The organism is Schumannella luteola, from assembly GCF_013408685.1.
Classification (GTDB): domain Bacteria; phylum Actinomycetota; class Actinomycetes; order Actinomycetales; family Microbacteriaceae; genus Schumannella; species Schumannella luteola.
The window spans coordinates 2,273,309-2,386,125 of the sequence record NZ_JACBZY010000001.1 but is presented as its reverse complement, the minus strand read 5'-3'; the positions used below and the strand labels follow the sequence as shown (position 1 = coordinate 2,386,125).

Here is a 112,817-nt window from a genome sequence, read left to right as displayed (position 1 = left end):
GCCCCAGACGGGTGCCGCCGCCGGCGAGCTCCTCGGCGCGCAGCGCGGCGCGCAGACGGCGGAGGCCGATCGGGTCGAGGCCGCCGAACGGTCCGGTGAGGACACGCTCGGCCGTGAGCCCGTCGAGCTCGGTCCGTCCCGTTCCGACCGCGACGATGTCGAGCAGCGCCGCGGCGGCGGGGTCATCGCGCAGGGCGCGGCTGGCCGCCGTCGTGCGCGTCGGCACCTGGGCGAGCGCGAGGGCGCGCGAGATCGCGGGGATCGCGGCGCCCGAGCGCACGACGACGGCGAGCTGCGACCAGGCGACGCCGTCGAGCAGGTGCCGCTCGCGCAGCACGCGGGCGATCGTGCGGTGCTCGGCGGCCGGGCTGGGGGCCGCGATCGCGGAGATCGCCGCCGGGTCGTCGTCGCCGTCGGCCTCGGCCGAACGCTGAGTGCCCGCGCCGGCCGCTCCGATGCGTCCCGTCACCTCCGCGGTCAGCGCGCGCAGCAAGGGGCTCTGCCGGTGCACGTGGTCGAGACGAAGGGTGCGGGTCGGCACGCCCACCCGTGCGGGGAAGGCGGCCAGCGCGTCCGCCTCGCCGCCGCGGAACGCGTCGGTCGCCACATCCGGGTCGCCGAAGGCCACGATCGTGACGCCGCGCGCCGCGATCGCGCGCAGCAGGCGGATGGCGCCCTCGGTCGCCTGCTGCAGGTCGTCGACGACAACCAGACGCGTGCGGGCGAGCCGTTCGCCGGTGTGACCGTCGAGCACGGCGCTCTCGGCGTAGGCCATGAGCTCGGCGGGGTCGAGCGCGCTGCCGCCCACGGCCGAGACGACGCCGCGGTAGTCGTCGGCGAAGTCGGCGACCGCCGCCCACTCGGGCCGTGCGGTCGTGTGGGCGACCGAACGGAGGCGGGCGGTGTCGACCCCGTATTCCGTCAGGCGCATGAGCATCTCGCGCAGCTCGGTGCGGAAGACCGGGAGACGCCGCACCGCCGCCGAGAGATGATCGGGCCAGGAGCCTGACGCGCCGTCCTCGATCTCGCCGTGCAGCAGCTCGGCGATCAGCAGATCCTGCTCCGGCCCGGAGAGCAGCCGGGGTCGCGGAGCCCCCTCCGCAGCGGCGCGCGCGACCACCGCGTCGAAGGCCAGAGAGGGCAGGGTGCGCGCGAGCGGGCCTGCGGCGACGGCCCGGAGCCGACCGGCCAGCCGGTCGCGCAGCCGATTCGCGCCGGCGCGGTTCGCCGCGAGCGCGAGCACCTCGTCGGCGGAGAAGCCGTCGTGCTCGACCCGCCGGGCGACGAGCTCGACGAGCGTCGAGGTCTTGCCGGAACCGGGTGCTCCGATCACCACCGCGTTCGCGTCGGCGGGCAGGTCGAGCACGGCCAGCTGCGAGGTGTCGGGTTGCACGTCGGCCACGCTAGCGACGGGCTCCGACATGACATCTCACCCGCGCCGCGCGCCCGTTCTGCCCTGGGCGGAATCGAGAGCGCGCCGCGCCCGGCCCTCGCTAGCCTGACCCCGTGGACATTCGCATCGGCATCGCCAACTCCGCCCGTGAGATCTCGTTCGAGACCAGCCAGAACCCCGACGAGATCGAGAAGGCCGTCAGCACGGCCCTCGAGTCGGAGAAGTACCTCAAGCTGAGCGACGACCGCGGCCGCCTCTACATCGTGCCCGTCGCGAGCTTCTCCTACCTCGAGATCGGCGCCGAGGAGACCCGTCGCGTCGGCTTCGTCGCCTGAGCTCCGGTCGGCTAGGGTTCCGGCCATGGAGATGATCTACGCCACGGTGGTCGGACTCGGCATCGCGACGGTGCTGCGCTACCTGATCCCGGGGCGCCACTCCTACGGCATCCTGCTGCTGCCCGCGATCGGCGCCGCGTGGACGGCCGTCGCGTGGACCGCCCTGACCTGGGTCGGCTGGAAGCCCGACGAGCCGTGGATCTGGGTGATCTCGCTCGGCGGATCGGGCGTCATCGCCATCGTGCTCGCCCTGGTGCTGAACCGCGCGCGTCGCGGCATCGACGCCCAGCGCCTGCACCACCTCTCGGGCGGACGCACCTCGCGCGCCTGATCCGTCCAGAACGTCACGAAGCCCGCCGAGTCCGCTCGGCGGGCTTCGTCGTCTCCGGGTGACAGTGCGGAGGCCGGCTGACGATGCGGATGCCGGACGAGGTCCTGCGCGATCGCTCAGGCGGTCAGAGGCACAGGCGGTCAGGGGCACAGCCGGTCAGGGGCGGAGCCGCTCAGGCCGTCAGGCCGAGCGCATCCATCCGCCGCGTGTGCGCGGCCACGAGCTCGGTGAAGACCGGCTCGATGCGCTCCTCGCCCGGGCCCTCCGCGCCGACGCCGAGCGCCGAGCGTGCGACGAGCATGGTGTCGCCGACGAGGCGTCGACCCCGCATCGCCAGGCGCGAGCCGAGGCGCGGGTTCGCGTCGATGCCGGCGCGCAGCTCGTCGATCAGAACGTCCTCGCCGGCCTCGACGTCGAGCAGCGACTCGACCCGCCCGCGCAGCTCGGCGGGCAGGCCCGCGGCGAGGCTGAGGAAGAAGTCGGTGAGGAATCCGGCGGTGACGTAGCAGGTGGCGAGCGTCTCGAACCAGTCCTGCCCGAGAGTGCGCCGCTGGAAGTCGTCGATGTCGAGACGGTAGGGCTCCATCGCCTCGGCCGGGTCGACACCGCGCGCGACCAGCTCGGCGACGAGGCCGCGGTGCGCATCGAGGTGCGGCGCGGCGACGCGGGCGAGCGAGGTCTTCGCGACGGTCGAGGGCGCGGCCGAGATGGCGCGCGAGACGTCTTCGAAGAGCGCGAGCTGCAGATAGGCGGCGCGACCGAGATAGGCGTCGATCCCCGGGGTCAGATCCGCCAGCTCCACCCGGGCCGTCACGGTCGATCGAGGGCGGCCGACGAGCACCGCGGGGGTCGCGGGACGCCGCCGCCGGAACCAGTTCGCCACGCCCTCATCGTAGGGCAGGGCCGCACATCATCCGCTCTCGGCCTCGGCGCAGCCCCGCGCGGCTCGGCCGGAGAGGAAGCCCGACGCGGGTAGACTCAGCGGATCGACTTCCACGACAGGTGATCAGTGACCTTCTCCGATCTTGACATCGACCAGGACATCGTCGACGCACTCGCCGCCAAAGGCATCGTCGACCCGTTCCCGATCCAGACTCAGACCATCCCCCTCGGGCTCGCCGGCCAGGACATCATCGGCCAGGCGAAGACCGGAACCGGCAAGACCTTCGGCTTCGGCCTGCCGGTGATCCAGGCGCTCGGACTCGACCCCGAGCCCGGTGTGCAGGCTCTCGTCGTCGTGCCGACGCGCGAGCTGTGCGTCCAGGTCGCCGAAGACCTCGAGCTCGCCACCTCGAACCGCTCCACGAAGGTCGTCGCCATCTACGGCGGCAAGGCCTACGAGGGCCAGATCGAGCAGATCAAGGCGGGTGCGCAGATCGTCGTCGGCACGCCCGGTCGTCTGCTCGACCTCGCCGGCCAGCGCCTGCTGAGCCTCGCGAACGTCAAGGTGATGGTGCTCGACGAGGCCGACAAGATGCTCGACCTGGGCTTCCTGCCCGACGTCGAGAAGCTCTTCGCGCAGACGCCGCCGGCCCGCCACACGATGCTGTTCTCGGCCACCATGCCGGGGCCCGTCGTCACGCTGGCGCGCCGCTTCATGAACCGGCCGATCCACATCCGCGCGAGCGACCCCGACGAGGGCCAGCTGCAGGCGAACATCAAGCACCTCGTCTACCGGGCGCACAGCCTCGATAAGGACGAGGTCGTCGCCCGCATCCTGCAGGCCGAGGGCCGCGGCAAGACCGTCGTCTTCACCCGCACCAAGCGCGCGGCCTCGAAGCTCGTCGAAGAGCTCAACGATCGCGGCTTCAACGCCGCGGCCGTGCACGGCGACATGACGCAGGAGGCGCGCGAGCGCTCGATGGCGTCGTTCAAGGCCGGCAAGAAGGATGTGCTGATCGCCACCGACGTGGCGGCGCGCGGCATCGACGTCGACGACGTCACGCACGTGATCAACCACACGATCCCCGACGACGAGAAGACCTACCTGCACCGCGCCGGCCGCACCGGCCGCGCCGGCAAGACCGGCATCGCGGTGACCTTCGTCGACTGGGACGACCTGCACAAGTGGGCGCTCATCAACCGCGCCCTCGAGTTCGGGCAGCCGGAGCCGACCGAGACCTACTCGTCGTCGCCGCACCTCTTCACCGACCTGGACATCCCCGCCGGCTCGAAGGGCCGCCTCAAGCCGTCGCCGGCCGCTCCGCACGCGGAGAAGCCGCGCGCCGACCGCGACGCCGGTGAGCGCTCTGGTTCGTCGCGCTCGCGCAGCCGCGGAGGCCGCGGACGCGGTCGCGGCGAGGGATCCGGCAGCGGCTCGGCCGCGCCGGCCTCGACCGAGGGCGGCGCCGGCACGACCACGACCGAGGAGGCCCGCTCCGAGGGCGGCGGCACGCACGACGGCGCCGCCCCCGAGCGCCGTCGCCGCACGCGTCGTCGCCGTGGCGGGAGCGGGAGCGGCACGCCCACTCCCCCGCCCGCGAGCTGACTCGCAGCGCAGCGGACCTATCGAAGCCGCGTCCGACCTCCGGGTCGGGCGCGGCTTCGTCGCTCGCGGCGGCGAGGCGCGAGCCCCGAGCCCGAGCTCCAGCCCGTCGCGTCAGCCGACGAACGGCTCCGACCCGGTGCCGAGCTCGATGATGCGCGCGTACTGCTCCGGCGCGGTGCTGTTCTCGCCCAGCACGTTGGGCTTGCCGGCGCCGTGGTAGTCACTCGAGCCCGTGATGACGAGGTCGTACTCGGCCGCGCGCCGCGTCCACAGCTCACGCGCCTCGGGCGGGTTGTCGCGGTGATTCACCTCGACCCCCATCAGCCCGGCGTCGACAAGCGCGCGCACGCGGTCGCCGGCGAAGAGTTGCTCGGGCCCGCGGGCTCCGGGGTGCGCGATCACGGGAACGCCGCCGGCCTCAGCGATGAGGCGGATGCCCACGGTCGGCTCGGGCGCACGGTGCGGCCGGTAGTAGCCGCCGCGCCAGTGCAGGATGCTGCCGAAGGCGGCGCTGCGGTCGGGCACGAAGCCTTTCGCGACGAGCGCGTCGGCGATGTGCGGGCGACCGACGGTCGCCCCGGGCGCGGTCTGGGCGAGCACGTCATCCCAGTTCAGGTCGTAGTCCTTCGCGATGCGGGCGACCATCGACTCGGCGCGGTGCAGGCGCTCCTCGCGCGTGTGCTCGGCCTCGGCCAGCAGGGCCGGGTTCTCGGGGTCGATGAGGTAGCCGAGCACGTGCACGCTCGCGTAGTCGAGCTGGGTGCTGAGCTCCATGCCGGGGAGCACGGTCAGGCCGGTGCCGCGCGCGGTGTCGAAGGCCTCGGCCCAGCCCGCGGTCGAGTCGTGGTCGGTGATCGCCATGACGGCGAGCCCGGCTTCGACGCCGGCACGCACGAGCTCGCGCGGCGACTGCGTGCCGTCGGAGACGGTGCTGTGCGTGTGGAGGTCGATGAGCCCCTCGGCGGGGCGCTCGGCGGGGCCGGCGGGCATCCTCTCATCGTAGGTGTCTAGGCTCGCCGGCGTGTTCCGCCGTGTGCTCGCCGCCCTGCTGATCGTCGCGCTGGCGGCGGCGCTGCTGGTGGCGGGATGGCCCCAGCTCTTCGGTCTGCAGTGGCAGCTCGGAGTCGCACAGGTCGTGTCGCTGCGGGCGCTGGCGGGCGGGGTCGCCGCTGTCGTCGCGGTCGTGCTGCTGCTGATCGCGCTGGCGTCGCGCCGCGCGCGACGTCTCACCGCATCCCTCGCCGTGGCGCTCCTGCTCTTCACCGGCCTGTCGGCGGCGGTGCTGGCGACGCGCGGCTGGGGCTCCGAGCACTTCTCCGCCAAGGGCGAGCAGGGCGTGACCGTGCTCAGCTGGAACACCCTAGGCGACGCGCCCGGGGCCGAGAGGATCGCGCGCCTCGCCCTCGACGACGGCGCCGACATCGTGGTGCTGCCGGAGACGAGCGTCGAGCTCGCGCAGCAGATCGCCGATCGGATGGGCGCCGAGGGCCGCGCGATGGCGGTGCACAACATCACCTTCGACAAGATCGCGAAGGCACGCACGACCTCGCTGCTGATCAGCTCCGCGCTCGGGCGCTACCAGCCTGACACGAGCGCCGGGTCGACGCGCGTCATCCCGAGCGGGGTGTGGCGCCCGGTCGACGGCAGCGGTCCGGCCATCGTGGCCGCGCATCCCGTCGCCCCGGTGCCGGGCGAGATGCCGGCCTGGCGTGAGGGGATGGAGTGGCTCGCGGCGCGCTGCGCGGAGCCCGATCTGATCATGGCGGGCGATCTGAACAGCACGATCGACCACTGGACGGCGCTCGCGAAGTCGGGTGAGCTCGGCGACTGCCACGACGGCGCGAAGGCTATGGGCGACGCCGCGATCGGCAGCTGGCCGACCCGCATCCCGGCCGAGCTGGGCGCCCCGATCGACCATGTGCTCGCCGGCTCGGACTGGCGCTTCACCGGGTTCCGGGTGATCCGCGACCAGGACCACGCGGGCAGCGATCACCGCCCCGTGCTCGCCCAGCTGGAGCGCGCGCGCTGAGCCGGTGGGAGAATGGCCGCATGGCCGACAACACCCCCACCACCACCGGCACGACCTCGGCGACCGCGAAGCCGGCGACCCCGCCTCGCGCCACCCAGAACCGGTCGACGACGCCGGTCTCCGACGCCTTCGCCGCCTACATCTCCTCGAAGTGGGCCGACCGCGCCGAGACCCCGGTCACCCCCCGTGACGCGGCGAGCCACGCGGCCGTGCAGCGTCGTCGCGTGTCGGCACTGCACGTCGGCGAGCGTCTGATCATCCCGGCGGGCCCGGCCAAGGTGCGCTCGAACGACACCGACTACCCTTACCGCGCGCACTCCGCGTTCTCGCACCTGACCGGCTGGGGCAGCGACACCGTGCCCGGCAGCGTGCTGGTGCTCGAGCCGCGCGGCGAGGGCGACGAGGCCGGCCACGACGCGGTGCTCTACTTCCGCTCCCCCGCGGGCCGCGGAACCGACGAGTTCTACGCCAACCCCGACATCGGCGAGTTCTGGATCGGCGCGCGACCCTCGCTGGCCGCCGTCGCCGTCGAGCTCGGCGTCGCCACGCGCGACCTCGCCGAGCTGCCCGCGGTGATCGACGCGGTGGATGCGACGACTCGCCTCGTCCGCGGCGCCGACCGCGACCTGACCGACCAGATCGACGGCCGCCGTCTGCTGGCCGCCGAGGGCGCGGACGTCGCCGACTGGGCCGACGCGGTCGACGACGACGCGGATGCGGCGCTCGCCCGCGACCTGAGCGAGATCCGCCTGGTCAAGGACGCCTGGGAGATCGAGCAGCTCGGCGCCGCCGTCGACGCCACCAAGCAGGGCTTCGACGACGTCATCGCCGACCTGCCGCAGATCATCGCGCACCCGCGCGGCGAGCGCCTGGTCGAGGGCACCTTCAACCGCCGGGCCCGCGCCGACGGCAACGCGGTCGGCTACGACACGATCGCCGCGAGCGGGCCGCACGCCTGCATCCTGCACTGGACCCGCAACGACGGACCCGTCGTGCCCGGCGACCTCATCCTGCTCGATGCCGGAATCGAGCTCGACAGCCTCTACACGGCCGACATCACCCGCACCCTGCCGATCAGCGGCACCTTCTCCGACGTGCAGCGCCGCGTCTACGAGGCCGTGCTCGAGGCGGCGGATGCGGCGTTCGCGATCGTCAAGCCGGGCATCCGCTTCCGCGAGGTGCACGCCGCCGCGATGCAGGTCATCGCCGCGAAGACGGCCGAGTGGGGCCTGCTGCCCGGCAGCGCCGAGGACTCGCTTGCGCCCGAGAAGCAGTACCACCGTCGCTACATGGTGCACGGCACCTCGCACCACCTCGGACTCGACGTGCACGACTGCGCGCAGGCCCGCCGCGAGATGTACCTCGACGGCGTCGTCGAGCCGGGGATGGTCTTCACGATCGAGCCGGGGCTCTACTTCCAGCCCGACGACCTGACCGTGCCCGAGGAGCTGCGCGGCATCGGCGTGCGCATCGAAGACGACATCCTCGTGACCGAGGACGGCGCCGTGAACCTCTCGGCCGGCATCCCCCGCACCGCGGACGACGTGGAGGCCTGGCTGGCCGGACGCTGAGACGGAACCCGCCGCGCGGCCGTTCGACCGGCTTCGATCAGGCGCGCGGCGGGACCGGGTCGGCGGGCGGCGCGGGCTCGACGGGAGGCTCTCCCGCTCCCGGCGCATCGCTCGGCGGCGCGACCGGCGGCGTCGCGGGCTGCGGCGTCCACGTCGTGACTCCGACCGGGGCCTCGGCACCGAGGTCGTTGCGGGCCCGGTTGATGAGCTCGGGGTCGACGATGACCTGGTAGTTCGAAGCCAGCACGTTCGTCATCGAGGTGAAGTCCTTGCGACGTCGGCTGATCGCGTAGGTCGCGAGTCCGAAGAACATGCCGCCGGCGGCGCCGATCAGGATCGCGGCGAACAGCGGGGTCAGCGACGGTGAGCCGAAGAAGGTGAACAGCAGACCGACGAGCAGACCGAACCACAGTCCGCTGAGGGCGCCGCCCAGGGCGGCGCGGCCCCAGCTCATGCGCCCGGTCACGCGCTCGACGGTCTTGAGGTCGTTGCCGACGATCGACACCTTGTCGACGGGGAAGTCGCTCTTCGCCAGCCGGTCGACGACGTGCGCGGCCTCGAGGTAGGTCTCGTAGGTGCCGAGCACCTCGCCGCGGGGCAGGGTGGGGGCGGGGTTGCCGCGTCGGCCGAAGGCGCCGGGGGTGCTCATGGCGCCCATTGTCGCAAAGCTCGCCAGAACCCGCCTGAACGCCACCCGGATGAACTCCGAACGCCCGCCGATCACGCCGCGATCCGAGCCCGAGGCGGAGGGAGCGCGTCCCCCGGCGAGTAGGCTCGACGCGTGAGCGCCACGAGAGTCTTCGTCGCCCGACTGGCCGGGTGCTCCGTCTTCGACCCCGCCGGCGACAAGGTCGGCCGGGTGCGCGACGTGATCGTCGTCTACCGCGCGAGCGGCGCCCCGACGGTCGTCGGCCTCATCGTCGAGATCCCCGGCAAGCGCCGCGTCTTCCTCTCGATCGGCCGCGTCACCAGCATCGGCTCCGGGCAGATCATCACGACCGGGCTCATCAACCTGCGCCGTTTCGAGCAGCGCGGCGGCGAGGTGCGCGTGATCGCCGAGCTGCTGGGCCGCAAGGTCGTCTTCCGCGACGGCAGCGGCGAGGCGAGCATCGAGGATGTCGCGATCTCCGAGACCGGACCGGGCGAGTGGGAGGTCGAAGACCTCTTCCTGCGCCGCCCGCGCACGGGAGCCTCGCCGTTCGGCCGCGGCAAGACGACCTTCGCCCGCTGGGAGCGCGTCACCGAGAAGACCACCGCCGGCGAGCCGCAGTCGGCCGAGCAGCTCATCGCGACGTACACCGACCTTCTGCCCGCCGACCTCGCATCCACCCTGCTCGACCTTCCCGAGGAGCGCCGCCTCGAGGTCGCCGAGGAGCTGCCCGACGAGCGCCTCGCCGACGCGCTCGAGGAGATGCCCGAGACCGAGCAGGTCGAGCTCATCACCCACCTCGACGACGCCCGCGCCGCCGACGTGCTCGACCAGATGCAGCCCGACGACGCCGCCGACCTCATCGCGCAGCTGCCCGAGGCGAAGGGCGAGGCGCTGCTGCAGCTCATGCAGCCGGAGGAAGCGGAGGACGTGCGCTTCCTGCTCAACTACGCTCCCGAGACGGCGGGCGGCCTCATGACGACCGAGCCGATCATCGTCTCCTCCGACGCGACCGTCGCCGAGGGTCTCGCGCTCATCCGCCGCCACGAGCTCGCGCCGGCGCTCGGCGCCATGGTCTGCGTGACCCTGCCGCCCTACGAGCCGCCCACCGGCCGCTTCCTCGGCGTCGTGCACTTCCAGCGCATGCTGCGCTACCCGCCGCACGAACGGCTCGGCACCCTGCTCGATCCCAACCTCGAGCCGGTCTCCCCGGAGACGAGCGCGGCCGAGGTCTCGCGCATCCTGGCCAGCTACAACCTCGTGTCGCTGCCGGTCGTGGATGAAGCCCACCGACTCGTCGGGGTGGTGACCATCGATGACGTCCTCGACTATCTGCTGCCCGACGACTGGCGAAGTACCTCCGGCGACGCGGAACCCGAACCGGTTCCGCTGACCACCGGAACGATCCCCACGCGCGGAAGGAGGAACGGCGATGGCCCGCGACGAGCGCGATGACAGCAGACTGACCGAGCCCAAGGGCTCTCGGGCCGGGTTCCGCCCGCGCCGCGGCGAGAGCCGTGACCGCTTCGGGCGCTTCACCGAATGGGTCGCCCGCGCCATGGGCACGCCGTGGTTCCTCGTCGGCCTCTCGATGTTCTGCATCGTCTGGCTGATCTACAACGTGACGGCTCCCGAGTCGTGGCGCTTCGACTCCTCGGCGAACGGCTTCACGGCGCTCACGCTGATCCTCTCGTTGCAGGCCTCCTACGCGGCGCCGCTGATCCTGCTCGCGCAGAACCGTCAGGACGACCGCGACCGCGTGCAGATCGAGCAGGACCGTCAGCGCGCCGAGCGCAACCTCGCCGACACCGAGTACCTCGCCCGCGAGGTCGTCGCGCTGCGCCTCGCGATCAAGGACGTCGCGACGAAGGACTTCATCCGCGCGGAGCTGCGGTCGATCCTCGAGGAGCTGGATCGCGATCGCGAGGCCGAGCGCGCCCGCGAGCGCGAGGACGCCGCTGCGGCGGCCGCCGAGACCGACCGCTGATCATGGCCGACTCCCCCGCGGGCGATCCGCGACTGCTCAGCGCGCTCGCGCGCGTCGACGACCCCGAGATCCGCCGGCCGATCACCGAGCTCGACATGATCCGCGGCGCCGAGATCGACGGCGCCGTCGCCCGCATCCGCCTCGCCCTGACGATCGTCGGCTGTCCCGCCGCCGACACGATCGAGCGGGATGTGCGGGCTGCCGCCGCCGGGGTGGAGGGCGTCGAGGAGGTCGACCTCGAGGTCGGGGTCATGACGGTCGCCGAGCGCGAGTCGCTGGTCGAGCGGCTGCGCGGAACGCGGCGTCGGCAGTTCACGGCCGACTCGCTGACCAAGGTGTACGCGATCACGAGCGGCAAGGGCGGGGTCGGCAAGTCGACCGTCACCGCGAACCTCGCCGTCGCGCTCGCCGCACGAGGCCTGCGCGTCGGACTCGTCGACGCCGACGTGTTCGGGTACTCGATCCCGGCGATCCTCGGACTCGGCGATGCGAAGCCGACGCGGGTCGGCGACATGATCCTGCCTCCCGTCGGACACGGCGTGAAGGTCATCTCGATCGGGATGTTCGTCGACGGCTCGGCGGCCGTGTCGTGGCGCGGTCCGCTGCTGCACCGCACGATGGAGCAGTTCCTCACTGACGTCTTCTTCGGCGACCTGGATGTGCTGCTGCTCGATCTCCCGCCCGGAACCGGCGACGTGGCGATCTCGCTCGGCCAGCTGCTGCCGCACGCCGAAGTGCTCGTGGTGACGACGCCGCAGGAGGCCGCCGCCGACGTCGCCGAACGCAGCGGGCTGGTCGCCCGGCAGACCGGCCAGACGGTGATCGGCGTCGTGGAGAACATGGCCGGGCTCGCACAGCCGGACGGGTCGGTGCTCGAGCTCTTCGGCTCGGGCGGCGGCGACGAGGTCGCGCGGCGGCTCGAAGTGCCGGTGCTCGCCCGACTGCCGCTCAGCGTTCCCCTGCGCGAAGGCGGGGATGCCGGCACACCGGTCGTGCTCGCCGATCCGGCCGATCCGGCGGCCGCCGCGGTGATCGACCTCGCCGCACAGCTCGCCGTCCGCGGGCGCGGGCTGGTCGGGCGCTCGCTGCCGTTCAGCACGAGCTGACGCCGGAGGGCCGGACGCACCGATTCGGCGTCGCCGGGCGAACCGCGGTCCATGCACGCGAAAAGGCCCTCCCGGAGGAGGGCCTTTCGTGGTGGGCGTCGCGGTGACTCTAGAAGGTCGGGACGGATCCGATTCCCTGCACGGCTCGGATCAGCCCCGCCCTTCGAGAGACGCCGCGGCGCTCGGTGACGACCTCAGCGCGCCAGGAAGCGGCGGGTCGGGATGGAGCGGTAGCCGTCGCGGGCGATCGTGGCGATCGTGCCGCCGATGGCCAGTGCTCCGAGGGCGGAGAACAGGATGGTCGCGGTGAGCATGGAATAAGTACACCGCGCAAGCGGATGAAGCACAATCTCACGTTTCTGCATAGTGGATGTAGTTTGACTACATGGATGTGCGCCGCCTCGACCTGCTTCGCGAACTCGCCGATCGGGGGTCGGTGACGGCCGTGGCACGAGCCACCCATCGCACTCCGTCGGCTGTCTCGCAGCAGCTCAAGGCGCTCGAGCGCGAGGTCGGCGTGCCCCTGACGGAACGCTCCGGCCGCGGTCTCGTGCTCACCGGGCCGGGCCGCGTGCTCGCCGACACCGCGAAGGATCTCGCCGCCGCGATCCAACGCGCCGAATCCGTCTGGGCCGAGTTCCTCGAGCAGCCTCGGGGCGAGGTCACGCTCGTCACCTTCCCGACCGCCGGCGAGATGCTGCTGCCCGGCGTGCTGCATCGCATCGACGCCGTGCCCGGCCTCACGCTCGCCTGTCGCGACCTCGACCCGCTGCTGCCCGACTTCGCCGACCTCACGCCCGACTTCGACATCGTGATCGCGGATGCGCCCGGCATCGCCCCGAGCTGGCGCGAACGCGGCCTCACGGTCGTCGAGCTGCTGCGCGAGCCGCTCGACATCGTGCTGCCGGAGGGGCACCCGCTCGCGGCGAAGCGCTCCCTCTCCCCCGCCGACGTCGTCGACGAGACCTGGATCGGCGTGCCGGAGGACTTCCCCTACGACCGCATCCTCGACCGCATCCAGGCCATCACCGGGCACGAGGCCCGGATCGCCCAGCGCTTCATCGACAACAGCATCGTCGAGGCGGTCATCGCGGCCGGGCACGGCATCGGCATCCTGCCCCGCTACACGACCCGCGATCGCGAGAACGGACTCGTCACGCGGCCCCTCTCGGGCGTGCGGTCGGAGCGCGTGATCTGGGCGATCCTGCGCTCCGACCGCGCCGAGCGGCCCTCGGTGCGGCTCGTGCTCGACGCGCTGCAGGCCGAGGCGGCCGACTTCGCCGCCAAGCACCGGCCGGCGTGAGGCCGAGTCCGAAGCCGGGCCGCGATCTACTTCATCGTGCCCTGCGACACCGAGCCCTGCAGCTGGCGCTGGAAGATCACGTAGACGATCAGCACCGGCAGCACCGTGATGACGACGCCGGCGAACAGGGCGCCGAAGTCGACGTCGTAGCCCGCCGCCGAGTTGAACAGGTCCATGGCCTGCGAGAGCACCGGCGTGCCCGAGGAGTTGATCGCCGTCGGGATCAGGTACTGGTTCCAGAGCCCCAGGAAGTTGAAGATCGCGACCGAGGCGAGGCCGGGTCGCGCCATCGGCAGCATCACCTGGAAGAAGGTGCGCCACTCGCTCGCGCCGTCCATCGCCGCCGCCTCCGCGATCTCCGTCGGCAGGGTGCGGAAGAAGGAGTAGAGGAAGAAGACCGTGAACGGCAGCGCGAATGCGACGTAGGTCAGGATCAGACCCGGCGTCGTGCCCAGCAGCCCGAAGCCCTTCAGAGTGAAGAACAGCGGCACGATCGCGAGGAAGATCGGGAAAGTGAGACCAGCCATCATCAGGTAGTAGATGATCCGGTTCCCCGGGAAGTCGAAGCGCGCCAGGATGTACGCGCACATCGCCCCGAGCACCATGACCAGCACGAGCGCCGAGCCGACCACGATCACGGTCTGCACCATGGCCGAGCCGATGCCCGCGGTGTTCCACGCCTTGACGTAGTTGCTGAAGTCGAGGCCGCCGGGCAGGGCGAACGGGGAGGCGAAGATCTCCTTCGTCGTCTTGAACGACGTCATCAGCGTCCACAGCAGCGGCAGCACGACGATCGCGGCCCAGATGATGAGGATGATGTGCCAGATGACGGCGGGCACGCGATCCGTGGGCGGGGTCGACTTCGCCGATCGCGCCGCCTTGGTGCGTCCGGAGACGACCGGCCTCGACAGGCTCTCGGCGCTCATGCTCGCCCCTCGTCTCGACCGCGGGCCGCGCGCGCGATCGAGAAGACCACGAGCGCGAACAGCAGTGTCACCAGCGCGCTCGCGACGCCGATGGCGCTGGCGTAGCCGGCCTGGCCGTTGTGGAAGAGGTTCAGCAGGATCTTCTGCGGCACGACCTGCGTCGTCGCCGGTCCGCTCGTGGTGAGCCCCTGCGCGTAGACGTACGCGTCGAGCGCGGTGATCCCGAGGTACACGTAGGCGGTCTGGATGCTGTCGCGGATCTGCGGGATCGTGATCGAGAAGGTCATGCGCCAGCGGCTCGCGCCGTCGAGTCGGGCCGCTTCGTAGATCTCGGCCGGCACGCTCTTGATCGAGGCGACGAACAGCACCATGTAGAAGCCGACGAACGCCCAGACCATGACGAAGATCAGCGAGGCGCGGGCCGTCGCCGGATCGCCGAGCCAGGCGAAGTCGTCGAAGGGCAGGCCGAGGCTCGTGAGCACGGCGTTGAGGATGCCGTGCGACGGGTCGAGCACGCCCGACCAGACGATGCCGATGATGATCGCCGGGATCACGTACGGGAAGAAGGAGACGACCCGGTAGAAGCTCGAGCCGCGGATGCCGCGGATCGGCCCGATGCTCGGGCCCGCGACCGTAACCGCGCTGGCGAAGGCGAGCGCGATGGCGATCGTCACGATCGGCACGACGAGCGCCAGGATCACGTTGTTGAGGAAGGCGTTCAGCACGTTGTGATCGCCGAGCAGCTTGATGAAGTTCGCGGGGCCCGTGAACTGGTAGGTCGGCGAGAAGCCGCCGAAGTTCGTCAGCGCGTACCAGGCCGCCTGGATGAACGGCGAGATGACGAAGATCAGGAAGATCGCGAGCGGGAGCCCGAGGAAGACGATGAACAGGGTCACCCGGTCGACGTTCCAGCGCTTGACCCGGCGACCGGAGCCGCGCCGGGCCCGGCGGGGAGGGGTGACCTTCCCGCCGGGCGCGGACGCGAGGGCGCCGCGGACGTCGCTGCTGCCCGCCAGACTCACTTGACCGTGATCTTCTTGATCGAGTCGTCCTTCGCGATCTTGTCGGAGATCTGCTGCAGCCCGTCGGTCAGCTCGTTCACGCTCGACTTGCCGTCGAGGAACGCGTTCCAGAGCACCAGCTGATCGGTGTTCGTGCCGTAGTTGTCGACGAAGGTGAACGTGAAGGTGTCGGTCTTGGCCGCGTTCAGCATGGAGATCTGGGAGGCGAGCGCGGTCGAGCCGAAGGCGTCGTCCGGCACGGTGTCCTTGACGATCGACGGTGCGAGACGCGTCTTGGCGAAGTTCGTCGCCGACTCCTTGCTGAGCATGATGCGCAGCACCTCCTTGCCGCCCGCGACGCTCTTCGCCGCCGAGGGCACCGCGAAGGGCTCGCCGGCGGTGGAGCGCAGCGCCGTCTGCGGCAGCTTCGACCCGGTCGTGACGGTGAACTCCGGTGTTCCCGTCATCTGGAAGTCGGCCGCCGTCTGGCTCTTCATCTCGTTCTCGATCCACGAGCCCGAGGGGTAGAGCAGACCGGACTGGTCGTTCGACCACTGGGCCTGGGCCGCCGTGAACTGCGTGCCCGATCCACCCGGCTTCACGTAGCCCGCGTCGATGATCTTCTTCAGCGACGTGAGCACCTTCTGCACGGAGTCCTGCGACCAGGCGCCGTCCTTGAGGTTGTCGAAGTTCAGGCGCACCTCGTCGCCGCCCTCCTTGATCGCGGAGTCGATCACGAGGGTCTGGTAGTACGTCGCGGCCTCCTTGCCCCAGACGAAGAGGTACTTGCCGGCGGCCTTGGCCTTGCCGCCGAGCTCGAAGGCCTCATCCCAGGTGGTCGGCGGGGTCCAGCCGTTCTTCTCGAAGAGGGACGCCGAGTACCAGACGGCGTAGAGCGTCAGCACGTAGTTGAGCGCCTTGAGCTTGCCGTCGAACTCGCCCGGCGTGAGCACTCCCGGGTAGAGCGTGTCGCTGATCTTGGTGCCCTCGAGGTTGTTCGCGTCGAGCACGTCCTGCAGCTCCTCGAGCTGGTCGAGGATCGAGTTGAAGCCGATCGCATCGGCGCCCGAGTTGTCGATCAGGTCGGGCGGATTGCCGCCGACGAAGCGCGGCTGCAGGGTGGTGGCGATCTTCGTCTCGGGCTTGACCTTGACGCTGGAGCCGGAGTGCTCCTTCGCGAGGATCTTGCCCGCGAAGTCGACGTAGTCGGTCTTGTAGCCGCCGTTGAAGATGACGGCATCCACCGTCGTGTTGTCGGCCATGCCGAAGGGGTTCTTGGCGCTCTTCTGGCCGGTCGCGCCTCCGCCGCCTCCGGTGGAGCAGGAGGCGAGGGTGACGCCCAGGGGGATCGCGACAGCTCCGGCCAGGGCTGCGCGGAGGAAGTTGCGTCGGTCCAGCGACGCTGACTGCAGTGACATTCGGTGGTGCCTACCTTCCAGGTGTGGTGGGGGTGTGGAACGGTCAGGCCGAGCGGCGGATGCGGCCGCGATAGCGGTCTTCCAGGGCTCGGTTGTGCTCATCACCTCCCGGGATGTTGGCGGAGATGTACACAGGCGGGGTCGCCCCGGTCGCAGCGATGCGCTCGGTGACGCCGATGGTCAGCAGCTGCGCGATGAGCGCAGCGGTGATCGACGACACGGCGCCGACGACGACGCCGCCGTCGACGGGCAGGGTGGTGTCGCCGAAGGGCGCGAGGTTGTCGATCACGACGTCGGCCACCTCGCTGAGGCGCTGGCCGCTCGGGTGCTTGGGCTCGACGGCGTTGGTGTGCTCGAGGCTCGTGACGGCGATGACGGCATGACCGCGGCGCTTCGCCTCGAGCGCGACGCCGACGATCGAGCCGTTCACACCCGAGTTGGACGCGATGACGAACACATCGTCGGGCCCGATGGTGGAGACGGCGAAGAGGTCGTCGACGACGCTCGGGTCGCGCTCGAGCTCGCCGCCGGTGAGCTGCGAGCGGTCGCGGTCGCCGACCGTGAGCACGTCGCGCAGGTAGATGCCGCTGGTGGGGATGAGTCCGCCGGCGCGGCCGGAGAGCTCCATGACGAAGGCCTGCGAGTGCCCGGTGCCGAACGACTGGATCACTCCGCCCTTCTCGAGCGCGGCGACGAGCAGGTCGACGGCCGGCTCGAGTCCGCCCGCCGCGGCGAGGTCGGTCAGCTTCTGCAGCCGCGGCACGACCTGGTCGAGGTAGGCGTGGGCGCTGTCGGTCATGCGGAGGTCCTTCCGGTGGTGGCACGGGGGATGCGGGGGCCGCGCGGTGAGCTCGTCACGCGGCGGTGCCCGGAGACGGCGAGGCGCGATCTCGTCAGCCGGGTGGCGGTCGCGGTGAAGTCCTGCTGCGCGACGAGCAGGTAGATGAGGTCGAGCACGAGCAGCTGCGAGGGCCGCGCGGCCAGGTCGGTGGGCTGCAGGTAGACGTCGGGGCTCGCGGTGGTGATGCATGCCTCGGCGGCGCGGGCGAGAGCGGAGTCGCGGTCGCTCGTGATCGCGACAGTGCGGGCGCCGCTCGCGGCGGCGCGGGCGAGCATGTCCACCGTCTCGGCGGTGCGCCCGCTGGTCGAGATGCCGATCGCGACGCAGTGCTCGTCCTGGAACTCGGCGCTGACGAGGCCGCTGTGCGGCTCACCCCAGGCGTGGCAGTCGATGCCGATGCGGTAGAGCCGGCTGTGCAGTTCGTTCGCGACGGCCCAGCTGCCGCCGACGCCGTAGATGTCGAGGTGGCGCGCCGACCAGATGCTCTGTGCGATCGAGGTGACCAGCTCGAGGTCGATGAGGGATGCGGTGGCCTCCAGGGCCCGCGACTGCACCGAGAGCAGGGTGCGCAGCACATCCGACGGAGAGTCGTCGGGCGCGAACTGGCGCCCGATGTCGACGCGCCAGGTCTCCTGGGCCTCGTCGCCCGCTCCCCCGTCGACGAGCCCGAGGCGGAACTGCGCGAATCCCGGATAGCCGAGCAGTCGGCAGAAGCGGGTGACGGTCGCGGCAGAGGTACCGGCGCGGTCGGCCAGCTCGGTGATCGACAGCTCGAGCGCGGCGGTCGGGTCGGCGAGCACGAGCTCGCCGATCTTCGCCATCGCGGCGGACATCTGTGGGAGATTGGCCCGGATGCGGGCGGCCGCGCGGAAGCCGTTCTCGAGGGTGTCCGCACGCGCCATCAAAAATCCCTTGCATCAACGTCGGGTCAGGGTTGAAAGACATTTTCATCATCCCTGCGGAGGGAGTCCAGACGCCGTTATGAAAACGAGACATTCAGAGATCGTCGTCGGAGTCGACGGCGGCGGGTCTTCGACACGGGCCGTCGTGGTCGGGTCTGACGGCACCGCTCTCGGCTACGCCGTGGCGGGCAGCGGCAACCGCACCGCGGTCGGCGAGGAGCACGCCGCGCTCGCGATCACCGAGGCCGTCGTGCGCGCCCTGGACTCCGCCGGAGTGCCGCGCGAGGCACCCCGGCTGCTGGCCGTCGCCCTCGCCGGCGCGAGCGGCGCCGGTCCCGGCTGGCTGACCGGCCCGCTCACGGAGAACGGCGTTGGCGGACGCGTCGCGATCGAAGCCGACCTGGTCGCCGGGTACCTCTCCGGCACCCTGGCGGAGGTGGGCTACGCCGTCGTCTCCGGAACGGGCGCGATCGCCGCGCGCGTGCGCCACCGGCAGATCGAGGCCGTCGCCGACGGGCTCGGCTGGCTGCTCGGCGACGACGGCAGCGGCTTCCAGATCGGCCTCGCCGGCGTGCGCGCCGCCGCCGCCGAGCTCGATGGACGCGGGCCCGCGACCGCGGTGACCGCGGGCGTGCTCGCCGAGCTCGACATCCCCGCCTCCGCGGCCGCCGAGGAGCCCGATGATCGCCGCCGCCCTCGGCTGCTGGCCGCGCTGCTGCAGCGCGTCTACGCCGAGCGTCCGGTGACGCTCGCGCGCTGCGCGCGCGTCGTCTCCGAGGCCACGACGGCCGGAGATCCGGTCGCCCGCGGGATCGTGGAGGCCGCCGCGGCCGGCCTGGCGCGCACGCTGCTCGCGGTGCTCGATCTCGAGGATCCGGGCCCGATCGTGCTCGGCGGCAGCGTGCTCGCGCACCAGCCGCTCGTCGCCGACGCGCTGCGGACGGCGCTGCCCGAGGGCGCCGAGCTCACGACCGTGCCCGACGGCGCGGTCGGCAGCGCGGTGCTCGCGCTCGCGCACGCCGGGTTCCCGGTCGACGCGGAGCGGTGGGGGCGCATCCACTCGACGCTCGGCGCGCTGCGCTGACAGCGCGCGGAGCCGGGACGTCCGGGCTCAGCTCGGATCGCGTCAGCTCGGGTCAGGTGGCTTCGGCGTCGAACGGCGCCGGTCGCCCCTTGCCCTGCTTGCGCTGGCGCTGCTCGTACGCCGACTCGATGTAGCGCGGGCGGTCGCCGGCGGTCGCGGTGGCTGCGGCGGTTGCCGCCGCTGCTCCGGCGCCGGCGGCCGCGGCAGTCGGGGCGTCCTCGGTCAGCGCGTCGCGGATGATGCGGCGCGGGTCGTACTGGCGCGGATCGAGCTTCGACCACTCGATGTCATCGAAGTCGGGACCCATCTCCTCGCGCATGCGGTCCTTGGCGCCGTTGGCCATGTCGCGCACTCCGCGGGCGAGTCGGCCCAGCTGGGCGGCGTAGCGGGGCAGGCGCTCGGGACCGATGAGGAAGACCGCGATCACGAGGATGATCAGCAGCTTGTCGAAGGTCAACCCGAGGGACACCCCGACAGGATACGTCCCGCTCACCGGAACGCCCCATAGGGTTGCGGCGGAAAGGGGCGCACCATGGCCGATCGAGATCTCTCCTGGAAGTTCGCGGAGGAGTTCGTCGACGAGCCCGAAGCCGCTCAGATGGCGCGCCGCAGCTCGCTCGAGCACGGCGTCGAGGCCGTCTCCCCCGCCGTCGGAGCCCAGCTCTCGGTGCTGGCCGCCGCGGTGGGCGCGCAGTCGATCGTCGAGATCGGCACCGGCTTCGGAGTCAGCGGACTGTGGATGCTGCGCGGGGCCCCCGCGGCATCCCTCACCTCGATCGACACCGAGGCCGAGTACCACGAGTCGGCCCGCGCGGCATTCGCCGAGGCGGGCCACCCGGCGACGCAGGTGCGCCTGATCGGCGGCCGTGCTCTGGACGTGCTGCCGCGCATGAACGACCGCGCCTACGACCTCGTGCTGGTCGACGCCGACCCGGCCAACGTGCTGGCCTACGTTGAGCACGGTCTGCGACTCGTCCGCCCGGGCGGGGTCGTCGCCGTGCCGCACGCACTGTGGCGTGGACGCGTCGCCGACCCCGCTCAGCGTGACGGAGCCGTCGCCGACTACCGTGCGCTTCTCTCGACGGTCGCGGAGTCCCCCGCGGTCACCGCGGCACTGAGCACCGCGGGTGACGGGCTGCTCCAGCTGGTCCCGACCGGCGCCTGAGACGCCGGCCCGATCCGGTCGGAGCGACCTGCTCGGTTTCGGGGCACCGAGCGAAGCCCGGCGGACGCGCCGCCGGGCCGTGAGCTGGAGCTACGCCGACACGACTGCCGCGAGGGCGTCGTGCAGCTCCTTGGCCTCCTCGTCATTGACGGAGACGACAAGTCGTCCGCCGCCCTCGAGAGGAACGCGCACGATGATCAGGCGACCCTCCTTAACAGCCTCCATCGGCCCGTCTCCGGTCCTCGGCTTCATGGCTGCCATGAGTAGTCCCCTTTCGTGGATGCTCCCCCATTATCCCGCACGCGGGGGACGCGCGAAAACCAGCGGCGCTCAGTTCCCCCGGATCTCACCCGTCAGCCAGGCTCGCAGACCCGCTTCGCAGCGCTCGATCTGCTCGATCGGCACCCGCTCATCGTCGGCGTGGGCGAGCATCGGGTCGCCGGGCCCGTAGTTGACGGCGGGGATGCCGAGAGCCGAGAAGCGCGCGACGTCGGTCCAGCCGTACTTGGGTCGCGCCTCGCCGCCGACGGCGCGCAGGAAGTCCTGGGCGAGCGGCGCGTCGAGACCGGGGCGCGCGCCCTCGGAGAGATCGGTCACGACGAGCTCGACCCCCGGGAAGAGGTCGCGCAGGCGCTGCTCGGCCTCAGCACCGGAGCGGCTCGGCGCGAAGCGGTAGTTGACCGTCACGACGGCCGCGTCGGGGATGACGTTGCCGGCGACGCCGCCGGAGATCGCGACCGCGCTGAGACTCTCGCGGTAGACGAGGCCGTCGACCTCGACGTCCTCGGCCTCGTGCTCGGCGAGAGTCGTCAGCGCCGCGGCGGTCGCGTGGATCGCGTTGACACCCTTCCAGGCGCGGGCGGAATGAGCCCGGCGCCCCGAGAAGCGGAGTTCGACGCGGATCGTGCCGTTGCAGCCGCCCTCGACCTCGCCGTTCGACGGCTCGCCCAGCACGGCGAAGTCGGCCTCGAGCAGCTCCGGTCGGCTGCGAGCCAGGCGCCCGAGGCCGTTGCGGGTGGCCTCGACCTCCTCGTTGTCGTACCAGACCCAGGTCACGTCGACATCGGGCTCGGTCAGCTCGACGGCGAGCTTCAGCTGCACGGCGCAGCCGCCCTTCATGTCGACCGTGCCGCGGCCCCAGAGCACGCCGTCGTCGTCGAGACGGGTCGGCAGGTTGTCGTTGATCGGCACGGTGTCGATGTGCCCGGCGATCACGGCCCGTCGCTCGCGGCCGAGGTTCGTGCGCGCGACGATCGCGTCGCCGTCGCGGGTGACCTCGAGATGAGGTGCGGCGCGCAGAACCTGCTCGATCGCATCCGCCAGCACGCGCTCATCACCCGAGACCGAGTGGATGTCACAGATCGCGCGGGTGAGTTCCACGCTGCCGAGAGAGGGGTCGAGACGGGGCGTCGCAGTCACCTGGCGAGTCTAGGGCGGCGCGTCACGGAGCCCGCGCTTCGGTAGCGTTGGAGTCATGACTGCTGCCTGGGGCCACGCCCTCGTCACCCTCACCGCCTCGGGCTCCGTGCTCGACGCCTGGTTCCCCTCCCCCGCTCTCGGCCCGGTGCCCGACGATGTCGACCGCGTGCTGCCGCCGGCCGACCTGGCGGCCTGGATCGGCGAGGATGCGGTGCGCGAGACGCGCCGCGACTGGCAGCTCGTCGAGATCGAGACCGAGGTGGCGCCCGCATCCACCCCCGACGCCTACCTGCGTCTGCACCTGCTCAGCCACACCCTCGTCGCGCCGAACAGCGTGAACCTCGACGGGGTCTTCGCTCAGCTGCCGAACAACGCCTGGACCAGCGCGGGCCCGGTCGAGGCCGACGCCCTCAACCGCCTGCGCCCCGCCCTGCAGAAGGCCGGGTACACGGTGCTCGGCGTCGACAAGTTCCCCAAGCTGCTCGACTACGTGACGCCCGACCGCGTGCGCATCGCCGACGCCTCGCGCGTGCGCCTCGGTGCGCACCTCGCGCCCGGCACCGTCGTCATGCACGAGGGCTTCGTCAACTTCAACGCCGGAACGCTCGGCGCCTCGATGGTCGAGGGCCGCATCTCGCAGGGTGTCGTCGTCGGCGACGGCTCGGATGTCGGCGGCGGCGCCTCGATCATGGGCACCCTGTCGGGCGGCGGCACGCAGCGGGTGCGCATCGGCGAGCGGGCGCTGCTCGGCGCGAACGCCGGCGTGGGCATCTCGATCGGCGACGACACGGTCGTCGAGGCGGGTCTCTACGTGACCGCCGGCACCAAGGTGCACCTGATCGACCCGGAGGCGGGCGCCCACGGCGCGAACACGACGGTGCCGAACACGGTCAAGGCGGTCGAGCTCTCGGGCGTGCCGAACCTGCTGTTCCGTCGCAACTCGCTGACCGGCGCGGTCGAGGTTCTCGCCCGCAGCGGCGCCGGCATCCAGCTCAACGCGGCACTGCACGCCTGAGTCGCGCCGCGGCGCGCGGCGCCAGTACGAGAGAACCCCCTCGAGCACCAGGCTCGAGGGGGTTCTCTGTGTCAGCGGCGGCGACTCAGCGGTCGACGGGCCAGCTGCGTGCGTCGGGGCCGACGTAGAGCTGCTGCGGGCGGCCGATCTTGGTCTTCGGGTCGACGTTCGACTCGCGCCACTGGGCGATCCAGCCGGGCAGTCGGCCGATCGCGAAGAGCACGGTGAACATGCGCGTCGGGAAGCCCATGGCCTTGTAGATCACGCCGGTGTAGAAGTCGACGTTGGGGTAGAGCTTGCGCTCCACGAAGTAGTCGTCGCCGAGCGCGACCTCTTCGAGCTGCTTCGCGATGTCGAGCAGCGGGTCGTTGACGCCGAGGTCGGCGAGCACCGCATCGGCGCTCTCCTTCACCAGGCGGGCCCGCGGGTCGAAGTTCTTGTAGACGCGGTGACCGAAGCCCATCAGACGGATGCCGTCTTCCTTGGCCTTCACCCGCTCGACGAACTTCTCCACGCTCTCGCCCGAGTCGCGGATCTTGCCGAGCATCGTCAGCACGGCCTCGTTCGCACCGCCGTGGAGCGGGCCCGAGAGCGCCTGGATGCCGGCCGAGATCGACGCGAACAGGTTCGCCTCGGTCGATCCGACGAGTCGCACGGTCGACGTCGACGCGTTCTGCTCGTGGTCTTCGTGCAGGATCAGCAGGCGGTCGAGCGCCTTCGACAGCACCGGGTTGACCTCGTAGGGCTCGGCGAGGTTGCCGAAGTTCAGCTTGAGGAAGTTGTCGACGAAGCTCAGCGAGTTGTCCGGATAGAGGAACGCCTGGCCGAGCGCCTTCTTGTGCGCGTAGGCGGCGATGACCGGCAGCTTCGCGAGCAGGCGGATGGTCGACAGCTCGACCTTCTCCGGGTCGTGCGGGTCGAGCGAGTCCTCGTAGTAGGTCGAGAGCGCCGAGACCGCGGCCGAGAGCACCGACATGGGGTGCGCGGTATGCGGCAGCGCCGAGAAGAAGCGCTTGAGGTCTTCGTGCAGCAGGGTGTGGTGCCGCACCTTGTCGTCGAACTCGGCGAGCTGATCGGCCGTCGGCAGCTCGCCGTAGATCAGCAGCCAGGCCACCTCGAGGTAGGTCGCATTGGCCGCGACGTCGTCGATCGAGTAGCCGCGGTAGCGCAGGATGCCCTGGTCGCCGTCGATGTAGGTGATCTCGCTCTTGGTCGAGGCCGTGTTCACGAAGCCCTGGTCGAGGGTCGTCAGCCCGGTCTGCTTCGTCAGCGTCGAGATGTCGATGCTGCTCTTGCCGTCGACGGCATGCAGGATGGGGAACTCGGCGGTACCGCCCGGGTAGGACAGTGTGACCTTCTGAGAGGCGTCGGTGGTTCCAGAATCGCTCACGGATACAGCCTAGGCGGTCGCCGGGAACACTGACGAACCCGCCAAGCGTCCGCGTCAGCCGTTGGCGATGCCCGACAACCTGGCCGCGGCGGCGGCGATCCGCTCGTCCGTCGCCGTCAGAGCGAGCCGCACGTGCCGCGCCCCGGCGTCGCCGTAGAAGGCCCCGGGCGCCGCCAGGATGCCGAGCTCGGCGAGCTCGGCGATCGTCGTCCAGCAGTCCTCGTCGCGCGTCGCCCAGAGGTAGAGGCCCGCGTCGCTGCGGTCGATGTGGAAGCCCGCGGCCTCGAGGGCCGGGCGGAGCACGTCGCGACGGGCGCGGTAGAGCTCGCGCTGCGCATCCACATGCTCCTCGTCGCCGAGAGCGGCGATCATCGCGTGCTGCACGGGCGCCGGCGGGATGAGCCCGGCGTGCTTGCGCACCTCCAGCAGCTGGCCGACGAGCTCGCTGCAGCCGCCGACGAATGCGGCGCGGTATCCGGCGAGATTCGACTGCTTGCTCAGCGAGTAGACGGCGAGCGTGCCGCGGCGGGATCCACGGGTGACGCGGGGGTCGAGGATGCTCGGTGTCGGCCCGTCGCCCTGCCAATTCAGCTCGGCGTAGCACTCGTCATTGGCGATGACGGCGCCGATCTCGCGCGCACGGTCGACGGCGCGGATGAGGGTCTCGATCGGGTCGACATGGCCGTCGGGGTTGCCGGGGCTGTTGAGCCAGACGAGCTTGGTGCCCTCGGGCCACTCGTCGGGGTCGTCGGCGGCGACGGCCGAGGCGCCGGCGATCGCGGCGCCGATCGCGTAGGTCGGGTAGGCGACCGTGGGATGCACGACCGTGTCGCCCTCCCCCAGTCCGAGCAGCGTCGGCAGCAGCGCGACGAGCTCCTTCGAGCCGATCGTCGGGATGACGTTCGCCGTGGTCAGATCCGTCGCGCCACGGCGGCGGGCGAACCAGTCGACCAGCGCCTCGCGCAGCGGAGGCGATCCCGCCGTCGCCGGGTAGGCGTGGGCGTCGGTCGCGTCGGCAAGGGCCTGACGCACGACCTCCGGGGTCGGATCGACGGGCGAGCCGACCGAGAGATCGACGATGCCGTCGGCGTGCTCGCGGGCGCGCGCCGCGAAGGGGACGAGCGAGTCCCAGGGGAACTCGGGCAGCTGCAGAGCCATGGCGCGACGGTGGCGGGTCAGGCCTGCGGCGGCAGGGCGGCGATCAGCGCGTGGTCGCCCGGGATCGGGCCGACCTTGGCGGCGCCGCCGGGCGAGCCGATCTCCTGGAAGAACTCGACGTTGGCGTTGTAGTAGTCCTTCCACTCGTCGGGAAGGTCGTCTTCGTAGTAGATCGCCTCGACAGGGCAGACGGGCTCGCAGGCACCGCAGTCGACGCATTCGTCGGCCTGGATGTAGAGCATCCGGTCGCCCTCGTAGATGCAGTCGACGGGGCATTCGTCGATGCAGGCGCGGTCTTTCACATCGACGCAGGGCAGGGCGATGACGTAGGTCACTGATCGATTCTATTCACTCGGGAAGCCGCCGCCGGACACGGCGGCGCGGGGTGTTCTGGGCAGCGGACGTCGCACCAGCCGGGGCCAGGCGAGCACGACGAGCGCGATGAGGGTCGGGGCGATCGACCACGTCCAGCCGAGCGCGTCGTTGACGACGAGAACCGAGCCGCCGGGGCCGCGGAGCGCCAGCAGTGCGGTCGCGCCGAGAACGCCGAGCGCGGCGCCGCCGGCGACGAGCCGGCTGTCGAAGGCGAAGCGGAAGCCGGCCAGCAGGCAGCCGGCGAGCACGATCGCGAGGAGGAGGCCGAGCGGGATGCCGCCGACGATCCACTGCCGGTGCAGCACCGTCGTCACGGCGCCGACGAAGGCGCCGATCACGGCCGCGAGGATCGTGCCGATGACCGAGCCCGCGATGCCGAGACCGAGGTCGGGCTGGTCGTCGTGCGCCGCCTCCTGCGGGGCCTGCGACGCGGGGTCGACGGGGGCGGCGGAGGACATCCGACCAGGATAGACAGTACGTGACGGGCGTAGCTGAAAGGTTAGGCTAGGCTAACCTCCGGCTCGCGACCGCGGGTCACTCGAACTCCCCGAAAGCCGCCCGTGCTCGCGAACTATCTGATCGGACTCCGCGAAGGCCTCGAAGCCGGACTCATCGTCGGCATCCTCGTCGCCTACCTCCGCAAATCCGGGCGCCGCGACCTGCTGCCGAAGCTCTGGATCGGCATCGCCGCCGCCATCGCCGTCTCGCTCGGCCTCGGCGCGATCCTCACCTGGGGCCCGTCGACGCTCAGCTTCCAGGCCCAGGAGGCCATCGGCGGCGGACTCTCGATCGTCGCGGTCGGCTTCGTCACCTGGATGGTGCTCTGGATGGCGAAGCACGCCCCCACGCTGAGCCGCGAGCTGCGCGAGCGAGCGGACTCCGCGATCGTCGGCGGCGGCATCGGTCTCGTCGTGCTGGGCGTCGTCAGCGTCGGCCGCGAGGGCATCGAGACCGCGATCTTCGTCTGGGCCACCGTCGCCTCGACCCAGGATCCCGTCGCCAGCTTCGTCGGCGTCGTGCTCGGCATCCTCACCGCCGTCGCGCTCGCCGCGCTCATCTCGCTCGGCTTCCTGCGCATCGACCTCGGCCGCTTCTTCCGCTGGACCGGCGTCGTGCTCGTCGTGGTCGCCGCCGGCGTCTTCGCCTACGGCGTCGGCGACCTGCAGGAGGCCGGCATCCTGCCGGGCGTCGGGCAGCACGCGCTGAACCTCGCCGCCGTCGTGCCGCCGACCAGCTGGTGGGGCATCCTGCTCGCCGGCCTGTTCAACGTCACCGCCGAGCCCACCTGGCTGCAGGTGATCGTCTGGGTGCTCTACATCGCGATCGTGATGCCGCTGTTCGTGCTGCGGCAGCGCCCGAAGCGCCCTCGCACCGGCGACACCGCGTCCGCGCAGCCCGCCGCGGCCTCCGCGACACCGGATGCCGTCACCGGCACGGCTCCCGCCTCGAACTCCGCCTGACCGGCGGCTCTCCACCACAGCACTGCACTCCCCCTCCCCCTTACGACAGGAGACCCATGTCTGCACGACTCCGCCCGATCGCCGCCGTCGCCGCGGTCGGCGTCGTCGCCCTCGCGCTGGCCGGCTGCGTGCCGAACCCCCGTGCGACCGGCGCGTCGACAGCACTCGATGTCAAGGTCGCCGACGACAGCTGCGAGGTGTCGGCCTCGACCGCGAAGTCGGGCACCGTGACCTTCACCATCGCGAACACCGGCACCGACGTGAACGAGTTCGAGATCCTCGCCGACGACAAGCTGCGCATCGTGGGCGAGAAGGAGAACATCACCCCCGGCCAGACCGTCTCCTACGTCGCCCAGCTCAACCCCGGCACCTACTACACGGCGTGCAAGTTCCAGCAGGTCGGACAGCCGATCGGGCTCGCCTCCTTCACCGTCAGCGGCGAGGAGATCGAGAGCGACGCCTCGGAGAAGAAGCAGATCTCCGCCGCCGTCACCAACTACGTCGCCTACATCAAGTCGCAGGTCGGCGCCCTCGTGCCCGCCACCAAGGCGTTCACCGACGCCTACCGCTCCGGCGACGATGCCACCGCCCGCCAGCTGTTCGCCTCGACCCGCGTCGCCTACGAGCGCATCGAGCCCACCGCCGAGGCCTTCGGCGACCTCGACCCGAAGATCGACTACCGCGAGGTCGACGCCGTCGCCGAGGGCCTCGACTGGACCGGATTCCACCGCATCGAGAAGGATCTCTGGCCGCCGGCAGCCGGCGACAAGAACTCCGACGGCACCGACGCGCTGACCGACTGGACCGCATCCACCCCGGCCGAGCGCGCGACCTACGCCGACGGCCTCGTGGCCGACGTCGACCAGCTCTCGAAGCTCGTGGGCGCGAAGGACTTCACCGTCGGAATCGCCGACATCTCGAACGGCGCCATCGGCCTGCTCGACGAGGTCGCGACCGGCAAGATCGAGGGCGAGGAGGACTGGTGGTCGCACACCGACCTCACCGACTTCGCCGCCAACGTCGAGGGCGCCCAGGTCGCCTACGGGATCGTGCGCGACATCGCCAAGAACAAGGGATCCGACGGCGCGAAGCTCGTGAAGACGATCGACGCCCGCTTCACCGACCTCGAGACCGAGCTCGCGAAGTACGGCAGCATCGAGGCGGGATTCACGCCCTACGATGAGGTCACCGACTCGCAGCGCAAGGAGCTCTCGGACGCCGTGAACGCCCTCGGAAAGCCGCTCTCGCAGCTGACCCACACCGTGCTGGGCGTGAAGAAGGCGTGACCTCCGACGAGTCCGGCCGCTCCCTGTCGCGGCGAGGCCTGATCGGCCTCGCCGGCGCGGGCGCGGCCGGACTCGCACTCGGCGGAGCCGGCGGCGCGGTCATCGCCGCGAACATCGCCGGCGCGGCCGCCGAGAACGGCGTCGGCACCGTGCATCCCTTCCACGGGGAGCACCAGGCCGGCATCAGCACCCCGGCGCAGGACCGCCTGCACTTCGCCGTCTTCGATCTCGACTCCGGCGCCTCACGCGACGATCTCATCCAGCTGCTGAAGGACTGGACGGCCGCCGCCGCGCGGATGACCGCCGGCGAGGAGGTCGGCGGCGGCGCCGACGGATCCCCGCTCGCTCCCCCGGACGACACCGGCGAGGCGCTCGGTCTCCCGGCCAGCGCTCTGACGCTCACCTTCGGATTCGGGCCCACCCTCTTCGAGACCGCCGACGGCGACGACCGCTTCGGCCTCGCCGACCGCCGCCCGTCCGAGCTCGAGGCGCTCCCGCGCTTCCGCGGTGACGCGCTCATCGAGCAGCTCACCGGCGGCGACCTCTGCATCCAGGCCTGCGCCGACGACCCGCAGGTCGCCGTGCACGCCATCCGCAACCTCAGTCGCATCGCCTTCGGCACCGCCTCACTGCGCTGGTCTCAGCTCGGCTTCGGCCGCACCTCGTCGACGTCGACGAGCCAGGCGACGCCGCGCAACCTGTTCGGCTTCAAGGACGGCACCGCGAACGTCAAGGCCGAAGAGCAGAGCGCCCTCGCCGAGCAGGTCTGGGTCGGCTCGAAGCAGGGCCCCGACTGGATGGTCGGCGGCAGCTACCTCGTCGCCCGCAAGATCCGCATGGTCATCGAGTCGTGGGATCGCACCCGCCTCGAAGAGCAGGAGCGGGTGATCGGCCGCACCAAGGGCGAGGGCGCGCCTCTCAGCGGCGGCACCGAGTTCAGCGAACCCGACTTCAGCAAGACCGGAGCGACCGAGGCCCCGCTCATCGACCGCGATGCTCACGTGCGCCTCGCCCACCCCGATGTCAACGACGGCGTCCGCCTGCTGCGGCGCGGCTACAACTACGTCGACGGCAACGACAGCCTGGGGCGGCTGGATGCGGGCCTGTTCTTCCTGTCGTACCAGTCGAGCCCGGCGCGCTTCGTCACGGTGCAGCGCAGCCTCGCGAGCGATGCCCTCAACGAGTACCTCAAGCACGTCGGCTCGGCGGTCTTCGCGATCCCGCGCGGGGTGGCGAAGGGCTCGTGGATCGGGCGCGAGCTCTTCCGCTAGCGCGGGCGCGTCAGCCGGCGGGCGATGCCGAGGGAGAGGGCGTGTCGGCGGCCTGCGACACCGCGTAGTCGGCGATCCAGCCGAGCTCCTTGTCCTGCGTGACCAGCAGGATCACCGAGTACGGGGCCTTGGCGAAGGTGCCCGATCGCCCATCGGCGTCCGCACCCGGAGTCGAGGATGCCGAGAAGCCCGCCGCGACCAGCTGCGCCGAGATCGCGTCGAAGGCGGAGGCGTCGGCCACCTTCTTCGTGACCGACCACGACTTGTTCGATCCCTCGACGATCCCGGCACCGTAGACGACATCGCCGTCGACGAGGGGCACGTCGTTCGAGGGGAACGACTTCGGCAGGCTCTCGCCGCCGATGTCGACCTTGTCGCCCGAGGCGCCCTCGACCGCGTTCTGCACGATCGCGCATCCGCTCAGAGCCAGCGGCACGCCGATCGCGATCGCCGAGGACAGAGCGACCACGGCCAGACGACGAGAGAGTCGGCGCATCGAGGGAGCTCCAGGAGGGATGGGGCGGGGAACCCGCACGAGTCTAGTGAACGAGAACTGACCACGAGATGAGGGCGAGCACTGACCGGCCGGAGCCGGGGCGCTCGCCCTCATCCATGTGGGGTCGGTAGGACCGGGTCAGCCGGCGACCGACGCGTCCTGGCGCTTCGCGCGCGAGGTGGCGCGGGCGCGCTCGCTCGGGTCGAGGATGACCTTGCGGATGCGCACGACCTCGGGGGTGACCTCGACGCACTCGTCCTCGCGGGCGAACTCCAGGCACTCCTCGAGCGTGAGGTTGCGCGACGGCGTCAGCTTCTCGAAGTTGTCGGCGGTCGCGGAGCGCATGTTGGTGAGCTGCTTCTCCTTGGTGACGTTCACGTCCATGTCCTCGGCGCGCGAGTTCTCGCCGACGACCATGCCCGCGTAGACCTCCTGCGTCGGCTCGACGAAGAACGACATGCGCTCCTGCAGGGCGATCATGGCGAACGGCGTGGCCGAGCCGGCGCGGTCGGCGACGATCGAGCCGTTGATGCGGGTCGTGATCTGACCGGCCCAGGGCTCGTATCCGTGGGCGATCGCGTTCGCGATGCCGGTGCCGCGGGTGATCGTGAGGAACTCGGTGCGGAAGCCGATGAGACCGCGCGACGGCACGACGAACTCCATGCGCACCCAGCCGGTGCCGTGGTTCGACATGTTGTCCATGCGGCCCTTGCGGGCGGCGAGCAGCTGGGTGATCGCGCCGAGGTGCTCCTCGGGGGTGTCGATCGTCAGGTGCTCGAAGGGCTCGTGCAGCTTGCCGTCGATCTGACGCGTGACCACCTGCGGCTTGCCGACGGTGAGCTCGAAGCCCTCGCGGCGCATGTTCTCGACGAGGATCGCGAGCGCGAGCTCGCCGCGGCCCTGCACCTCCCAGGTGTCGGGCTTGCCGATGTCGAGCACGCGCAGCGACACGTTTCCGATCAGCTCGCGGTCGAGGCGGTCCTTGACCATGCGCGCCGTGAGCTTGTGGCCCTTGACCTTGCCGACGACCGGCGAGGTGTTGGTGCCGATCGTCATCGAGATCGCCGGCTCGTCGACCGTGATCGCGGGCAGCGGGCGGATGTCGTCGGGGTCGGCGATGGTCTCGCCGATGGTGATGTTCTCGATGCCCGCGACGGCGACGATGTCACCGGCCGAGGCGCTCTCGGCGGGGAGGCGCTCGAGCGCTTTCGTGATGAGCAGCTCGGTGATGCGCACGTTCGAGTGCGAGCCGTCGTGGCGGACCCAGGCGACCGTCTGGCCCTTGCGGATCGTGCCCGCGAAGACGCGCAGCAGGGCGATGCGGCCGAGGAACGGCGAGGCGTCGAGGTTGGTGACCCAGGCCTGCAGCGGGGCCTCGTCGTCGTAGGCGGGGGCCGGCACGTGCTTGAGGATCGCGTCGAAGAGCGGCTCGAGGTCGGCGTTGTCGGGCAGCTCGCCGTCGCCGGGCTTGTTCCAGCTGGCGGCGCCGTTGCGGCCCGAGGCGTAGACGACCGGCACGTCGAGCAGCGCGTCGACGTCGAGGTCGGGCACGTCGTCGGCGAGGTCGCTCGCGAGGCCGAGCAGCAGATCGTGGCTCTCCTCGACGACGGCATCGATGCGCGCATCCGGGCGGTCGGTCTTGTTGACGAGCAGGATGACGGGCAGCTTCGCCTCGAGCGCCTTGCGCAGCACGAAGCGCGTCTGGGGCAGCGGGCCCTCGCTCGCATCCACCAGCAGCACGACGCCGTCGACCATGCTGAGGCCGCGCTCGACCTCGCCGCCGAAGTCGGCGTGGCCGGGGGTGTCGATCACGTTGATCGTGACGGGACCGTCGACCGCGTGCTTGCCCGAGTACGACACCGCCGTGTTCTTGGCGAGGATCGTGATGCCCTTCTCGCGCTCGAGGTCGTTCGAGTCCATCGCGCGCTCCTCGACGTGAGCGTGCTCGCCGAACGAGCCCGTCTGACGGAGCATGGCGTCGACGAGCGTCGTCTTACCGTGGTCGACGTGGGCGACGATCGCGACGTTGCGCAGATCGGAGCGGCGGGCATCAGCCATGACGGGATTCCTCGGATGCAGTGGAGAGAGGCGGCGGGTCGACATCGGACCTCGCCGGCGGGCGAGATGCCCGGGACCTCGTGGCAGTCTACCCGGTGGACGAGGATGACGCCGTCGGCCGCCAGGCCCAGGCTCCGGCGAGTGCCCCGCCCGCCATCGGGGAGGCCGTCACATCGGCGAGACCGTCGCCGACGAGGGTGATCGTCGGCGACGCGGCGAAGGGCAGTCCCCAGGCGTCGGCGGCGATGCGGCCGTCGAGCTGGGCGAGCAGCCGGTCGCGCGCGCCGGCGTCGGTCTCGGCGTCGATCCGGGCGATCAGGCGATCGGTCTCCGCGTCGGAGTAGCCGGTGAAGTTGGCCACCGAGCCGGTGAGGAAGGGCTGCGCCAGGTCCTCGGGAGGCAGGTCGGACGTGTCCCAGGCGAACAGCGCCGCGTCGTAGGCGCCCTCAGCGCCGAGCTGCGACGACCAGTCGCTCGACGAGCAGTCCTGCACGACGAAGCCGGCCTTCTCGGCGGAGTCGCGGATCAGCTCGAACGCCGCACGCCGCGTCGCGCGATCCGGGTCGAACAGGATGCAGACTGCCGGGTCGTCCACGTCCGCCTGGGCGAGCAGGCGACGCGCCGCCGGGATGTCGGCCTTCGTGCGGGAGGCGAGCCCGGTCTCCTTCTCCCCCGTGGCCAGCCCGGGCGCTCCGGGTCGGAACACGAATGACGACAGCGGCTCGGCATCCGGATCGACGCGACCGGCCATCGCCTCGACGATCGCGCCGCGCGGAATCGACGCGAGAAAGGCGCGACGCACCTTCTCGTCGGCGAACACGCCCGAACGGGATCCGCTCTGCCTGAGCTCGAGGTGCTCGACCCGGGCGCGCGAGCCGTAGCTCGGTTCGAGATCGCGGTCGTCGCGCAGCAGCGACGCGACGTCGGCGCTCGGCTCGGGCGTCGCGACATCCACCTCGCCGTCGCGGAACGCCTTCACGGCGCTGAGCGGATCGGTGAGCACCCGCAGTCTCAGCTCGTCGACGCCGGGCTGACGCGTGCCGCGGTAGTCGGCGCGCGCCCGCAGGGTCGCCGAGCCGTCCGTTTCCCGGGCGACGAGCTCATAGGGGCCGGAGCCGACGCGCAGCCGCTTCTCGGGGAGGCTCGCGCCGGGCGCGAGCGTCCAGGCGGAGTTCCAGGTGCGGGCGAGCGCCGCCAGCGAGACCGAGGGGCCCCGGCGCACCGCGTCGATGACCGCCTTCTTCGCCGCGGCGCCATCGCTCTGGTGCCGTGATCCGACCGCGAGCTCGGCCGCGATGTGCGCCGGCACGACCGGGGCGATCAGCGCCGGGAGATTGCCGACGCGGCGATCGAAGGTCACCGTGATCGAGCGCCCGTCGTCGCCGACGACGGGCAGGCCCACGCTGTGCTCGAGGCCGCTCGTGCGGGCGCCGTCGAAGTAGACCGCCGAATCGGGGAGCCCGGTCAGCTCCCCCGTGTCGGGATCGACGTAGTCGTCGACGGCGAGACCCGGCGTAGTCAGCCGGCCGGAGTCCGCCGCCCACGCCAGCAGCAGGTCGGCGGCATCCACCGGCACGCCGTCGGACCAGGTCACCCCGCTCGCCACCCGCCAGCGCACGGTGAACGGATCCTGCGCGACGACGTCGACCGAGCCGAAGCCGGGGTCGGCGACCCACGCGCCGTCATCGCCCCACCAGCCGAAGCCCGATTGGGTCAGCTGGGCGACCGCGCCGTCGACGCTGTTGGCCCGCGCGGCCGAGGTGCGCGGGTTCAGACCGTCGAGCGGCTGGTCGACGGCCACCCGCACGACGCTGCCGTCGACCAGGTGAGGCTGCGGGCCCGTGCACGCGCTCAGCGCGAGCGCGACGGCGACCGCCGCCAGCACGGCGGCGCGGATGCGACGGCTCACGACGAGGGGCTGGAGCTCGGGGTCGGGCGCTCGGCGGCGGCGCGCCACGTCCACGCGTTCCAGAGCACCGACCGAGCCGAAGGGCCGGGCTTGACGCCGCCCACGCCCTGCCCGTGCGAGATCACGGACGGCAGACGGTAGAGCGGGAGCAGGCGGTCGTTGTCCCACAGCGCATGGTCGAGCTCGGCCAGAGCCTCCGTGCGCGCGGCCTCGGTCGTGGCCCGCTGCAGCGCCGTGAGCGCACCGGCCGTCGCGCTGTCCGGGGTGTCCAGCGGCGAAGCCGCGAGCTCGTCGCTCTGCAGCACCTCGACCGCACCGGGGCGCGTCGCGCTGGCGGCATCCCAGGAGAGCAGCGCGACATCCCACGCCTGAGGCTCGACGAGGCGGTTGCGCCAGTCGGCGGTGCCGCAGTCGGTCACGGAGATGTCGTACTCCGCCGCGGCGTCGCGGATGATCTCGAAGGTCGCCGTGCGACGCGGATTCGTCGAGTCGTAGAGCACGCAGACCGAACGGTCGGAGACGCGCGCGCCGTCGAGCACGTCCTGCAGGGTCTTCTTCGCGTCGGCCGAGTACGCCGCCGAGCCGTTCGAGGTGGCCGCCGTCGTGTAGTCGGCGTCGCCGGGCGCCGCCACCCAGGACTGCAGCGGCGAGGCGTCGGTGCCGACGCCGTCGAAGAGCTGATCGACGATCTCCTGGCGCGGGATCGAGAGCAGGAACGCACGTCGGAAGGAGTTGTCGAGCATCGCGCCGTTGCGCGGCGACGAGGTGTTCGCCTCGACCAGGTCGATGCGCGAGGACGCCTCCACCGCGCTCGAGGCCGAGGTGACATCCGAGACGGCCGCGAAATCGGAGCCGATGCGCAGGCGCGCCACATCGAGGTCGCCCTGAGCGAGCGCGCCGATCGTGACCGAGGAGTCGGCGCTGTAGTCGAGACGCAGGGTGGGCACGCGCGCCGCGCGATCGCCGCGGTAGGCGCTGTTGCGCACGAGCTCGACGCCCGCCTCCCCCGCGGTCTTCACGCGGTAGGGACCGGACGACACGAGCAGAGCGGCGTCTTTCGGCGTCGTCGCGAAGTCCCATCCGCCGTTCCACGCCCGTGCGATCGCCGCGAGCTCGGCACCGGATCCGGCGCGGATCGCCGCGGCGACCGCCTTCTTGCCCGCCGAGGCCCCCGAGGTCTTCAGCGCCGTCTTCGCGATGACGTGGGCGGGCACACTCGGCTCCAGCGCCAGCTGCCAGCCGGCGACCGGATGGGTGTACTCGACCTCGATCGAGCGGCCCGCATCCGAGATGGTCGGGGTCTTCGCCGCGTCGCGCAGCAGACCGCCGGGGGCGCCGAACCACACGCTGTCGGCGGGGGCATCGGCCTTGAGCAGACCCGTCGCGGGGTCGAGCTGCGCGGCCGCGTCCTTCGAGTCGAGACGCTGCGACTCGGCGGCCCAGGTGAGGAGCAGGTCAGTCGCGTCGATCGGGGTGCCGTCGCTCCACTGCACCTGGTCGGCCAGCGTGTAGCGCACGCGGAACGGGGACTGCGACACGATCTCGGCCTTGCCGAAGGAGGTGTCGAGCACGAGCTGCCCGCTCGGGTCGTAGTAGCCGAACCCCGTCGAGGTGAGATAGCCGACATCGGCGTTCGTCGCGGTGCGACCGTGCGCCGTGCGCGGATTGGCCGAGGTGAACGGGGTCGCGATGCTGACGCTGAGCGACGCGCCCTTCTGCACCTCGGGCGCCGGGGAGGTGCACGCGGCGAGCACGAGCGCGGCGGCCACGGCGGCGACGGCGAGAGCGGGGCGGGGGAACCTCATCCCGGTCAGCCTACAAGGGGTCGACCGGGCGTCCTGCTGGGAGCGGGCGCGCCGCGACGGCGCCGAGACACGACGACGGCGGCACCCCCGAGGGGATGCCGCCGTCGCGGTCAGGACGAGTGCGTCAGCTCTTCCAGCCGATGCGCGTCCACGGCGGGTTCTGCACCTCGAACTGCGAGGGACCGTAGTTGACCAGGCCCTTCGTCACGCCCCAGGCGTAGGGCTCCGGGAACAGCGGCACCGTGGTGACGAGGTTCACGAGCTTCTTGTCGATCTTCTGCGCCTCGGTGACGCGCTTGTCGGCATCCAGCTCCGCGTTCGCGGTGTCGAAGGCCTTGCCGAGGCTCTTGTCGGTCACGCCCGGGTAGTTCTGGCCCGAGTTGGCCGGGTAGTAGATCGACTTCACGCTCGACACCGGGAACGGCGTGCCCTGCCAGGCGAAGTAGGTCGCATCGAAGTCGCGGGTCTCGGTCGTGACGTACTTCGTGAAGAAGTCGTCAGACGGGACCACGTCGATGTCGACCTTGAAGCCGGCCTTGGCGGCCTGCTGCTTGACCAGCTGCGCGACGTTCGCCGAGTTCTGGTTCTCGGACGGGATGACGAAACGCACGGTGAGCGCCTTGCCGTCCTTCTTCGCGACGTTGCCGTCCTGCTTCCAGCCGGCCTCCTCGAGCAGCTTCTTCGCGCCGTCGACGTCGTAGCCGATCACGCTCTGCGCGTCATCCTCGTAGCCCTTCTGACCCGGCAGGTAGACCAGGTTGCCGAGCACCGTCACCGGGCTTCCGACCGGCTTGAGGATCGCCTGCGCGAGCACGTCGCGCTGCAGCGACTTCGCGAAGGCCTGACGCACCTTGACGTCCTTGAAGACGTCGGAGGTGCCGTTGAGCGTCACGTGGCGGAAGGTCGTTCCGAGCGAGCGCTGGATCTCGGCATCCGACCGCGCCTCGGCGGTCTTCAGGTTGTCGGCCGAGCCGTAGAGGTTGAAGGCGTCGATCTCCTTGTTGGCGAACGCCTGGGCGAGACCATTGCGGCTCACCGACTTGAAGATGATCGTGTCGAGCTTCGGCTGCTCGCCCCACCAGGCGGGGTTCTTCGTGAAGGTCACGACCTGGGCGTTCGCGTCGAGCGACGAGATGATGTACGGCCCGCCCGACACGATCGTCGTGCCGTCGGCCGCGACCGGCTGCGACTTCCACAGGTTGTTGAAGTGGTCAGGGGTGTCGACGGCCCACTTCGGGTAGATCGGGCCGAAGATCGACGGCCAGTCGGCGTTCTTGTTCTTGAAGGTCAGCTTGACCTCCGACTGGTCGGCACCGGGCTCGACGCTGGAGATGTCCTCCCACACGTTGCTCGACGTCGGGGCGAAGTCGGTGTCGGGCGACTTGAGCGCGTTCCAGTTCGCCGCGATGTCGTCGGCGCTGAGCGGCGTGCCGTCCGACCACTTGGCCTGCGGGTTGAACTTGATGTCGACGACCTGCGGGTCCTCGCTGGCGAGCTCGAGCGAGGTCACGTAGTCCTTGTTCGGCTCCCAGGTGCCGTCTTCCTTGACCGTGATGAGGCTCGGCAGGTAGAGCGTCGACAGCAGCGCGTCATCGACCGTGCCCGCGTCGAGGTTGTAGGTCTGCCAGTTGGCGGGGAAGGTGTCGATCGGCAGCGTCAGCTTGCCGCCGTCCTTGACCTGGTCGTAGTCCGCCTTCTCCCATCCCGTGCTGGGGAGCTTGGTGGTGTCACTCGGCGAGGTGCTGGCGTCGTTGCCGCCGCCGGCCGAGCAGCCGGCCAGCGCCAGACCTGCGATCGCGAGCGACGCGATCACCAGCCCCGGCTTGCGCATGGAGACCATGGATGATCCTTTCGTGATGGATGCCCCGACCCGATGCCGGGCGCACGCGATCGGCGCGGCTCCAGCGGGTCGTTCCGAACACTATGCACCCCGAGCGGGGGTAGACCCACGGCCGATGACGTTTTGTTATGTTGCTGAACCATCGGGGAAACAGCCCTGAAACGATGGCTGTCGAGACTGAGCGACGGCGCGGCGAACCCGCTGGCGTCGTCGATTCCCCGAGCAGACGGTAGGTTTTACGCGTCGCGACGAGGCGACGGGCGTGCCGTTGAGAAAGGCGAGATGTGGCTGGATTCCTGCTCAAGAGGCTGCTCAACTACATCGCCCTCACCTCGGTCGCCACGGTTCTCGGCTACCTGCTCATCAGCTCGACCCTCAATCCCGAAGCCCGGTTCCTCGGTCGGAATCCCCCGGTTCCGCAGGCCGCGATCGACACCGCGCTGAATCGACTCGGCGCCAACCCCGACGTGCCGCTTCTCGTGCGTCTGGGCAACTGGATCACCCACCTCGTGACCACCGGTTCGCTCGGCGTCAGCACGCGCGGCACCGAGGTGACGGCCGACATCTTCGCCCGCTCGGGCACGAGCCTGCGGCTGCTCATCATCGGCACCGTGCTCGGCGCCGTCATCGGCGTGCTCATCGGCGTGTGGGGCGCGGTACGCCAGTACCGGGCCTCGGACCAGGTGACGACCTACGCCTCGTTCGTGGTCTTCGCGACCCCGACCTTCGTCATCGCGGTCGTGCTGATGATCCTCGCGACCGGGCTCAATGGCGCCGCCGGAACCCAGCTGATCAACTTCACCGGCGAATACACACCCGGGTTGCAAGGCGGCTTCTTCACCCAGCTGGGCGACCGGCTCATCCACCTGCTGCTGCCGACCATCACGCTGACGCTGATCGCTGTCGCGTCGTACTCGCGCTACCAGCGCTCGGCGATGCTCGACGTGATGAGCGCCGACTACATCCGCACGGCCCGCTCGAAGGGGCGCACCCGCGGCTCGGCGATGTTCCGCCACGGCGTGCGCGTCGCCCTCATCCCCATGTCGACCTTCTTCGCCTACTCCTTCGGCCTCGTGCTCACCGGCGCGAGCGTGACCGAGCTGGCCTTCAGCTGGCACGGGATGGGCGAGTACCTGATCCAGAGCATCGGCAACAACGACATCAACGCCGGCGCCGGGACGATCCTGTTCACCGCCATCCTCGTGCTCATCTCCGGCACCCTCGCCGACTTCCTCTATGCCGCCCTCGACCCGAGAGTGAGGGTCTGATGACGTCGATCGACCCGACGACCACGACCGTCGACACCGAGGCCGACTCCGCCGCCTCCACCCCCGCCGACACCCGGCACGGCGTGCTGCGCCGCACCTTCTCGGCCAAGCGCGCCTGGATCGGCGCGATCGTGCTCGCGCTGATCACGCTCTGGGCCTTCGTCGGCCCGCTGCTCGCGCCCTTCAACGCGACCGACTCCGACGTGCTCGCCTTCGGCGCCCCTCCCGGAAACGGCCACTGGTTCGGCACCAACGACATCGGACAGGACATCTACGCCCAGACCCTCGTCGGGCTGCAGAAGTCGATCATCATCGGCCTCATCGCCGGGCCGCTCGCGACGCTCATCGCCGGCTTCGTCGGCGCGATCGCCGGCTACTTCGGCGGCGTGGTCGACCGGGTGATCGTCTGGGTCATCGACCTGCTGCTGGTCATCCCCTCGTTCTTCATCCTGGTTCTCATCAGCCCCGTCTTCAAGCAGCTGAGCTGGGTCGCGCTGGTCCTCCTCATCGCGGTGTTCAGCTGGATGGTCATGGCCCGCGTCGTGCGCGGTCAGACGATGTCGCTGCGCGAACGCGACTTCGTCAAGGCGGCGCGGTACATGGGCGTGAAGCCGTTCACGATCATCCGCCGCCACATCATCCCCAACGTCGCCTCGCTGCTCATCATCGACGCCACCCTCGGCGTCGGGGCCGCGATCATCTTCGAGTCGACGCTGAGCTACTTCGGGTTCGGCATCCAGACGCCGGACGTGTCGCTGGGATCGCTGCTCGCCGGCTACAGCGGCGCCGCCGTGACCCGCCCGTGGCTGTTCCTGCTCCCCGCCGCGACGCTCGTCGCGACGGTGCTCGCGACCAGCCTGCTCGGCGACGCCTTCCGCGACGCCATCGACCCGACCTCGGGAGCCAACCGTGACTGAGCCTCTTCTCCGCGTCGACGACCTGCGGGTCACCTTCGGCGGTCAGCGACAGCAGGTGCACGCCGTGCGCGGCGTGAGCTACGAGGTGAACCGAGGCGAGTTCCTCGGCATCGTCGGCGAGTCTGGCTCGGGCAAGTCGGTGTCGTCGACCGCCGTCATGGGCCTGCTGCCGTCGAGCGCGCAGGTCTCGGGCAGCATCCGCTTCGACGGCCGCGAGCTGCTCGACCTCGACGACAAGCAGCTCTCGCGCATCCGCGGCAGCGAGATCGCGATGATCTTCCAGGATCCGCTCTCGGCGCTCACCCCCGTGTACACGATCGGGCAGCAGATCATCGAGGGCCTCAAGCTGCACGACCGGTCGATCTCGAACCAGGCCGCCCGCGCTCGCGCGGTCGAACTGCTCGGCGTCGTCGGCATCCCGAATCCGCAGCGTCGCGTCGACAGCTTCCCGCACGAGTTCTCGGGCGGGATGCGCCAGCGCGCCATGATCGCGATCGCTATCGCGAACGACCCGAAGCTGATCATCGCCGACGAGCCGACCACGGCCCTCGACGTCACGATCCAGGCGCAGATCCTCGAGGTGCTGCAGAAGGCCAAGGAGATCACCGGCGCCGCCGTCGTGCTCATCACCCACGATCTCGGCGTCGTCGCCGGCAACGCAGACCGCGTCGCGGTGATGTACGCCGGGCGCATCGTCGAGCAGGCGCCGGTCGATCAGCTCTTCGCCGCCCCCGCGATGCCGTACACGATCGGCCTGCTGCGCTCGATGCCGAACATGGCGGCACCGCGTGAGGAGCGCCTCGTGCCGCTCGAGGGGCGCCCGCCGCTGCTGACCCAGGTGCCGAAGGGATGCCCCTTCGCCGATCGCTGCCCCGCCGCCTTCGCCGCCTGTCGCGGCGAAGAGCCGGCGCTGCTGCCGGTCGCCGGCGCCGCTGATCACAGCGCGGCCTGCATCCGCGCCGAGGAGATCGCCTCGGGCAGCCTGCGCCGCCCCGACATCTTCCCGCGGCCGGAAGAGGTCGAAGCCGCCCCGGTGGCCCGCGTCGAGTCGGCGCCGGTGGTCGAGCTGCGCGACGTCAAGCGCACCTTCCCGGTCATGAAGGGGACGGTGTTCCGTCGCCGCATCGGCACCGTCAAGGCCGTCGACGGCGTCAGCTTCTCGATCGACCGCGGCACGACCCTCGGACTCGTCGGCGAGTCGGGATCGGGCAAGACGACGACGATCCTCGAGCTCATGGAGCTCGCGAAGGCGCAGTTCGGCTCGATCGCCGTCAACGGCGTCGACACCGCGACGCTCAGCGCGGCCGACCGGCGCAAGCTGCGCAGCGAGATCCAGATCGTGTTCCAGGACCCGATGGCCTCGCTCGACCCGCGCATGTCGGTGCAGGACATCATCGCCGAGCCGCTCACCGTCACCGGGGTGCCGAAAGACGAGCAGCTGCGCCGCGTCGCGCGCATGCTCGAGCTCGTCGGCCTCGAGCCGAGCTTCGCGAACCGCTACCCGCACCAGTTCTCGGGCGGCCAGCGGCAGCGCATCGGCATCGCCCGCGCGCTGATCGTCGAGCCGAAGATCCTCGTGCTCGACGAGCCCGTCTCGGCGCTCGACGTCTCGGTGCAGGCGGGCGTGCTCAATCTGCTCGAAGATCTCAAGGCGCAGCTCGGGCTGTCGTATCTGTTCGTCGCCCACGACCTCGCCGTCGTGCGGCACATCGCCGACGACGTGGCCGTCATGTACCTCGGCCGCATCGTCGAGTACGGGCCCGCCGAACTCATCTTCAGCGACCCGCGGCATCCCTACACCCAGGCGCTGTTCTCGGCGGTGCCGGTGCCCGACCCGCAGGTCGAGCGCACGCGCAGCCGGGTGCTGCTGCAGGGAGACCTGCCCTCGCCGCTGGACGAGATCACCGGGTGCCCGTTCCGCAGCCGCTGCCCGCTCTACAAGCTGCTGCCCGAAGATCGTCAGCGGCGCTGCGCCGAAGAGGATCCGGCAGCCCGGTCGGTGCACGACCGCGAGGTGCGCTGCCACTGGGCCGAGGAGGAGCGCTTCGACGTCGCCGTCTGACCTCGGGGCGCACCGGTCGCGCAGTCACGGCATGCCAGGCTGGATGCCATGACCGACTCCGCCGCCGACCGCCGCTCGCGAGAGCGGCTGGTGCTGCGCTCCCCCAGTTCGATCTGGCTCGTCGGCGTCGTCGTCGCCGTCGGGCTCTTCCTGCTCGGCGACGCGATCGTGCGGGGGCAGTGGGGCGTCGCGCTGCGCGCCCTGCCGTGGATCCTGCTCGTCGCCTGGCTGCTGTTCGCCGTGCTGGTTCGACCGAGCGTCGTCGTCAGCCGCGACCGGCTGGAGGTCGTCAACGTGTGGCGCCGCTTCGAGCTGCCCTGGGCGGCGATCGATCACCTCGAGAGCCGCTACCAGCTGCGCGCGCACCTCGTCGACGGCCGCCTGGTGCGCTCGTGGGGCGCGCCGGCCGCCGGTCTCGACCGGGCGCCGCGCGCCGTCGCCGAAGATCAGAGCCTGCGCGCCGCGAACAGCCGAGCCGGGCGGGCCGCGCTGCCGCCGACGCACCTCGTGATCGACCGCTGGCTCGCCGCCGCGGCGGAACGGGACGAGCGGGCAGGCGTCACCGACGATGCCTCGGTCACGACTGCCGGACCGGCGCCATTCGCTGCCGGGGTCGTCGTGCGCGTCGACTGGTGGGTGCCCGCCGTCACGGTCGTGCTGCTCCTGCTGCTCATCCCGGCCGTCGCCGCCTGAGACCCGCTCCGACGTACGCCCGGGCGCCGCATCGCCGCATCGCCGCACCCGCCGCGCCGCCGCATCGCATGTGTCCAGCGCCGCCCGCACCCCGCACCTTGCACCCCGCGCACGACGAAGGCCCCGCATCCTCATCGGATGCGGGGCCTTCGTGTCGGATCGACTCGCGCCTCAGACGCCGAGCTTGATGCCGGCTCCGGGGATCGCGTCGAGCAGATCGCGCGTGTACTGCTGCTGCGGCGACTCGAAGACCTGGTCGGTCGACGCGGCCTCGACGATGCGCCCCTTCTGCATGACCGCGACGTTGTCGGCGATCACGCGCACGACCGCGAGGTCGTGGGTGATGAAGAGGTACGTGAGCCCGAGCTCGCTCTGCAGCTCGGCGAGCAGCTGCAGGATCTGCGCCTGCACGAGCACGTCGAGCGCCGAGACGGCCTCGTCGAGCACGATGATCTCCGGCTTGAGCGCGAGCGCGCGAGCGACGGCGACACGCTGACGCTGACCGCCCGAGAGCTCGTTCGGGTAGCGGTCGGCCAACGCGGTCGGCAGCGCCACCTGGTCGAGCAGCTCGGTCACGCGGGCACGACGCGAGTCGCGGTCGCCGACCTTGTGGATCTTGAGCGGCTCGGCGATCGTGTTGCCGATGTTGACCAACGGGTCGAGGGTGCCGTACGGGTCCTGGAAGACCGGCTGCATCGTGCGACGCAGGCCGAACAGCTCGCGCCCGCTCAGCGTCGTGATGTCGCGGCCCTTGACCGAGATCGAGCCCGAGGTCGCCTTCTCGAGGCCGAGCAGCAGCTTCGCCACCGTCGACTTGCCCGAGCCCGACTCGCCGACGAGCGCCGTGGTGGTGCCCTTCTTGATGTCGATGCTGACCTTGTCGACCGCGGTGAAGTCGACGCTGCGGAAGCCGCCCGTGCGGATCTTGAAGACCTTCGTCAGGTCCTTGATCTGGATGACCGACTCGGTCGGGTTCGCGGCGAGGTGCTCGGCGCGCTCCTCGGCGGCCGAGATCAGGTCGACGCTGTCGCCGAGCGACTGGTCGGCGTGCGTGAGATCGCCCAGCTTCTTGTCGCTGGCCTGGATGCGGCGCGAGGCGAGGCTCGGCGCCGCCGCGATCAGACGCTGCGTGTAGGGGTGCAGCGGGTTCTGCAGCACCTCGATCGACGGCCCCGCCTCGACGATGTCGCCCTTGTACATGACGATCAGCTTCTCGGCGCGCTCGGCCGCGAGGCCGAGGTCGTGGGTGATGAAGAGCACCGCGGTGCCCGCATCTCCGGTGAGGCTGCCCAGGTGGTCGAGGATGCGGCGCTGCACAGTCACGTCGAGCGCCGAGGTGGGCTCGTCGGCGATGAGCAGCTTCGGGTCGCCCGACAGACCGATGCCGATCAGCACGCGCTGGCGCATGCCGCCGGAGAACTGGTGCGGGAACTGGCGCATGCGCTTGTCCGCGTCCTCGAGGCCGGCCTGCTTGAGCACCTCGACGGCCTTCTTCTTGACCTCGCGCGCGCTCGTGGCGACGCCGTTCGCGCGGATCGTCTCCTCGACCTGGAAGCCGACCGACCACACGGGGTTGAGGTTCGACATCGGATCCTGCGGCACGAAGCCGATCTCCTTGCCGCGGATGTCCTCGAGCTCCGTCCGCGACGCCTGAGCCAGATCCTTGCCCTCGAACAGCACCTGACCGGCGCTGATCTTGCCGGTTCCCGGCAGCAGGTTGATGATCGCGGCCGCGGTGGTCGACTTGCCCGAGCCGGACTCGCCGACGATCGCGACGGTCTCGCCGTGTTCGATCGTGAAGTTGACGCCGTTGAGCGCCCGCACCTCACCGCGCTGCGTGCGGAAGGTGACCTCGAGGTCCTTGACCTCGAGCAGAGGGGTTCGCTGGTCGGTCATCGCTGTGCACGCGCCTTCGGGTCGAGGGACTCGCGCAGCATCTCACCGAAGATCACGAAGCTGAGCACCGTGATGGTCAGCGCGATCGACGGGTAGATGAGCGTCGCCGGGTTGGAACGCAGGTCGGTCTGCGCGTCGGAGATGTCGTTGCCCCACGACATGACGCCGGCCGGCAGTCCGACGCCGAGGAACGACAGGGTCGCCTCCGCGGTGATCGCCGCGGCGAGCGACAGGGTGGTGACGACGATGACCGGGGCGATCGCGTTGGGCAGCACGTGCTTGAACATCAGCGCGATGCGGCTCTGACCGAGCGCGGTGCCGGCCATGACGAAGTCGGAGTTCTTCACGCGCAGCACCTCCGACCTCATGACGCGGGCGGTCGACGGCCAGGTGAACGCGCCGATTGCCAGGGCGATGACGAAGACGTTCACGTAGGCGGCGAAGACCGACATGATCACGACGGCCGCGAGGATGTAGGGGATCGAGAAGAAGATGTCGCCGAGGCGCATCAGCACGCTGTCGACCCACCCGCCGAAGAAGCCGGCGATCGATCCGAGCAGCGCGCCGGTGATGCCCGACATCGCGATCACGAGGAAGCCGACCGAGAGCGAGGCTCCGGCGCCGTGGACGATGCGCGAGAAGACGTCGCAGCCCTGCTTCGTGTATCCGAGGATGTGCTCAGCCGTCGGCGCTCCGTTGCTGTTGCCCAGAACGCACTGCGCGTTCGGGGGCACCTGGGTGAAGAGGCCCGGCGCGATCGCCACGACGATGAAGAGCAGGATGAACGCGACGGACACCCAGAACAGCGGGCGATGACGCAGGTCGCGCCAGGCATCCGTCCACAGGTTGCTGCGCTTGTCATCGAGCTTGACCTGGTCGATCGCCGCGACCGGGGTCTCGCTGACGGGCGCGACGAAGTGCTCCGCGCTCCGGCGCGGCACGGTGTTACTTGACATAGCGGATCCTCGGGTCGAGAACGGCGTAGACCAGGTCGATGACGATGTTCACCACGAGGTAGAACAGCACCATCACGGTGACGAACGACACGACGGTGGGTCGTTCTCCGCGGATGATCGCCTGATACAGGGTCTGACCGACGCCGGGCACGTTGAAGATGCCCTCGGTCACGGTCGCGCCGACCAGCAGGATGCCGAAGTCGGCGCCCAGCTGCGTGGTCACGGGGATGAGCGAGTTGCGCAGCACGTGCACGCGGATGACGCGGCCGCGCGAGAGCCCCTTCGAGAAGGCGGTGCGCACGAAGTCGTTTCCGAGCGTCTCGATCACCGATCCGCGGGTGAGGCGGATGTTGACGGCGACGAGGCTCGCCGCGAGGACGATCGCCGGGAGCAGCAGTCGCGGGATCGACGCGTCGGCGCCGACCGTCGTCGGGAACAGCCCGAGCTTGAATCCGAGGCCGAACTGGCCGATGAAGGCGATCACGAAGATCGGCACCGAGAGGAAGAGCAGGCTGACCACGAGCGAGCTGAGGTCGAAGAGCTTGCCCTTGCGCAGGCCGGCGACGAGGCCGATGGCGACGCCGACGATCATCTCGAGGATGACGGCCATGAGCGCGAGTCGCGCGGTCACGGGGATCGTGTCGGCGAGCACGGCGTTGACGGACTGCCCCGAGAAGGAGGTGCCGAAGTTGCCGGTGACGACATCGCGCAGGTAGTAGAGGTACTGCACGATGAACGGCTCGTTGAGGTGGTACTGCTCACGCAGCGCCTTGAGCAGCTCGGCGTTCGGCTGCTTGTCGCCGAACAGCGCGGCGACCGGGTCGCCCGGCATCGCGAAGACGAGGAAGTAGATGAGGAACGTGGTGCCGATGAGTACAGGGATCGCCTGCAGGATTCGGCGGATGACGTAGAAGACCATGGGATCAACCGGCCAGACGTCGGGTCATGAGGATGGTTTCTTTCGTGGTGGTGTCACGGGTGTGGGGCGGCAGCTGACGCTGCCGCCCCACGGGTGAAGCAAGGGTGCTTACTTCTTGGTGATCTGGTAGTAGATCGGCACGCTGTTCCAGCCCACCTTGACGTTCTCCACCTTGGTGCTGAATCCACCGACGGTGTTCTGGTACCAGAGCGGGATCGCCGGAAGGTCCTTGAAGAGGACTTCCTCGGCCTGCGTGAACTTCGCGTTGGCCTTGTCGATGTCGGGCTCGCTCGAGCCCTCCTTCAGCAGGTTGTCGAAGTCGGCGTTCGAGTAGTCACCGTCGTTCGAGCTCGCGTTGGTGGCGTACAACGGCCCCAGGAAGTTGAACAGACCCGGGTAGTCGGCCTGCCATCCGCTGCGGAACGCGGTCGTGATGTCGCGCTTGCCGGCGTCGTTCTTCGAGATGAGCTGACGCGCCTGCTGGAAGGTCGGGTACGCCTTGCCGGAGCAGTCCATGCCCTTGAGGTTGTTGTTCAGACCGTTGCAGACCGCGTCGACCCAGCCCTTGTGGCCGCCGTCGGTGTTGTACGCGATCGAGAACGAACCCGACCACGGCGAGATCGCGTCGGCCTCAGCCCACAGCTTCTTGGCCTCGTCGGGGTCGTACTTCAGCACGTCCGAGCCGGCGATGTCCTTGTTGAAGCCCGAGATCGTCGGCGACGTGAAGTCGACCGCCGGGGTGCGGGTTCCGTCGAAGATCTTCTCCGTGATGGTGTCGCGGTCGATCGCGTGCGAGATCGCGGCGCGACGCAGCTTGCCCTCGTCGCCCTGGAAGTGCGCGAACGCGGTCTGGTCGGTGTAATTCGTCGTGTCCGACGGGATCGTGAACGACTGGAAGACGGCGCCGGGGGTGTTGATGGCGCGGTCGCCGAGGTCGCTCTTGAAGTTCGCGAAGGCCGAGTCGGGCAGCGCGTCGAGCACGTCGAGGTTGTCGCTCAGCAGGTCCTGGTAGGCGGCGCCGAGGTCGGAGTAGAAGACGATCGACAGACCCTTGTTGTCGGCCTTGCGACCACCCGTGTACGACGAGTTCGTCGTCAGGTCGATCTTCTTGTTGTGCTGCCAGGCGGTCTTGCTCGCCAGCTTGTACGGGCCGTTGCCGACGGGGTTCTCACCGAAGGCCTTGGTGACCTGGCCCTTGCTGTCGAAGGCGTCCTTCGGCAGCGGGTAGAAGGCCGAGTAGCCGAGGCGCAGCGGGAAGTCCGCGAGCTTCGAGTTCAGCGCGATCGTGAAGGTCTGGTCGTCGACCTTCTTCAGACCGGTGAGATCGCTGTCCTCGTCGTAGCTGAAGCCCTGGATGTCCTCGAAGAAGTAGGAGTTGAGGCGCTTGTTCGAGAGGAGGGCGCCATCCTTCCACGCGTTGATGAAGGAGTCGGAGGTGACGGCCTCGCCGTTCGAGAACTTCTCGCCCGACTTGATCTTCACGGTGTAGTTCTGCTGGTCGGTCGAGGTGATCGACTCGGCGAGATCGTTGACGGGGGTGCCGTCCGCCTCGTAGTAGACGAGCCCCGCGAAGATGGCGTCGAGGATCTTTCCTCCGCCGACCTCGTTGGTGTTCGTCGGGATCAGCGGGTTCTGGGGCTCAGAGCCGTTGGTCGAGATGATGCCCGAGTCGGCGCCGTTGGAGCCGCCCCCCGTGGCGCATCCGGCCAGGGCGACGGTGGTCGCCAGGGCGATGCCGCCGACGATCGCCCCCATCCGAGAGATTCGCAATGTTCCTCCTGTGCAGAAAGCTTCACGACAGTGCGCATGCAGAAACACACCGCCGTGTCCTGGGGAAACGATAGGTCGCGGGTGTACCCCGGCCAAATCCCCGGGGGAAACGTTACCTCTCGGAAATGATCGGCGCGATATGTTGCGCGATCTGCACATATGCGCCGATATGTACCCCGATTCGGCGGAATCGTGCGCCTCGGCCGGACTAGCTCCGGCGGCGAGCCCGCGAACGCCGGGGCGGGCGTGTCCTCCGAACGCCCCACCGGGTGCGTCGGTCGGTGACGGATCGCCGCGCTGACGACGCCTGGGTGGCCGCGCGCGCTGCGACGACGACGCACGCCTACGATCGTCGCGTGAGCCGCGCCCGCATCCATGCCGAGGTCCTGATCGTGCTCGGGCTGTCGCTCGGCCTCTCGGCGCTGTACTCGATCGTGCAGCTGATCGACGCGAGCACCCGCGGCCCGCTGCGTGGTCAGACGACGACGCTCAACCCCTCGCGCAGCGACCGCGAGATCTTCGATCTGCTCTACCAGCTGCTCTCGCTGGTCGGCGATCTCGTTCCGGTCGCGCTCGTCTGCTTCCTGCTGTGGAGCGCGACGCGTCCGCGACTCGGCCGCCTCGGCATCGACTTCACCCGCCCCGGCAAGGATGCGCTGCAGGGCCTCGGTCTCGCCCTCGTCATCGGCGCCGGCGGCATCGGCGTCTACCTGGGCGCGCGTGCACTCGGCCTCGCGGTCGGGGTGCAGGCGAACGGGCTCACCGAGCACTGGTGGACGATCCCGGTGCTGCTGCTCTCGGCGTTCCGCGCGGGCGCGAGCGAGGAGGTCATCGTGATCGGGTACCTCTTCGCCCGGCTGCGCGATGCCGGGTGGAAGGACTGGACGATCATCGTCGGCGCCGCCCTGCTGCGCGGCAGCTACCACCTGTACCAGGGCTGGGGCGGATTCGTCGGCAACCTGATCATGGGGCTGATCTTCGGCTGGCTGTACTCGCGCACGAAGCGGGTGCTTCCGCTGGTGATCGCGCACACGATCATCGACGCGGTCGTGTTCATCGGCTACCCGTGGGCCGCATCCACGTTCCCCGCGCTCTTCGGCGTCGGCCGCTGAGCGTCTCGCTCGGCCAGATGGGCCAGTTGCCCGCTTCCGCGGCATGCCGGACTCGACACGCCGCGGAAGCGGGCAACTCGGGATCAGATCAGGCGAAGGCCTCGACCGGCCGCGCTCCGCAGGAGCGGTGACAAGCACAGCCAGGCGCAGCCGGCCCGCCGGTCGAGGCCTGAGCCCCTAGGCGAAGGCTTCGACCGGCCGCGCTCCGCAGGAGCGGTGACTAGCACAGCCAGGCGCAGCCGGCCCGCCGGTCGAGGCCTGAGTCCCTAGGCGAAGGCCTCGACCGGCGGGCAGGCGCAGACGAGGTTGCGGTCGCCGTACGCCTGGTCGATGCGACGCACCGGCGGCCAGTACTTGCCGGCCACGAGGGAGCGCACCGGGTAGACCGCGCGCTCGCGGTCGTAGGGGTGCGTCCACTCGCCGACGACGACGCTCTCGGCCGTGTGAGGCGCGTTCACGAGCGGGTTGTCGTCGTGCGTCCACTCCCCCGCGGCGACGGCGTCGGCCTCGGCGCGGATGGCGATCATCGCCTCGACGAAGCGGTCGAGCTCGGCGAGGTCTTCGCTCTCGGTCGGCTCGACCATGAGCGTGCCCGCGACCGGGAACGACATCGTCGGCGCGTGGAAGCCGTAGTCGATGAGGCGCTTGGCCACGTCGTCGACGGTCACGCCGGTCGCCTCGCGCAGCGGGCGCAGGTCGAGGATGCACTCGTGCGCGACGAGACCGTTGTCGCCCGAGTAGAGCACCGGGAACGCCTCGCGCAGTCGCACGGCGAGGTAGTTCGCGGCGAGCACAGCCGCACCGGTGGCGCGCTTGAGTCCGTCGGCGCCCATCATCCGCACGTACGACCAGGAGATCGGCAGGATGCTCGGGCTGCCGTACGGCGCCGCGCTGACGATGTTGTGGTGGTCGGGCAGGGTCGCGCCGTCGCGGTCGATCGTGTCGCGCTGCTGCAGCGGGTGGCCCGGCAGGAACGGCGCGAGGTGCGCCTTCGCCGCGACCGGTCCGACGCCGGGTCCGCCGCCGCCGTGCGGGATGCAGAACGTCTTGTGCAGGTTGAGGTGCGAGACGTCGCCGCCGAAGTCGCCGAAGCGGGCGTAGCCGAGCAGCGCGTTGAGGTTCGCGCCGTCGACGTAGACCTGCCCGCCGGCCTCGTGCACGGCATCCGCGATGGCGCGCACCTCGTGCTCGTAGACGCCGTGCGTCGACGGGTAGGTGATCATGAGCGCGGCGATCTCGTCGGCGTGCTGGGCGATCTTGGCGCGCAGGTCGTCGAGGTCGACGTCACCGGTGTCGGTGCAGGCGACGACGACGACGCGCATGCCGGCGAGCACGGCGCTGGCGGCATTGGTGCCGTGCGCGCTCGACGGGATGAGGCAGATCGTGCGGGCGGCATCCCCGCGGCTGAGGTGGTAGCCGCGGATCGCGAGGAGTCCGGCGAGCTCGCCCTGGCTGCCGGCGTTCGGCTGCAGCGAGACGCGGTCGTAGCCGGTGACGGTCGCGAGCCACGACTGCAGCTGCTCGATCAACTGGAGCGAGCCCTCGACATCCGCCTCGGGGGCGAAGGGGTGCAGGTCGGCGAACTCGGGCCACGTCACGGCCGCCATCTCGGTGGCCGCATTGAGCTTCATGGTGCACGAGCCGAGCGGGATCATGCCCCGGTCGAGCGCGTAGTCCTTGTCGGCCAGGTGCTTGAGATAGCGCATCATGCCGGTCTCGGAATGGTGCGTATCGAACACCGGGTGCGTGAGGTAATCGCTCTCGCGCACGAGCGGCGGCTGGACGCTGACGAGCGTCGCCTTGAACGGCAGGGCCGCGTCGGGCGTGCCGAGGGCCGCGCCGATGAGGCGGGCGACGGTCGTCGCCTCTTCGTCGGTCGTCGTCTCGTCGACGCTGAACTGGATGTGGTCGTCGTCGACGACGTGCAGCAGCAGGTCGAGGTCGCGCGCGTCGGCGGCCACGCGGTGCGCGGTGCCGGGCACCCGCACGAGCACGGTGTCGAAGAAGGCGCGGTGCACGACGGCGTCGCCGAGCGCCTCGGCGACGCGGGTCGCGGTGCGGTTGACCCGGTGGGCGATCCGCTTGAGACCGGCGGGGCCGTGGTAGACGGCGTACATCGATGCCATGACGGCGAGCAGCACCTGCGCGGTGCAGATGTTGCTCGTCGCCTTCTCACGGCGGATGTGCTGCTCGCGCGTCTGCAACGAGAGACGGTAGGCGGCGTGACCGGCCGCATCCTGCGAGACGCCGACGAGGCGGCCGGGGAGCTGGCGCTCGAGTCCCGCGCGCACGGCCATGAACCCGGCGTGCGGGCCGCCGAAGCCCATGGGCACGCCGAAGCGCTGCGAGCTGCCGACGGCGACGTCGGCGCCGAGCTCGCCGGGCGCGGCGATCAGCGTGAGAGCGAGCAGGTCGGTCGCCGCGACGGCGACGCCTCCCCCGGCCTTGACGGCGGCGAAGACGGCCCTCGGGTCGGCGAGCCGGCCGGAGGCGCCGGGGTACTGCGCGACGACGCCGAAGACGTCGGCGGCGACCTCGGCGATCGCGGCGTCACCCGAGTCAGCAGCGTCGGCCAGGTCGGCGAAGCGCAGCTCGATCCCGACCGCCTCGGCGCGATGCTGCAGCAGCGCGCGGGTCTGCGGCAGCACGTCCGCGTCGACCAGGAACACGTCCGACGTCGACTTCGAGGCGCGGCGCGCGAGCAGCATCCCCTCGACCACCGCGGTGCCCTCGTCGAGCATCGAGGCGTTCGCCGTGGTCAGGCCGGTCAGGTCGGCGACCATCGTCTGGAAGTTGATGAGCGCCTCGAGACGGCCCTGCGAGATCTCGGGCTGGTACGGCGTGTAGGCCGTGTACCAGCTCGGGTTCTCGAGCACGTTGCGCTGGATCACGGCCGGCGTGACCGTGCCGTAGTAGCCGAGGCCGATCATCGAGCGGCGCACGGTGTTGCGGTCGGCGAGGGCGCGCAGCTCGGCCAGCGCCTCGCGCTCGCTCGCGGCGGGCGGCAGCGCGGCGGTGCCGTCGGACTCTCCGGGCTGCAGGCGGATGCCGGCGGGCACCGCCGCATCCATCAGCGCGTCGACGGAGTCGTAGCCGACGACCTCGAGCATGTGCGCCTCGGCGGCGCGGTCGAGGCCGATGTGGCGGTCGGCGAAGACCTCGCCGAGGCGACCGGCGCCGACGATCGGCCGGGCGCCGGCTCCCTGGCCGCTCACTCGGCGGTGAGCGCGGCGTACTCCTCCGCGCTGAGCAGGCTCGGCAGCGCGGTGAAGCGCACGCGGATCATCCAGCCGTCACCGGTCGGGTCGGAGTTGACCAGCGAGGGGTCGTCGATCACGGCCTGGTTGGCCTCGACGACCTCGCCGTCAGTGGGGGCGAAGAGCTCGCCGACCGACTTGGTCGACTCGATCTCGCCGACGACGGCGCCCGAGGTCAGAGCGGTGCCGGCAGCCGGCAGGTCGACGTAGACGACGTCGCCGAGCTTCTCGGCGGCGTAGGCGGTGATGCCGATGGTGGCGACGTCGCCGTCGACGGCGATCCACTCGTGCTCGGCGGTGTACTGAAGCTCGGACATGTTCACTTCTTCCGTGTGTAGAAGGGCAGGGCGACGACGCGGGCCGGGATGCGGCTGCCGCGCACGTCGAGGTCGAGAACCTGGCCGACGGCCGCGACGGCGGGGTCGACGAAGGCGAGGGCGATGGGGTGGCCGAGGGTGGGCGAGAGCGCGCCGGAGGTGATCTCGCCGACGGCGGCTCCTCCCTCGCCCTCGGGCGCGAGCACGGCGTAGCCGGCACGGCCGGCGCGGCGCCCTTCGGCGGCGAGGCCGACGAGCACGCGAGAGTCGGCGGCGGGACCGGCCTCGACGGCGGCGCGGCCGACGAAGTCGACCGCCTTCGAGGCGGGCGGGGCGATCCGGCCGAGCCCGGCCTGCGCGGGCTGGATGTCGCGACCCAGCTCGTGACCGTAGAGCGGCATCCCCGCCTCGAGGCGGAGGGTGTCGCGAGCGGCGAGTCCGGCGGGGAGCAGTCCCAGCGGCGTGCCCGCCTCGAGCAGCGCCGACCAGAGCAGCGGCGCGGTCGCGGCGTCGACGTAGAGTTCGAAGCCGTCTTCGCCCGTGTAGCCGGTGCGGGCGATCAACAGCGGACGGCCGGCGAACACGGCGCCCATGATCGCGTAGTAGGGCAGGGTGTCGAGCGTGTGGCCCATCGCCTTGTCGTCGTCGTGCTCGAGACCGGCCGTCGCGTGCAGGATCTGCCGCGCGAGCGGCCCCTGCACCGCGATCAGGGCGAGCGCCTCGGTCGCGTCGGCGAGAGTCGCGTCGAAGCCCTGCAGCCGTTCCAGCAGCGCCTGCGCGACGGCGTCGTGGTTGCCGGCGTTCGCGACGACCAGGTACTCGGCCTCGGCGTTGCGGTAGACGATCAGGTCGTCGATCACGCCGCCGTCCTCGGCGAGGATCATCGTGTATTTCGCCCGCGACACCGCGATCGCGCTGACGTCGGCGGCGAGAGCCGCATCCAGGAACTCCGCCGCCTGCGGACCGCTCACCCCGAACTCGGCCATGTGCGAGATGTCGAAGAGACCCGCGGCCTGGCGCACCGCGTGATGCTCGGCCAGGTCGGAGCCGTAGCGCAGCGGCATGTCCCAGCCGCCGAAGTCGGTGAAGCTGGCGCCGGACGCGGAGGTCGCGTCATGCAGCGGCGAGCGGCGCAGCGGCGCGGGAACGCCGTCGGCGGGGAGAGCAGGATCGGTCATCGAGGAGTCCTCCGTGAAGCACGCGGGCCGTGGACGGGACTCCCCCTCTGTCATGGTGCCTGAGAGTTTCACGCCGGGTGGGCGCTTTCACCGTGGGCGGCCCGCGATGCGGACGCTTTTCAGAGTGGCCTCGCGCAGCGGTGCTGTGACCTGAGAGATTGGCGGGGAGGCTTGCTCCTTCGGTGTCTGGTCGAACCAGACTCTCCCGCCGCGCGTGCGGCCGATATTCGATTGCGGCGTCAGCCTAGCAAGCGCCGACGCCCGGGCTGGGACGACTCAGCCCGCGCCGCGACGACTCAGGCCGCGACGCCCGCCGCGAAGAGGATCGAGAAGCCGACCGCCGGCGCCATCAGCAGCACGCCGCCGCCGATCGCGAGGCCGGAGAACAGCCGGTTGCGGGCGCTCTCGGCACGATGGAAGCCGAGCGCGCCGAAGCAGATGCCGAGCACCCAGGTGAGCCCGAAGAGCGCGAGCGGGCCGGTGGCCGACTGATAGCTGAGCGGGTGGCCGATCACGACGCCGACGACGAGCGGCACGCCGCCGAGGATGATCCAGGCGGCGATCGTCACCCCGGTCAGCACGGTGCCGACGATCGACATGATTGGCACGGGCACGCGGTCGACGACCGGCGCGCCCGAGCGGTCGATCACGAGCGGCTCGACGACACCGCCCTCGCCCCGATTCGCCTTGACCAGCAGCACGATGGCCGAGCCGCCGAGCACGACGGCGATCACGACCAGATGGATGGTGACCAGCGCGTTGAGCAGACCGCTGAGCGGCGAGTAGGGGAACCCGGCAGCCGAACCGGCGTTCACCAGCGCTGCGGCGAAGGCGATGATCGCGACCAGCCCGAGCAGCAGCGGGCTCCGACGCACGCGCGGGCGAACGATCGGGAAGGGCACGGACACCCGGGAATCCTAGGCCGGGCTGCCTGGATGCCCGCCGCACGTGGGCTCCACGGGCGGGCTCTGCGATCGGGCCCAGTTCGCTCGCGCCGTCGTCAGTCGACCGAGCCTCGAGGCGGATGCGCCAGCAGCTCCACTCGCTCGGCCAGGTACGCGGCGAGGGGCACCGCTGCCGCTCCCGGCGCCCAGACGACCCGCACGCCGTCGTCGCCGAGCACGATCGGACCCTGCGGCGCTCCCGGCGCGAGCTCGTCGAGGTGCAGCGGCAGCGCATCCAGATCGACGGTCTCGCCGTCGGGGATGCCGGCCGCGCGCGCCAGCACCTTCACCTCGCGCCGGTCGTGCGCGACCGAGGACTGCAGGGCTGAGTGCTTCGGATCGGCGGCGCGCACGCTCGCGCCGGTGGCGAAGAGGCCGCCGTGATCGTCGAGCAGCAGCGCTCCGAGCCGCCAGACGCGACCACGGGCCTGCAGCCGCGGGGCGCGGCGCACGCCGAGCACCCGACGCGGCTCGACGATCTCGGCGCGCAGCTCGGTGCGGGCTCCGGCTGCGGCGAGTCGCTCGACCGCCTGCGCCAGGGCGACGCGAGCCTCGGCGACCGCCGTGCTCACGCTGTCATCCACGTCGGCCAGTATCCCGCGGCAGATGGACTCTCAGGCGCGGATGCCGGCGAGCACCAGCTCGATCAGGCGCGCGGGCTGGTCGCGGTCGGCGGCGTCGCGCGTCGTCAGGAAGATGCCGACGAGGCTCGCCGCCACGTCGTCAGCGCGCACGTCGGCGCGCACCTCCCCCGACTCCTTCGCGGCGGACAGCAGCTGGTCGACGGCCGCGGTCACCCGCTCGCGGGTGCTCGTCTTCGACACGGTGCCCGACTCCGCGGCCTCGCGCAGCGCCTCGGCCATGCCGCGCTTGGTGAGCGAGAACTCGCTGTACGCCTCGATCCAGCGGCGCAGCGCCTCGAACGGTGCATGCTCCGCCTGCAGCGGCACGACCAGGGCCGTGACCGCGTCGAGCCCGGCGGCGTGCACAGCGGCGATGAGGTCGGATCGCGTCGGGAAGTGGCGGTAGAGCGTGCCGATTCCGACGCCCGCCCGGCGGGCGATCGCCTCGAGCGACGCCTCCTGTCCCCCGTCGTCGTGCCCGCCCTCGAGGAACGCGGCGCGCGCCGCCTCGACGAGGGCGTCGCGATTGCGCTGGGCGTCGGCGCGCAAGCGCGGCGGAGCGCTCGGGTCCGCGCCTCGAACTGCGCGCTCGGGTGCGCTCCCGGTGGATTCGACCGTGGGGACCATAAGCGGAGGCACCTCCGATTGTGTTAGCGTGCCGCAAGCGGAGGAACCTCCGCCTAGTGATCATCCCACGGCATCGCCGCCCCAGCCGACCTACGGAGGCCGATCATGACCGACACCACCGCATCCGCCACCCCCGACGACCGCCCCATCCCCGGCGGCGCCTTCCCGCTCGGGCCGCGCCCCGTCGCCCGCATCGGCTTCGGCGCGATGCAGCTCGGCGAGCTGCCCGGTCGCGCGCTGCCGAGCGACGAAGAGGCCACGGCCGTGCTGCGCCGGGCCGTCGAGCTCGGCGTCGACCACATCGACACCTCGCACTTCTACGGCGACGACACCGCCAACCGCCGCATCCGCACCGCGCTCGGCAGCGCCGACGACATCGCGATCGCCACCAAGGTCGGCGCCGTGCGGGCGTCGGATCCCGACGCGCCCGTGCCGCTCGTCGTCGCACAGAAGCCCGCCGAGCTGCGCGCCCAGGTGGAGCAGAACCTGCGCACGCTCGGCCGCGACCACCTCGATCTCGTCAACCTGCGCCGCACCGACGCCGGCCACGGCATCATCGCGACCGGCGACCAGATCGTGCCGCTCGACGACCAGCTGGGCGAGATGATCGCGATGCGCGACGAGGGCCTCATCCGCTCCATCGGGCTCAGCAACGTGGATGCCGCCCAGCTGCGCCAGGCGCTGCCGGCCGGGATCGGCGAAATCCAGAACGCCTACAGCCTCGTGGCGCGCGGCGACGAGGACCTGCTCGCGCTCGCCCTCGAGCACGGCATCGCCTGGGTGCCGTTCTTCCCGCTCGGCTCGGCCTTCCCGAACGCGCCGAAGGTCGCCGAGCAGCCGGCCGTGCAGCGCGTCGCCGCCGCGGTCGGCGCGACGCCCGCGCAGGTCGGGCTCGCCTGGCTGCTCGCGCACGCACCGAACGTGCTGCTGATCCCCGGCACCGGTTCGGTCGATCACCTCGAGCAGAACGTCGCCGCCGGCGCGGTCGAGCTCACGCCCGAGCAGGTCGCCGAGCTCGACGCGATCGCGGACGGCACGCCGGCCTGAGGCGGGTGCGCGGCGGCCCGACTCGCGCTGAGCTCAGCCGAGTCGGGCAGCCGCCCGCGCCACCAGACTCGCGAGCGCCTCGAGCGGACCGCGACGCTTCACGATCGCCAGGACGACACCGAAGGCGAGAGCCGCGAGCACGTGGACACCCCACGCTCCCGGACCCATGAGCCACCACGGCGCCTGGCCCGATCCGCCGAAGACGTCGAAGCCGAGATCCTGGGTGATGAGGGTCGTGATCGCCGCGGTCGCCAGGATGTGCAGCGTGTAGAGGGTCAGCGGGGCGGATCCGGCCGCCGCGATGGGGCGCAGCAGCAGCGGCACGCGGCGAGCGCGCTCCGCCGCCGCGTTGAGCGAGGTCGCCGCGACCCGACGGCGCCACAGCTCGCCGATCGCGACGAGCACGCCGATCAGCAGCAGCGCGGCGCCGACCGTGCGCACGATGTCACCGGTCGAGCCCGTGTGCGGCGCGGCGTTGACGAGCGCGACCCAGCTCGAGTCGATCGGGGCGCCGAAGCCGTCGCCGGTCACCAGGTACTCCGCCTCCCCGCGCTCGAGCCCCTTCGCCATGATCGCGTCGAGCACCGCCGGACGGCTGATGAGGTCGGCGGCGATGGCGGCAGCCAGCATCCCCGCTCCCACCGCGACGAGTCGCACAGCGGACCGCAGTCGCTCGGGGTTCAGCAGCACCCGCGCCGCGAGCACGCCCGCCAGCATGTACGCGAGCCACGTGATGACCGGATAGGTGCCCGTGAACGCGACCGACCGCAGGAACTGGAAGGGGTCGGCATAGCTGAGCTCGCCGAGCGTGTCGAGCTGGGCGACGTCGTGCACGAGCAGGTTGAGGTGCGGTCCGCCCACGGCGAGCGCCGCAGCGAGCGCGAGCAGCACGGGGCTCGGCAGGTGCAGCAGCACCGCGGTCACGATCATCCCGACCCCGTAGTAGACGAGCACCACCGCGACGAAGGTGGGCGTCAGCCCGAGCGCGACGCCGATGAGGCCCACGACCGCTCCGCGCGCCGCGAGCGAGAGGGATGCCGCGAGCCGCTGCCCGTTCTCGACGTACTTGCGCGTCGACAGCACCGCGCTCACTCCCCCGAGCACGGCGAACAGCGTCGACGGGAACCCGCTCACCGCGACCGTCAGCGGCTCGAAGTAGCCGAGCGCCAGGTGATTGCCCATCATCCCGACGATCGCGATGAAGCGGGCGATGTCGATCGCGATGAGGCGGGCGGTGGATGCGCGGCCGGTCGACGGACTGATGACGTCGGCCTGCGCCGGGGGCGCCGGGCTGGTCACGGCATCGTGTGCGGTCTGATCGGGGGCGGCTGCGGCGGGGGCCGGCGCGTCGGCGGTCATGTTCCTCCTCGAGCACCCGCGCAGCTCGCGGGCCGCATCCCAGCCTGGCGGTCGCGCGTGCGGGTTCCGTCATCCTCGAGCATGACGCCGGTCGGCGGTCAGGACGAGATGCGGGCGTACTCGCGGCGCGTGTGCACGAACTCGATCGTGCGCGCAACGCCCGAGCCCAGCGCCAGTAGCGCGAACACGCCCGCGACGATCAGCATCGGGTTGCCGGAGTCCTCAGCATGCACGACTGTCTCGCCGTCCAGAGTGCCGGTGGGCCGGATGTAGGCGCGCGCTGTGCGATCTTTGCCGGGCTCGCCGTCGAGTTCGGTGTCGTCGAGGTGTCTCGCGCCGTCATCACTGACCCAGTCGCCGAAGCTCACCGTGCGGGTGGCCCCCTTGTATCCGACCCGGAGCTCGGTGCGCGTCTCGGTGAACGTTCCCCAGATGGCGGGCTTGCCCGCATCCACCAGTGCCACGGCGCCGACGCCGATCGAAGCCACGAATCCCAAGCCGCACAGCACGATCACGAACAGCTTCCACCCGCGCACTATCCGCGGGCTGACTCGCCGTCGTCGCCGACGTCGACGTCGGCGCGCGTGGCTACGGGGTCGCTTCAGCGTCTCCTCGACGCCCGTCACAGTCCCGTCGGCGCCATCGACGCGAACTGCAGGAACAGGGCGATCCAGACCACGAAGAAGACCGCCTGCAGGATCGTGCCGAGCACGCCGAGGATGTAGGCCCACTTCGCGAGGCCCTCGCCCGCTTCGCCGGTGACGGCGATCTGCCGCTTCGCCATGATGCCGAGCACGATCCCGATCACGGGCATGAGGAAGACGCCGACGAAGCCGATGATCGCGAGCAGGTTGGTGCGGATCGGCTGGAGCGGCTGACCCGGGTACATCGGCTGAGCCCACTGCGAGGGCGGGATCGGCGCCGCGGGGGCTTCCGGCGCATGTGTGGGGTCGCCCTGCTCGGTGGAGGTCATCGCGTCAGCATGCCAGCGCATCCGCCACCGGCGCGCACCCGCATCAGGGTGTCAGCGCGCAGCGAGCCGCGGCGGGATCTGCCCAGCGACGACCGCGAGCGCCGCCAGGTAGCGGCCTCCCGCGTGCACCGAGGTGATCCGCTTCAGCCTGTACCCGAGCGGGCCCCTCCAACTCGCGTCGGGCAGCGCCTCGTCGAGCCAGACGTGCTTGCGATCGATCGACTCGATGGCGCCGATCCACAGCGCCCTCCGCTCAGTCTCCTTCTCGATGCCGATCGGCGCGTGATGATCGCCGAGGTACGCGAGCACCTCCGACGTGGAGTCGAGGCCCGGCTCGCCCGGGGCGGTCGGCGGCCAGCTCGGCAGAGTCCGCGCGAACCGCGACTCGAAGCTCGTATCCCATTCGACGCCGGTGATGTCACGGATGCGCACCGCGATGACTCCGTCGGGGCGACCTCCGTCACCGGTCGCGGCGAGCAGCACCCATTCGGTGCCGACGGCGAGCACGAAGCCGTCGATGCGACCCGCGTGCCGCAGGTCGCGTTCTACGCGGACCATTCGTTCGGCGCCGATGCCGGCCTCGAGCTTGCGACGGATCTTCTTCGTGCCGGTCACGCCCACAGCATCGACCCGAGAGCCGTCGGACCGCCAGCCGCGAACCGCTCGACGCTCCGCAGATCTCGACGAATGTCCATCCGCCGTCCCGACTCACTCCAAGCGGCGCGCGAGGAGCTCTTGGGCGAGACTGACCGGCGGACTGACCGGGCGATCGGATCCGAGATCGAGCAGCACGACCCTCGCGACATCCTCAACGCTCTCGACCGGACGCACTGGCCCCAGCGCGTCGACGAGTGCGATGAGCCCGCGGTGGCGGAAGTCGATCGGCCTCCTCCTGTCGCTCGCGAGTTCGACCCGGAACTCGAAGGGATGCCATTCGAGCACCGAGCGCACGGCGGCGCCGCACTCCTCATCCAGCTCGCGCGCCAGCGTCTGCTCCCGACACTCCCCCGCCTCGGGCGCTCCTCCCGGCAGATCGAGCCAGCCCGTGTAGGGCCCGCGCACCTTCTCGATCGTCACGAGCCGGCCGTCCTGCAGCCACGCCCCGTAGACGCCGAAGTGCTCATGCGGTTCGGGAGCGGGCATCACGGCAGGATCGCATGTCCGAGCGATCTCCGGCCTCCGCTCCGGCCGGATCGCAGCTACCGTCGGAAGACACGCGTTCACGACTCAGCGCTCGCAGAGGAGAACAGCATGGCCACGGTGATCATCCACGCCACCATCACGCTCGACGGCTTCCTCGCCGAGGCCGACGGCGGGGTCGACTGGATGTTCGGCCGTCCCTCGGCCCCCGACGACGATCTGGTCGTGCAGCGGGTCATGGATCGGATCGGAGCCGTGGTCGGCGGCGCCAACAAGACCCGCACGATCGACGACGGCGAGATCCCCTACGGCGGGATGCTGAAGGTGCCGGTCTTCCTCATGACGCACGACGCCCACGACCCGATCGAGCGGGACGGGATCACCTACACCTTCGTGCAGGACAGCATCGTCGACGCCGTCGACCGGGCGTCGCTCGCAGCCGGTGACCGCTGGGTCAGTTTGCTCGGCGGGAGCATCTCGCGTCAGTGCCTGCAGCTGGGCCTCGTCGACGAGATCCACCTCGACGTCGCGCCGGTGCTGCTCGGCGGCGGCATCTCGCTCTTCGCCGGCCTCGGCGAGCGGATCGAGCTGGAGCGACTCGAGACGTCCGCCTTCGCGAGCGAGACGCACCAGCGCTACCGCGTCATCCGCTGATCGGCGACGGATCGCCGTCGGTGGCCGCGGGCGCTAGCACGTCGGCGAATCGGCCAGCGCTTCGACGATGACACGGGGTTCGACGTCGATGGAGTCGGCGGCCGCCGAGCGGCGGCGGCGCTTGTGGCCGTCCTGCCAGGTGAACTCGACGCGCGCCGGCTGCAGGCGACCCGATGCCGGGATGAGCTCGGCGTGCGTTCCCTCGCGCTCCCACTCTTCGGCGCCGATCGGCGGCAGGAACGCCGACGGACGCTCGATCTCGGGGAAGAGCACGGACGTGGAGGTGATCGCCATAGCGAATTCGGGCCTGCGCAGTCGCCGGCAGATCTGTCGCACGCCCGCCACGACGAGCACCGCAAGCAGCACGAGGATCACGATCGCGAGGAGGGACAGCCTCATGTCGGGACGGCCGTCGATTGCCATGAGAGCGACGAGAGGCCCGACCCAGATGAGTGCGAGCAGAGCGCCGAGGACGATCGACAGCACACCTTGCTTGTGCATCGTGCGTCGGATCGTTGGCTCCATGGCCGCCCAGCGCGTCTCGTCGTAGTACGCGACCACGTCCGCGTCAGCGATCAGCTCTCGCTCGGCGTCGGTTCCGTGAGGACTCCTGGATGCGGGACGACGCAGCGACACGGCACGAGGCTACCGCCCGAACGCGAGGAACTCACACGTTGAAGCGGAACTCCACCACGTCGCCGTCCTGCATGACGTAGTCCTTGCCCTCGATGCGAGCCTTGCCGGCCGAGCGGGCATCCGCGACGGATCCGGCGGCGACGAGGTCGTCGAAGCCGATCACCTCCGCCTTGATGAAGCCCGTCTCGAAGTCGGTGTGGATGACGCCGGCGGCCTGCGGGGCCTTCCAGCCCTTGCCGATGGTCCAGGCGCGCGACTCCTTGGGGCCGGCGGTGAGGTAGGTCTGCAGGCCGAGGGTGTCGAAGCCGATGCGGGCCAGCTGGTCGAGGCCCGACTCGGTCTGGCCGGTGGAGGCGAGCAGCTCGGCCGCGTCCTCGGGGTCGAGGTCGATGAGCTCCGACTCGATCTTCGCGTCGAGGAAGACGGCCTGGGCGGGCGCGACGATCGCGGCGAGCGCATCCGTCTTCGCCGTGTCGGTGAGGATGCCCTCGTCGACGTTGAAGACGTAGATGACCGGCTTGGCGGTGAGCAGGCCGAGCTCCTTGAGCAGGCCGAGCTCGAGGCCCTTGACCTGCGACAGCGGGGTGCCCTCGCCGAGCGCCTTCTGCGCCTCGACGGCGGCGGCGAGCACAGCTGGGTCGGCCTTCTTGCCGCGCACCTCCTTCTCGAGGCGCGTCACCGCCTTCTCGAGCGTCTGCAGGTCGGCGAGCATCAGCTCGGTGTTGATGGTCTCGAGGTCGCCCGAGGGGTCGACGGCACCGGCGACGTGCACGACGTCGTCGTCGGTGAAGGCGCGCACGACCTGCGCGATCGCATCCGCCTCGCGGATGTTCGCGAGGAACTGGTTGCCCAGCCCTTCGCCCTCGCTCGCGCCCTTCACGATGCCGGCGATGTCGACGAACGACACCGTCGCGGGCACGATCCGCTCGCTCGCGAAGACGCCGGCCAGCACGTTCAGGCGCTCGTCGGGCAGGTTCACGATCCCGACGTTCGGCTCGATCGTCGCGAACGGGTAGTTCGCCGCGAGCACGGTGTTCTTGGTGAGGGCGTTGAAGAGGGTCGACTTGCCCACGTTGGGGAGTCCGACGATGCCGATGGTGAGAGCCACGGGAGGTCAGCCTACCGGCGGCGCCAGGGCGTGGCCGACGGCGGGTGGATGCGCGGCGCGCTCCGGCGGTTCAGCCGCCTCGATCGCTTGATCGCCTCAGTCGCGCCGCGCGACGAACGCGACCGTGCGCATCGGCATGACCCAGCGGCCGGCGGCGGTGCTGTCAGCATCCGAATCGAGCAGCTCGCGGATCCCCCGCTCCATCTCCGCGCGACCGTCCTCATCGCGCACGAGCCAGGCGCTGCGCGAGCGCACCAGGTCGAGCACCTGCTCGCGAGCGAGCTCGCGGCTCCAGTCGACCCAGGTCGTGACCGGCTCGTCGAACGGCGGTGCGAACTCGACCGGCTCGTCGAGGAATACCTCAGCGCCCGAGCGCTCCGCGATCTCGCCGAAGCGGCGGTTCCACGAATCGCGCTCGTCGCGCTCGTTCCAGACGAGGGCGAGCGCGCCGCCGGGGCGCAGCACGCGCGCGACCTCGGCGAAAGCGCGCGGCGCATCCACCCAGTGCCAGGCCTGCGCGACCGTCACCAGGTCGAAAGCCGCATCGGGGAACGGGATGCTCTCGGCCGTGCCCTCGGCGACGGGGATGTCGGGCGAGCGCTCGGCGAGTGCGGCGAGCATCGCCGGGTCGGGGTCGACGGCGCTGACCCGCAGACCGCGTACGGCGAGCGCGCGGGTCAGCTTGCCCGTGCCGGCGCCGAGATCGAGCACGTCGCTCGGGTCTCCCGCGAGCACGGCGTCGACGATCTCGTCGGGGTAGCCGGGCCGCGCCCGCTCGTACTCCCCCGTCGCCGCTCCGAAGGACAGGGCCCGCGCATCCCGCTCGCTCATGCGGCCACGCTACGCCCGACGGCCGCGGCCCGCCGCCCGGCGTGTCGCCCGCGGAACGGGGCGCAACGAGCGCGTGAACGGCGTGTGTTCCCGCGAGCGTCGGTGCTCCGTGTGACCATCGGGGCGTGCCAGTGGACTTCACCGCGATCGACTTCGAGACCGCCAACTCGTCGTCGGCGAGCGCCTGCTCGGTCGGCCTGGTGAAGGTGCGCGACGGCCGCGTCGTCGACAAGGCCGGGTGGCTCATCCGCCCGCCGGCCGGGCACGACCACTTCGTCGAGTGGAACGTGCGCATCCACGGCATCATGCAGGCGGATGTCGTCGATGCCCCGCTGTGGGTCGAGCAGCTGCCCGACCTCATGGCCTTCGCCGGCGGCGACATGATGGTCGCCCACAACGCCGGATTCGACATGGGCGTGATCAAGGGCGCGTGCGCCGCGAGCCTGGTCGAGCATCCCGCGATCGACTACGTCTGCAGCCTGCAGGTCGCCCGCAAGAGCTACGAGCTCGACAGCTACCGGCTGCCGTCGGCGGCGCGGGCCGCGGGATTCGACGACTTCAACCACCACGACGCGATCGCCGACTCGGAGGCGTGCGCGGCGATCATGATCGACGCCGCCCGCCGGTGGGGCGCCGACGACCTGCGCGCGCTCGCCGCCGCCGCCGGGGTGCGCGTCTCATCGACGGCACCGAAGCCCGCGGTCGACGTGGCCGCGACGCGCGCCGCCGATGCGCGCAGCGCGGCAGCCCAGGCGCTCCGTGTCGCGCCGATGTCGGCGGGCGGATGGGCGCCGCCGCCGCTGTCGGTCTGATGGTCGTCGCGCGTCACCGGCGTGGGATGTCGGCGGTCGCGGTCACACTGACGGCATGGACGCGCTCTCGCTGCTGATCGGACTCGTGCTCGGCCTCGTCGTCGGCGGGGTCGCCGCCGTGCTGCTTCTGCGATCGCGGCGCGGCGGCGCGGGCGCGGATGCCGCCGGCACGGCGATCGACGACCCGCGCCTCGTCGCCGAGCGGCACGCGCGCGAACTGGATGCGGTGCGCGCCGAGCAGGCCGCCCGCCAGGGCGAGCTCGCCGCACAGCTCTCCGGAGTGCAGTCGGCTCTCGCCGGAGCCCGCGAGCAGCTCGCCGGGCAGCAGGAGCTCTACCGCGACCTCATGGAGCGCAGCGAGACCGATCGGCGCGAGCGCATCCAGCGCGACCAGAAGGATTCCGCCGCCGAGAGCAAGGTGCTGCAGGCGCTGAGCCCGGTGCAGGAGTCGCTGCGCCTGATGCAGGCGAAGGTGGTCGAGCTCGAGACCCAGCGCAGCGAGCAGCACGGGCAGCTCAGCGAGCAGCTGAAGAGCGCCGTCGACTCGGAGGAGCGGCTGCGGGCCACGGCCGAGTCGCTCGCCTCGGCGCTGCGCAACAACGCGACCCGTGGCGTGTGGGGCGAGACGCAGCTGCGCAACGTCGTCGAGGCCGCGGGTCTCACGAACCGCGTGGACTTCCAGCTGCAGTCGTCGATCACCTCCGAGCACGGCGCCGGTCGACCCGACATGGTCGTGCACCTGCCCGGCGGCAAGTCGATCGCGGTCGATGCGAAGGTTCCCTACAACAGCTACCTCGAGGCGTCGAGCATCCCCGCGACGGCGACCGGTGAGGAGGAGGCCCGCCGAGCGAGCCTGCTGGACCAGCACGCCAAGCAGGTGCGCGCCCACGTGGATGCGCTGGCCCGCAAGAGCTACTGGACGGGCCTCGACGCGAGCCCGGAGTTCACGGTCGCGTTCATCCCGAGCGAGTCGCTGCTCGCCGCGGCGCTCGAGCACGACGCGACCCTGCTCGAGTACGCCTTCGGCAAGCGCATCGCCCTCGCCAGCCCGGTCAACCTCTGGGCGGTGCTGAAGACGGTCGCCTTCACCTGGCAGCAGGACGTGCTGACCGACGACGCGAAGCGCCTCTTCGACCTCAGCAAGGAGCTCTACGGCCGGCTCGCGACCCTCTCCGACTACGCCGACAAGCTCGGACGATCGATCGCCTCGACCGTCACGAGCTACAACCGCTTCGCCGCGTCGCTCGAGAGCCGCGTGCTCGTCACGGCCCGCAAGCTCGATGCGCTCGACGAGGGCAAGGTCATCGGCGAGCCGAAGACGCTCGACGAGCGGCCGAGCACGCTCTCCGCTCCCGAGCTGACCGAGACGCTCGCCCACGAGCTCGATGCCCTGGATGCGACGCTCGACCGGGTCGACGAGCCCGACCCCGACCGCGCGGGACTCAACGCCGGAGCCGACTCCCACGCCGACGACGCCGACGCCGAGTCCGAGCACGCCGCGCGCGCGAGTAGCGACGGGGAGAGCCGGCAGTCCGCCTGACCCTCCCCGCCGTTCGCGTCAGGACCGTGTCGAGTCCTGACCGCCTTCCGCTCCCGGCCGGCTCGGCGACGGCGGTTCAGCCTCCGTCGCGGCCGGCGGCACCACCGGAGCGCCGAGTGCGCTCGACGCGACCGGCGCTCCCTCGGCGCCTGGTCCGCCGAGCGGGATCGCTCCGCTCTCGGTACCGAGCGATGCCGGCGCGCCGACCGCAGCGCCGACCAGAGCGCCCTGACCAGCGTCCGGCATCGGCTCGTCCTGGCTCTCGTCCACCGGCGCCGCGAACTGGGCCTGGTAAAGCCGCGCATACGCGCCGCCCTGCTCGAGCAGCTGGGCGTGCGTGCCCTGCTCGACGATGGAGCCCTTCTCCATGACGAGGATGAGGTCGGCATCCCGGATCGTCGACAGCCGGTGCGCGATCACGAAGCTCGTGCGGTCGCGCCGCAGCTCGGCCATCGCCCGCTGCACGAGCAGCTCGGTCCGGGTGTCGACCGAGCTGGTGGCCTCGTCGAGGATCAGCACGCTCGGCCGGGCCAGGAACGCCCGCGCGATCGTGAGCAGCTGCTTCTCGCCGGCGCTGATGTTCGACGCCTCGTCGTCGAGCACCGTGTCATAGCCCTCGGGCAGCGAGTGCACGAAGCGGTCGACGAAGCTCGCCTGCGCGGCGTCGAGGATCTCCTCCTCCGACGCGCCCGGGCGGCCGTACGCGATGTTGTCGCGGATCGTGCCGGCGAAGAGCCACGTGTCCTGCAGCACCATGCCGGTGCGCGAGCGCAGATCGGCCCGCGACATCGCGGCGATGTCGGCGCCGTCGAGCGTGATGCGCCCCGACTGCGGCTCGTAGAAGCGCATGATCAGGTTCACCAGCGTCGTCTTGCCGGCCCCGGTCGGTCCGACGATCGCGATCGTCTGGCCGGGCTCGGCGACGAGCGTGAGGTCGCGGATGAGCGGCTTGTCGGGCACGTAGTCGAAGTCGACGCGCTCGAAGGCGAGGCGGCCGCCGCGACCGGCCGGGCGCTCGGGCGTCGCCGGGTCGGGGCTCTGCTCGTCGGCATCCAGCAGCTCGAAGACGCGCTCGGCGCTGGCGACGCCCGACTGCAGCACGTTGACCATCGAGCCGAGCTGCGACAGCGGCTGGGTGAACTGGCGCGCGTACTGGATGAAGGCCTGCACGTCGCCGAGCCGCATCGAGCCGTTCGCGACCAGGAGCCCGCCGACGACGGCGATCGCGACGTAGACCAGGTTCCCGATGAACATCATCGCGGGCATGATGATGCCGCTGACGAACTGGGCGCCGAAGCTGGCCTTGAACAGCTCCTCGTTCTTCTCGCCGAAGCGCTGCTCGACCTCCTTGTGCCGACCGAAGACCTTCACGAGCGCGTGGCCGCTGTAGCCCTCCTCGATCTGCGCATTGAGTTCGCCCGTGTGCTTCCACTGCGCGACGAAGAGCTTCTGCGAGCGCTTCGCGATCAGCGTCGTCACGACCAGCGTGAGCGGGATCGTGACGAGCGCGATGAGCGCGAGCCACGGCGAGATGACGAACATCATCACGACGACGCCGACGACGGTGAGCAGCGAGGTGATCGCCTGGCTGATCGTCTGCGACAGGGTCTGCGAGATGTTGTCGATGTCGTTCGTGACGCGGCTGAGCAGCTCGCCGCGCGGCTGCTTGTCGAAGTACGACAGCGGCAGGCGGTGGATCTTCTGCTCGATCTGCTCGCGCAGGCGGTACACGGTGCGCTGGATGATGCCGTTGAGCACGTAGCTCTGCAGCCAGCCGAACACCGACGACAGCACGTAGAGCGCCAGCACGATGCCGAGCACGAGCTGCAGGGCCGAGAAGTCGATGCCCTGGCCGGGCACGACGTCCAGCCCGCGGATCATGTCGGCGCGCGCGGTGTCGCCGTCCTTCACGAGGCCGTCGACGACCTGCTGCTTCGACAGCCCGTCGGGCAGCCCCTTGCCGATGACGCCCGCGAAGATGACGTTCGTCGCCTCGCCGAGCACCTTCGGCCCGAGCACCGAGAGGATGACGCTGACCACGCCGAGCACCAGCACGCCGATGAGGCCGACGCGGTCGGGGCGCAGCGTGCCGAGCAGGCGCAGCGCCGAGCCGCGGAAGTCGGCGCTCTTCTCGGCCGGCAGGCCGGGACCGCCGAAGGGGCCTCCCCCGCCGCCGGGACCGCGCCGCGGCGGCGCGGCCGCGGGACGCGAGCTCGTGTCGTCGCCCGTGGACTTCGTCGCGTCGCTCATGCCGCCTCCTCCGCCGTGAGCTGGCTGGCCACGATCTCGGCGTACTCCTCCGAGGTCTGCAGCAGCTCGTCGTGGGTTCCGCGCCCGACGATCTCTCCGTCGTCGAGCACGAGGATCTGATCGGCGTCGACGATCGTCGACACCCGCTGGGCGACCACGATGCGGGTCGCATCGCCGACGCTCCGATCGAGCGCGGCTCTCAGCCGCGCATCCGTCGCCGTGTCGAGCGCCGAGAAGGAGTCGTCGAACACGTAGACCTCCGGCCGCTTCACGAGCGCCCGCGCGATCGCGAGGCGCTGGCGCTGACCGCCGGAGACGTTCGTGCCGCCCTGGGCGATCGGCGCATCCAGCCCGTCCGGCAGCTCCTCGACGAAGTCGCGGGCCTGCGCGATGTCGAGCGCGGTCCACAGCTCCTCGTCGCTCGCCTCGGGATTGCCGTAGCGCAGGTTCGAGGCGATCGTGCCGCTGAACAGGTACGCCTTCTGTGGCACCAGTCCGATGCGGCCCCAGAGCAGATCGGGGTCGAGGCGGCGCACATCCACGCCATCGACGAGCACCTCGCCGCCGGTCACGTCGAACAGGCGCGGCAGGAGCCCGATCAGCGTCGTCTTGCCCGAGCCGGTCGAGCCGATGATCGCCGTCGTCTCGCCGCGTCGGGCGGTGAACGACACCGAGCGCAGCACCGGCTGATCGGCGCCGGGGTAGGCGAAGGTCGCGTTCCGCAGCTCGACGTCGCCGGTTCCGGCGGTCTCGCGCACCGGATCGGCGGGTGTCGCGACCGAGGGCTGCGTCTCGAGCACCTCGCCGATGCGGTCGGCCGAGACCGTCGCGCGCGGCAGCAGGAAGCCGAGCATCGTCGCCATCATCACGGCGCCGAGGATCTGCAGCAGGTACTGCAGGAACGCCGTGAGCGATCCGACCTGCAGGCTGCCGTCGTCGATGCGGTACGCGCCGAACCACAGCACGGCGACGCTCGACAGATTGAGCACGAGCATGACGACCGGGAACATCAGCGCGAAGTACCGCCCGGCCATCAGCGCGGCCTGCGTGACGGCCGCGTTCGCATCCTTGAAGCGGTCGACCTCGATGGGCTCGCGCACGAAGGCGCGCACGACGCGGATGCCGGTCAACTGCTCGCGCAGCACCCGGTTGATGCCGTCGAGGCGATCCTGCTGGCGGCGGAACCAGGGCACCATGCGCGACACGATCAGGCTGACGGCGATGAGCAGCACCGGGACGGCGACGACCATGATCCAGCTGAGCTGCACATCCTCGCGCAGCGCCATGATCACGCCGCCGATCGCGAGGATCGGCGCCGAGACCAGCAGCGTCGCGCTCATCAGCACGAGCATCTGCACCTGCTGCACGTCGTTCGTGGTGCGGGTGATGAGCGACGGGGCGCCGAAGTGGGCGACCTCCCGCTCGGAGAACACGCCGACCCGCTCGAAGACGGCGCCGCGCAGGTCGCGGCCGACCGCCATCGCGGCGCGGGCGCCGAAGTAGACGGCGGCGATCGAGCAGGCGACCTGCACGAGCGTGATGAGCAGCATGATCGCGCCGGTCGAGAGGATGAAGCCGGTGTCGTTCTTGGCGACGCCCTCATCGATGATCTCGGCGTTGAGGCTCGGCAGGTACAGCGAGGCGATGGACTGGCCGAACTGGAACACGATCACCGCGATGAGCAGCGGTCTGTAGGGCTTGAGGAAGCGGGCGAGGAGCCGGAGGAGCACGTCGTTCCCTATCCGTCGGTGCGGGGTTCTCCCGCGGGGTGGTGGTGGAGGACGCCGCCGGCGACGAAGGCGGCGAGCTCGGCCGAGCCGAACTCGTGAGGTGCGTTGAACTGGGGGACGGCCGCGCCGAAGGCGACGAGGCGGAGGTAGAAGGCGAGCTCGGGGATGCCGACGGCGAGCCGGTCGCGATCGCGCTCGACGAGTTCGGCGAGGATGTCGATCCACTCCTCGTCGGGGTCGCGCTCGGTCGACGGATCGGGCGCGCCGGGCGCCTGGCCGCCGAACGCGGCCATCAGTCGGATCACGCCGGTCATGCGGTCGCGCAGCAGCCCGATCACGGCCGCGAGCTTCGGCTCGAGCGGCAGCTCGTGGTCGATGCCGCGCAGCTGCGTGCGCAGCGGCAGCGGGTCGAAGTGCTTGGCGACGGCGGCCCGGATGAGGCTCTCCTTGTCGCCGAAGGCCCGGAACACGGTGCCCTCGGCGATGCCGGCGGCCTGGGCGATGCGCTTGGTGCTGACGTCGCGCCCGTGCTCGAGCAGCAGCGGGATGACGGCCTCGATGATGGCGTCGCGCCGATCCTCGGGCGCCATCGGGCGCGCCCGCACCCGCACCTCGACGAACCCCTCCGGCAGCACCACGCGAGAACTCTAAGTGAGTGAGCGCTCACTCACAAGGTTCGATGCGAAGTCATCAGCCACGGTGATCACCGGCTGCACCACCGCCGGCGCCGCCGACGACGCCACCGACGACGAAGAGGCCGCACGCCGCAGCGCACAGCCCCTCCCCGCCCGTCACGGGCGGATCCGGTTCAGAGCCCGGCGAACTCGCCCTCATCGAGCCACTTCTCGACCAGGTGGTCGGCGGTGACGCGGCGGATGGTGCCCGAGCGCGCCCGCAGCACGATCGACTCGGTGCGGATGATCGGCCCCTTGCGGCGCACGCCGCCGACGAGGTTGCCGTCGGTGACGCCGGTCGCGACGAAGAAGGTGTTGTCGCCCTTGACGAGCTCGTCGGCGCTGTAGACGTGGTCGAACTTCAGGCCGGCATCCAGGCCCTTCTGCTTCTCCTCGTCGGTCTTCGGCGCGAGACGGGTCTGGATGAGGCCGCCGAGCGCCTTGATCGCGCACGCGGTCGCGACGCCCTCGGGGCTGCCGCCGATGCCGATGCACATGTCGAGGCGACCCTCGTAGCTCGCTGCATCGATGCCGCCCGCGACGTCGCCGTCGAGCAGCAGACGCGTGCCGGCCCCGGCCGCACGGATCTCCTCGATCAGGCCCTCGTGGCGCGGGCGGTCGAGGATGCCGATCGACATCTCGCTGACCGGCTTGCCCTTCGCCTTCGCGAGCTTCTGGATGTTCTCGGCGACCGACTGGCGCAGGTCGACGACGCCGATCCCCTCCGGACCGGTGACGATCTTCTCCATGTAGAACACGGTGTGCGCATCCAGCATCGCGCCGCGGTCGGCGGCGGCGATCATCGAGATCGCATTGCGTCGTCCCGACGCGGTGAGCGAGGTGCCGTCGATCGGGTCGACGGCGATGTCGCAGGCGGGGCCGCGGCCGTTGCCGACGTGCTCGCCGTTGAAGAGCATCGGCGCCTCGTCCTTCTCGCCCTCGCCGATGACGACGACGCCGTCGAAGTTGACGGTGCCGAGGAATTTGCGCATCGCATCCACGGCCGCGCCGTCGGCGCCGTTCTTGTCGCCGCGCCCGATGAACGGCACGGCGCGGATGGCGGCGGCCTCGGTCGCGCGGACGAGCTCGAGAGCCAGGTTGCGGTCGGGGTGCAGGAACAGGGTTCCCGTCTCGGTGGTCACCACGTGGGCATCCTCCGTTTCGTGGTTGGTGGACCAATAAGGGGATGCGCCCGAGGTGGCGTCGGCGCGACAGCCAGCCTAGCGAAGGCGGCTGTCGCGCCGGCCGATCCTCACGCGGTCTGAACGGACGTGCGCAGTCCGAGTGACTGCACGACGCGCTCGAGCGTGTCGGGGCCGCCGACGTTGCCCGGCACGACGACGTAGAGCAGCTCGCGCCCGTCGTGGGCGGTGAGCCGCCAGACCGAGACGCCGGGCAGCACCTGGCCGAGCACGACGGCGCGGGTGGCGCCGATCCCGGTCGAGGCGACCTCGGCGCTCGTGATGCCGCCCTTCGAGATCACGACCTCGACCTGCGGCAGCAGCTGCCGTACGGCGGTCGTGAGCGCGGCCATGACCTTCTCGCCGTGGTCGAGCGTGCCGTGCTCGCTCGAGCGGATGCGCGCGGTCGTGACGATCGCGAGGCCGCGGTCGGCGACGTGGTCGGCCGCCTGCTCGGCGGCCGCACGCCCGGCGGCGGCGGGGTCGTCGAGCGCGAGCGCCGTGTCGACGACCGCCGGGTCTCCCCAGGCGGCGACGATCGGCGCGAGCTGCGCCGTGGCGCCGGCGGTGTGCGAGCCGCAGACGAGCAGGGTCGGCGCGGGAGACGGGATGAGCGGCGTCGCCAGCAGTCCCGAGCTCGCGACCCCGGCCAGCTCGGCCGCGAGCGGCGACGCCGAGCGCACGACGACGCGCACCCCCTGCGCCTCGGCCGCGGCGATCGCGGCGGCGACGTGGCGGATGTCGTCAGCGTCGACCGCATCCGGCACCACGACCTCGCCCGGCTTCGCCGCGAGCAGCGCGTCGACGACACCGCCCGCGCGCACCGCCTCCAGGTCGACTGGATGCGCGACCCGCCCCGACTTCGCCGCGACGTAGTCGACGAGCGCCGAGTCGGCGAAGGGGAACACCGGGTCGTCGGCGTACTCGGTCTCGGCCGCCGGAAGGTCCTGGTCGCCGATGCGCACGAAGTGCACTCCCCCGCGGGTCGTGCGCCCGCCGTCGGGGAAGGCCGGGAGGAAGACCATCACCGCGTCGCCGTCGAGGAACTGCTCGGTCTCGGCGAACACGTGGCCGCGCAGGGTCGAGTCGCCGCGCAGCACGAACCGCACCTCGGCGCCGAGACGGCGGGCCGCCTCCTCGCCGTCGGCGCGGATGCCGCGCACCAGCTCGACCGCATCCGCCTCGTGGAGGGCGCGGCTGTTGGTCTGCACGTACACACTGTCGCGCTCGCGCAGCACCTGCTCGAGGGCGTCGACTCCGCCGCGCAGCAGCACCACCGCATCGGTGGCCGACTGCGTGCCGGTGGGGTCGTCGTCGAGCACGATGGTCTTCATCCCGGCCGCCATGCTTACTTGACCTCGGCGATCGCTCGGTCGACGTCGGCGCGCTCGCGCTTGCCCCACGTCTCGCGGGTCAGCAGGGCGCCGAGCAGGCCGAGCACACCGCAGGCCGCGTACACGATGGCCACGCCGCCCCAGCCGAGCACGACGGCGACCGCGGTCGCGATGAGCGGGATGAAGCCCGAGATCGCGGCCGAGAACTGGTAGCCGATCGAGGCGCCCGACGCGCGGGTGTTGGTGCTGAACAGCTCCGAGAACCAGGCGCCCTGGGTGCCGGCGAGCATGTCGTGGATGACCGACATCGCGACGATGTAGACGAACACGATGAGGTACGGCGCCGAGGTGTTCACGAGCAGGAACATCGGGAACGCGAAGGCGATCAGCAGCAGCGTGCCGACGATGTAGACCGGGCGACGCCCGATCCGATCGGTCAGCGTGCCCCACAGGATCGTCGTCACGACGCCGAGCGCGGCGGCCGCGATGAGTCCGGTGAGCGCGACCGAGCGCTCGGTGATCGGGTCGTCGCCGCTGGTGAGGTAGCTCAGCATGTAGGTGACGATCACGTAGAAGCCGCCCGACTCGGCGAGGCGCAGCGCGATGACGCGCAGCACGGTGCGCCAGTCGTTCTTGATGACCTGCCAGAGCGGGTTCTTGACGACGAGACCCATCTCCTTGGTGTGCTCGAACTCGGGGCTCTCCGACACCTTCAGGCGGATGATCATGCCGGCGATGATCAGCACGGCGCTGAGCAGGAACGGCAGACGCCAGGCGAGCTCGCTGTCGAGCTGCGACGAGAGCAGGAAGACGACGTTCGCGAGCAGCACGCCGAACGGCACACCGGCCTGCGGGATGGCGGTGTAGCGGCCGCGCTTCTTCCACGGCGCGTGCTCGAAGGTCATGAGGATGGCGCCACCCCACTCGGCGCCGAAGGCGAGGCCCTGCACGACGCGGATGAAGCCGAGCAGCAGCGGGGCGAGCAGGCCGACCTGTGCGTAGGTCGGCAGCACGCCGATCAGCACGGTCGAGATGCCCATGACCATGAGCGCGCCGACGAGCACCGGCTTGCGGCCGATCTTGTCGCCGAGGTAGCCGCCGATGAGCCCGCCGATGGGGCGCACGGCGAAGCCGATGCCGAAGGTCAGGAAGCCGAGCAGCACGCCGACGACCGGGTCGCTCGACGGGAAGAAATCGGTTCCGAAGTAGAGCGCGGCGGCGGTGCCGTACGCCAGGAAGTCGTAGTTCTCGATCGTGGTTCCGACGGCGCTGCCGATCGCGGTGCGCAGCTTGTCGGGCGACCCGTCACGGGCCTGGGAGGTGCCCCCGGGGGCGGTGGTGGTGGTCATCGGTCGTCCATATCTCCTTCGATATGGGAGCGAGAGGATCGCGCTCCCTCGGCGGGAGCGCGTCCGGGTCATTCCGGGCTCGGCGCTCCGCCGATCTGTCCGTTCTTGTAGAAGCTGTTGATGTGGTCCTGCACCTGCCGGCTGGCGCCGACGGCGTCCTTCGCGACGATGGCGGCGAGGATGTCGCGGTGCTCGGCGCGCACGGTCTTGGCCGTGGTCTTCCAGTCGGCGAGTCGGGCGTAGGCCTCGATCATCTGCCGGTGGATGGTGGTGCGGAGGCTGCCCATCACCTGGGCGGTGAGGGCGTTCCCGGTCGATTCGGCGATCCGCTGGTGGAAGGCCGCGTCGAGCAGGTTGAACTCGGCCGCGGTGACATCGGGATCGTCCATCCGGTCGAGGATGTCGGCGAGTTCGGAGTGGTCGGCGTCAGTCGATCGATAGGCGGCCTCCGAGCACGACCAGGTCTCGAGCGCCAGGCGCGTCTCGACCACGTCGGTCGCGGTGAAGTGCCCGAGCGCGAACTGCAGCTTGAGCAGGTTCACCAGGCCCTCGCCGGGGGTGGAGAGCAGCACGGCTCCGCCGTCCGCTCCCCCGCCCCGGCGCACATCCACCACGCCCAGCGCCTCGAGCACTCGCAGCGATTCCCGCAGCGAGGGCCGGGAGACCCCGAGGGCGACGGCGAGCTCGCGCTCGCTCGGCAGGTGATCCCCCGGCTTCAGCCGGCCGTCGAGGATGCGCTCCTCGATCTGCGCCATGACCTGCTCGTAGGTGCGCATACGCTGCACCGGCTCCCAGGCATCGGAGGTCGCCATGGTTCATCACCTTCCGGGTGTCGACAGCGGACACCGCGGTGACGTCCGTCGCGATCATCGTAGGCGGCATGGTGTGTCCTGTTGACGGTCTGACCGCGGGTCGCGTCAGCCGGCGAGCGCCGCGTGCTCGGCGCGGAACTCCGCCTCGAGCTGACGGCGGATCTGCACGGCGAACTGGGTCTCGTCGAGCTCGACGTCGTCCCACGAGACCGTGCGGTCTTTGGGCACGTCGCGGATGAGCTTGGCGCCGTGGGCGAGGCCGAGCGGCAGCGCGTTGACGGCGAGCGAGGTCGCGGCGGGCGCGAGCTTGCCGAAGACGGTGTAGCCGCCTTCGCCGTCGAGGGTCTCGCCGGCCTTGAGGTCCTTTTTGGCGGTCGTGACGACATCCCCGCGGAACCCCGTCGGGGCACCCGTGGCCTCATTGCGCAGCACGGCGGCGGCGATCGACACCCCGAGCTCGAGCCCGATCATGTGGTACGGGCGGTAGAGCTCGCCGAAGCGGCCCGAGGGGTCGGTCTTGACGCCGTATTCGGCGAAGCACTGCACGGCGTAGTCGGTCTGCGCCTCGAAGGTGACGTAGACGCCCCAGCGCAGGTCGCGGAAGACGTCGCTGCCATCGCGGTTCAGGCTCGAGACGATCTCGACCGTGCCCGAGCGCGACAGGGTGCCGCCGTCGGCCTTCGGGATGATCAGGGTCGACAGGTCGTCGACGCCGGCAGGGGTGAAATTCAGGCCCTCGTCCTGCGGGATGAGGCCGGTGCCGTTCGCGACGGCGGCCATCTCGATCGCCGACTTCGTGCCGTCGAGGAAGGAGTTGAACATCTTCGGGTTGTAGTCGCCCGAGGCCAGCTGCTCGTCGCTGAAGCCGTAGTAGTTCCAGACCGTGTCGGGCGTGGAGTAGTTGTACTCCGGCAGGTACTTGGTGCCCTTGCCCGCAGCGACGGGCGTGAAGCCGACGGTGCGGCACCAGTCGACCATCTCGCAGATCAGGGCCGGCTGGTCGCCGTACGCCATCGTGTAGATGACCCCGGCGGCCTGCGCGCGGCGCTGCAGGATCGGCCCGACCATGCAGTCGGCCTCGACGTTGACCATGACGACGTGCTTGCCGTTGTCGATGGCGGTGACCGCGTGGTAAGTGCCGACGAGGGGGTTGCCGGTGATCTCGAGGATGACCTCGACCGCCGGGTGGGTGATGAGCGCATCCGAGCTGTCGATCACGGCGGTGCCGCCCGTGCGCACAGCCTCGTCGAGGGTCGCGGCGGAGTAGCGCTCGGCCGGCCAGCCGGTGCGCTCGAGGGCGCCCTTGGCCTTGGGCACGTTGATGTCGGCGACGCCGACGACGTGGATGTTGTCGCTGTTCACGGCCTGCGTCAGGAACATCGACGCGAACTTGCCCGCGCCGATCACGCCGACCCGGATGGGTCCGGATTCGGCGGTGCGCTTCTGCATCAGCGGGAAGAGATTCATTCCGAGCTACCCCTTTGTAGACGGCCGCGCCGCCTGAGTGATCTTCGTGGCTTGATGGTCTGACCATCTGCTGGTCACACATATTGCGCTCGATGGATGCGCGTGTCAACTCCGGCGCGCGGAACGCACGGTCCGCCTGGCTAGAGTTGGCGAGAACCCGCCTGTGTTTCGAAGGAGATCCCCCATGCCCGTGGCAACCCCGGACCAGTACGCCGAGATGCTCGAGAAGGCGAAGGCCGGTTCCTACGCCTTCCCCGCCATCAACGTGTCGTCGTCGTCGACGATCAACTCGGTGCTCCAGGGCCTGAGCGACGCCGGCAGCGACGGCATCATCCAGGTCACGACCGGCGGCGCCGACTACTTCGCCGGCCAGACCGTCAAGGCCCGCGCCTCGGGTGCCCTCGCCTTCGCGGCCTACGTCACCGAGGTCGCCAAGAACTACCCCGTGACCGTCGCGCTGCACACCGACCACTGCCCCAAGGACGCCCTCGACGGCTTCGTGCTCCCGCTCCTCGCCGCCAGCGAGGAGGAGGTCAAGGCCGGCCGCAACCCGATCTTCCAGTCGCACATGTGGGACGGCTCGGCCGTGCCGCTGCAGGAGAACATCGAGATCGCACAGCAGCTGCTCCCCCGCATGAAGGCGATCAACGCGATCCTCGAGGTCGAGATCGGCGTCGTCGGCGGCGAAGAGGACGGCGTGCAGCACGAGGGCAGCAACGAGGCCCTCTACACGACCCTCGGTGACGTGACCCAGGCGGTCGAGGCCCTCGGCCTCGGCGACCAGGGCCGCTGGATCGCCGCCCTCACCTTCGGCAACGTGCACGGCGTCTACAAGCCCGGCAACGTGAAGCTGCGCCCCGAGCTGCTCGGCGAGATCCAGGCCGGCATCGCCGCCAAGTACGGCACCGCCGCCAAGCCGCTCGACCTCGTCTTCCACGGCGGATCGGGCTCCACCGACGCCGAGATCGCCGAGGCGGTGCGCAACGGCGTCATCAAGATGAACATCGACACCGACACGCAGTACGCCTACAGCCGCTCGATCGCCGACACCGTGCTGAAGAACTACGACGGCTTCCTCAAGGTGGATGGCGAGGTCGGCAACAAGAAGATCTACGACCCGCGCGCCTGGGGCAAGATCGCCGAGACCGCCATGGCCGCCCGCGTCGTCGAGGCGACCACGCAGCTGGGCTCGAAGGGCAACTCGATCTCGGCCTGAGCCGGATCGCCTCGCTTCACCGGAACCCCGTCGTCACCTCGCGTGGCGGCGGGGTTCCGTCGTGTCCGGCTCGGTTCTCAGGAGTCGGCAGCGGGGGCGTCGAAGGTCAGATCGAGCCGGTCGTGGTGCCAGGTCACGTTCGTGGCCGTCATCTGCAGCGTCAGGTAGTAGGGCGCCAGGTGCATGATCCGCCGACCGTCCGGCAGCTCCACGTCGAGGCTCACGCCGACCGCGGTCGAGCCGTCGTCGCGGCCGCGCAGCTCGACCAGCAGCGACCCCTGGTCCACCTCGGGGGCGGCCAGGAGCGCGCGGATGAGCGCGCGGAGAGCCGTGCGCTGCGACGGGCGCAGCCGATCGGCGCGACGCTCGGGGTCGATCACGACCAGCCGCGACGAGACCTCGAGCTCGTCGAGCCAGCTCGCGTTCGCCTGCGTGACCAGATCGTCGCGCAGCCGCCGGGCGAGCTGACCGGCGAGGGCGCGGTCGGAGGCGTCGATCGTGCCGCGCGCGACGACCTGCTCGAGGAAGGGCACCGCGCGCGAGGTGAGGCGGGCGAGCCGCTCGCGCTCGGCATCCTGCATCCGCTGATCCAGCGCCGGGCCCGCGACGACGAGCGTGCGCGAACGGGCTTCGAGCAGCCGCCGCATGTTGCGCACCACGCGGTGCGAGAACGTCGCGGTCAGCACCGTCGAGACCGTGATGGGCGTGGCGATGATGATCGTGCTGGCGATGACGCCCCAGTTGCCCTCCGAGCGCACGAGGACGGCCGAGAGCGGCACTGTCGTGACGGCGATGCCGACGCCGAGCACGATGAGCCGCCGCGCCGGCAGGTACGGCGCGAGCGAGCCCAGGATCATGCAGCTCGCGAGCGATCCCCACCACACCTCGACGGGGATGGCGACGCCCTGGAAGCCGACCGCCGAGAGCAGCATGGCCGATCCGCTCAGCGAGCACGCCGTCACCGCGGCGCCGAGGCTGATCGGACCGCTGCGCCGATCTCCGCGCCGCCTCTGGCCGGCTGCGAAGTGCACCACGAGGTGCGCAGAGACGGCGATCGCGACGGCGAACAGCTGCAGGCCGGGCAGCGTGCGGGTGTTGAGCCCGGTGATCACGACGAGCACCCCGCTCACGGCCTGGAACACCGCGAACGACGCCGGGATGTAGGGGCCTGTCAGCCAGCTGAGCGGGTCGAGCTGCTGGGGCGAGATCGGCACCTCACCGCGCATGATCGCCCCCTCGGGTCTCGTTGCGGGACTCGTCACGGGAGTCGACCCGCAGCGGGTCGAGCCGGGGGCCGAAGGGATCGCCGAGCCGCTCCCGTGGGTGCTCGCCCACAGGATCGTCGCCGTCACCGAGTGCGGACTGGCCGATGAGCCGATGGTGGGAGGGGTCGTTCGGCACCACGACGTCGAGCACCGGCACCGTGAGCACGACCGAGGTGCCCGCGCCGGGGGTCGACCAGACGTCGAGGCGCCCTCCGACGCGCTCGAGCCGGCCCGACATCGACTCGCGGATGCCGAGGCGGTCACCCGCGATCGCCGAGGTGTCGAAGCCGACCCCCTGGTCGATGACCATCACCGAGATCATCTCCTCAGTGCTGCTCGACACGATCTCCGCGTCGCTCGCACCCGAGTGCTTGAGCACGTTCTCGAGGGCGGCGCGAGTCGCGTCGAGCAGTGCGTCCGCCGCCTCCGGATCGAGTCGGTAGATGCCGGTGCCGCCGCCGGTGACCCGCACGGTCAGCCCGCGCCACTGGAAATCGGTGACCATGCGCGTGATCCGGTTGCGCAGCGCCGCGTCGGCGTCGTCGGCCGGCACGTGGTGCGAGGTCGTCAGCCAGTCGCCGCCCGTGAGCGTGTCGAGGTCGTCGCGGAGTCGGGCCCGCGTGCGCTCGTCGAGCACGTCGGCGCCGTTCATGATGATCGCGAGGTCGTTGAGCACGGTGTCGTGCACGACCGCGGTCGTGCGCCGCGCCAGGTCGGCGCCGGTCGCGAGCGCCTGCGTCTCGGCCTCGAGCTCGTCGAAGTTCGGCACCCGACTGCGCGCCCGGCGCTGGATCGCCGCGAGCACCGCGCACAGTCCCGTGCCGATGATCATCATCATGGTCGGGCCGAAACCAGGGCTGAAGGGATGCCCGCTCACCGCCGCGACGAGGGCCGTCACTCCGCTGGTGGTCGCCCATCCGGCCAGGAGCCACGAGCTCGCGATCAGCGGCGTCGTGGGTGCGATCGCGACGAGTCCGAGAGCGACCGCGGGGCGGTTGAGCAGGAAGTTGTAGTGCAGGTCGGCGTCGGGGAGGTCGCGCAGCACGAGCAGCTGGAACGCGGCGACCGCGACGCCCCCGACGACGAGGAACAGCAGCGAGGTCAGGGGACGGCTGCGCCACGCGGCGAGCAGCAGGAGCGCCAGCACCAGAGCGAGCAGCGTGAGCGGGCGACCGACCTCGTGGCCGATCCCGAGCCGCACGTAGGCCTCGATGACGATCGGCACGTCGAGCAGGAGATTGACCGCGCCCGTAGCCCACACCATCCGCGAGATGGAGTCGGTGATGACACCGGCCGCGACCTCGCGCGGAAGCACCGCGACGCGCATGATCGGCCCCTCCTCTCGTCAGGGTCGATCATCCCAGTTCGGCCGGCTCAGCCCGGCAGGACGCTCAGCCCTGCAGCATCTGCAGGTACGCCGGATCCTGCACCATCACCCAGATCGAGACGATCATCGACGCCACCGAGGCGAGCGCCCCGCCCACGAGCGGGATCCAGAACACGAAACGCAGCCGGCGCACGACGAGGGCGACGACGGCGATCGTGACGACCAGGATGGCGAGCTGCAGACCGGCATCCCAGTTCGCCGCGGCCGCGGCGGGGCCGGTCGCGGTGAAGTCGCCGAGGTCCATGATGCGGAAGACCTGCTCGAAGCGCTGCGGGTAGAGGTCGCGGCTGGTCAGCGTGGTGATCACGTTGAAGGCGCCGAAGACGAGCAGGCCGACCGTGATCGGCAGATCCCAGCGCGGGCGGGGCTTCGCCACGGGCTTCGCCGCGAGGTGAGGTGCGTGCGGCGGCACGTGCTGCGTCGGGGCGGCGTAGGGCGGCGCGTGCGGACCGGAGGGCCCCTGCGAGGCACCCGGCGGACCCCACGCCGGCGGGGTCGCCGCGGTCGCGTGTTCGGCGGGCGATACGGGATGCGCCGCCGGCGCCGGCGCGGCCAGCGCGTCGGTGGCGTCCTTCAGCAGCGGGTGGTCGGGGCCGAGGATCTCGCGCAGCTCCTCTGGCGAGGCGTACTCGCCGTACGCCGGGCGCGGCGGAGAGGTCGGTTCGGCGTTCGCGGCGAGGTCGCCGTCGGCGGCGGGAGTCGTGTCGCGGGGGTCGCTCATGCGCGGCCCCGTCCGCCGAGCGCGCGCGCATCCGCGTTCCCGTCGACGTCGCGGCGCAACTCCTTCGGCAGCGAGAACATCAGATCCTCCTCCGCCGTGCGCACCTCCTCGACCTCGCCGTAGCCCGCCTGCGCGAGATCGGTCAGCAGCTCCTGCACCAGCACCTCCGGAACCGAGGCGCCGCTCGTGACGCCGATCGTTCGAACACCCTCGAGCCAGGCCTGCTGCACCTCATCGGCGTAGTCGACCCGGTAGGCGGCCTTCGCGCCGTACTCGAGGGCGACCTCGACCAAGCGCACGCTGTTCGAGCTGTTGGCAGAGCCGACGACGATCACCAGGTCGGCGTCTTTGGCGACCTTCTTGATCGCGACCTGGCGGTTCTGGGTGGCGTAGCAGATGTCGTCGCTGGGCGGATCCTGCAGATGCGGGAAGCGCACGCGCAGCCGGCGCACCGTCTCCATCGTCTCGTCGACGCTGAGGGTGGTCTGCGAGATCCAGACGAGGTTGTCGGTGTCGGGCACCTCGACCGTGTCCGCCGACTCGGGGCTGTCGATGAGGATCGTGCGCTCGGGCGCGTGGCCCATCGTGCCCTCGACCTCTTCGTGGCCGGCGTGGCCGACGAGCAGGATGCGCGCATCCTGCTTGGCGAATCGCAGCGCCTCGCGGTGCACCTTCGTCACCAGAGGGCAGGTCGCGTCGATCGCCTGCAGCTCGCGCTCGGTCGCCTCGGCCTTGACCATCGGCGAGACGCCGTGGGCGCTGAAAACGACGTGCGAGCCCATCGGCACCTCGTCGAGCTGGTCGACGAAGATCGCGCCGCGCTTCTCGAGCTCGCTGACCACGTGCACGTTGTGCACGATCTGCTTGCGCACGTAGACGGGGGCGCCGTAGTGGTCGAGCGCCTTCTCGACGGCGATCACGGCGCGGTCGACGCCGGCGCAGTAGCCGCGCGGCGCGGCGAGCAGCACCCGCTTCGACCCGGCGACGGGGAGGTCGAGGAGCGGCTCGCGCTGCGACGGCAGGCGCGGCGGAGCGAGATCGACGCCGGGGGCGCCGTTGGTGATGCCGGACACCCTGTGATTCTACGAGCGTCGCCCGGACGTCACCTGGCCGCCCGATCGGCGTCCCGCGCGGGTGCGTGCTGGGCCCGCGCGCGGCCGGCTGTCCGCGGCCTCCCGTAGCCTGACGGGCATGACGGACGCCCCCGCCGCCGCGAACGACGCCGCCCCCGCATCCATTGCCCCCTCGGCCGAGTCGCCGTGGCCGGTCTCGGTGCTGTCGAGCAAGATCAAGGACTACATCGCGCGCCTCGGCGCCGTGTGGGTCGAGGGCGAGCTGACGCAGTGGAACGTGCGCGGCGGAGCCGTCTACGCGAAGCTCAAAGACCTTGAGCAGGATGCGACGGTCTCGCTGCAGATGTGGGCCAGCACGCGCGCCAAGCTCGACGCCGACTTCAAGCAGGGCGACCGCGTCGTCGCCCTCGTCAAGCCCGACTGGTGGCTGCGCGGCGGCACGCTCACGATGAACGTGCTGCAGCTCAAGCACGTCGGCCTCGGCGACCTGCTCGAGCGGCTCGAGCGGCTGCGTCGTCAGCTGATCGAGGAAGGCCTCTTCGACGCGTCGCGCAAGAAGCGCCTGCCCTTCCTGCCGCACTGCATCGGGCTCGTCACCGGCAAGGACTCCGACGCCGAGAAGGACGTGCTGCGCAACGCGCAGCTGCGCTGGCCGAGCGTGAGCTTCCGGGTCAAGCACTCGGCCGTGCAGGGCGAGCGCGCCGCGAGCGAGGTCGCGGCGCGCATCCGCGAGCTGGATGCCGATCCCGAGGTCGACGTCATCATCGTCGCGCGCGGCGGCGGCGACTTCCAGAACCTGCTCGTGTTCAGCGACGAGACGCTCGTGCGCACGGCCGCCGCGGCGCAGACGCCGATCGTCAGCGCGATCGGTCACGAGAACGACCGGCCGCTGCTCGACGAGGTCGCCGACCTGCGGGCCTCCACGCCGACGGATGCGGCGAAGCGCGTCGTGCCCGACGTCAGCGAGGAGCTGGCGCGCGTGCAGCAGGCCCGCGGCCGCATCCAGCTGCGGGTGAGCGGCTTCATCGGCCACGAGATCGACCGGCTCGGGCAGCTGCGCAGCCGCCCCGTCATGTCCGATCCGGCCTGGCTGGTCGACAGCCGCGCCGAGGAGCTCGTGCGCTGGGTCGCGCGCGGCAGCGAGCTCATGGACCACCGCCTCGAGCGCGCGACGGCGCGCATCGGCGAGCTCACCGGCCACCTGCGCGCACTGAGCCCGAAGCGCACCCTTGAGCGCGGTTACGCGATCGCTCAGCTGCCCGACGGCCGCGCGCTGCGCTCGATCGAGGACGCGCCGCTCGGCTCGGCCCTGCGCGTCACCGTCGCCGACGGCGCCGTCGCGGCCACCGTCGACGGGGTCGAGGCGGCCGAGCGCGCCGAGGGTCGCGGGTAGGATCGTGGCCGTGACCGACTCCCCCGCCAGCGGTTCCCAGGCCGCCGCCGACATCGCCGAGCTGAGCTACGAAGAGGCCCGCGACGAGCTCGTGCGAGTCGTGACCGACCTCGAGCAGGGCGCGGCGACGCTCGAGCAGTCGCTCGCCCTCTGGGAGCGCGGAGAAGCCCTCGCGAAGCGCTGCGAGGAGTGGCTGCTCGGCGCCCGCGCCCGCCTGGACGCCGCCCGCGCCGCGGCCGACGACGCCTCGTGAGCCCCCAGCAGCGCGTCGTCGCCGAGCTCGGCCGTCCCGAGACCCCCCAGGAGACGGCCGACCGCAAGGCCGAGTCGCGCCGCAAGCACTACGCGAACCAGACGACCTTCAACCTCGTCATCGCGCTGATCGCCTCGCTCGCGATCGTGCTGTTCCTGGTGATCGTCGTCGTGCGGCCCGACCAGCAGAGCGCGCGCGAGCCCGTCGACTACGCCGCCGCCGCATCCGATGTGCAGGACCAGGTGGATGCCCACCTCGTGGTGCCCGAGCTCGGCAAGGGCTGGAGCGCCAACCGTGCCGACTACTCCGCGCCGAAGGACAAGCCCGCTGTCTGGCGCATCGGCTTCATCACCCCGGGCGACCAGTACATCGGCCTCACGCAGGGCATCGGCGCGGACGACGGCTGGGTGTCGAACCGCCTCGACGACCACACCCCGACCGGCAGCGTGAAGATCGACGGCGTCGCCTGGACGGTCTACGACCGCCGCGACGCCGAGAACCCCGGCAACCTCGCCTACTCGCTCACCACGACCGTCGGCGAGTCCCGTCTCGTACTCAGCGGCAGCGCGACGCCGGCCGAGTTCCTCACGCTCGCGAAGGCCGCGCTGGCCGACGCCGCCGCATCCTCCACCGCCACGACCGACCCGACAGGAGACGCCGGATGACGACCACCAGCCCCCAGCAGGCCTGGGACGAGATGCGCCACGGCAACGAGAACTTCGTCGCCGGAACCCCGGAGCACCCGCACCAGGACGTCGACACCCGCGCCGGCCTGGCCGACGGCCAGGCGCCGCACGCCGCGCTGTTCGGCTGCGCCGACTCGCGCCTCGCGGCCGAGATCATCTTCGATCGCGGCCTCGGCGACCTCTTCGTCATCCGCAACGCAGGACAGGTCGTCTCCGACTCGGTGATCGGCTCGCTCGAGTACGCCGTCGCCGTGCTCAAGGTGCCGCTCATCGTCGTGCTCGGTCACGACGCCTGCGGCGCCGTTCGTGCCGCGATCGACGCGGAGAGCAAGAACCCGCCCGCGCTGCCGGCGCACATCGCCCAGCTGATCGCCCCGATCCGCCCCTCCGTGCGCCGTGCGCGCGTCATCGGCCACAACGACGCCGAGACCATCGGGCGCTTGCACCTGCGCGAGACGATCGCCGATCTGCTGGCCGGATCCGAGCTCATCAGCGACGCCGTGGCCGACGGTACGCTGGGCATCGTCGGCGCGAACTACCGCCTCGCCGAGGGGCGGGTCGTGCCGGACGCCGCCCTCGGCGTGATCGACGTCGACGCGGCCTGAACACCTTCACGACACCCCGTCTGAACATCCCGACCGAGGAAAGGCCTGCGCCGCAGTGAGCACCGAAGAGTTCCGGATCGAGCACGACACGATGGGCGAGGTGCGGGTTCCCGCGTCGGCGCTCTACCGGGCGCAGACGCAGCGCGCCGTCGAGAACTTCCCGATCTCGGGCACCGGCCTCGAGGCCGGCCAGATCGTCGCGCTGGCTCGCATCAAGCGCGCCGCCGCGATCGTGAACGCGCAGATCGGCATCCTCGACCAGGGCATCGCCGACGCGATCGTCGCCGCGGCCGACGAGATCGTCGCCGGTCAGCACCACGGTCACTTCCCGGTCGACACCTACCAGACCGGCTCGGGCACCTCCTCGAACATGAACATGAACGAGGTGCTCGCCACCCTCGCGACCGAGAAGCTCGGCTCGCCGGTGCACCCCAACGACCACGTCAACATGTCGCAGTCGTCGAACGACGTCTTCCCGACCTCGGTGCACCTCGCCGTCACCGGCGCGCTCATCCACGACCTCGTGCCGGCCCTCGACCACCTCGCGACCTCGCTCGAGGCGAAGGCCGAGCTGTGGAAGGACGCCGTCAAGGCCGGCCGCACCCACCTCATGGACGCCACCCCGGTCACCCTCGGCCAGGAGTTCGGCGGCTACGCGCGCCAGATCCGCCTCGGCATCGAGCGCGTGCAGTCGGCGCTCCCCCGCGTCGCCGAGGTGCCGCTCGGAGGCACCGCCACCGGCACCGGCATCAACACCCCGCTCGGCTTCCCGCAGAAGGTCATCGCCGAGCTCGCCGAGAACTCCGGTCTGCCGATCACCGAGGCGCTCGACCACTTCGAGGCGCAGGGCGCGCGCGACGGCCTCGTCGACGCCTCCGGCGCGCTGCGCGTCATCGCCGTCTCGCTGACCAAGATCAGCAACGACCTGCGATGGATGGGCTCCGGCCCCAACACCGGCCTCGGCGAACTGCACATCCCCGACCTGCAGCCCGGCTCGTCGATCATGCCCGGCAAGGTCAACCCGGTCATCCCCGAGGCCGTGATCATGGTCGGCGCGCGCGTGATCGGCAACGACGCGACGATCGCGTGGGCCGGCGCGACCGGCGCCTTCGAGCTCAACGTCGCGATTCCGGTCATGGGCACCGCGCTGCTCGAGTCGATCCGCCTGCTCGCGAACTCGACCCGCGTGCTCGCCGACAAGACCATCGACGGCCTGCAGGCGAACCTCGAGCGCGCCCGCGCACTCGCCGAGTCGTCGCCGTCGATCGTCACGCCGCTCAACAAGCTCATCGGCTACGAGGCCGCCGCGAAGATCGCCAAGCACTCGGTCGCACAGGGCATCACGGTGCGCGAAGCCGTCGTCGACCTCGGCTTCGTCGAGCGCGGCGAGGTCACCGAGGCTCAGCTCGACGAGGCGCTCGACGTCACCACGATGACGCACCCGTGATCTCACGGCGCTGAGCAGACAGCTCCGTCGGCTCCGCGAACCGACCGAAGCCCGCCGCATCCTGAGTGGATGCGACGGGCTTCGTCGTTCGCGGGCCCGGCGCGGCGCCGACCTGCCCGGCTAGGCCGGCGCCGCCGACATCAGCGCGCGGCCGTCTGCGCCGCCGTGCGCGCCGCGACCGGCTGCGCCAGCACGGCGACGACCGTGCTGAGCGCGAAGGCGGCCGCGTAGGCGAACGGAGAGCCGGTGCCGCCGGCGAGGCCGAACAGCAGCCCCGCGATCGCGATCGAGGTCGCGCTGCTGCCGGCGTCGAAGATCGACAGCGCGGCGCTGTTGAATCCCTGGTTGCGCGGCGTCGAGTAGGCGAGCGCCAGCGTCGACAGACGCGGGAAGACGGTGCCCATCCCCGCACCGGCGACGAGCCAGCCGACCCCGGCGACGATCGGACCGAGTCCGAGCAGGGCGTCCAGCAGCTGCACGACGATCCCGAGGGCGATCAGCGCCGTGCCGACCCGGGCGATCGGCGTCGAGCCGACACGCTCGCCGAACCGCCCCTGCAGGTGCGAACCGAGCGCCCACGACACGGCCCCGACCGTGAGGATCAGGCCCGACACCGACAGCGCGAGCCCATCGCGCTCGTGCAGCATGAGCGGCATGTAGACCTCGGCGGCGAAGAACGCCGCCGCCACGAGACCGCGCAGCGCGACCGTCGCGGGCAGTCCGCGACCCGCCAGAAGCGTGCGCCTCGGCAGCAGCGGCCGCGCCGCGAAGCCGGCGACGATCAGCGCGACGATCGCGACAGCCCAATCGAGGGGCGACGGCAGCTGCTGCGCGAGCGAGATCGCGAGCACCGCTGCCGCCACGACGAGCGACAGCCCGATCGAGACGAACGATCCGGGGCCGGTCTGCTCGGGCGCGGCGGTCTCGGTCGACGGGTGCGCCGCATCCACGGGCGCGGTCGACCCCGCCTCGACGCCGTCCGCCGTGGTGGTGCTGCCGGTGATCTGCCGGACCGCCGGCAGCATGAGCGCGGTGGCGACCAGCACCAGCACCGCCACCCCGAGGAACACCCAGTGCCAGCTGATCCACTCGGCGACCCATCCCGCGACGGGAGGCCCGATCATCGAGGGCAGCACCCACGCCGCGGCGAAGGCGCCGAAGATGCGCGGATGCAGCGCCGGCGGGTAGAGCCGCGCGACGACCACATAGAGCGCGACGTTGATCGCGCCGGATCCGAACCCCTGCAGCAGCCGGCCGACCACGAAGACCTCGATCGTCGAGGCCGAGCCTGCGACGATCAGCCCGACGAGGAAGACCGCGGTCGCGGCGAGCAGCGGGGCGACCGGACCACGCCGGTCCGACCAGCGCCCGGCCACGACGACGCCGACGACCGAGGCCGCGAGCGTGCCTGAGAAGGCGAGGGCGTAGTAGGCGTCGCCATCGAGGTCGACGCTGACGGCCGGCATCACAGTGGTGACGGCGAGCGCCTCGAAGGCGCCGAGGAAGACGAGTGCGAACGAGCCGATCGTCGTCGCACGCAGGTGGGGCGCCATCAGGCTGGCGGGGCGGACAGGGAGATTCACGAGGAGCCTTGCATCGGTGCCGAGCGGCGCGCGCTGCGAACGCGATCCGCGGTGGAGACGGTGGTGGATGCGCCGGGGGCCGCGATCGTGCAGGACCGGGCGGCCGACGGGCCGCAGCCTTTCAGGCTAGGTCATCGACGTCGTCGGCCGACAGTGCGGATCCTCGGTGCGCGGCGCAGCGGGCCTGCCGCGAGCGGGCACGGCCTCGCTGCACGCGCGCGGACTCAGCGCACCGCGGCCAGCAGCAGCTGCGCGCCGAGGGCGAGCCCCCATCCGCCGAGCAGGAACGGGCCGAGCGGCAGTCGTCGTCCCCGCCCGCTGCGCACGAGCACGACGACCGCGGCGGCGCCGCCGAGCAGCGTGCCGAGCACCGGGGCTGCGATCGTGACGAGAGCGGTCGGACCGGCCAGGGCCATCGCGATCACCAGCTTCGCGTCGCCCATGCCGAAGGCTCCGAGCAAGCCGAGCAGCAGCACGACGGCGGTGATGATCGCGATCGTCGTGATCGCGCCGATCGACACGTCGCCGAGGGCGACGCGGATGCCGAGCGCGGCGACGCCGAGCCCGATCACCGGCACCGTGAGCCGGTTCGGAAGCCGATGCTCGGTCGCGTCGATGCGGGCGAGCTCGGCGGCCACGGCCGCGAGGGCGATCGCGGGGATCGTCGTCAGACGGACGCCCGACGCCACGAGCACCGCCGCGGCGAGGATGAGGGTGAGCGGCGCCTGCCAGGCCAGTCGGCGCAGAAGCCCTCGGCGATGCGCGGACGTCGCGTGACCCGTCGGCGCCGGCACGACCCCAGCGTCGCTCACGCCCGCGCCCGCGCCCGCCACCGATGCCGATGTCTCCACCCGCGTCACGGTAGGCGAGACGCGCCCGGCGCCGCGCGAGTTGTCCACAGGCGCCGCTCGCCCCCGGGCCGCACCTGCCTCTCGGCCGCGCGGCGGCCACCGCCTACCCTGGGCGCATGCAGCTGGTCGTCGAGGGCGAGATCTTCTACTGGCGCGGCCCGGCACCGTGGCACTTCGTCGCCGTGCCGCCCGCCGAGGCCGCGGAGATCCACGCGGTCGCCGGCGCCGTCACCTACGGCTGGGGCATGATCCCGGCCAGCGTGCACCTCGACCGCGACGGCGCGACCACGACCTGGACGACCTCGCTCTGGCCCAAGGACGGCACCTTCATCGTGCCGATCAAGAAGGCCGTGCAAGACAGTCACGAGCTCGACGTCGGCGACGTGCTGACGCTGCGCCTCGACATCGGCGGCTGACGCGGCAGCGCCGCACCGGACCGCCTCACGGCTGCTTCAGCCGGCATCCGCCCACGACGGAGCCCGCCGCATCCACTCGCACCACCGAAGGGCGAGCAGGATGCGACGGGCTCCGTCGTCGGGGACGATCAGGCGAGCTCGTTCGACTCCAGCAGCTCGGTCACGAGCGCCGCCACGGCGGAGCGCTCGGAGCGGGTCAGGGTGATGTGCGCGAACAGCGGGTGCCCCTTGAGCGTCTCGATGACGCTCGCGACGCCGTCGTGCCGACCGACGCGCAGGTTGTCGCGCTGCGCGACGTCGTGGGTGAGCACGACGCGCGAGTTCTGGCCGATGCGCGAGAGCACCGTCAGCAGCACGTTGCGCTCGAGCGACTGCGCCTCATCCACGATCACGAAGGCGTCGTGCAGCGAGCGGCCGCGGATGTGCGTGAGCGGCAGCACCTCGAGCAGCCCGCGCTCCATGACCTCCTCGAGCACGTTCTCGCTGACGAGCGCGCCGAGGGTGTCGAACACCGCCTGGCCCCAGGGGTTCATCTTCTCCTGGGCGTCGCCGGGCAGGTAACCGAGCTCCTGACCGCCGACCGCGTACAGCGGACGGAAGACCATGATCTTGCGGTGCTGCTGCTTCTCGAGCACGGCCTCGAGGCCGGCGCAGAGGGCGAGGGCGCTCTTGCCGGTTCCGGCGCGGCCGCCCAGCGACACGATCCCGATCTCGGGGTCGAGCAGCAGGTCGATCGCGAGGCGCTGCTCGGCGCTGCGGCCGTGCAGCCCGAAGACGTCCCGGTCGCCGCGCACGACGCTCAGTTCGCCCTTGCCGGTCACCCGCCCGAGAGCGCTCCCCCGGTCGGAGCGCAGCACCAGGCTCGTGTTGATCGGCAGGTCGGCGACCGCGCGCGTCGACAGCTTGTCGGCGTCGTAGAGCTCGGCCATCTGCTCGCTCGACAGGTCGACCTCGGCCATGCCGGTCCAGCCCGACTGCGGGGCGAGCTCGGCGCGGTACTCCTCGGCGGCGAGGCCGATCGAGGCGGCCTTGACGCGCAACGGCAGGTCTTTGGAGACGACCGTGACGTCGAGGCCGTCGCCAGCCAGGTTGAGGGCGACGGCGAGGATGCGCGAGTCGTTGTCGTTCAGCTGCAGCCCCGAGGGCAGCACCGACATGTTGGAGTGGTTCAGCTCGACGCGCACGCTGCCGCCCGCATCCCCCACCGGGATCGGGAAGTCGAGGCGCTCGTGCTCGATGCGCATCTCGTCGAGAAGGCGCAGCGCCTGCCGCGCGAAGTAGCCGATCTCGGGGTCGTGGCGCTTGGCCTCGAGTTCGGCGATGACCACGACCGGCAGCACGACCGAGTGCTCCGCGAAGCGGAACAGGGCGTGCGGGTCGCTGAGAAGCACGGAGGTGTCGAGCACGTACGTGCGCTCCCCCTGCTTCCTGGTGGTGCGCCGGCTGGTCTCTCCGGCGGCGATGGGCGAGGACTGCAGGGATTCGTCGAGCGCGGGCACTAGCCACTCCTTGCCCGGATGCGGGGCATCCGGTTCCTGTTTACAGAGCGACCAGGGGGCTCGTCGGAGGCGAACTTATGTGGCCGCTCCGGTCAGACGCCGTGTCTGACAAGGCCGACGCTAAGCCTGCGCGGCGCGCACCGCTGGCTTAGACACGCCCGCGGATGTGTCGTGTCGGTTAACTCTGGCTGTGCGCGCCCGACGCACGCGGCACCGCGGTGTCAGAGCGGAGAGGTCGTCGCGAACGAGACCAGCGCCGACGCGAGCATCTCGAGCGTCTCCTCGCTCGTCGAGGCGTGCGGGCTGAGCCGCACCCGACCGTCGCGCGTCGTCGCCGAGATGCCGTGGTTGTGCAGCGCGGCGGTGAGCGCCGTGAGGCGGTCGGCGCCGGGGTCGAGCACGACGATGCCGGCGCGCTCGTCTTCGGCGCGCGGCGAGGCGATCGGGATGCCGTGCTCGTCGGCGAGGTCGATGATGCGCGAGACGGTGCTCGCGACCTTCTCCTGCACGAGATCGACGCCGAGGTCGGCGAGCTGCTCGAGCGCGGCGGCGAGGCGCGCCTGGGCGACCGGGTCGCCGTTCGTCAGCTGGAACGCGGCGGCGCCGCGGGCGGGCGGCAGCACCTCGTCCATCGGCTGCGTCGGGGAATCGGTGCCGGTCCAGCCCGACCACACCGGGGTCAGACGTTCGAGCGCACGGTCACTGAGGGCGAGGAAGCCGGTGCCCCAACCGGCGCGCACCCACTTCTGTCCACCCGCGGCGACGACGTCGGCGAGGTGCAGCGGCGCATCCACCACTCCGAAGCCCTGCATGGCGTCGACGATGAGCAGACGGTCGCCGATGACCTGGCGGATGCCGTCGAGGTCGGCGAGGTAGCCGGTGCGGTAGTCGACGAGCGAGACCGCGACGGCGGCCACCCGCGAGTCGAGCTGGTCGCGCAGGTTGCCCGGGGTCACCCGTCCGTGGTCGGTGCTGAGCCAGCGCGGCGCCCCGACCTTGAGCACCTCGCTCGCGCGCTGCACCGCGAAGGGCAGCGCGGGGAACTCGCCGAGCGACAGCGCGATGTCGCCGGTCACCCCGTAGGTCGCGTGGGTCAGCGCCTGGGTCGTGTTCGGCTGGAAGACGACCTGGTCGGGCCGGAAGCCGGTGACCGCCGCGACGGCCCGCTTCACGCGCTCGTGCTGGCCGTCGGTCACCGCGAGGGCCCCGAAGCGCACGTGTTCGAGCACGTGGCGCAGGCCCGCCTCCTCGTCGAGTGCGGCGCGCCCCATCGGTCCGAAGCGACCGAAGTCGAGCCAGCCGGGCTCCTCGCCGAAGGTGTCGATGTACGCCGCGACCGCGGCGCGGGTCGCCTCCGCGTCGGCGTCGCGGCGTCGGCCGAGAAGCGGGCTCACTGTCCGAACCTCCGGTGTCGGCTGGCGTAGTCGCGCACGGCGCGCAGGAAGTCGACCTCGCGCAGGTCGGGGCCGAGCGCCTCGACGAAGTAGAACTCGCTGTGGGCGCTCTGCCAGAGCATGAAGTCGCTGAGGCGCTGCTCGCCGCTCGTGCGGATGATGAGGTCGGGGTCGGGCTGCCCCTGCGTGTAGAGGTGCTCGCCGATCGTCTCGGGGGTCAGCAGCCCGGCGAGGTCGTCGAGGGTGCCGCCGCCGGCGTTGTGCTTCTCGACGATGCTGCGCATGGCGTCCGCGATCTCGCGGCGGCCGCCGTAGCCGACGGCGAGATTGACGTGCAGCCCGGTGTGGTCGGCGGTACGCTGCTCGGCCTGCTGCAGCGACTCGACGAGCGAATCGGGCAGCCCGTCGGAGGCGCCGACGTGCTGCACCTTCCAGGTGGGCTCGCGCGAGATGTCGTCGGCGAGGCCGGCGATGATGTCGACGAGCTGGTCGAGCTCGGCGCTCTGCCGGCTCTTCAGGTTGTCGGTCGACAGCAGGTAGAGCGTGACGACGCGGATGCCGAGGTCGTCGCACCAGCGCAGGAACTCGTGCATCTTCGCGGCGCCGGCGCGGTGGCCGTGCGCAGCCGTCTCGAGGGCGCGGAGTCGTGCCCAGCGGCGGTTGCCGTCGATGATCATGGCGACGTGCTGCGGCAGCTGCCGCCCTTGCAGCCCCCGCCGCAGCCGGGACTGGTACAGCCCGTAGAGCAGTCCGCTGCCCCCGGTCTCGCGCCGCTCACTCACGCGCCAACGCTAGTCCACCGTTCACTCAGAGCCGCTGGGTGGCGCGGGCCTAGTATCGGGCCATGACGCCACCGGCCGACCTCGAGCGCGACCACATCCCCCTGGTCGCCGACGCCATCGAGCACCCGCCGGCCGCTGGCGACGTGAAGCCGACGTGGCGCGGCTGGATCCACCTGGCGACCTTCCCGCTGGCGATCGTGCTGGGAATCGTGCTGATGCTCGTCGCCGCCAATACGGCGGCTCGTGCCGCCGCCGCGGTGTTCATGCTCTCGTCGCTGCTGTTGTTCGGCATCAGCGCGACGTATCACCGCATCAACTGGAGCCCGAAGGTGAAGGCGCTGTTCCGGCGCCTGGATCACTCGAACATCTTCCTGCTGATCGCCGGCACCTACACGCCGATCGCGGTGTGCTGTCTGCCCACCGGCAAGGCGGTGGTGCTGCTGTCGATCGTGTGGGGCGGCGCGCTGCTCGGCATCGGCTTCCGCATCTTCTGGCTGAGTGCGCCGCGCTGGCTGTACGTGCCGCTGTACCTGGCGCTCGGATGGGCGGCCATGCTCTACGTCGTCGATCTGGTGAACGCGAACGTGGCGACGATGGTGCTGATCCTCGTCGGCGGCGCCGCCTACACGACGGGCGCGATCTTCTACGGCACGAAGCGGCCGAACCCGGTGCCGGGCGTCTTCGGCTTCCACGAGATGTTCCACAGCTGCACGGTGATCGCGTTCCTGTGCCAGTGGGCGGGGATCCTGCTCATCACGATCAACCCGCCGGCGCTGTAGGCGCGGCGTTTCACGCACCTTCCGGCGTCAGGGACCGCAGCCGGGGCCGGTCGGGTTCTGCCGGCAGTCCTTGTCGACGAGCACGGTCTTCGCGTCGGCGATGCGGATGCTCAGGGGTGCGTCGGCGGCGATCGTCAGCGTGCCCTGCACGGCGACCCAGTCGGGCATGCCGTCGACCCAGTACTCGGCGCGGTAGACGACCGAGACGGTCGCCGTGAACGTGCCCTTGGCCCGGTAGACGTGACTGGTCGGCGTCGGATCGAAGGCGCGCAGCCCCTGCTTCGCCCAGGTCGCGCCACCCGTCTTCGTCGCCCGCACCTCGCTGCCGTCGCCGTAGTCGAAGCGGTAGCCCGTGGGCGCGAAGCGCACCTGCGCGGTCGCGCCGAGCAGCGTGCCGGTCACGGTGTGAGTGGATGCGGATCCCACGAAGTTCGTGTCGAGCCCGCGCACTCCCCAGCCGTTCGGCTCGGTGCGCGCCGTCGGCTTCTGCGGGATGAACGTGGCGATATCGCTGACCGTGATCGGTCCGCCGTTCGCCGCCTCGAGCGCGAGCGAGTCGCAGAGCTGGTCCTGGCAAGCGGGCAAAGCGGGTGCTCCCCCACCGCCTCCACTCGTCGTCCCACCGCCGCCAGATCCCCCTCTGTCGCTGCTCCCGGGGGTCTGATTTCGACTGGGCCCGCCAGCCCCGGGTCTGGTAGCTCCGAGGGCTACGCCGTCATCGTTGACGCAGCTACCCACGAGGGCTCCCTGCGATACACAGCCGGTGTCGGAGGCGGAGGCAGAAACGGCCGGCGCGACCATCGCCGCGCTTACAAGGGCCACGGCTAGCAGAAGTCTTTGCCAGACCATGTCTTGCTTTCGGTTAAACGAAGACCGTCACGAGTTTCCTCGAAGACCACCTGAAGCGGGAGGCGCGTGAGCCTGTCGGCTCTAACAATCGAGACGCCGTCCGGACCGATCACGTCCGTCGTTGAGACATCACGGCAGACGTAAGCCGCAACCTCAGACCCGCTGGACTGAATCCGCATTGAGTCCATCGTGCTGGCGCCAGACTGGACATAACCCTTGGCCGCGAACTCCAAAGCTCCGTCTAGTTCTGATTCAAGAACTTGCCCTGCCGCGACATCCGCGAGCTTGCTCGTGTCCTTCCAGCCACCTTGCCCAAGCTCGTTCGCCACGTCGAGGTACGCCTGGTACGCCTTCTCGGCGGCCTTCAGCGCCTCTTCGTCCGACGAGAACAGTGCGCTCTTCGACGCGGTCGGTTTCGGCGAGGGAGCATCCCCTCCACCGCCGACGCATCCGGTCAGCGACACCGCCAAGGCGGCGGCCGTCGCGAGCGCGATCAGCAGCGGGGCGCGGCGACGGGGCATGCTCCGACGGTAGAGCACAGGGTCTGCTCCGCGGGGAAGTTGTCCACAGCCGAGATCCGCTGAGCCGAACGGCATGCCCATCCCGGCCGCACGCAGTGCGCGCTAGTCAGCGCGCGGCGGACTATTCGTGCGCGCGTCGCGGGTCGTCGTCCCCGAGCAGGCCGTGATCGTGGCCGTCTGCGCGATCGGGGTCGACTCCCTCGCCCGCGGCAGCGGCGCGCTCGGCCTCGAGCTTCTCGCGGATCTCGACGCGGTAGCGCAGGCGTCGCGTGCGCCGCACCATGTCGAGGATCAGCAGGATCGCGGCGATCGCGATGCCCGCGATCGCGATGAATCCCCACGGTCCCGGGGTGACCAGCACATCCGGCGGTCCTGACGGGGACGGTGAGGGCGCGACCGCCGTGAGCAGAGGCAGGTGCACCGTGGATGTTCCCCTCGAGCCGAACGAATAACCTGGTTCCAGCGTAGTCGGACGGAGTTGGACGTGAGCACGGAGCAGGGCGCAACCGCCGCGGCACTCGACGCGCGGTACGGCCGCAGCCCGAACCGTCGGGTCAACCGCCGCATCCTCGCCATCGTCGGCTCGGTCGTGCTCGTCGCGCTCGTCGTCGGCTGGGTGCTCTGGACGGGCGTGCTCGGCGCGAAGGCCCAGCTCGAGGCCACCGATCTCGGCCACGACACGACTGCGACCACGACGACCGTGCGCTGGTCACTGGCCGCGCCGGTGAACACCGAGGTCAGCTGCGCGGTCGAGGCGCAGAACGACAACCACGGAATCGTCGGCTGGAAGATCGTCCACCTGCCCGCGAGCGGCGAGGCGGTGCGGCAGTTCAGCGAGACCGTTCGCACCTCCGAGCGGGCTGTGACGGGCTTGATCAACCGCTGCTGGCTCTCCTAGACTGACGCGAATTCAGAGACCGGCCCGCTCGGCCGGTCTCTTGGTTTTGTCAGGGGTGTTCCGCGCTCGGCGCAGACCCGACACCCCGGTACCGCAAGGAGTACTCCTATGACCGACACGGCTCCGACCACCTGGCTCACCCAGGAGGCCTACGACCGTCTCTCCGCCGAGCTCGCTGAGCTCAGCGGCCCCGCCCGCTCCGACATCGCCAAGAAGATCGAGGCGGCGCGCGAGGAAGGCGATCTCAAGGAGAACGGCGGCTACCACGCCGCCAAGGACGAGCAGGGCAAGATCGAGGCGCGCATCCGCTCGCTGACGGCGCTGCTGAAGGATGCGACCGTCGGCGACGCGCCGGAGAGCCACGGCGTCGTGGAGAACGGCACCGTCGTGACCGCGAAGATCGCCGGCGACGAGTCGAAGTTCCTGCTCGGCAGCCGCGAGATCGCCGACGACGGCGCCGACCTCGATGTCTACCCGCAGACCAGCGCCCTGGGCCAGGCCATCCTCGGCCTCAAGATCGGCGACAAGGCCAGCTACACCGCGCCGAACGGCCGCGAGATCAGCGTCGAGATCGTCGACGTCGAGACCTACCGGGGCTGAGCCTCCGCGGGGCATCCCGCGCGAACGCGAACGGCGGTCATCCGAGAGGATGGCCGCCGTTCGCGTTCACGCTGAAGCGAGGTGCGCGCTCAGGCGTTCTCGACGTAGGGCCGGTAGCCGGCCTCGCGCAGGGTCTGCAGAACCTGCTCGGCGTGCTCCTGCCCGCGGGTCTCCATGTGGATCTCGATCGAGACCTCGCTGATCTGAAGGCCGAGTCCGTGCCGCGTGTGCAGCACCTCGACCACGTTCGCGTTCGCTTCGGCGATGAGGGCCGAGATGGTCGAGAGCTGGCCGGGGCGGTCGGGCAGCGGGATGCGCACCTTGAGGTAGCGGGCCGAGGCGGCGAGACCGCGGCCGATCACGCGCTCCATGACCATCGGGTCGATGTTGCCGCCGCTGAGCAGGAACACGGTGGTTCCCTCGATGCCGCGCAGCGCGCCGGAGAGCGCGGCGCCGACGCCGACAGCTCCGGCCGGCTCGACGACGAGCTTGGCGCGTTCGAGCAGCACCAGCAGCGCCCGAGCGGTGTCGTCGTCGTCGACCGTCACGACCGTGTCGACGGTGCGCTGCACGAGGTCGAAGTTGAGACGCCCCGGGCGCGCGACGTGGATGCCGTCGGCGATGGTCGGCGAGGTGATGATCGTCACCGGCTCCCCCGCTGACAGCGAGGGCGGGTAGGCGGCGGCGTTCGCGGCCTGCACGCCGATCACGCGCACGCGGCGTCCGATCTCGGGCTCCAGCTGCGCGAAGGCGGTCGCGACGCCGGCGATGAGCCCGCCGCCGCCGATCGGCACGACCACGTTGGCGACGTCGGGCACCTGCTCGAGGATCTCGTAGGCGAGCGTGCCCTGGCCGGCCACGACATCCGGGTGGTCGAAGGGCGGGATGATGACCGCGCCGGTGCGCTCGGCGAACTCGGCGGCAGCGGCGAGCGTCTCGTCGACGACGTGGCCGTGCAGCACGACATCGGCGCCGTAGCCGCGGGTGGCCTGCAGCTTGGGCAGGGCGACACCGATCGGCATGAAGATCGTGGCCTTGATGCCGAGCTCGCGGGCGGCGAGGGCGACCCCCTGCGCGTGGTTGCCGGCCGAGGCGGCGACGACGCCGCGATCGCGTTCCTCGGGCGAGAGCTGCGAGAGGCGGTTGAAGGCGCCGCGGATCTTGTACGAGCCGGTGCGCTGCAGGTTCTCGGCCTTGAGCCGCACCTTCACGCCGAGCAGATCGTCGAGGAACCGCGAGCCCTGGATCGGCGTCGTCTCGACGACCCCGGCGAGACGCTCGCGGGCCGCGCGGATGTCGACGAGGGTGGGGCCGGGCAGCGGCACGGCCGCTGCGGGGTCGACGGCGGCGCGGCTATCGGACATCCGTGGTCACGTCTCTCAGTTCGGGGTGCGGGTTCGTGCGCCATTCTCCTCTGGCCACGTACCCGATCATGACGTTGAGCGTCGCGATCAGCGGAACGGCGAAGAACGCACCGGGGATTCCCGCGATGAAGCCGCCCGCGGCGACGCCGAGCACGACCGCCAGCGGGTGCACCTTGACCGCGGTTCCCATGACGAAGGGCTGCAGCACGTGCCCCTCGATCTGCTGCACGAGGATGACGATCGCGAGCATCAGGATCGCCGGGAACGGTCCGAGGAACACGAGGGCGACGAACACCGCCAGCACGCCGGAGACCACGGCGCCGACCACCGGGATGAAGGAGCCGAGGAACACGGCGACGGCGATCGGGATCACGAGCGGGAAGCCGCCGTAGAACAGGCCGAGGATCCAGGCGCCGAGGCCGATGCCCACCGCATCCACGAAGGCGACGAAGATCTGCACCTTCACGAAGCGGGTCAGGGTCAGCCAGCCGGCCTGTCCGGCGCCGCGGACGGCGTCGCGCGCCTTCTTCGGGAACAGCCGCACGAGCCAGGCGAAGATGCGACCGCCGTCGATCAGGACGAACAGGGTCGAGAACAGCACGATGAGCACGCCGGCGAGGAAGTGCCCGGCCGTCGAGCCGACGTCGAGGGCTCCGGAGAGCAGATTCGAGGAGTCGGCCTGGATCGCCTTCCACGCCTGGTCGATGTAGCCGGCGATGTCCTTGTCGCTGAGGTTGAACGGCGGCCCGTGCAACCAGTCGGTGAGCGCGTCGTACTGCGACTTGGTGCGCTTCTCGAGCGCCGGATACCCCGAGCGGATCTGCAGCACGACGAGGGTGAGCAGGCCGCCGATGACCGCGATCACGCCGATCTCGCTGACCGCGACGGCGAGCGCCTTGGGCCAGCCGTGACGCTGCAGCCAGTTCTTGAACGGCACGAGCAGTGCGGCGAGCACGACCGCGACGAGCAGCGGCACCACGATCATGCGCAGCTGCACGACGAGGAATCCGAACAGCGCCAGCGCCGCGGCGACGACGAGGATGCGCCACGACCAGGCCGCGGCGATCCTCATCCCGGGGCTCACCGAGTCGAGGGTCTCGCGGCGGAGGGCGTCGTTGCGGCGTTCATCACGCGAGCGGAATACGGCCATGTCGCGAGTCTAGGTGCGACGTCGGTCCGCATCGGGCGCGCGCCCGGGCCGCTCACGGCGGCCTCGGTGCGCACGCGCGGCGGGCGCCCAGTCTCGACGAGACCCGACGCCCGAGGCGTGCGGGAGTCGGGCTGGTCGACGGTCAGGCGGTGCGCGCCGCCACGCTCACCGGGCGCGGCTCGAGCTGCAGGTGCACGACCTCGCCCGGCTGCGGCACCGTGTTGACGTCGTGCTGCACCTGCACGAGCGTGCCGTCGTCGAGGCGCAGCTGAGTGCGGCGCAGCGAGCCGAGAAAGCTCGACACGACGACGGTCGCGGGGATGCCCGACTCGGCGAAGCGGATGTCCTCCGGGCGCACATAGGCGGTCACGGCTCCGTCGGCGGGGCCGGTTCCGAGCAGCGGCAGCTCGGTGCCGAGCAGGCGCACGGTCGACCCGGTGAGCTCCGCGTCGATCGGGTTGCTCAGACCCACGAACGTCGCCACGAACGAGGTCGCCGGGCGCGTGTACAGGTCTTCGGGGCTGCCGATCTGCTCGATGTTGCCCTCGCGCATGACGGCGACGCGGTCGGCGACGGCGAGCGCCTCCTCCTGGTCGTGCGTCACGAAGAGGGTCGTGATGCCGAGCTCGGTCTGGATGCGGCGGATCTCGTCGCGCAGCGACACGCGCACCTTCGCGTCGAGCGCCGACAGCGGCTCGTCGAGCAGCAGCACGCGGGGGCGAGTGACGAGCGCGCGGGCCAGGGCGACGCGCTGCTGCTGGCCGCCGGACATCTGGTGGGCGAAGCGCTCACCCAGGTGGCCGAGGCCGACCATGTCGAGCGCCTCCGCCGCGCGGGTACGCCGCTCGCCTGCGGCGACCTTGCGCATCCGCAGCCCGTACTCGACGTTCTGCTGCGCGGTCATGTGCGGGAAGAGCGAGTAGGCCTGGAACACCATGCCGATGTCGCGCTTGTTCACCGGAACCGGCGCGACATCCACGCCGTCGATGAGGATGCGGCCCTCGGTGATGCTCTCGAGGCCCGAGAGGGCGCGCAGCACCGTGGTCTTGCCGCAGCCGCTCGGGCCGAGGAGCGCGATGAACTCGCCCGGCTCCATCGTGAGGTTCACGCCGGTGAGCGCGCGGTGGCCCGAGTAGTCCTTGATGACCCCGCGCAGCTCGACGCGGGCGCCGCTGCCGGCGGCGATGGCCGTGTCGGCGGCGGTGGGGCGGGTCTCGATGGTCATGCGGTCCTCCGGGTTCGGCGTTCGCGCCGGGTTCCGACCGCGCCCACGCGGCCGATGACGAGCAGGAGCACGAATCCGAACAGCAGCGCCAGCACGGCGAAGATAACGGAGACGTAGGAGTCGGTGTGGTTGATCAGCACGAGCGCCGTCTGGAACGTGTTCTGCGCCAGGAAGGCCGCGATCGTGTACTCGCCGAGCACCACCGCGATCGTGATGAAACACGAGGCGAGGATGCCGCGCCGCAGGTTCGGCAGGATCACCGAGAACAGCGTGCGGCCCCAGCCGGCGCCGAGCGAGCGGCTGGCCTCGCTGAGCACGGTCATCTCGACGCCCGCCATGTTCGCGGCGATCGGACGGTAGGCGTAGGGCAGCACGATGATGCCGGCGGCGAAGGCGATCGTCCACGGAACGCTGCCGAAGATCTGCGCCACGACGCCGTAGACCGGCACGTAGCCGACGACGAGCACGATCGCGGGGATCGTGATCGGGATGATGCAGATGAACTCGAGCACCCGGCGCAGCTTCGGGAAGCGCAGCTCGACCAGGATCATGACCGGCAGCAGCAGCACGAGCACGATCACGACCGTCAGCAGGCAGATCAGCAGCGAGTTGCCGATGCCCTCGAACAGCCCCTGGTACTTGAAGGAGTTCGCCGGATCGAAGATGCCCTGCCAGTGCTGCAGGCCGTAGTTCTGCACGCCGTCGACGCGCTGGCCCTGTCGGAACGAGAACTCGAGCATCGCCACGATCGGCAGCAGGAAGAGCACGGCGGCGGCGATGAGGATGATCGAGCTCGTCGCGCGCGACGGCTCGGCGGCGAAGCGGGGCGCACTCACGAGCGGCCTCCGTTCTGCCAGCGGCCGGTGCGGCGCTGGAGCGCGGCGTAGGCGGTCATCAGCACGACCATGACGATCACCATGACGAGCGCGAGCACGCCGGCGACGTTCGAGACGCCGAGCACGGTCTCGCTCGTGAGCTGCTGGCGGATCGCGAGCGGCACGATACCGCCCTGCGACACGAGCGCCGCAGCCGTCGCGTACGACGAGAAGGAGTTGGCGAACAGCAGGATGAGGCTGCCGAGGAAGGCCGGCAGCAGCACCGGTCCGCCGATGCGCAGCCAGTACTGCAGGCGCGTGCCGCCGAGGGTGGCGTTCGCCTCGGCCCAGGTGCCCTTGAGTCCCTGCAGCGCGGGCAGGAAGGTCAGCACCATGAGCGGGATCTGGAAGTAGAGGTAGACGACCACGAGACCCGGGATCTGGTAGATCATGACTCCGCCGCCGTTGAAGGCGTTGAGCGGGTTCTCGATCCACCCCCAGTCCTTGAGCAGGCTCGTGATCAGGCCGTTCGCGCCGATCGTGGCGATGAACGCGAAGGCGAGCATGACGCCGCCGAACTGGGCGAGCACGCTGGATGCCGAGTCGACGATCGAGCGCACCGCGCCATCCGGCTTCATGGCCAGCAGGGCGTAGCAGATCAGCGCGCCGATGACGCCGCCGACGATCGCGGTGAGGGCGGAGATCCAGATGGATGCCCACAGCCCCTGCAGGATGTTCGGGTTCGCCAGCGCGGCGAAGTTGGCGAAGGTGAAGCGCCCCTCGTTGTCGGCGAAGCCGCTGGTGACAGCGAGGATCGCCGGCACGGCGAGGAACAGCAGCACGTAGACGCCGAAGGGCGCGAGCCCCAGCCACGCCGGGCCGCGGCGCCGGAGGCGGGTGCCTCCGACGCCGCGGTCGGTCACGGCCGGAGCGGTCTGCTCAGCCAGTGCGGTCATGCGTGTGATTCGTCTCCGATTCGAGGTGCGGTGATCAGGAGATCGCCGCGGCCCACTTCGCCGAGAGCACCTTGCCGGCCTCGGTGGCCTGGTCGGAGGTGAACTCGACGAGGTCCTCCGGCTGTCCGCCGGCGGCCTCGAGGGCCTTCTCGTCGACCTTGCCGCTCTTCACGAGGGCGTCGAGCTCGACCGGGAGGGCACCCGAGCGCAGGCGCACGTTCTCCATGTCGACCGAGTGGATCCACTCCTGCCAGAGGCGAGCCGCCGCGGGGTGCGGGGCGTCGGCGCTCACGGCCTGGATGTAGTAGCTGCCGATCGAGGTGCCCTTGAGCACGACGGTCTTGAAGTTGGGGTTGTTCTCGCCGCCCCACGCCGTGTTGTTGTAGTTCCACTGCAGCACGACCGGGGTCTCGCCCGAGGCGACGGTGGCCTGGGTCGGGGTGACGGCCTGGAAGTTGCCGGCCTTCTTCAGGTCGGAGAAGAAGTCGATGCCCTTGCTGATGTCGTCAGCCGAGCCGCCCTTCTGCACGGCGGCCCAGTAGACGGCCGCGGCGGCCTGGTTGGCCTGCGTCGGGTCGCCGACGATCGCGACCTTGCCCTTGTAGTCGGCGCCGAGCAGGTCGTCGATCTTGGTGGGGGCCTTCTTGATGGCCGAGCTGTCGTAGCCGATCGACATCACGCCGGTGTAGCCGGCGGCGTAGAGGCCGTCGGCGTCCTTGCGCTCGTCGGGGATGTCATCCCAGGCCTGCACCTTGTAGGGGGTGAGCAGGCTCTTGTTGTCGTCGGCCTCGAGCACGGCGAGACCCACGTCGAGCACGTCGGGGGCGGTGGTCTGGCCCTTCTGGGCGCGCACCGCGGCGAACTCCTCGGCACTCGAGCCGTCGGGGTTGGCCGAGTTGATCTTGATGCCGTACTTCTTGGTGAAGCCCGACAGCATCTCGCCGTAGTTCGCCCAGCTCTCGGGCGTGGCGATGACGTTGAGCTGGCCCTCGGCCTTGGCGGCCTTGACCAGGCCGTCGAAGCCGCCGAAGTCCTCGACGCTCGTCGCGTTGGCGGCGTCGGCCTTGCTGATGCCCGCGGCATCGGTGCTGGTGCCGCCGCTGGCGCAGGCGGAGAGAGAGACGGCGACGGCGGCCGCGATGGCGACGCCGGCGAGAGAGCGGATCTTCATCCTCGGGTTTCCCTTTCGTGCCGCCGGCCGCCTGCGCTGTGGACAGGCGGTCGCCGGAGGCGACGAGGGGCAGGATGGCGCTGTCGGGTGTCTGCCGAGGTGCGCTCGGGTGAACGGGAGATGACTGCGCTGTCAGTCGCCGCTCACGCCCCGTGTTCCTGGGCGCTCACCTTCGCTCTCGTGCACGGATGTGCAGGCTGACCAGGTGATCCTGCACGGATGCGCGGTGCGTGTCGGGGGCCGTCAGTAGGGTCGGGATCCATGGCTCACGAGATCTCCCCCGCGCTCGCGCGCCGCATCGCCCTGGCAGCCCAGGGCTTCGGCCGCGCGCATCCGCCCGCCGTCGGCACGCGCCAGCTCAACGGGGTGATCGACCGCCTGGGTCTGCTGCAGATCGACTCGGTCAACGTCTTCGAGCGCAGCCACTATCTGCCGGTCTTCGCCCGGGTCGGCGCCTACGACAAGGACCTGCTCGATCGGCTCACGCTGACGCCGCGCGGCGTGCGCGCGCAGTACTTCGAGTACTGGGCGCACGAGGCGGCGCTGCTGCCGGTCAGCGCGCTGCCGCTCGTGCAGTGGCGCATGCAGGAGTACCGCGAGCGCTCGCACCGCGAATCGGACACCTGGGCTCAGGCGAACACGGCGATGCTCGACTTCATCCGCGCCGAGCTCGTCGAGAAGGGTCCGCTCGCGGCGAGCGAGATCGAGCACGACGCGAACAAGCGCAACGGGCCCTGGTGGGGCTGGTCGGATGTGAAGCTCGGGCTCGAGGTGCTCTTCCGCTGGGGCGAGGTGTTCTCGGCCGGGCGCACGCGCTTCGAGCGCCGCTACGGACTGCCCGAGCAGGTGCTGCCCGCCGGCGCGCTCGACGCCCCGCTGCCGCGCGAGGAGGCGACCCGCGAGCTCGTGCGCCGCTCGCTCGTGGCCCACGGCGTGGGCACCGCGAAGGACATCGCCGACTACTACCGGCTCAAGGTCGAGCCGACCAAGCAGGCCCTGCGCGAGCTGGCGGATGCGGGCCTGGCGACGCCGGTCACGGTGCCCGGCTGGTCGAAGCAGGCTTGGCTCGACCCGACGGCACGGAAGCCGCGCCGCGTCGAGGCCACGGCACTGTTGTCGCCGTTCGATCCGGTGGTCTGGGAGCGCACCCGCACCGAGAAGCTCTTCGGCTTCCACTACCGCATCGAGATCTACACGCCCGCGCCGCAGCGGCGCTTCGGCTACTACACGCTGCCCCTGCTGGTCGACGAGCAGATCGCCGGCCGCATCGATCTCAAGAGCGACCGCGCGCGCGGCGTGCTCAAGGTGCAGTCGGCGTGGACCGAGCCCGACGCACCGACCGAGGTGGAGCAGCGGGTCTTGCCGCTGCTGCGGTCGATCGCCGCCTGGCAGGGGCTCGACTCCGGCATCGAGGTGAGCGACTGGGGCGATCTGGCGCCGCTGATCGCGGGCGCGCTCGGCACACCGCTGCTGGCGCGCGCCTGACGACCTCGGGTCGGCGGCCGACTCGCGCCGTCGCCCGCGCTCGAGCCGGGCGGCTCAGAACTTCGTCGAGTTCTCCAGGAGGCGCTGGATGCGGTCGGGGATCGGCGGGTGCGTCGAGAACAGGCGCGCCATCATGCCGGGCTTGTTCGGGTCGCTGATCCACAGGTGCGACAGGCTCGTGTTGGTGCGCTGCACCGGGCGGCCGTACTCCTGCAGCTTGTTCAGCGCGCTCGCGAGCGCCTGCGGGTGCCGCGTCGTGAGCGCACCCGTCGCATCCGCCAGGTACTCGCGCTGACGCGAGACCGCCGCCTGCACGACGCCCGCGACGAGCGGTGCGAGCACCGCCGCGGCGATGCCGATCACCAGGAAGATGATCGCCGCCGGCCCGCCGCCGTTGCTGTCGCTGCGGTTGCGTCCCCCGCCGGTGAAGAACATCATCCGCAGCAGGATGTCGGCGATGAGCCCGATCGCGACGACGAGGCCGAAGACGATGAGCGAGACGCGGATGTCGTAGTTCTTGACGTGCCCCATCTCGTGCGCCATGACGCCTTCGAGCTCCGAGTCGTCCATGATGTCGAGCAGGCCCGTCGTCGCGGCGACGAGCGCGTGCTGCGGATCGCGCCCGGTGGCGAAGGCGTTCGGCGCCGCATCCTCGATCACGTAGACCTTCGGCATCGGCAGCCCCTCGGTGATGGAGAGGTTCTCGACCGTGCGGTAGAGCCGGTCGAGCTGCGGGTGCATTCCCTTCTTCACCTCGATCGCGCCGGTCATGGCGATCGTCTCGGCGCCGGCCGCGAAGTACTGGAAGAGCGCGTACGCGGCGGCGATCACGAAGACGACGATCGCGATCGTCCAGCTCTGTGCGAAGTAGGCCCAGATGGCGCCGAGCGCGCCGATCACGAGCAGGAACAGCACGATGATCAGCACGGTGTTGCGCTTGTTCTTGGCGATCGCGCTGTACATGGGGTGATTATCCGCCCGGGTGAGTGAAGGAAGTCTGGATGCTGCTCATGCGGTCGCTGGATGCGGCCCGGATGCGCGAAGCGGACGCCGGCATCCCGACGTCCGCTTCGCGACTGCGTGGATCGCGCTCAGAACTGGACGCGCGGCGGCTCGGCGATCGCGGCCGGCTCGTCGACCTCGAAGAAGTCGCGCTCGGTGAAGCCGAGACGGCGGGCGAACAGCGTGTTCGGGAAGATCTTGATCTTCGTGTTCAGCTCGCGCACGCCGCCGTTGTAGAAGCGGCGGGAGGCCTGGATCTTGTCTTCGGTGTCGACCAGCTCGGCCTGCAGCTGCAGGAAGTTCTGGTTCGCCTGCAGCTGCGGGTAGGCCTCCGCGACCGCGAAGATCGACTTCAGCGCCGACTGCATGTGGTTCTCGGCGGCGGACGCCTCGGCCGGCGTCGAGGCGCTGACCGTCTCGGCGCGGGCCTTCGTGACGTTCTCGAAGACGCCCTTCTCGTGCGCCGCGTAGCCCTTGACCGTCTCGATCAGGTTCGGGATGAGATCGGCGCGGCGCTTGAGCTGCACCGTGATGTCGCTCCACGCCTCGTCGACGCGCACGTTGAGCGTGACGAGGGAGTTGTAGGTCGTCCAGAGGTAGATGCCGACGATGAGCGCCAGCACCACGACGATGACGACAGGGATGATCCAGCCAAGGTCCATGCGGGCATTCTACGAGCCGCGCTCGCAGTTGACGCCGCGGATTCATCGGGTCGGTGCCGCTGGGAGCGAACGGTCAGACGGTCTGCCTGGAGCGCGCGTGCGCGGCGATCGTCTCGGCGGCGAGCTCGAGGGTGCGCTCGGCGGCCGCGTCGTCGCGGTCGACGAGCCAGGCGAGCGTGACCCCGTCGGTCATCGCGAGCGCAAAGCCGGCGAGCTGGTCGGCGTCGACATCCCACTGGATGCCGGCGCGGCGCGCGACGATCGAGAGCAGCTCGCGCATCACCTCGCGGTAGCGGTCGTACTGACGCTGTGGCAGCCCGTCGAGGTCGGCACGGCGGAGCCCGAGCAGCGTCACCTCGAGCAGGGTCTGCTCGGCGCCGGGACGCTGCTGCACGAGCTGGAGATACGAGCGCAGCGCCTCGCGCACGATCGCCACGACGTCGTTCTCGGTCGTGATGAGCGCCCAGAGCGCCGCATCCCCCTCGGCCGCGACGAGGTGTTCGACGACGTCGCTCGCGAGCGGCCCGAAGCCGCCGAACTCGCGCTGCACCGCCGCACTCGAGACCCCGGCCTCGCGCGCGATCGCCCGCGTCGACGTCGCCGCGAGACCGTCGCGCTCCATCACGCGCAGCGCGGCCTGCACCAGGCGCTCGCGTCGTGAGGGGGTTCCGATATCGGTCACGAGGTCTCCACGCAGTCGGGGATTGCTCCACTTTGCCCGGTCACGATCACCTGAGCAAGACCCGATTCCGGCGCGGCTGGGTTGAAAAGACGGCGCGGTCGGGTTGGGATGGTCTCGGATGAACAGGCTCGGCACGCCCGCGGGAGCCTCGCGTCGCTCCGGCGCGGGGCCGCGAGCCGACTCCCGGCGACGACTCGTCGCCGGCATCCTCGCGGTCGGCGTGCTCCTCGTCGGACTCGCCGTCACGGTCTCCCCCTCGCTCGGCGCGCACGCGGAGATCGACGGCGCCGGCTCGCCCGCGGGCGCCGGAGCGCCGGTGCCCGACGATGGCGCGGATTCCGACAGCGCGAGCGCGGCGCCCGCCGCGCCCGGGGCTCTCTCCCCTCAGGCCGACTCGACGCCGACCCCCTCACCGTCGAGCTCGCCGGCGAAAGACGCCGCCTTCCGCGTGACCTCGCATCGCGACGACGACTTCGTCTCGGGCACCCGCGTGACGCTCACGGGCCAGGGCACGGCCGGTTCCGCCGTGCGGATCTCGGGCTCCGGCACCGCGGGCGCGGCGACCACCGTCGACGGCTCCGGCGCCTGGTCGGCGCCGGTCGACCTGCCGAACGGACGCACGCAGCTCAGCCTCGTCGAGACGCACGGAGCCGGCGACTCGTCGAGCTCACCCGGTTCCGCATCCCCCTCGCCCTCCCCCGGCGACACGACGATCAGCCTCACTCTGCGCGCGCTCGGCGCCCCGGTGATCTCCGGCGGCAGCGTCACCTACTCGACCGGCATCGTCACCGGCACGGGGTACCCGCGCGCCGGCGTGAGCGTCACGGTCACGCCGGAGGGCGGTGGGTCGCCCGTCGCCGCGAGCTGCCCGGCGGTCGCCGTCGACGGCTCCTGGAGCTGCCCGATCTCGAGCGGGCCGGGGCGCTACACGATCACCGCCCAGCAGTTCTCGCCCGATGATCGCTCCGAGATCTCCCCCGCGAGCGCGGCCCGCACGCTCGTGATCGACCAGGATGCGCCCGCGCCGCCGACGATCGACTCCCCCGCCGACGGCGCGAACGTCACCGGCGCGACCGTGTTCACGGGCCGCGGCGAGGACGATGCCTCGGTCGACGTGTTCGCCGAGGGGAACCTGCTCTGCAGCGCCGCCGTCTCCGCCGGCGCGTGGAGCTGCACCGCCAGCATCTCGGGCAGCGGGCGCCATGTCGTGCAGGCGGTGCAGAAGGATCGGGCCGGCAATTACTCACCGCCGAGCGCCGTGATCAAGCTCGTCTTCGGCAGCGCATCCGTCTCGCCCGCTCCGAGCGCGCCGCCGTCGGCGCCGACCGCGCCCGGCTCACCCTCCGCCCCGGGATCGCCGACGCCTCCCGGGTCGGCGCCGCCGAGTTCGCCCGGCGGTCCCGGCGACGGCAACGGGAACGGGAGCGGTCTCGGCGGCGTGCAGGGCGACGGCGGCCTCGGCGGCGGCTGGGCCGACCCCACGCGATTCGGTACGGCTCTGCCGACACTCGCCTCGACCTTCGCGAGCGCGAGCTGGCTGCCCGCCCTGCTGCTCGCGGCGGCGTTCGTCCTCCTGGTCGCCCTTCCGCTGCGTCTGATCGTGACCACCGCCGGACCGCGACTGCGGCTGCGGCTCCCCCAGCTCTTCGGGCGCAATCGCCGCGGCGCCGAGCGCACCGCCTTCGCCGCCCCGCGATCCGGCGTCGCCGCCGGCTCGGACGTCGACGAGGCCGAGACCGGTGGTCGCGGGAAGCCGTGGATGCTGGTCGCCGGCCTCGTCGTGGCCGTCTCGCTCATCACGGCGCTCGCGATCGGCGTGCAGGATCAGCAGCGCTACGCGCGACTGCTCATCTCGATCGCGATCGGCGTGACCGTCGTGAACGGCGTCGGCGTGGTCGTCGCGAGCGCGCTCGTCGCGAAGGCCGCGGGCGTGCGACGCGTACTCCGGCTCGTGCCCCTCGTCCTCGTGGTCGGCGCGCTCGGCGCGCTCGTCTCTCGTCTGCTCGGGCTCGAGCCCCCGCTCGTCGTGGGCGTCGTGCTCGCCGTCGCGGCGGTCGGCGCTGTCGGGGATCGAGCGGGAGCGCTCATCCACCTCGCTCAGGTCGGCTCGCTCGCGGCCCTCGCCGTCGTCGCCTGGGTCGTGCACGACCTCACCGGCGGCGCGACCGGGATGCTGGGCTCGGGCCTGGCGGAGATCCTCACCGCGATCACCGTCTCGGGGCTCTGCTCGGCCGTGCTTCTGCTGGTGCCGGTCGGCTCGCTGCCGGGCCGGGTGATCTTCGACTGGTCGCCGGCCGCCTGGGTCGGCGCGGCGCTGGTCGCCGTCGTGCTCGCGGCACTGGCGCTCGCCTCGGGGGCCGGCTTCCCGGTGATGGGCGTGATGCTGGCGGCCCTCGCCGTCGGCGCGCTCTGCCTCGGCGGCTGGGCCTGGATCCGCTGGGTCGAGCCGGCGCTGCTCGCCCGCTGACCTGCGAAAGCGGGTCCGACTAGTCTCGGCTAGAGGCGAGGAGTTCTCCATGACTGCTGATTCGACGCACCCACCTGCGAACTGGTACCCGGACGTCACGCGACGGCACGAGTTGCGGTACTGGAACGGCGCAGATTGGACCGAGCACGTCTTCACCGGCGGTGTTCAGGCCGTCGATCCATTGCCGGCGCCGTCAATCCCCGCAGCGGAGGCGGGCAGGGGCGAAGCGTTGGGTAGCGATACGGGTCGGAAGCTCGACTCGCCGACAATCGGTCGTGGCTGGCAGGACATGGAAGTCGCCGGGGAGTCTTATCGGCGCGCCGAGATCGCCCGAGTGTTCCTCGGCTTGGCGCGCCCGGAGGGCGGGGTGACGATGCAGGAAGCCACGCTCGTCCCGGAGCCGAAGAACCCACACGATCGGAACGCCGTGAAGGTGATCGTCCGCGGCGAACACGTGGGCTACGTGCCGGGAGAAGCGAGCGCGCAGGTGGCCGCCGCATGCAAGCGACTCGGCCGCAGTCGCGCGGCCAAGGTGCCGGCGCGCATCTGGGCCCGCGTCGATGACGGGGTTTGGCGTGCCCGGGTCACTCTCGCGTTCAGCGGAGAAGTCGAGGACGAAAAGGACTACGCCGCCGAGCGTCGGGAATCGGTGGCCCGCGAAGCCGAACGCGCCGCAGCGCTCTCGCAGAAGGCAGCCGAACGAGCTCAGCGGGACCGCGAGAAGCAGGATCGGCGTGCCGCCGGGACAGTACGTCACGAGTACTGGACAACGTGGAAGCCCGCGGTCGCCGAGCTGAAGCGCCAGCAACGGCTGACAGAGGCGCGGGACCTGCTGGCCGAGTGCAGAGACGCTGCACTTCGGGAGTCCCTCATCTCCGGGAGCGCTCCTGCGCCGTGGCCGAGTGAACAGTTGTCAGCGGTGTTGCGACGGATGGGCGACCGGGCGGGCGAGCTCTCCACACTCGAGGAATACGTCGTCGCGTGCCGCGATCAGCAAGTACCCTCGACCGTTACTGCCAAACTCGCCAAGGCGAGGATCGCAAACGGCGCGAGTACGACCTCGGCTCGAAATGACGAATCCACCGGTGATCTCATGTCGAGAGAGAGCTGACCGCGGAATCTCAGAGCCCCCGTAGCCCAATCGGCAGAGGCAGACGACTTAAAATCGTCTCAGTCTGGGTTCGAATCCCAGCGGGGGCACGGTCGCGTCGTGGGCAGTCCGCGCGGCGCGACTAGCGTGACCGCATGACCGAGACGACTCCCGCTCCCGAGCAGGTCGCCGCGCCGCTGGGCGTCGCCGACGCGGGCGAGCTGCTGACGCTGCAGCGGGCCGCCTACGCGACCGAGGCGCAGCTCTACGGCGACCCGTCCCTGCCGGCCTTGACGCAGACGCTCGACGAGCTGGTGGATGAGCTGCGCAGCGTATCCGCACTGGGCATCCGCGCCGGCGGTCGGCTGATCGGAGCCGTGCGCTGGCGCGTCGACGGCGACGTGGCGGAGATCGGCCGGCTTGTCATCGCTCCCGATCAGCAGGGGCGCGGACTCGGAACCCGGCTGCTGCGCGCGGCCGAGGAGGCCAGCGGCGCGCGCACCTTCGAGCTGTTCACCGGGCACCTCAGCGTCGCCAACATCCGCCTCTACGAGCGCGAGGGCTACGCCAAGTCGCGCCGAGAAGCGCTGCGCGACGGCGTCGAGCTCGTGTTCCTGCGCAAGAGCGCCGCAAGCTGACGACGCAGCTCGCGTGAGGTGCCGACCGGAGCACGGGGAGCGGATCAGGCGCCAACCCGCGCCCCGGTCGGGCGGCGACGGGAACCATCCGTCGCGGAGCCACAGTATGCGTGCGAATCCGCGGCAGAACAGGACTTGACTTTGCCGTGCCGGCGGAACACCGACAGGCGTCGGCGATCCCTGTGACGATTCAGTCGTCCGGCAGCCAGTCGGCGTAGCGATCTCGGAGGCCTCCGGCCTGCTCCGGCGTCACCGCCCACAGATCCGCCCCGCCGTCGTACGGGATGTAGAGCCACCGCAGCGTGTCGTCCGCGATACGGAAGTCGAGTTCCTCCTCTGCGCACAGGAGCAGCAGCGGAGCGAGGTCGCGAAGCCGCCGATACGCGACGTAGTAGTAGCCATCCGGATCGTCCGGATCCGACTGACTCCAGCGCATCCAGGGCAC

Annotated in this window: 107 protein-coding genes, 1 tRNA gene and 2 riboswitches (2 of these 110 running past the window's edge); of the genes, 39 read left to right on the top strand and 69 right to left on the bottom strand. The window is 70.9% G+C overall.

Features of this window, described 5'->3' with window-relative positions; translation table 11 throughout:
- Positions 1-1,393: the start of a PD-(D/E)XK nuclease family protein gene (locus BJ979_RS10745; RefSeq protein ID WP_179567734.1), read on the bottom strand. It extends 1,715 nt beyond the left edge of the window; 1,393 of the gene's 3,108 nt are visible here — the first part of the coding sequence; it begins with the start codon at positions 1,391-1,393; the stop codon falls past the left edge of the window.
- A gap of 113 nt (positions 1,394-1,506) precedes the next feature.
- Here BJ979_RS10745 and BJ979_RS10740 point away from each other — a divergent pair, with 113 nt between their 5' ends.
- Both BJ979_RS10740 and BJ979_RS10735 read left to right on the top strand, forming a co-directional pair.
- Positions 1,507-1,728, top strand: coding sequence for a DUF3107 domain-containing protein (locus tag BJ979_RS10740; protein WP_141163217.1), 222 nt, complete (start codon positions 1,507-1,509; stop codon positions 1,726-1,728).
- 25 nt (positions 1,729-1,753) lie between these two features.
- A complete protein-coding gene (locus BJ979_RS10735) occupies positions 1,754-2,059 on the top strand; it encodes a hypothetical protein (RefSeq protein ID WP_179567732.1) in 306 nt (101 codons plus the stop codon).
- Between the two features lie 172 nt (positions 2,060-2,231).
- On the opposite strand, the gene BJ979_RS10730 is transcribed toward BJ979_RS10735, so the two are convergent.
- Positions 2,232-2,942, bottom strand: a complete 711-nt coding sequence (locus BJ979_RS10730) for a ferritin-like fold-containing protein (protein ID WP_343046668.1) — start codon at positions 2,940-2,942, stop codon at positions 2,232-2,234.
- Positions 2,943-3,068: 126 nt separating this feature from the next.
- Here BJ979_RS10730 and BJ979_RS10725 point away from each other — a divergent pair, with 126 nt between their 5' ends.
- Complete coding sequence (locus BJ979_RS10725; RefSeq protein WP_179567731.1) at positions 3,069-4,547, top strand: DEAD/DEAH box helicase; 1,479 nt, start codon at positions 3,069-3,071, stop codon at positions 4,545-4,547.
- Positions 4,548-4,658: 111 nt separating this feature from the next.
- Here the strand turns inward: BJ979_RS10725 and BJ979_RS10720 are convergent, their stop codons facing one another.
- Positions 4,659-5,537 carry a PHP domain-containing protein gene (locus BJ979_RS10720; protein WP_179567730.1) on the bottom strand — a complete coding sequence of 293 codons (879 nt, stop codon included), beginning with the start codon at positions 5,535-5,537 and terminating at the stop codon, positions 4,659-4,661.
- 31 nt (positions 5,538-5,568) lie between these two features.
- Between BJ979_RS10720 and BJ979_RS10715 the strand changes: the two genes are divergently transcribed.
- Both BJ979_RS10715 and BJ979_RS10710 read left to right on the top strand, forming a co-directional pair.
- A complete protein-coding gene (locus BJ979_RS10715) occupies positions 5,569-6,576 on the top strand; it encodes an endonuclease/exonuclease/phosphatase family protein (protein WP_179567729.1) in 1,008 nt (335 codons plus the stop codon).
- A 20-nt stretch (positions 6,577-6,596) separates the two neighbouring features.
- On the top strand, positions 6,597-8,147 hold the full coding sequence (locus BJ979_RS10710) for an aminopeptidase P family protein (RefSeq protein WP_179567728.1): 1,551 nt from the start codon (positions 6,597-6,599) through the stop codon (positions 8,145-8,147).
- Positions 8,148-8,184: 37 nt separating this feature from the next.
- Here BJ979_RS10710 and BJ979_RS10705 read toward each other — a convergent pair whose 3' ends face one another.
- Positions 8,185-8,796 carry a general stress protein gene (locus BJ979_RS10705; protein ID WP_179567727.1) on the bottom strand — a complete coding sequence of 204 codons (612 nt, stop codon included), beginning with the start codon at positions 8,794-8,796 and terminating at the stop codon, positions 8,185-8,187.
- Positions 8,797-8,928: 132 nt separating this feature from the next.
- Here BJ979_RS10705 and BJ979_RS10700 point away from each other — a divergent pair, with 132 nt between their 5' ends.
- The 4 genes from BJ979_RS10700 (at position 8,929) to BJ979_RS10685 (ending at position 13,192) form a co-directional block, all read left to right on the top strand.
- On the top strand, positions 8,929-10,251 hold the full coding sequence (locus BJ979_RS10700) for a magnesium transporter MgtE N-terminal domain-containing protein (protein WP_141163208.1): 1,323 nt from the start codon (positions 8,929-8,931) through the stop codon (positions 10,249-10,251).
- Entirely contained in the window at positions 10,229-10,783 is a 555-nt protein-coding gene (locus tag BJ979_RS10695; RefSeq protein WP_179567726.1) for a DUF1003 domain-containing protein, read from the top strand. Before BJ979_RS10700 ends, BJ979_RS10695 begins: the two co-directional genes overlap by 23 nt.
- 2 nt (positions 10,784-10,785) lie before the next feature.
- Complete coding sequence (locus tag BJ979_RS10690) at positions 10,786-11,889, top strand: Mrp/NBP35 family ATP-binding protein (RefSeq protein WP_179567724.1); 1,104 nt, start codon at positions 10,786-10,788, stop codon at positions 11,887-11,889.
- A gap of 385 nt (positions 11,890-12,274) precedes the next feature.
- Complete coding sequence (locus tag BJ979_RS10685; RefSeq protein WP_141163205.1) at positions 12,275-13,192, top strand: LysR family transcriptional regulator; 918 nt, start codon at positions 12,275-12,277, stop codon at positions 13,190-13,192.
- 26 nt (positions 13,193-13,218) lie between these two features.
- On the opposite strand, the gene BJ979_RS10680 is transcribed toward BJ979_RS10685, so the two are convergent.
- The 5 genes from BJ979_RS10680 to BJ979_RS10660 are packed head-to-tail and all read right to left on the bottom strand — an operon-like array spanning position 13,219 to position 18,280.
- Positions 13,219-14,118, bottom strand: a complete 900-nt coding sequence (locus BJ979_RS10680; RefSeq protein ID WP_179567722.1) for a carbohydrate ABC transporter permease — start codon at positions 14,116-14,118, stop codon at positions 13,219-13,221.
- The gene (locus BJ979_RS10675) at positions 14,115-15,140 is read right to left on the bottom strand and encodes a carbohydrate ABC transporter permease (RefSeq protein ID WP_343046667.1); all 1,026 of its coding nucleotides are present in this window, start codon (positions 15,138-15,140) and stop codon (positions 14,115-14,117) included. The genes BJ979_RS10680 and BJ979_RS10675 overlap by 4 nt, the downstream gene beginning before the upstream one ends.
- Positions 15,137-16,537, bottom strand: coding sequence for an N-acetylglucosamine/diacetylchitobiose ABC transporter substrate-binding protein (gene ngcE / locus BJ979_RS10670; RefSeq protein ID WP_179567720.1), 1,401 nt, complete (start codon positions 16,535-16,537; stop codon positions 15,137-15,139). The genes BJ979_RS10675 and ngcE overlap by 4 nt, the downstream gene beginning before the upstream one ends.
- Positions 16,538-16,580: 43 nt before the next feature.
- Complete coding sequence (locus tag BJ979_RS10665; protein WP_179567719.1) at positions 16,581-17,336, bottom strand: sugar isomerase domain-containing protein; 756 nt, start codon at positions 17,334-17,336, stop codon at positions 16,581-16,583.
- The gene (locus BJ979_RS10660) at positions 17,333-18,280 is read right to left on the bottom strand and encodes a MurR/RpiR family transcriptional regulator (RefSeq protein ID WP_179567718.1); all 948 of its coding nucleotides are present in this window, start codon (positions 18,278-18,280) and stop codon (positions 17,333-17,335) included. The genes BJ979_RS10665 and BJ979_RS10660 overlap by 4 nt, the downstream gene beginning before the upstream one ends.
- Between BJ979_RS10660 and BJ979_RS10655 the strand changes: the two genes are divergently transcribed.
- On the top strand, positions 18,231-19,364 hold the full coding sequence (locus tag BJ979_RS10655) for an N-acetylglucosamine kinase (protein ID WP_343046666.1): 1,134 nt from the start codon (positions 18,231-18,233) through the stop codon (positions 19,362-19,364). The two genes, BJ979_RS10660 and BJ979_RS10655, sit on opposite strands and share 50 nt — an antisense overlap.
- 52 nt (positions 19,365-19,416) lie before the next feature.
- Here the strand turns inward: BJ979_RS10655 and BJ979_RS10650 are convergent, their stop codons facing one another.
- Complete coding sequence (locus BJ979_RS10650) at positions 19,417-19,833, bottom strand: twin-arginine translocase TatA/TatE family subunit (RefSeq protein WP_179567716.1); 417 nt, start codon at positions 19,831-19,833, stop codon at positions 19,417-19,419.
- A 63-nt stretch (positions 19,834-19,896) separates the two neighbouring features.
- On the opposite strand from BJ979_RS10650, the gene BJ979_RS10645 reads away from it, so the two are divergent.
- Positions 19,897-20,529 carry an O-methyltransferase gene (locus BJ979_RS10645; protein ID WP_179567715.1) on the top strand — a complete coding sequence of 211 codons (633 nt, stop codon included), beginning with the start codon at positions 19,897-19,899 and terminating at the stop codon, positions 20,527-20,529.
- 90 nt (positions 20,530-20,619) lie between these two features.
- Here BJ979_RS10645 and BJ979_RS10640 read toward each other — a convergent pair whose 3' ends face one another.
- Entirely contained in the window at positions 20,620-20,790 is a 171-nt protein-coding gene (locus BJ979_RS10640) for a DUF3117 domain-containing protein (protein WP_141144785.1), read from the bottom strand.
- 69 nt (positions 20,791-20,859) lie between these two features.
- Positions 20,860-21,948: a succinyl-diaminopimelate desuccinylase gene (dapE, locus tag BJ979_RS10635; protein ID WP_179567714.1), complete on the bottom strand. Its 1,089-nt coding sequence runs from the start codon at positions 21,946-21,948 to the stop codon at positions 20,860-20,862.
- Between the two features lie 55 nt (positions 21,949-22,003).
- Here dapE and dapD point away from each other — a divergent pair, with 55 nt between their 5' ends.
- Positions 22,004-22,963 (top strand): 2,3,4,5-tetrahydropyridine-2,6-dicarboxylate N-succinyltransferase, encoded by a 960-nt coding sequence (gene dapD / locus BJ979_RS10630; RefSeq protein WP_179567712.1) that lies wholly within the window; start codon positions 22,004-22,006, stop codon positions 22,961-22,963.
- Between the two features lie 85 nt (positions 22,964-23,048).
- Here dapD and BJ979_RS10625 read toward each other — a convergent pair whose 3' ends face one another.
- From BJ979_RS10625 to BJ979_RS10610, 4 genes are read right to left on the bottom strand one after another with little or no spacing between them, the layout of a single operon-like run.
- The gene (locus BJ979_RS10625; RefSeq protein ID WP_179567711.1) at positions 23,049-24,353 is read right to left on the bottom strand and encodes a citrate synthase; all 1,305 of its coding nucleotides are present in this window, start codon (positions 24,351-24,353) and stop codon (positions 23,049-23,051) included.
- Positions 24,354-24,407: 54 nt separating this feature from the next.
- The gene (gene dapC / locus BJ979_RS10620) at positions 24,408-25,511 is read right to left on the bottom strand and encodes a succinyldiaminopimelate transaminase (RefSeq protein ID WP_179567710.1); all 1,104 of its coding nucleotides are present in this window, start codon (positions 25,509-25,511) and stop codon (positions 24,408-24,410) included.
- A 17-nt stretch (positions 25,512-25,528) separates the two neighbouring features.
- Positions 25,529-25,846, bottom strand: coding sequence for a ferredoxin (gene fdxA / locus BJ979_RS10615; protein WP_141144780.1), 318 nt, complete (start codon positions 25,844-25,846; stop codon positions 25,529-25,531).
- A 9-nt stretch (positions 25,847-25,855) separates the two neighbouring features.
- The gene (locus BJ979_RS10610; RefSeq protein ID WP_179567709.1) at positions 25,856-26,344 is read right to left on the bottom strand and encodes a hypothetical protein; all 489 of its coding nucleotides are present in this window, start codon (positions 26,342-26,344) and stop codon (positions 25,856-25,858) included.
- 102 nt (positions 26,345-26,446) lie between these two features.
- On the opposite strand from BJ979_RS10610, the gene efeU reads away from it, so the two are divergent.
- Genes efeU through efeB form a run of 3 tightly spaced genes read left to right on the top strand, consistent with a single transcriptional unit; the run spans position 26,447 to position 29,903 of the window.
- A complete protein-coding gene (gene efeU, locus BJ979_RS10605; protein ID WP_179567708.1) occupies positions 26,447-27,346 on the top strand; it encodes an iron uptake transporter permease EfeU in 900 nt (299 codons plus the stop codon).
- 56 nt (positions 27,347-27,402) lie between these two features.
- Positions 27,403-28,632: an iron uptake system protein EfeO gene (efeO, locus tag BJ979_RS10600; RefSeq protein WP_179567707.1), complete on the top strand. Its 1,230-nt coding sequence runs from the start codon at positions 27,403-27,405 to the stop codon at positions 28,630-28,632.
- Positions 28,629-29,903, top strand: a complete 1,275-nt coding sequence (gene efeB, locus BJ979_RS10595; RefSeq protein ID WP_179567705.1) for an iron uptake transporter deferrochelatase/peroxidase subunit — start codon at positions 28,629-28,631, stop codon at positions 29,901-29,903. Before efeO ends, efeB begins: the two co-directional genes overlap by 4 nt.
- Before the next feature lie 10 nt (positions 29,904-29,913).
- Here efeB and BJ979_RS10590 read toward each other — a convergent pair whose 3' ends face one another.
- From BJ979_RS10590 to BJ979_RS10570, 5 genes are all read right to left on the bottom strand, one after another.
- Positions 29,914-30,372, bottom strand: coding sequence for a hypothetical protein (locus tag BJ979_RS10590; protein WP_179567703.1), 459 nt, complete (start codon positions 30,370-30,372; stop codon positions 29,914-29,916).
- A 165-nt stretch (positions 30,373-30,537) separates the two neighbouring features.
- Complete coding sequence (typA, locus tag BJ979_RS10585; protein ID WP_179567701.1) at positions 30,538-32,457, bottom strand: translational GTPase TypA; 1,920 nt, start codon at positions 32,455-32,457, stop codon at positions 30,538-30,540.
- An 88-nt stretch (positions 32,458-32,545) separates the two neighbouring features.
- Positions 32,546-34,366 carry an ABC transporter substrate-binding protein gene (locus tag BJ979_RS10580; protein WP_179567699.1) on the bottom strand — a complete coding sequence of 607 codons (1,821 nt, stop codon included), beginning with the start codon at positions 34,364-34,366 and terminating at the stop codon, positions 32,546-32,548.
- The gene (locus BJ979_RS10575) at positions 34,363-36,171 is read right to left on the bottom strand and encodes an ABC transporter substrate-binding protein (RefSeq protein WP_179567696.1); all 1,809 of its coding nucleotides are present in this window, start codon (positions 36,169-36,171) and stop codon (positions 34,363-34,365) included. The genes BJ979_RS10580 and BJ979_RS10575 overlap by 4 nt, the downstream gene beginning before the upstream one ends.
- 124 nt (positions 36,172-36,295) lie before the next feature.
- Positions 36,296-38,011, bottom strand: coding sequence for an ABC transporter family substrate-binding protein (locus tag BJ979_RS10570; RefSeq protein WP_179567694.1), 1,716 nt, complete (start codon positions 38,009-38,011; stop codon positions 36,296-36,298).
- A gap of 284 nt (positions 38,012-38,295) precedes the next feature.
- On the opposite strand from BJ979_RS10570, the gene BJ979_RS10565 reads away from it, so the two are divergent.
- From BJ979_RS10565 to BJ979_RS10550, 4 genes are read left to right on the top strand one after another with little or no spacing between them, the layout of a single operon-like run.
- Positions 38,296-39,279 (top strand): ABC transporter permease, encoded by a 984-nt coding sequence (locus tag BJ979_RS10565; RefSeq protein ID WP_179567692.1) that lies wholly within the window; start codon positions 38,296-38,298, stop codon positions 39,277-39,279.
- On the top strand, positions 39,279-40,196 hold the full coding sequence (locus tag BJ979_RS10560; protein ID WP_179567690.1) for an ABC transporter permease: 918 nt from the start codon (positions 39,279-39,281) through the stop codon (positions 40,194-40,196). Before BJ979_RS10565 ends, BJ979_RS10560 begins: the two co-directional genes overlap by 1 nt.
- Complete coding sequence (locus BJ979_RS10555) at positions 40,189-42,258, top strand: dipeptide ABC transporter ATP-binding protein (RefSeq protein ID WP_179567688.1); 2,070 nt, start codon at positions 40,189-40,191, stop codon at positions 42,256-42,258. Before BJ979_RS10560 ends, BJ979_RS10555 begins: the two co-directional genes overlap by 8 nt.
- Before the next feature lie 48 nt (positions 42,259-42,306).
- A complete protein-coding gene (locus tag BJ979_RS10550) occupies positions 42,307-42,951 on the top strand; it encodes a PH domain-containing protein (RefSeq protein ID WP_179567687.1) in 645 nt (214 codons plus the stop codon).
- A gap of 171 nt (positions 42,952-43,122) precedes the next feature.
- Here BJ979_RS10550 and BJ979_RS10545 read toward each other — a convergent pair whose 3' ends face one another.
- The 4 genes from BJ979_RS10545 to BJ979_RS10530 form a co-directional block, all read right to left on the bottom strand.
- Positions 43,123-44,847, bottom strand: a complete 1,725-nt coding sequence (locus BJ979_RS10545; protein WP_179567686.1) for a dipeptide ABC transporter ATP-binding protein — start codon at positions 44,845-44,847, stop codon at positions 43,123-43,125.
- Entirely contained in the window at positions 44,844-45,803 is a 960-nt protein-coding gene (locus tag BJ979_RS10540; RefSeq protein WP_179567685.1) for an ABC transporter permease, read from the bottom strand. Before BJ979_RS10540 ends, BJ979_RS10545 begins: the two co-directional genes overlap by 4 nt.
- Positions 45,793-46,722, bottom strand: coding sequence for an ABC transporter permease (locus tag BJ979_RS10535; RefSeq protein ID WP_179567684.1), 930 nt, complete (start codon positions 46,720-46,722; stop codon positions 45,793-45,795). Before BJ979_RS10535 ends, BJ979_RS10540 begins: the two co-directional genes overlap by 11 nt.
- A gap of 108 nt (positions 46,723-46,830) precedes the next feature.
- Entirely contained in the window at positions 46,831-48,477 is a 1,647-nt protein-coding gene (locus tag BJ979_RS10530) for a peptide ABC transporter substrate-binding protein (protein WP_179567683.1), read from the bottom strand.
- A gap of 371 nt (positions 48,478-48,848) precedes the next feature.
- Here BJ979_RS10530 and BJ979_RS10525 point away from each other — a divergent pair, with 371 nt between their 5' ends.
- Positions 48,849-49,604: a CPBP family intramembrane glutamic endopeptidase gene (locus BJ979_RS10525; protein WP_179567681.1), complete on the top strand. Its 756-nt coding sequence runs from the start codon at positions 48,849-48,851 to the stop codon at positions 49,602-49,604.
- Positions 49,605-49,870: 266 nt separating this feature from the next.
- Here BJ979_RS10525 and gcvP read toward each other — a convergent pair whose 3' ends face one another.
- The 6 genes from gcvP to BJ979_RS10495 form a co-directional block, all read right to left on the bottom strand.
- The gene (gene gcvP / locus BJ979_RS10520; protein ID WP_218853740.1) at positions 49,871-52,714 is read right to left on the bottom strand and encodes an aminomethyl-transferring glycine dehydrogenase; all 2,844 of its coding nucleotides are present in this window, start codon (positions 52,712-52,714) and stop codon (positions 49,871-49,873) included.
- A 101-nt stretch (positions 52,715-52,815) separates the two neighbouring features.
- Positions 52,816-53,178, bottom strand: coding sequence for a glycine cleavage system protein GcvH (gene gcvH, locus BJ979_RS10515; protein ID WP_179567680.1), 363 nt, complete (start codon positions 53,176-53,178; stop codon positions 52,816-52,818).
- A gap of 2 nt (positions 53,179-53,180) precedes the next feature.
- Entirely contained in the window at positions 53,181-54,356 is a 1,176-nt protein-coding gene (gene gcvT / locus BJ979_RS10510) for a glycine cleavage system aminomethyltransferase GcvT (RefSeq protein WP_179567679.1), read from the bottom strand.
- A 40-nt stretch (positions 54,357-54,396) separates the two neighbouring features.
- Positions 54,397-54,484, bottom strand: a riboswitch (glycine riboswitch).
- Positions 54,485-54,574, bottom strand: a riboswitch (glycine riboswitch).
- Positions 54,575-54,652: 78 nt separating this feature from the next.
- Entirely contained in the window at positions 54,653-55,264 is a 612-nt protein-coding gene (locus tag BJ979_RS10505) for a hypothetical protein (RefSeq protein ID WP_179567678.1), read from the bottom strand.
- Between the two features lie 92 nt (positions 55,265-55,356).
- Positions 55,357-55,884 (bottom strand): hypothetical protein, encoded by a 528-nt coding sequence (locus BJ979_RS10500; protein ID WP_179567677.1) that lies wholly within the window; start codon positions 55,882-55,884, stop codon positions 55,357-55,359.
- 30 nt (positions 55,885-55,914) lie between these two features.
- Positions 55,915-56,472 (bottom strand): TetR/AcrR family transcriptional regulator, encoded by a 558-nt coding sequence (locus BJ979_RS10495; RefSeq protein WP_246286747.1) that lies wholly within the window; start codon positions 56,470-56,472, stop codon positions 55,915-55,917.
- 183 nt (positions 56,473-56,655) lie between these two features.
- On the opposite strand from BJ979_RS10495, the gene BJ979_RS10490 reads away from it, so the two are divergent.
- Positions 56,656-57,597, top strand: coding sequence for an aldo/keto reductase (locus BJ979_RS10490; protein WP_179567675.1), 942 nt, complete (start codon positions 56,656-56,658; stop codon positions 57,595-57,597).
- 33 nt (positions 57,598-57,630) lie between these two features.
- Here BJ979_RS10490 and BJ979_RS10485 read toward each other — a convergent pair whose 3' ends face one another.
- The 5 genes from BJ979_RS10485 to BJ979_RS10465 all read right to left on the bottom strand — a co-directional run bounded on the left by BJ979_RS10485 (position 57,631) and on the right by BJ979_RS10465 (position 61,072).
- Entirely contained in the window at positions 57,631-58,956 is a 1,326-nt protein-coding gene (locus BJ979_RS10485; protein WP_179567673.1) for a heparan-alpha-glucosaminide N-acetyltransferase domain-containing protein, read from the bottom strand.
- 98 nt (positions 58,957-59,054) lie between these two features.
- The gene (locus BJ979_RS10480; RefSeq protein ID WP_179567671.1) at positions 59,055-59,471 is read right to left on the bottom strand and encodes a hypothetical protein; all 417 of its coding nucleotides are present in this window, start codon (positions 59,469-59,471) and stop codon (positions 59,055-59,057) included.
- 107 nt (positions 59,472-59,578) lie between these two features.
- Positions 59,579-59,929: a DUF4190 domain-containing protein gene (locus BJ979_RS10475; protein WP_246286746.1), complete on the bottom strand. Its 351-nt coding sequence runs from the start codon at positions 59,927-59,929 to the stop codon at positions 59,579-59,581.
- Between the two features lie 51 nt (positions 59,930-59,980).
- Positions 59,981-60,544: a hypothetical protein gene (locus BJ979_RS10470; RefSeq protein ID WP_179567669.1), complete on the bottom strand. Its 564-nt coding sequence runs from the start codon at positions 60,542-60,544 to the stop codon at positions 59,981-59,983.
- A 93-nt stretch (positions 60,545-60,637) separates the two neighbouring features.
- Positions 60,638-61,072: an NUDIX domain-containing protein gene (locus tag BJ979_RS10465; RefSeq protein WP_179567667.1), complete on the bottom strand. Its 435-nt coding sequence runs from the start codon at positions 61,070-61,072 to the stop codon at positions 60,638-60,640.
- Positions 61,073-61,180: 108 nt separating this feature from the next.
- Between BJ979_RS10465 and BJ979_RS10460 the strand changes: the two genes are divergently transcribed.
- Positions 61,181-61,723 carry a dihydrofolate reductase family protein gene (locus BJ979_RS10460; protein ID WP_179567665.1) on the top strand — a complete coding sequence of 181 codons (543 nt, stop codon included), beginning with the start codon at positions 61,181-61,183 and terminating at the stop codon, positions 61,721-61,723.
- Between the two features lie 33 nt (positions 61,724-61,756).
- Here the strand turns inward: BJ979_RS10460 and BJ979_RS10455 are convergent, their stop codons facing one another.
- The 3 genes from BJ979_RS10455 to BJ979_RS10445 form a co-directional block, all read right to left on the bottom strand.
- Positions 61,757-62,284 carry a hypothetical protein gene (locus BJ979_RS10455; protein ID WP_179567663.1) on the bottom strand — a complete coding sequence of 176 codons (528 nt, stop codon included), beginning with the start codon at positions 62,282-62,284 and terminating at the stop codon, positions 61,757-61,759.
- Positions 62,285-62,390: 106 nt separating this feature from the next.
- On the bottom strand, positions 62,391-63,467 hold the full coding sequence (gene ychF, locus BJ979_RS10450) for a redox-regulated ATPase YchF (RefSeq protein WP_179567661.1): 1,077 nt from the start codon (positions 63,465-63,467) through the stop codon (positions 62,391-62,393).
- Positions 63,468-63,563: 96 nt separating this feature from the next.
- The gene (locus tag BJ979_RS10445; protein WP_179567659.1) at positions 63,564-64,298 is read right to left on the bottom strand and encodes a class I SAM-dependent methyltransferase; all 735 of its coding nucleotides are present in this window, start codon (positions 64,296-64,298) and stop codon (positions 63,564-63,566) included.
- A gap of 125 nt (positions 64,299-64,423) precedes the next feature.
- On the opposite strand from BJ979_RS10445, the gene BJ979_RS10440 reads away from it, so the two are divergent.
- Together BJ979_RS10440 and BJ979_RS10435 are read left to right on the top strand one after the other, a co-directional pair.
- On the top strand, positions 64,424-65,110 hold the full coding sequence (locus BJ979_RS10440) for an exonuclease domain-containing protein (RefSeq protein ID WP_179567657.1): 687 nt from the start codon (positions 64,424-64,426) through the stop codon (positions 65,108-65,110).
- A gap of 55 nt (positions 65,111-65,165) precedes the next feature.
- The gene (locus BJ979_RS10435) at positions 65,166-66,650 is read left to right on the top strand and encodes a DNA recombination protein RmuC (RefSeq protein WP_246286744.1); all 1,485 of its coding nucleotides are present in this window, start codon (positions 65,166-65,168) and stop codon (positions 66,648-66,650) included.
- A gap of 18 nt (positions 66,651-66,668) precedes the next feature.
- Here the strand turns inward: BJ979_RS10435 and BJ979_RS10430 are convergent, their stop codons facing one another.
- The 8 genes from BJ979_RS10430 to BJ979_RS10395 form a co-directional block, all read right to left on the bottom strand.
- The gene (locus BJ979_RS10430) at positions 66,669-68,900 is read right to left on the bottom strand and encodes an ABC transporter ATP-binding protein (RefSeq protein WP_179567655.1); all 2,232 of its coding nucleotides are present in this window, start codon (positions 68,898-68,900) and stop codon (positions 66,669-66,671) included.
- Positions 68,897-70,630 carry an ABC transporter ATP-binding protein gene (locus tag BJ979_RS10425; protein ID WP_179567653.1) on the bottom strand — a complete coding sequence of 578 codons (1,734 nt, stop codon included), beginning with the start codon at positions 70,628-70,630 and terminating at the stop codon, positions 68,897-68,899. The genes BJ979_RS10430 and BJ979_RS10425 overlap by 4 nt, the downstream gene beginning before the upstream one ends.
- An 8-nt stretch (positions 70,631-70,638) precedes the next feature.
- Positions 70,639-71,268, bottom strand: a complete 630-nt coding sequence (locus BJ979_RS10420) for a TetR family transcriptional regulator (RefSeq protein WP_218853480.1) — start codon at positions 71,266-71,268, stop codon at positions 70,639-70,641.
- A 170-nt stretch (positions 71,269-71,438) separates the two neighbouring features.
- The gene (glpX, locus tag BJ979_RS10415) at positions 71,439-72,446 is read right to left on the bottom strand and encodes a class II fructose-bisphosphatase (protein WP_179570238.1); all 1,008 of its coding nucleotides are present in this window, start codon (positions 72,444-72,446) and stop codon (positions 71,439-71,441) included.
- A 110-nt stretch (positions 72,447-72,556) separates the two neighbouring features.
- Positions 72,557-73,819, bottom strand: a complete 1,263-nt coding sequence (locus BJ979_RS10410) for a four-carbon acid sugar kinase family protein (protein WP_179567651.1) — start codon at positions 73,817-73,819, stop codon at positions 72,557-72,559.
- Positions 73,820-73,833: 14 nt separating this feature from the next.
- Complete coding sequence (locus BJ979_RS10405) at positions 73,834-75,168, bottom strand: MFS transporter (protein WP_179567649.1); 1,335 nt, start codon at positions 75,166-75,168, stop codon at positions 73,834-73,836.
- A gap of 68 nt (positions 75,169-75,236) precedes the next feature.
- Positions 75,237-75,980: a FadR/GntR family transcriptional regulator gene (locus BJ979_RS10400; protein ID WP_179567647.1), complete on the bottom strand. Its 744-nt coding sequence runs from the start codon at positions 75,978-75,980 to the stop codon at positions 75,237-75,239.
- 105 nt (positions 75,981-76,085) lie between these two features.
- Positions 76,086-77,447, bottom strand: a complete 1,362-nt coding sequence (locus BJ979_RS10395) for an NAD(P)H-dependent oxidoreductase (RefSeq protein WP_179567645.1) — start codon at positions 77,445-77,447, stop codon at positions 76,086-76,088.
- A gap of 184 nt (positions 77,448-77,631) precedes the next feature.
- Here BJ979_RS10395 and fbaA point away from each other — a divergent pair, with 184 nt between their 5' ends.
- Positions 77,632-78,663, top strand: a complete 1,032-nt coding sequence (gene fbaA / locus BJ979_RS10390) for a class II fructose-bisphosphate aldolase (protein ID WP_179567643.1) — start codon at positions 77,632-77,634, stop codon at positions 78,661-78,663.
- A gap of 77 nt (positions 78,664-78,740) precedes the next feature.
- Here fbaA and BJ979_RS10385 read toward each other — a convergent pair whose 3' ends face one another.
- From BJ979_RS10385 to BJ979_RS10370, 4 genes are all read right to left on the bottom strand, one after another.
- The gene (locus BJ979_RS10385; protein ID WP_179567641.1) at positions 78,741-79,889 is read right to left on the bottom strand and encodes a hypothetical protein; all 1,149 of its coding nucleotides are present in this window, start codon (positions 79,887-79,889) and stop codon (positions 78,741-78,743) included.
- Entirely contained in the window at positions 79,879-81,255 is a 1,377-nt protein-coding gene (locus BJ979_RS10380; RefSeq protein WP_179567639.1) for a sensor histidine kinase, read from the bottom strand. Before BJ979_RS10380 ends, BJ979_RS10385 begins: the two co-directional genes overlap by 11 nt.
- A 64-nt stretch (positions 81,256-81,319) precedes the next feature.
- Positions 81,320-82,036: a DUF6264 family protein gene (locus tag BJ979_RS10375; protein ID WP_179567637.1), complete on the bottom strand. Its 717-nt coding sequence runs from the start codon at positions 82,034-82,036 to the stop codon at positions 81,320-81,322.
- The gene (locus tag BJ979_RS10370) at positions 82,033-83,109 is read right to left on the bottom strand and encodes a 4-hydroxy-3-methylbut-2-enyl diphosphate reductase (protein WP_179567635.1); all 1,077 of its coding nucleotides are present in this window, start codon (positions 83,107-83,109) and stop codon (positions 82,033-82,035) included. The genes BJ979_RS10375 and BJ979_RS10370 overlap by 4 nt, the downstream gene beginning before the upstream one ends.
- A 118-nt stretch (positions 83,110-83,227) precedes the next feature.
- Here BJ979_RS10370 and xseA point away from each other — a divergent pair, with 118 nt between their 5' ends.
- From xseA to BJ979_RS10345, 5 genes are read left to right on the top strand one after another with little or no spacing between them, the layout of a single operon-like run.
- On the top strand, positions 83,228-84,502 hold the full coding sequence (gene xseA / locus BJ979_RS10365) for an exodeoxyribonuclease VII large subunit (RefSeq protein WP_179567633.1): 1,275 nt from the start codon (positions 83,228-83,230) through the stop codon (positions 84,500-84,502).
- Between the two features lie 10 nt (positions 84,503-84,512).
- Positions 84,513-84,755 carry an exodeoxyribonuclease VII small subunit gene (locus tag BJ979_RS10360; protein ID WP_179567631.1) on the top strand — a complete coding sequence of 81 codons (243 nt, stop codon included), beginning with the start codon at positions 84,513-84,515 and terminating at the stop codon, positions 84,753-84,755.
- Positions 84,752-85,420, top strand: a complete 669-nt coding sequence (locus tag BJ979_RS10355) for a DUF4245 domain-containing protein (RefSeq protein ID WP_179567629.1) — start codon at positions 84,752-84,754, stop codon at positions 85,418-85,420. The genes BJ979_RS10360 and BJ979_RS10355 overlap by 4 nt, the downstream gene beginning before the upstream one ends.
- Positions 85,417-86,046: a carbonic anhydrase gene (locus BJ979_RS10350; RefSeq protein WP_179567627.1), complete on the top strand. Its 630-nt coding sequence runs from the start codon at positions 85,417-85,419 to the stop codon at positions 86,044-86,046. Before BJ979_RS10355 ends, BJ979_RS10350 begins: the two co-directional genes overlap by 4 nt.
- Before the next feature lie 55 nt (positions 86,047-86,101).
- On the top strand, positions 86,102-87,493 hold the full coding sequence (locus BJ979_RS10345) for a class II fumarate hydratase (protein ID WP_179567625.1): 1,392 nt from the start codon (positions 86,102-86,104) through the stop codon (positions 87,491-87,493).
- Between the two features lie 140 nt (positions 87,494-87,633).
- On the opposite strand, the gene BJ979_RS10340 is transcribed toward BJ979_RS10345, so the two are convergent.
- Entirely contained in the window at positions 87,634-89,076 is a 1,443-nt protein-coding gene (locus tag BJ979_RS10340) for an MFS transporter (RefSeq protein WP_343046664.1), read from the bottom strand.
- A 224-nt stretch (positions 89,077-89,300) separates the two neighbouring features.
- The gene (locus BJ979_RS10335; RefSeq protein ID WP_179567623.1) at positions 89,301-89,927 is read right to left on the bottom strand and encodes a prepilin peptidase; all 627 of its coding nucleotides are present in this window, start codon (positions 89,925-89,927) and stop codon (positions 89,301-89,303) included.
- Positions 89,928-90,043: 116 nt separating this feature from the next.
- Here BJ979_RS10335 and BJ979_RS10330 point away from each other — a divergent pair, with 116 nt between their 5' ends.
- Positions 90,044-90,343, top strand: coding sequence for a DUF1905 domain-containing protein (locus tag BJ979_RS10330; protein WP_179567621.1), 300 nt, complete (start codon positions 90,044-90,046; stop codon positions 90,341-90,343).
- Positions 90,344-90,471: 128 nt separating this feature from the next.
- Here the strand turns inward: BJ979_RS10330 and phoH2 are convergent, their stop codons facing one another.
- From phoH2 to BJ979_RS10315, 3 genes are all read right to left on the bottom strand, one after another.
- The gene (phoH2, locus tag BJ979_RS10325; RefSeq protein ID WP_179570234.1) at positions 90,472-91,821 is read right to left on the bottom strand and encodes an RNA 5'-3' helicase PhoH2; all 1,350 of its coding nucleotides are present in this window, start codon (positions 91,819-91,821) and stop codon (positions 90,472-90,474) included.
- Between the two features lie 242 nt (positions 91,822-92,063).
- Positions 92,064-93,236, bottom strand: coding sequence for an aminotransferase class V-fold PLP-dependent enzyme (locus tag BJ979_RS10320; protein WP_343046663.1), 1,173 nt, complete (start codon positions 93,234-93,236; stop codon positions 92,064-92,066).
- Positions 93,233-94,018 (bottom strand): isoprenyl transferase, encoded by a 786-nt coding sequence (locus BJ979_RS10315; RefSeq protein ID WP_179567619.1) that lies wholly within the window; start codon positions 94,016-94,018, stop codon positions 93,233-93,235. The genes BJ979_RS10320 and BJ979_RS10315 overlap by 4 nt, the downstream gene beginning before the upstream one ends.
- Before the next feature lie 62 nt (positions 94,019-94,080).
- Between BJ979_RS10315 and trhA the strand changes: the two genes are divergently transcribed.
- Positions 94,081-94,797, top strand: coding sequence for a PAQR family membrane homeostasis protein TrhA (trhA, locus tag BJ979_RS10310; RefSeq protein WP_179567617.1), 717 nt, complete (start codon positions 94,081-94,083; stop codon positions 94,795-94,797).
- A 27-nt stretch (positions 94,798-94,824) separates the two neighbouring features.
- Here the strand turns inward: trhA and BJ979_RS10305 are convergent, their stop codons facing one another.
- The 3 genes from BJ979_RS10305 to BJ979_RS10295 form a co-directional block, all read right to left on the bottom strand.
- The gene (locus tag BJ979_RS10305) at positions 94,825-95,382 is read right to left on the bottom strand and encodes a hypothetical protein (RefSeq protein WP_179567615.1); all 558 of its coding nucleotides are present in this window, start codon (positions 95,380-95,382) and stop codon (positions 94,825-94,827) included.
- A gap of 239 nt (positions 95,383-95,621) precedes the next feature.
- A complete protein-coding gene (locus BJ979_RS10300; RefSeq protein WP_179567613.1) occupies positions 95,622-96,167 on the bottom strand; it encodes a hypothetical protein in 546 nt (181 codons plus the stop codon).
- 121 nt (positions 96,168-96,288) lie between these two features.
- Positions 96,289-96,528 (bottom strand): hypothetical protein, encoded by a 240-nt coding sequence (locus BJ979_RS10295; RefSeq protein WP_343046662.1) that lies wholly within the window; start codon positions 96,526-96,528, stop codon positions 96,289-96,291.
- 123 nt (positions 96,529-96,651) lie between these two features.
- On the opposite strand from BJ979_RS10295, the gene BJ979_RS10290 reads away from it, so the two are divergent.
- Together BJ979_RS10290 and greA are read left to right on the top strand one after the other, a co-directional pair.
- On the top strand, positions 96,652-97,065 hold the full coding sequence (locus tag BJ979_RS10290) for a DUF4307 domain-containing protein (protein ID WP_179567609.1): 414 nt from the start codon (positions 96,652-96,654) through the stop codon (positions 97,063-97,065).
- A 108-nt stretch (positions 97,066-97,173) separates the two neighbouring features.
- A complete protein-coding gene (gene greA, locus BJ979_RS10285) occupies positions 97,174-97,665 on the top strand; it encodes a transcription elongation factor GreA (protein ID WP_179567607.1) in 492 nt (163 codons plus the stop codon).
- 89 nt (positions 97,666-97,754) lie between these two features.
- Here greA and ilvA read toward each other — a convergent pair whose 3' ends face one another.
- The 6 genes from ilvA to BJ979_RS10255 all read right to left on the bottom strand — a co-directional run bounded on the left by ilvA (position 97,755) and on the right by BJ979_RS10255 (position 104,346).
- Positions 97,755-99,029 (bottom strand): threonine ammonia-lyase, encoded by a 1,275-nt coding sequence (ilvA, locus tag BJ979_RS10280; protein ID WP_179567605.1) that lies wholly within the window; start codon positions 99,027-99,029, stop codon positions 97,755-97,757.
- On the bottom strand, positions 99,019-100,179 hold the full coding sequence (locus tag BJ979_RS10275; protein WP_218853479.1) for an AI-2E family transporter: 1,161 nt from the start codon (positions 100,177-100,179) through the stop codon (positions 99,019-99,021). Before BJ979_RS10275 ends, ilvA begins: the two co-directional genes overlap by 11 nt.
- Before the next feature lie 142 nt (positions 100,180-100,321).
- On the bottom strand, positions 100,322-101,404 hold the full coding sequence (locus BJ979_RS10270; protein ID WP_179567603.1) for an ABC transporter ATP-binding protein: 1,083 nt from the start codon (positions 101,402-101,404) through the stop codon (positions 100,322-100,324).
- Positions 101,401-102,240 carry an ABC transporter permease gene (locus BJ979_RS10265; RefSeq protein WP_343046661.1) on the bottom strand — a complete coding sequence of 280 codons (840 nt, stop codon included), beginning with the start codon at positions 102,238-102,240 and terminating at the stop codon, positions 101,401-101,403. Before BJ979_RS10265 ends, BJ979_RS10270 begins: the two co-directional genes overlap by 4 nt.
- The gene (locus BJ979_RS10260) at positions 102,237-103,175 is read right to left on the bottom strand and encodes an ABC transporter permease (RefSeq protein WP_179567601.1); all 939 of its coding nucleotides are present in this window, start codon (positions 103,173-103,175) and stop codon (positions 102,237-102,239) included. Before BJ979_RS10260 ends, BJ979_RS10265 begins: the two co-directional genes overlap by 4 nt.
- Before the next feature lie 34 nt (positions 103,176-103,209).
- Positions 103,210-104,346, bottom strand: coding sequence for an ABC transporter substrate-binding protein (locus BJ979_RS10255; protein ID WP_179567599.1), 1,137 nt, complete (start codon positions 104,344-104,346; stop codon positions 103,210-103,212).
- A 261-nt stretch (positions 104,347-104,607) separates the two neighbouring features.
- Between BJ979_RS10255 and BJ979_RS10250 the strand changes: the two genes are divergently transcribed.
- Positions 104,608-105,831 (top strand): winged helix-turn-helix domain-containing protein, encoded by a 1,224-nt coding sequence (locus BJ979_RS10250; RefSeq protein ID WP_179567597.1) that lies wholly within the window; start codon positions 104,608-104,610, stop codon positions 105,829-105,831.
- 54 nt (positions 105,832-105,885) lie between these two features.
- On the opposite strand, the gene BJ979_RS10245 is transcribed toward BJ979_RS10250, so the two are convergent.
- From BJ979_RS10245 to BJ979_RS10235, 3 genes are all read right to left on the bottom strand, one after another.
- Positions 105,886-106,794, bottom strand: coding sequence for a M48 family metalloprotease (locus BJ979_RS10245; protein ID WP_179567595.1), 909 nt, complete (start codon positions 106,792-106,794; stop codon positions 105,886-105,888).
- 128 nt (positions 106,795-106,922) lie between these two features.
- Positions 106,923-107,495, bottom strand: coding sequence for a LemA family protein (locus tag BJ979_RS10240; RefSeq protein WP_141163126.1), 573 nt, complete (start codon positions 107,493-107,495; stop codon positions 106,923-106,925).
- Positions 107,496-107,568: 73 nt separating this feature from the next.
- Positions 107,569-108,177, bottom strand: a complete 609-nt coding sequence (locus BJ979_RS10235) for a TetR family transcriptional regulator C-terminal domain-containing protein (protein ID WP_179567593.1) — start codon at positions 108,175-108,177, stop codon at positions 107,569-107,571.
- 118 nt (positions 108,178-108,295) lie between these two features.
- On the opposite strand from BJ979_RS10235, the gene BJ979_RS10230 reads away from it, so the two are divergent.
- From BJ979_RS10230 to BJ979_RS10215, 4 genes are all read left to right on the top strand, one after another.
- Entirely contained in the window at positions 108,296-110,644 is a 2,349-nt protein-coding gene (locus BJ979_RS10230; protein ID WP_179567591.1) for an Ig-like domain-containing protein, read from the top strand.
- A 49-nt stretch (positions 110,645-110,693) separates the two neighbouring features.
- Positions 110,694-111,755 (top strand): HIRAN domain-containing protein, encoded by a 1,062-nt coding sequence (locus tag BJ979_RS10225; RefSeq protein WP_179567589.1) that lies wholly within the window; start codon positions 110,694-110,696, stop codon positions 111,753-111,755.
- A 15-nt stretch (positions 111,756-111,770) separates the two neighbouring features.
- Positions 111,771-111,844: transfer RNA gene (locus tag BJ979_RS10220), tRNA-Leu, on the top strand.
- 45 nt (positions 111,845-111,889) lie between these two features.
- The gene (locus BJ979_RS10215) at positions 111,890-112,372 is read left to right on the top strand and encodes a GNAT family N-acetyltransferase (RefSeq protein WP_179567587.1); all 483 of its coding nucleotides are present in this window, start codon (positions 111,890-111,892) and stop codon (positions 112,370-112,372) included.
- A 190-nt stretch (positions 112,373-112,562) separates the two neighbouring features.
- On the opposite strand, the gene BJ979_RS10210 is transcribed toward BJ979_RS10215, so the two are convergent.
- Positions 112,563-112,817, bottom strand: the 3' portion of a protein-coding gene (locus BJ979_RS10210; protein WP_179567585.1) for a DUF3885 domain-containing protein. It continues 372 nt past the right edge of the window; the window shows 255 of its 627 coding nt (coding positions 373-627); its start codon lies beyond the right edge, outside the window — the gene reads right to left on this strand; its stop codon occupies positions 112,563-112,565.

Bases quoted from the DNA above. Each gene is read 5' to 3' on its own strand.
- BJ979_RS10560 (WP_179567690.1), top strand. From the start codon at position 39,279: ATGACGTCGATCGACCCGACGACCACGACCGTCGACACCGAGGCCGAC.
- BJ979_RS10225 (WP_179567589.1), top strand. From the start codon at position 110,694: ATGACTGCTGATTCGACGCACCCACCTGCGAACTGGTACCCGGACGTC.
- BJ979_RS10570 (WP_179567694.1), bottom strand. From the start codon at position 38,011: ATGGTCTCCATGCGCAAGCCGGGGCTGGTGATCGCGTCGCTCGCGATC.
- BJ979_RS10380 (WP_179567639.1), bottom strand. From the start codon at position 81,255: ATGCGCGTCGCGGTGCTTCCGCGCGAGGTCGCGGCCGGTGTCATCACC.
- BJ979_RS10665 (WP_179567719.1), bottom strand. From the start codon at position 17,336: ATGACCGACAGCGCCCACGCCTACCTCGACCAGGTCGTGCCGCGGCTG.
- BJ979_RS10445 (WP_179567659.1), bottom strand. From the start codon at position 64,298: ATGAGCGAGCGGGATGCGCGGGCCCTGTCCTTCGGAGCGGCGACGGGG.
- BJ979_RS10610 (WP_179567709.1), bottom strand. From the start codon at position 26,344: ATGTCCTCCGCCGCCCCCGTCGACCCCGCGTCGCAGGCCCCGCAGGAG.
- BJ979_RS10430 (WP_179567655.1), bottom strand. From the start codon at position 68,900: ATGAGCGACGCGACGAAGTCCACGGGCGACGACACGAGCTCGCGTCCC.
- BJ979_RS10270 (WP_179567603.1), bottom strand. From the start codon at position 101,404: ATGACCATCGAGACCCGCCCCACCGCCGCCGACACGGCCATCGCCGCC.
- BJ979_RS10395 (WP_179567645.1), bottom strand. From the start codon at position 77,447: ATGAATCTCTTCCCGCTGATGCAGAAGCGCACCGCCGAATCCGGACCC.
- BJ979_RS10245 (WP_179567595.1), bottom strand. From the start codon at position 106,794: ATGTACAGCGCGATCGCCAAGAACAAGCGCAACACCGTGCTGATCATC.
- BJ979_RS10330 (WP_179567621.1), top strand. From the start codon at position 90,044: ATGCAGCTGGTCGTCGAGGGCGAGATCTTCTACTGGCGCGGCCCGGCA.
- BJ979_RS10660 (WP_179567718.1), bottom strand. From the start codon at position 18,280: ATGGCGCGTGCGGACACCCTCGAGAACGGCTTCCGCGCGGCCGCCCGC.
- greA (WP_179567607.1), top strand. From the start codon at position 97,174: ATGACCGACACGGCTCCGACCACCTGGCTCACCCAGGAGGCCTACGAC.
- gcvH (WP_179567680.1), bottom strand. From the start codon at position 53,178: ATGTCCGAGCTTCAGTACACCGCCGAGCACGAGTGGATCGCCGTCGAC.
- fbaA (WP_179567643.1), top strand. From the start codon at position 77,632: ATGCCCGTGGCAACCCCGGACCAGTACGCCGAGATGCTCGAGAAGGCG.
- BJ979_RS10485 (WP_179567673.1), bottom strand. From the start codon at position 58,956: ATGACCGCCGACGCGCCGGCCCCCGCCGCAGCCGCCCCCGATCAGACC.
- BJ979_RS10655 (WP_343046666.1), top strand. From the start codon at position 18,231: ATGCGGGCGGCCGCGCGGAAGCCGTTCTCGAGGGTGTCCGCACGCGCC.
- BJ979_RS10685 (WP_141163205.1), top strand. From the start codon at position 12,275: ATGGATGTGCGCCGCCTCGACCTGCTTCGCGAACTCGCCGATCGGGGG.
- BJ979_RS10720 (WP_179567730.1), bottom strand. From the start codon at position 5,537: ATGCCCGCCGGCCCCGCCGAGCGCCCCGCCGAGGGGCTCATCGACCTC.
- BJ979_RS10275 (WP_218853479.1), bottom strand. From the start codon at position 100,179: ATGGCCGTATTCCGCTCGCGTGATGAACGCCGCAACGACGCCCTCCGC.
- BJ979_RS10460 (WP_179567665.1), top strand. From the start codon at position 61,181: ATGGCCACGGTGATCATCCACGCCACCATCACGCTCGACGGCTTCCTC.
- BJ979_RS10550 (WP_179567687.1), top strand. From the start codon at position 42,307: ATGACCGACTCCGCCGCCGACCGCCGCTCGCGAGAGCGGCTGGTGCTG.
- BJ979_RS10640 (WP_141144785.1), bottom strand. From the start codon at position 20,790: ATGGCAGCCATGAAGCCGAGGACCGGAGACGGGCCGATGGAGGCTGTT.
- BJ979_RS10705 (WP_179567727.1), bottom strand. From the start codon at position 8,796: ATGAGCACCCCCGGCGCCTTCGGCCGACGCGGCAACCCCGCCCCCACC.
- BJ979_RS10575 (WP_179567696.1), bottom strand. From the start codon at position 36,171: ATGAGGTTCCCCCGCCCCGCTCTCGCCGTCGCCGCCGTGGCCGCCGCG.
- dapD (WP_179567712.1), top strand. From the start codon at position 22,004: ATGACTGCTGCCTGGGGCCACGCCCTCGTCACCCTCACCGCCTCGGGC.
- BJ979_RS10475 (WP_246286746.1), bottom strand. From the start codon at position 59,929: ATGACCTCCACCGAGCAGGGCGACCCCACACATGCGCCGGAAGCCCCC.
- BJ979_RS10230 (WP_179567591.1), top strand. From the start codon at position 108,296: ATGAACAGGCTCGGCACGCCCGCGGGAGCCTCGCGTCGCTCCGGCGCG.
- trhA (WP_179567617.1), top strand. From the start codon at position 94,081: ATGACGCCACCGGCCGACCTCGAGCGCGACCACATCCCCCTGGTCGCC.
- BJ979_RS10400 (WP_179567647.1), bottom strand. From the start codon at position 75,980: ATGGCGACCTCCGATGCCTGGGAGCCGGTGCAGCGTATGCGCACCTAC.
- BJ979_RS10530 (WP_179567683.1), bottom strand. From the start codon at position 48,477: ATGGGGGCGATCGTCGGCGGCATCGCCCTGGCGACCACCGTCGCCCTG.
- efeO (WP_179567707.1), top strand. From the start codon at position 27,403: ATGTCTGCACGACTCCGCCCGATCGCCGCCGTCGCCGCGGTCGGCGTC.
- BJ979_RS10690 (WP_179567724.1), top strand. From the start codon at position 10,786: ATGGCCGACTCCCCCGCGGGCGATCCGCGACTGCTCAGCGCGCTCGCG.
- ilvA (WP_179567605.1), bottom strand. From the start codon at position 99,029: ATGTCCGATAGCCGCGCCGCCGTCGACCCCGCAGCGGCCGTGCCGCTG.
- BJ979_RS10540 (WP_179567685.1), bottom strand. From the start codon at position 45,803: ATGTCAAGTAACACCGTGCCGCGCCGGAGCGCGGAGCACTTCGTCGCG.
- xseA (WP_179567633.1), top strand. From the start codon at position 83,228: ATGACGGACGCCCCCGCCGCCGCGAACGACGCCGCCCCCGCATCCATT.
- BJ979_RS10545 (WP_179567686.1), bottom strand. From the start codon at position 44,847: ATGACCGACCAGCGAACCCCTCTGCTCGAGGTCAAGGACCTCGAGGTC.
- BJ979_RS10410 (WP_179567651.1), bottom strand. From the start codon at position 73,819: ATGAAGACCATCGTGCTCGACGACGACCCCACCGGCACGCAGTCGGCC.
- BJ979_RS10645 (WP_179567715.1), top strand. From the start codon at position 19,897: ATGGCCGATCGAGATCTCTCCTGGAAGTTCGCGGAGGAGTTCGTCGAC.
- BJ979_RS10300 (WP_179567613.1), bottom strand. From the start codon at position 96,167: ATGCCCCGTCGCCGCGCCCCGCTGCTGATCGCGCTCGCGACGGCCGCC.
- BJ979_RS10535 (WP_179567684.1), bottom strand. From the start codon at position 46,722: ATGGTCTTCTACGTCATCCGCCGAATCCTGCAGGCGATCCCTGTACTC.
- BJ979_RS10490 (WP_179567675.1), top strand. From the start codon at position 56,656: ATGACCGACACCACCGCATCCGCCACCCCCGACGACCGCCCCATCCCC.
- BJ979_RS10350 (WP_179567627.1), top strand. From the start codon at position 85,417: ATGACGACCACCAGCCCCCAGCAGGCCTGGGACGAGATGCGCCACGGC.
- gcvP (WP_218853740.1), bottom strand. From the start codon at position 52,714: ATGCTCGAGGTCGTCGGCTACGACTCCGTCGACGCGCTGATGGATGCG.
- BJ979_RS10385 (WP_179567641.1), bottom strand. From the start codon at position 79,889: ATGCGCGGTGAGGTGCCGATCTCGCCCCAGCAGCTCGACCCGCTCAGC.
- BJ979_RS10465 (WP_179567667.1), bottom strand. From the start codon at position 61,072: ATGCCCGCTCCCGAACCGCATGAGCACTTCGGCGTCTACGGGGCGTGG.
- BJ979_RS10255 (WP_179567599.1), bottom strand. From the start codon at position 104,346: ATGAAGATCCGCTCTCTCGCCGGCGTCGCCATCGCGGCCGCCGTCGCC.
- typA (WP_179567701.1), bottom strand. From the start codon at position 32,457: ATGGCTGATGCCCGCCGCTCCGATCTGCGCAACGTCGCGATCGTCGCC.
- BJ979_RS10710 (WP_179567728.1), top strand. From the start codon at position 6,597: ATGGCCGACAACACCCCCACCACCACCGGCACGACCTCGGCGACCGCG.
- BJ979_RS10695 (WP_179567726.1), top strand. From the start codon at position 10,229: ATGGCCCGCGACGAGCGCGATGACAGCAGACTGACCGAGCCCAAGGGC.
- dapC (WP_179567710.1), bottom strand. From the start codon at position 25,511: ATGGCTCTGCAGCTGCCCGAGTTCCCCTGGGACTCGCTCGTCCCCTTC.
- BJ979_RS10405 (WP_179567649.1), bottom strand. From the start codon at position 75,168: ATGACCACCACCACCGCCCCCGGGGGCACCTCCCAGGCCCGTGACGGG.
- BJ979_RS10215 (WP_179567587.1), top strand. From the start codon at position 111,890: ATGACCGAGACGACTCCCGCTCCCGAGCAGGTCGCCGCGCCGCTGGGC.
- gcvT (WP_179567679.1), bottom strand. From the start codon at position 54,356: ATGACCGATCCTGCTCTCCCCGCCGACGGCGTTCCCGCGCCGCTGCGC.
- BJ979_RS10735 (WP_179567732.1), top strand. From the start codon at position 1,754: ATGGAGATGATCTACGCCACGGTGGTCGGACTCGGCATCGCGACGGTG.
- BJ979_RS10435 (WP_246286744.1), top strand. From the start codon at position 65,166: ATGGACGCGCTCTCGCTGCTGATCGGACTCGTGCTCGGCCTCGTCGTC.
- BJ979_RS10240 (WP_141163126.1), bottom strand. From the start codon at position 107,495: ATGGACCTTGGCTGGATCATCCCTGTCGTCATCGTCGTGGTGCTGGCG.
- BJ979_RS10680 (WP_179567722.1), bottom strand. From the start codon at position 14,118: ATGAGCGCCGAGAGCCTGTCGAGGCCGGTCGTCTCCGGACGCACCAAG.
- BJ979_RS10375 (WP_179567637.1), bottom strand. From the start codon at position 82,036: ATGAGCGACCCCCGCGACACGACTCCCGCCGCCGACGGCGACCTCGCC.
- BJ979_RS10250 (WP_179567597.1), top strand. From the start codon at position 104,608: ATGGCTCACGAGATCTCCCCCGCGCTCGCGCGCCGCATCGCCCTGGCA.
- ngcE (WP_179567720.1), bottom strand. From the start codon at position 16,537: ATGTCACTGCAGTCAGCGTCGCTGGACCGACGCAACTTCCTCCGCGCA.
- BJ979_RS10260 (WP_179567601.1), bottom strand. From the start codon at position 103,175: ATGACCGCACTGGCTGAGCAGACCGCTCCGGCCGTGACCGACCGCGGC.